This is a genomic window from Exiguobacterium sp. QJM3NY_9, from assembly GCF_056173545.1.
In genome coordinates this window covers 209,703-324,613 of the sequence record NZ_CM149679.1, presented here as the reverse complement: position 1 = coordinate 324,613, position 114,911 = coordinate 209,703, and the positions used below count along the sequence as shown (strand labels likewise).

General features: G+C 48.0%; 115 protein-coding genes and 2 riboswitches (1 of these 117 only partly in view). Of the genes, 45 read left to right on the top strand and 70 right to left on the bottom strand.

Annotated elements, in window-relative coordinates; all coding sequences use genetic code 11:
* Positions 1–66: 66 nt before the first annotated feature.
* The 3 genes from AC0VYQ_RS01760 to AC0VYQ_RS01750 form a co-directional block, all read right to left on the bottom strand.
* Positions 67–495: a hypothetical protein gene (locus AC0VYQ_RS01760; RefSeq protein WP_475404097.1), complete on the bottom strand. Its 429-nt coding sequence runs from the start codon at positions 493–495 to the stop codon at positions 67–69.
* 93 nt (positions 496–588) lie between these two features.
* Entirely contained in the window at positions 589–2,913 is a 2,325-nt protein-coding gene (locus tag AC0VYQ_RS01755; protein WP_475404096.1) for a DEAD/DEAH box helicase family protein, read from the bottom strand.
* Positions 2,910–3,233, bottom strand: coding sequence for a nucleoside triphosphate pyrophosphohydrolase (locus tag AC0VYQ_RS01750; protein WP_475404095.1), 324 nt, complete (start codon positions 3,231–3,233; stop codon positions 2,910–2,912). The genes AC0VYQ_RS01755 and AC0VYQ_RS01750 overlap by 4 nt, the downstream gene beginning before the upstream one ends.
* A gap of 111 nt (positions 3,234–3,344) precedes the next feature.
* Between AC0VYQ_RS01750 and AC0VYQ_RS01745 the strand changes: the two genes are divergently transcribed.
* The gene (locus tag AC0VYQ_RS01745; protein WP_214770368.1) at positions 3,345–3,734 is read left to right on the top strand and encodes a RidA family protein; all 390 of its coding nucleotides are present in this window, start codon (positions 3,345–3,347) and stop codon (positions 3,732–3,734) included.
* Between the two features lie 35 nt (positions 3,735–3,769).
* Here AC0VYQ_RS01745 and AC0VYQ_RS01740 read toward each other — a convergent pair whose 3' ends face one another.
* Genes AC0VYQ_RS01740 through AC0VYQ_RS01730 form a run of 3 tightly spaced genes read right to left on the bottom strand, consistent with a single transcriptional unit; the run spans position 3,770 to position 4,806 of the window.
* On the bottom strand, positions 3,770–4,036 hold the full coding sequence (locus AC0VYQ_RS01740; protein ID WP_475404094.1) for a hypothetical protein: 267 nt from the start codon (positions 4,034–4,036) through the stop codon (positions 3,770–3,772).
* A gap of 15 nt (positions 4,037–4,051) precedes the next feature.
* Positions 4,052–4,435: a hypothetical protein gene (locus AC0VYQ_RS01735; RefSeq protein ID WP_475404093.1), complete on the bottom strand. Its 384-nt coding sequence runs from the start codon at positions 4,433–4,435 to the stop codon at positions 4,052–4,054.
* Complete coding sequence (locus tag AC0VYQ_RS01730) at positions 4,432–4,806, bottom strand: hypothetical protein (protein WP_475404092.1); 375 nt, start codon at positions 4,804–4,806, stop codon at positions 4,432–4,434. Before AC0VYQ_RS01730 ends, AC0VYQ_RS01735 begins: the two co-directional genes overlap by 4 nt.
* A 146-nt stretch (positions 4,807–4,952) precedes the next feature.
* Between AC0VYQ_RS01730 and AC0VYQ_RS01725 the strand changes: the two genes are divergently transcribed.
* The 3 genes from AC0VYQ_RS01725 to AC0VYQ_RS01715 all read left to right on the top strand — a co-directional run bounded on the left by AC0VYQ_RS01725 (position 4,953) and on the right by AC0VYQ_RS01715 (position 7,376).
* Positions 4,953–5,666, top strand: coding sequence for a Type 1 glutamine amidotransferase-like domain-containing protein (locus AC0VYQ_RS01725; RefSeq protein ID WP_475404091.1), 714 nt, complete (start codon positions 4,953–4,955; stop codon positions 5,664–5,666).
* The gene (locus AC0VYQ_RS01720) at positions 5,609–6,019 is read left to right on the top strand and encodes an NUDIX hydrolase (protein WP_475404090.1); all 411 of its coding nucleotides are present in this window, start codon (positions 5,609–5,611) and stop codon (positions 6,017–6,019) included. Before AC0VYQ_RS01725 ends, AC0VYQ_RS01720 begins: the two co-directional genes overlap by 58 nt.
* A gap of 253 nt (positions 6,020–6,272) precedes the next feature.
* Positions 6,273–7,376, top strand: a complete 1,104-nt coding sequence (locus AC0VYQ_RS01715) for a DNA/RNA non-specific endonuclease (protein ID WP_475404089.1) — start codon at positions 6,273–6,275, stop codon at positions 7,374–7,376.
* A 38-nt stretch (positions 7,377–7,414) separates the two neighbouring features.
* Here the strand turns inward: AC0VYQ_RS01715 and AC0VYQ_RS01710 are convergent, their stop codons facing one another.
* The gene (locus AC0VYQ_RS01710) at positions 7,415–8,506 is read right to left on the bottom strand and encodes a GGDEF domain-containing protein (RefSeq protein ID WP_475404088.1); all 1,092 of its coding nucleotides are present in this window, start codon (positions 8,504–8,506) and stop codon (positions 7,415–7,417) included.
* Positions 8,507–8,672: 166 nt separating this feature from the next.
* On the opposite strand from AC0VYQ_RS01710, the gene AC0VYQ_RS01705 reads away from it, so the two are divergent.
* Positions 8,673–8,852, top strand: a complete 180-nt coding sequence (locus AC0VYQ_RS01705; RefSeq protein WP_239456898.1) for a hypothetical protein — start codon at positions 8,673–8,675, stop codon at positions 8,850–8,852.
* Positions 8,853–8,918: 66 nt separating this feature from the next.
* Here AC0VYQ_RS01705 and AC0VYQ_RS01700 read toward each other — a convergent pair whose 3' ends face one another.
* The gene (locus AC0VYQ_RS01700) at positions 8,919–9,446 is read right to left on the bottom strand and encodes an NUMOD4 domain-containing protein (RefSeq protein ID WP_475404087.1); all 528 of its coding nucleotides are present in this window, start codon (positions 9,444–9,446) and stop codon (positions 8,919–8,921) included.
* 137 nt (positions 9,447–9,583) lie between these two features.
* Here AC0VYQ_RS01700 and AC0VYQ_RS01695 point away from each other — a divergent pair, with 137 nt between their 5' ends.
* Positions 9,584–10,171, top strand: a complete 588-nt coding sequence (locus AC0VYQ_RS01695) for a DEAD/DEAH box helicase family protein (RefSeq protein ID WP_475404086.1) — start codon at positions 9,584–9,586, stop codon at positions 10,169–10,171.
* Positions 10,172–10,180: 9 nt separating this feature from the next.
* On the top strand, positions 10,181–10,486 hold the full coding sequence (locus AC0VYQ_RS01690) for a hypothetical protein (protein ID WP_475404085.1): 306 nt from the start codon (positions 10,181–10,183) through the stop codon (positions 10,484–10,486).
* A 51-nt stretch (positions 10,487–10,537) separates the two neighbouring features.
* On the opposite strand, the gene AC0VYQ_RS01685 is transcribed toward AC0VYQ_RS01690, so the two are convergent.
* From AC0VYQ_RS01685 to AC0VYQ_RS01655, 7 genes are all read right to left on the bottom strand, one after another.
* Positions 10,538–10,867, bottom strand: coding sequence for a hypothetical protein (locus tag AC0VYQ_RS01685; RefSeq protein ID WP_475404084.1), 330 nt, complete (start codon positions 10,865–10,867; stop codon positions 10,538–10,540).
* 2 nt (positions 10,868–10,869) lie between these two features.
* Complete coding sequence (locus AC0VYQ_RS01680) at positions 10,870–11,913, bottom strand: DNA alkylation repair protein (protein WP_475404083.1); 1,044 nt, start codon at positions 11,911–11,913, stop codon at positions 10,870–10,872.
* On the bottom strand, positions 11,900–12,958 hold the full coding sequence (locus tag AC0VYQ_RS01675; protein WP_475404082.1) for a bifunctional transcriptional activator/DNA repair enzyme AdaA: 1,059 nt from the start codon (positions 12,956–12,958) through the stop codon (positions 11,900–11,902). The genes AC0VYQ_RS01680 and AC0VYQ_RS01675 overlap by 14 nt, the downstream gene beginning before the upstream one ends.
* A gap of 172 nt (positions 12,959–13,130) precedes the next feature.
* Positions 13,131–13,382: a hypothetical protein gene (locus AC0VYQ_RS01670; protein ID WP_475404081.1), complete on the bottom strand. Its 252-nt coding sequence runs from the start codon at positions 13,380–13,382 to the stop codon at positions 13,131–13,133.
* Positions 13,383–13,632: 250 nt separating this feature from the next.
* On the bottom strand, positions 13,633–15,003 hold the full coding sequence (locus AC0VYQ_RS01665) for a copper amine oxidase (RefSeq protein ID WP_475404080.1): 1,371 nt from the start codon (positions 15,001–15,003) through the stop codon (positions 13,633–13,635).
* A 125-nt stretch (positions 15,004–15,128) separates the two neighbouring features.
* Positions 15,129–15,581, bottom strand: a complete 453-nt coding sequence (locus tag AC0VYQ_RS01660; RefSeq protein WP_088836136.1) for a hypothetical protein — start codon at positions 15,579–15,581, stop codon at positions 15,129–15,131.
* A complete protein-coding gene (locus tag AC0VYQ_RS01655) occupies positions 15,578–16,951 on the bottom strand; it encodes a PepSY-associated TM helix domain-containing protein (RefSeq protein WP_475404079.1) in 1,374 nt (457 codons plus the stop codon). Before AC0VYQ_RS01655 ends, AC0VYQ_RS01660 begins: the two co-directional genes overlap by 4 nt.
* A 321-nt stretch (positions 16,952–17,272) precedes the next feature.
* On the opposite strand from AC0VYQ_RS01655, the gene AC0VYQ_RS01650 reads away from it, so the two are divergent.
* Positions 17,273–18,649, top strand: a complete 1,377-nt coding sequence (locus AC0VYQ_RS01650; RefSeq protein ID WP_475404078.1) for a copper amine oxidase — start codon at positions 17,273–17,275, stop codon at positions 18,647–18,649.
* A gap of 424 nt (positions 18,650–19,073) precedes the next feature.
* Here the strand turns inward: AC0VYQ_RS01650 and AC0VYQ_RS01645 are convergent, their stop codons facing one another.
* Positions 19,074–19,658 carry a DedA family protein gene (locus tag AC0VYQ_RS01645; protein ID WP_475404077.1) on the bottom strand — a complete coding sequence of 195 codons (585 nt, stop codon included), beginning with the start codon at positions 19,656–19,658 and terminating at the stop codon, positions 19,074–19,076.
* Between the two features lie 302 nt (positions 19,659–19,960).
* Between AC0VYQ_RS01645 and AC0VYQ_RS01640 the strand changes: the two genes are divergently transcribed.
* Entirely contained in the window at positions 19,961–21,172 is a 1,212-nt protein-coding gene (locus tag AC0VYQ_RS01640; protein WP_214802859.1) for a dicarboxylate/amino acid:cation symporter, read from the top strand.
* A gap of 144 nt (positions 21,173–21,316) precedes the next feature.
* On the top strand, positions 21,317–22,111 hold the full coding sequence (locus AC0VYQ_RS01635; protein ID WP_475404076.1) for an NUDIX domain-containing protein: 795 nt from the start codon (positions 21,317–21,319) through the stop codon (positions 22,109–22,111).
* Between the two features lie 333 nt (positions 22,112–22,444).
* On the opposite strand, the gene AC0VYQ_RS01630 is transcribed toward AC0VYQ_RS01635, so the two are convergent.
* Positions 22,445–23,296 carry a VOC family protein gene (locus AC0VYQ_RS01630; RefSeq protein WP_475404075.1) on the bottom strand — a complete coding sequence of 284 codons (852 nt, stop codon included), beginning with the start codon at positions 23,294–23,296 and terminating at the stop codon, positions 22,445–22,447.
* 119 nt (positions 23,297–23,415) lie between these two features.
* On the opposite strand from AC0VYQ_RS01630, the gene AC0VYQ_RS01625 reads away from it, so the two are divergent.
* Both AC0VYQ_RS01625 and AC0VYQ_RS01620 read left to right on the top strand, forming a co-directional pair.
* Positions 23,416–23,772 carry a winged helix-turn-helix transcriptional regulator gene (locus tag AC0VYQ_RS01625; protein ID WP_475404074.1) on the top strand — a complete coding sequence of 119 codons (357 nt, stop codon included), beginning with the start codon at positions 23,416–23,418 and terminating at the stop codon, positions 23,770–23,772.
* A 172-nt stretch (positions 23,773–23,944) separates the two neighbouring features.
* On the top strand, positions 23,945–24,718 hold the full coding sequence (locus AC0VYQ_RS01620; RefSeq protein WP_475404073.1) for a nucleotidyltransferase domain-containing protein: 774 nt from the start codon (positions 23,945–23,947) through the stop codon (positions 24,716–24,718).
* A 157-nt stretch (positions 24,719–24,875) separates the two neighbouring features.
* Here the strand turns inward: AC0VYQ_RS01620 and AC0VYQ_RS01615 are convergent, their stop codons facing one another.
* On the bottom strand, positions 24,876–25,805 hold the full coding sequence (locus tag AC0VYQ_RS01615; protein WP_475404072.1) for an NADP-dependent oxidoreductase: 930 nt from the start codon (positions 25,803–25,805) through the stop codon (positions 24,876–24,878).
* 104 nt (positions 25,806–25,909) lie between these two features.
* Positions 25,910–27,385: a methyl-accepting chemotaxis protein gene (locus tag AC0VYQ_RS01610; protein ID WP_475404071.1), complete on the bottom strand. Its 1,476-nt coding sequence runs from the start codon at positions 27,383–27,385 to the stop codon at positions 25,910–25,912.
* A gap of 145 nt (positions 27,386–27,530) precedes the next feature.
* On the opposite strand from AC0VYQ_RS01610, the gene crcB (AC0VYQ_RS01605) reads away from it, so the two are divergent.
* Both crcB (AC0VYQ_RS01605) and crcB (AC0VYQ_RS01600) read left to right on the top strand, forming a co-directional pair.
* Entirely contained in the window at positions 27,531–27,935 is a 405-nt protein-coding gene (crcB, locus tag AC0VYQ_RS01605) for a fluoride efflux transporter CrcB (protein WP_475404070.1), read from the top strand.
* Positions 27,932–28,291, top strand: a complete 360-nt coding sequence (gene crcB, locus AC0VYQ_RS01600) for a fluoride efflux transporter CrcB (RefSeq protein WP_475404069.1) — start codon at positions 27,932–27,934, stop codon at positions 28,289–28,291. Before crcB (AC0VYQ_RS01605) ends, crcB (AC0VYQ_RS01600) begins: the two co-directional genes overlap by 4 nt.
* A 58-nt stretch (positions 28,292–28,349) precedes the next feature.
* On the opposite strand, the gene AC0VYQ_RS01595 is transcribed toward crcB (AC0VYQ_RS01600), so the two are convergent.
* The 6 genes from AC0VYQ_RS01595 to AC0VYQ_RS01570 all read right to left on the bottom strand — a co-directional run bounded on the left by AC0VYQ_RS01595 (position 28,350) and on the right by AC0VYQ_RS01570 (position 36,812).
* Complete coding sequence (locus tag AC0VYQ_RS01595) at positions 28,350–29,204, bottom strand: DegV family protein (RefSeq protein WP_475404068.1); 855 nt, start codon at positions 29,202–29,204, stop codon at positions 28,350–28,352.
* Positions 29,205–29,274: 70 nt separating this feature from the next.
* A complete protein-coding gene (locus tag AC0VYQ_RS01590) occupies positions 29,275–30,303 on the bottom strand; it encodes an aldose epimerase family protein (protein ID WP_475404067.1) in 1,029 nt (342 codons plus the stop codon).
* Positions 30,304–30,482: 179 nt separating this feature from the next.
* Entirely contained in the window at positions 30,483–32,177 is a 1,695-nt protein-coding gene (locus AC0VYQ_RS01585) for a LytS/YhcK type 5TM receptor domain-containing protein (protein WP_475404066.1), read from the bottom strand.
* Between the two features lie 609 nt (positions 32,178–32,786).
* On the bottom strand, positions 32,787–34,100 hold the full coding sequence (locus tag AC0VYQ_RS01580; RefSeq protein WP_088836121.1) for a hemolysin family protein: 1,314 nt from the start codon (positions 34,098–34,100) through the stop codon (positions 32,787–32,789).
* 36 nt (positions 34,101–34,136) lie between these two features.
* Positions 34,137–34,535, bottom strand: coding sequence for a MerR family transcriptional regulator (locus tag AC0VYQ_RS01575; RefSeq protein WP_088836120.1), 399 nt, complete (start codon positions 34,533–34,535; stop codon positions 34,137–34,139).
* A gap of 141 nt (positions 34,536–34,676) precedes the next feature.
* On the bottom strand, positions 34,677–36,812 hold the full coding sequence (locus tag AC0VYQ_RS01570; protein ID WP_029332409.1) for a (Fe-S)-binding protein: 2,136 nt from the start codon (positions 36,810–36,812) through the stop codon (positions 34,677–34,679).
* Positions 36,813–37,015: 203 nt separating this feature from the next.
* On the opposite strand from AC0VYQ_RS01570, the gene AC0VYQ_RS01565 reads away from it, so the two are divergent.
* Complete coding sequence (locus AC0VYQ_RS01565) at positions 37,016–37,360, top strand: DUF2628 domain-containing protein (RefSeq protein WP_475404065.1); 345 nt, start codon at positions 37,016–37,018, stop codon at positions 37,358–37,360.
* 87 nt (positions 37,361–37,447) lie between these two features.
* Here AC0VYQ_RS01565 and AC0VYQ_RS01560 read toward each other — a convergent pair whose 3' ends face one another.
* The 5 genes from AC0VYQ_RS01560 to AC0VYQ_RS01540 form a co-directional block, all read right to left on the bottom strand.
* Positions 37,448–38,491 (bottom strand): zinc-binding dehydrogenase, encoded by a 1,044-nt coding sequence (locus AC0VYQ_RS01560; protein ID WP_475404064.1) that lies wholly within the window; start codon positions 38,489–38,491, stop codon positions 37,448–37,450.
* 26 nt (positions 38,492–38,517) lie between these two features.
* Complete coding sequence (locus AC0VYQ_RS01555) at positions 38,518–39,837, bottom strand: APC family permease (protein WP_475404063.1); 1,320 nt, start codon at positions 39,835–39,837, stop codon at positions 38,518–38,520.
* A 185-nt stretch (positions 39,838–40,022) separates the two neighbouring features.
* Entirely contained in the window at positions 40,023–40,442 is a 420-nt protein-coding gene (locus AC0VYQ_RS01550; RefSeq protein WP_475404062.1) for a hypothetical protein, read from the bottom strand.
* Positions 40,432–40,854: a YwiB family protein gene (locus tag AC0VYQ_RS01545; protein ID WP_239456799.1), complete on the bottom strand. Its 423-nt coding sequence runs from the start codon at positions 40,852–40,854 to the stop codon at positions 40,432–40,434. The genes AC0VYQ_RS01550 and AC0VYQ_RS01545 overlap by 11 nt, the downstream gene beginning before the upstream one ends.
* A gap of 112 nt (positions 40,855–40,966) precedes the next feature.
* The gene (locus AC0VYQ_RS01540; RefSeq protein WP_475404061.1) at positions 40,967–42,667 is read right to left on the bottom strand and encodes a glycoside hydrolase family 13 protein; all 1,701 of its coding nucleotides are present in this window, start codon (positions 42,665–42,667) and stop codon (positions 40,967–40,969) included.
* 360 nt (positions 42,668–43,027) lie between these two features.
* On the opposite strand from AC0VYQ_RS01540, the gene AC0VYQ_RS01535 reads away from it, so the two are divergent.
* The 9 genes from AC0VYQ_RS01535 (at position 43,028) to AC0VYQ_RS01495 (ending at position 53,087) form a co-directional block, all read left to right on the top strand.
* Positions 43,028–44,467, top strand: a complete 1,440-nt coding sequence (locus AC0VYQ_RS01535; protein WP_214802829.1) for an NAD-dependent succinate-semialdehyde dehydrogenase — start codon at positions 43,028–43,030, stop codon at positions 44,465–44,467.
* The gene (locus AC0VYQ_RS01530) at positions 44,464–46,089 is read left to right on the top strand and encodes an acetolactate synthase large subunit (protein WP_214802826.1); all 1,626 of its coding nucleotides are present in this window, start codon (positions 44,464–44,466) and stop codon (positions 46,087–46,089) included. The genes AC0VYQ_RS01535 and AC0VYQ_RS01530 overlap by 4 nt, the downstream gene beginning before the upstream one ends.
* A 4-nt stretch (positions 46,090–46,093) precedes the next feature.
* Positions 46,094–46,420 carry a bacillithiol system redox-active protein YtxJ gene (gene ytxJ, locus AC0VYQ_RS01525; RefSeq protein WP_029332401.1) on the top strand — a complete coding sequence of 109 codons (327 nt, stop codon included), beginning with the start codon at positions 46,094–46,096 and terminating at the stop codon, positions 46,418–46,420.
* Positions 46,421–46,645: 225 nt separating this feature from the next.
* Complete coding sequence (locus tag AC0VYQ_RS01520) at positions 46,646–48,178, top strand: DHA2 family efflux MFS transporter permease subunit (protein ID WP_088836109.1); 1,533 nt, start codon at positions 46,646–46,648, stop codon at positions 48,176–48,178.
* A gap of 436 nt (positions 48,179–48,614) precedes the next feature.
* Positions 48,615–48,911 (top strand): metal-sensitive transcriptional regulator, encoded by a 297-nt coding sequence (locus AC0VYQ_RS01515; RefSeq protein ID WP_088836108.1) that lies wholly within the window; start codon positions 48,615–48,617, stop codon positions 48,909–48,911.
* A 12-nt stretch (positions 48,912–48,923) separates the two neighbouring features.
* Positions 48,924–51,056 carry a heavy metal translocating P-type ATPase gene (locus AC0VYQ_RS01510; protein WP_475404060.1) on the top strand — a complete coding sequence of 711 codons (2,133 nt, stop codon included), beginning with the start codon at positions 48,924–48,926 and terminating at the stop codon, positions 51,054–51,056.
* Positions 51,053–51,259, top strand: coding sequence for a cation transporter (locus AC0VYQ_RS01505; protein ID WP_214894049.1), 207 nt, complete (start codon positions 51,053–51,055; stop codon positions 51,257–51,259). The genes AC0VYQ_RS01510 and AC0VYQ_RS01505 overlap by 4 nt, the downstream gene beginning before the upstream one ends.
* Before the next feature lie 86 nt (positions 51,260–51,345).
* The gene (locus tag AC0VYQ_RS01500; protein ID WP_029332396.1) at positions 51,346–51,570 is read left to right on the top strand and encodes a hypothetical protein; all 225 of its coding nucleotides are present in this window, start codon (positions 51,346–51,348) and stop codon (positions 51,568–51,570) included.
* Positions 51,571–51,779: 209 nt separating this feature from the next.
* Complete coding sequence (locus AC0VYQ_RS01495; protein WP_475404059.1) at positions 51,780–53,087, top strand: protoglobin domain-containing protein; 1,308 nt, start codon at positions 51,780–51,782, stop codon at positions 53,085–53,087.
* An 86-nt stretch (positions 53,088–53,173) separates the two neighbouring features.
* On the opposite strand, the gene AC0VYQ_RS01490 is transcribed toward AC0VYQ_RS01495, so the two are convergent.
* From AC0VYQ_RS01490 to AC0VYQ_RS01470, 5 genes are all read right to left on the bottom strand, one after another.
* Entirely contained in the window at positions 53,174–53,800 is a 627-nt protein-coding gene (locus AC0VYQ_RS01490; RefSeq protein WP_475404058.1) for a class F sortase, read from the bottom strand.
* On the bottom strand, positions 53,760–54,554 hold the full coding sequence (locus AC0VYQ_RS01485; protein ID WP_214808798.1) for a DUF4397 domain-containing protein: 795 nt from the start codon (positions 54,552–54,554) through the stop codon (positions 53,760–53,762). Before AC0VYQ_RS01485 ends, AC0VYQ_RS01490 begins: the two co-directional genes overlap by 41 nt.
* A 732-nt stretch (positions 54,555–55,286) precedes the next feature.
* A complete protein-coding gene (gene speB / locus AC0VYQ_RS01480) occupies positions 55,287–56,159 on the bottom strand; it encodes an agmatinase (protein ID WP_475404057.1) in 873 nt (290 codons plus the stop codon).
* A gap of 60 nt (positions 56,160–56,219) precedes the next feature.
* Positions 56,220–57,059, bottom strand: a complete 840-nt coding sequence (speE, locus tag AC0VYQ_RS01475; RefSeq protein WP_014969274.1) for a polyamine aminopropyltransferase — start codon at positions 57,057–57,059, stop codon at positions 56,220–56,222.
* A gap of 142 nt (positions 57,060–57,201) precedes the next feature.
* Positions 57,202–57,876 carry an NAD(P)H-dependent oxidoreductase gene (locus AC0VYQ_RS01470; protein ID WP_475404056.1) on the bottom strand — a complete coding sequence of 225 codons (675 nt, stop codon included), beginning with the start codon at positions 57,874–57,876 and terminating at the stop codon, positions 57,202–57,204.
* A gap of 397 nt (positions 57,877–58,273) precedes the next feature.
* Between AC0VYQ_RS01470 and AC0VYQ_RS01465 the strand changes: the two genes are divergently transcribed.
* Together AC0VYQ_RS01465 and AC0VYQ_RS01460 are read left to right on the top strand one after the other, a co-directional pair.
* Positions 58,274–59,830, top strand: a complete 1,557-nt coding sequence (locus AC0VYQ_RS01465) for a BCCT family transporter (protein WP_475404055.1) — start codon at positions 58,274–58,276, stop codon at positions 59,828–59,830.
* Between the two features lie 75 nt (positions 59,831–59,905).
* A complete protein-coding gene (locus tag AC0VYQ_RS01460; protein WP_475404054.1) occupies positions 59,906–60,748 on the top strand; it encodes a metallophosphoesterase in 843 nt (280 codons plus the stop codon).
* A gap of 40 nt (positions 60,749–60,788) precedes the next feature.
* Here the strand turns inward: AC0VYQ_RS01460 and AC0VYQ_RS01455 are convergent, their stop codons facing one another.
* On the bottom strand, positions 60,789–61,283 hold the full coding sequence (locus AC0VYQ_RS01455; protein ID WP_029332388.1) for a YwhD family protein: 495 nt from the start codon (positions 61,281–61,283) through the stop codon (positions 60,789–60,791).
* Positions 61,284–61,351: 68 nt separating this feature from the next.
* Positions 61,352–61,879 (bottom strand): hypothetical protein, encoded by a 528-nt coding sequence (locus AC0VYQ_RS01450; protein WP_214767698.1) that lies wholly within the window; start codon positions 61,877–61,879, stop codon positions 61,352–61,354.
* 171 nt (positions 61,880–62,050) lie between these two features.
* Here AC0VYQ_RS01450 and AC0VYQ_RS01445 point away from each other — a divergent pair, with 171 nt between their 5' ends.
* Together AC0VYQ_RS01445 and AC0VYQ_RS01440 are read left to right on the top strand one after the other, a co-directional pair.
* The gene (locus AC0VYQ_RS01445) at positions 62,051–62,236 is read left to right on the top strand and encodes a 2-hydroxymuconate tautomerase (protein WP_029332386.1); all 186 of its coding nucleotides are present in this window, start codon (positions 62,051–62,053) and stop codon (positions 62,234–62,236) included.
* Between the two features lie 89 nt (positions 62,237–62,325).
* The gene (locus AC0VYQ_RS01440) at positions 62,326–62,955 is read left to right on the top strand and encodes an NAD(P)-dependent oxidoreductase (protein ID WP_475404053.1); all 630 of its coding nucleotides are present in this window, start codon (positions 62,326–62,328) and stop codon (positions 62,953–62,955) included.
* Positions 62,956–63,035: 80 nt separating this feature from the next.
* Here AC0VYQ_RS01440 and AC0VYQ_RS01435 read toward each other — a convergent pair whose 3' ends face one another.
* From AC0VYQ_RS01435 to AC0VYQ_RS01420, 4 genes are all read right to left on the bottom strand, one after another.
* Positions 63,036–63,380, bottom strand: coding sequence for a YciI family protein (locus tag AC0VYQ_RS01435; protein ID WP_475404730.1), 345 nt, complete (start codon positions 63,378–63,380; stop codon positions 63,036–63,038).
* Positions 63,381–63,935: 555 nt separating this feature from the next.
* A complete protein-coding gene (locus AC0VYQ_RS01430) occupies positions 63,936–65,114 on the bottom strand; it encodes a NupC/NupG family nucleoside CNT transporter (protein WP_475404052.1) in 1,179 nt (392 codons plus the stop codon).
* Positions 65,115–65,237: 123 nt separating this feature from the next.
* A complete protein-coding gene (locus tag AC0VYQ_RS01425; RefSeq protein ID WP_475404051.1) occupies positions 65,238–66,089 on the bottom strand; it encodes an aminoglycoside phosphotransferase family protein in 852 nt (283 codons plus the stop codon).
* Complete coding sequence (locus AC0VYQ_RS01420) at positions 66,073–67,392, bottom strand: HD domain-containing protein (RefSeq protein WP_475404050.1); 1,320 nt, start codon at positions 67,390–67,392, stop codon at positions 66,073–66,075. The genes AC0VYQ_RS01425 and AC0VYQ_RS01420 overlap by 17 nt, the downstream gene beginning before the upstream one ends.
* Positions 67,393–67,538: 146 nt before the next feature.
* Between AC0VYQ_RS01420 and lipL the strand changes: the two genes are divergently transcribed.
* The gene (gene lipL, locus AC0VYQ_RS01415; RefSeq protein ID WP_475404049.1) at positions 67,539–68,363 is read left to right on the top strand and encodes an octanoyl-[GcvH]:protein N-octanoyltransferase; all 825 of its coding nucleotides are present in this window, start codon (positions 67,539–67,541) and stop codon (positions 68,361–68,363) included.
* A 13-nt stretch (positions 68,364–68,376) separates the two neighbouring features.
* Entirely contained in the window at positions 68,377–69,231 is an 855-nt protein-coding gene (locus AC0VYQ_RS01410; protein ID WP_475404048.1) for a DegV family protein, read from the top strand.
* 557 nt (positions 69,232–69,788) lie between these two features.
* Here the strand turns inward: AC0VYQ_RS01410 and AC0VYQ_RS01405 are convergent.
* From AC0VYQ_RS01405 to AC0VYQ_RS01375, 7 genes are all read right to left on the bottom strand, one after another.
* Positions 69,789–71,336 carry a flotillin family protein gene (locus tag AC0VYQ_RS01405; RefSeq protein WP_214802798.1) on the bottom strand — a complete coding sequence of 516 codons (1,548 nt, stop codon included), beginning with the start codon at positions 71,334–71,336 and terminating at the stop codon, positions 69,789–69,791.
* A complete protein-coding gene (locus tag AC0VYQ_RS01400) occupies positions 71,312–71,833 on the bottom strand; it encodes an NfeD family membrane protein (RefSeq protein WP_475404047.1) in 522 nt (173 codons plus the stop codon). Before AC0VYQ_RS01400 ends, AC0VYQ_RS01405 begins: the two co-directional genes overlap by 25 nt.
* Complete coding sequence (locus AC0VYQ_RS01395) at positions 71,823–72,062, bottom strand: hypothetical protein (protein ID WP_029332376.1); 240 nt, start codon at positions 72,060–72,062, stop codon at positions 71,823–71,825. Before AC0VYQ_RS01395 ends, AC0VYQ_RS01400 begins: the two co-directional genes overlap by 11 nt.
* Positions 72,063–72,205: 143 nt before the next feature.
* Entirely contained in the window at positions 72,206–73,405 is a 1,200-nt protein-coding gene (locus tag AC0VYQ_RS01390; RefSeq protein ID WP_475404046.1) for a Bcr/CflA family multidrug efflux MFS transporter, read from the bottom strand.
* Between the two features lie 12 nt (positions 73,406–73,417).
* Positions 73,418–74,551: a YfbR-like 5'-deoxynucleotidase gene (locus AC0VYQ_RS01385; RefSeq protein WP_088836087.1), complete on the bottom strand. Its 1,134-nt coding sequence runs from the start codon at positions 74,549–74,551 to the stop codon at positions 73,418–73,420.
* A 58-nt stretch (positions 74,552–74,609) separates the two neighbouring features.
* On the bottom strand, positions 74,610–75,365 hold the full coding sequence (locus AC0VYQ_RS01380; protein WP_088836086.1) for a TerC family protein: 756 nt from the start codon (positions 75,363–75,365) through the stop codon (positions 74,610–74,612).
* A gap of 149 nt (positions 75,366–75,514) precedes the next feature.
* On the bottom strand, positions 75,515–76,372 hold the full coding sequence (locus AC0VYQ_RS01375; RefSeq protein WP_088836085.1) for a TerC family protein: 858 nt from the start codon (positions 76,370–76,372) through the stop codon (positions 75,515–75,517).
* Positions 76,373–76,678: 306 nt separating this feature from the next.
* Here AC0VYQ_RS01375 and folE2 point away from each other — a divergent pair, with 306 nt between their 5' ends.
* On the top strand, positions 76,679–77,584 hold the full coding sequence (gene folE2, locus AC0VYQ_RS01370; protein WP_029332371.1) for a GTP cyclohydrolase FolE2: 906 nt from the start codon (positions 76,679–76,681) through the stop codon (positions 77,582–77,584).
* A gap of 173 nt (positions 77,585–77,757) precedes the next feature.
* On the opposite strand, the gene AC0VYQ_RS01365 is transcribed toward folE2, so the two are convergent.
* From AC0VYQ_RS01365 to pta, 8 genes are all read right to left on the bottom strand, one after another.
* Complete coding sequence (locus AC0VYQ_RS01365; RefSeq protein WP_475404045.1) at positions 77,758–78,204, bottom strand: GDYXXLXY domain-containing protein; 447 nt, start codon at positions 78,202–78,204, stop codon at positions 77,758–77,760.
* Positions 78,201–79,394, bottom strand: coding sequence for a DUF2157 domain-containing protein (locus tag AC0VYQ_RS01360; RefSeq protein ID WP_475404044.1), 1,194 nt, complete (start codon positions 79,392–79,394; stop codon positions 78,201–78,203). The genes AC0VYQ_RS01365 and AC0VYQ_RS01360 overlap by 4 nt, the downstream gene beginning before the upstream one ends.
* Positions 79,395–79,523: 129 nt before the next feature.
* On the bottom strand, positions 79,524–81,503 hold the full coding sequence (locus AC0VYQ_RS01355; RefSeq protein ID WP_475404043.1) for a methyl-accepting chemotaxis protein: 1,980 nt from the start codon (positions 81,501–81,503) through the stop codon (positions 79,524–79,526).
* Between the two features lie 619 nt (positions 81,504–82,122).
* On the bottom strand, positions 82,123–82,422 hold the full coding sequence (locus AC0VYQ_RS01350; RefSeq protein WP_475404042.1) for a rhodanese-like domain-containing protein: 300 nt from the start codon (positions 82,420–82,422) through the stop codon (positions 82,123–82,125).
* A gap of 93 nt (positions 82,423–82,515) precedes the next feature.
* Positions 82,516–83,892: an amino acid permease gene (locus AC0VYQ_RS01345; protein ID WP_475404041.1), complete on the bottom strand. Its 1,377-nt coding sequence runs from the start codon at positions 83,890–83,892 to the stop codon at positions 82,516–82,518.
* A gap of 223 nt (positions 83,893–84,115) precedes the next feature.
* Positions 84,116–85,423, bottom strand: a complete 1,308-nt coding sequence (locus tag AC0VYQ_RS01340) for a nucleobase:cation symporter-2 family protein (RefSeq protein ID WP_214811444.1) — start codon at positions 85,421–85,423, stop codon at positions 84,116–84,118.
* Positions 85,420–86,004, bottom strand: coding sequence for a xanthine phosphoribosyltransferase (locus AC0VYQ_RS01335; RefSeq protein WP_475404040.1), 585 nt, complete (start codon positions 86,002–86,004; stop codon positions 85,420–85,422). Before AC0VYQ_RS01335 ends, AC0VYQ_RS01340 begins: the two co-directional genes overlap by 4 nt.
* A 76-nt stretch (positions 86,005–86,080) precedes the next feature.
* Positions 86,081–86,180: riboswitch (purine riboswitch) on the bottom strand.
* 59 nt (positions 86,181–86,239) lie between these two features.
* Positions 86,240–87,223: a phosphate acetyltransferase gene (gene pta, locus AC0VYQ_RS01330; protein WP_251137227.1), complete on the bottom strand. Its 984-nt coding sequence runs from the start codon at positions 87,221–87,223 to the stop codon at positions 86,240–86,242.
* A gap of 344 nt (positions 87,224–87,567) precedes the next feature.
* On the opposite strand from pta, the gene hemQ reads away from it, so the two are divergent.
* Positions 87,568–88,344, top strand: a complete 777-nt coding sequence (hemQ, locus tag AC0VYQ_RS01325) for a hydrogen peroxide-dependent heme synthase (protein ID WP_159173997.1) — start codon at positions 87,568–87,570, stop codon at positions 88,342–88,344.
* 93 nt (positions 88,345–88,437) lie between these two features.
* Positions 88,438–88,587, top strand: a complete 150-nt coding sequence (locus AC0VYQ_RS01320) for a hypothetical protein (RefSeq protein WP_204251414.1) — start codon at positions 88,438–88,440, stop codon at positions 88,585–88,587.
* Positions 88,588–89,098: 511 nt separating this feature from the next.
* Here AC0VYQ_RS01320 and AC0VYQ_RS01315 read toward each other — a convergent pair.
* Together AC0VYQ_RS01315 and AC0VYQ_RS01310 are read right to left on the bottom strand one after the other, a co-directional pair.
* Positions 89,099–89,467, bottom strand: coding sequence for a DUF423 domain-containing protein (locus AC0VYQ_RS01315; RefSeq protein ID WP_029332361.1), 369 nt, complete (start codon positions 89,465–89,467; stop codon positions 89,099–89,101).
* Between the two features lies 1 nt (position 89,468).
* Positions 89,469–90,074, bottom strand: a complete 606-nt coding sequence (locus AC0VYQ_RS01310; protein ID WP_029332360.1) for a trimeric intracellular cation channel family protein — start codon at positions 90,072–90,074, stop codon at positions 89,469–89,471.
* A 165-nt stretch (positions 90,075–90,239) separates the two neighbouring features.
* Here AC0VYQ_RS01310 and AC0VYQ_RS01305 point away from each other — a divergent pair, with 165 nt between their 5' ends.
* The 4 genes from AC0VYQ_RS01305 to AC0VYQ_RS01290 all read left to right on the top strand — a co-directional run bounded on the left by AC0VYQ_RS01305 (position 90,240) and on the right by AC0VYQ_RS01290 (position 94,673).
* Positions 90,240–91,868, top strand: a complete 1,629-nt coding sequence (locus AC0VYQ_RS01305) for an ABC1 kinase family protein (protein ID WP_475404039.1) — start codon at positions 90,240–90,242, stop codon at positions 91,866–91,868.
* A gap of 132 nt (positions 91,869–92,000) precedes the next feature.
* Complete coding sequence (locus AC0VYQ_RS01300) at positions 92,001–92,852, top strand: GRP family sugar transporter (protein ID WP_214894148.1); 852 nt, start codon at positions 92,001–92,003, stop codon at positions 92,850–92,852.
* Positions 92,853–92,873: 21 nt separating this feature from the next.
* The gene (locus AC0VYQ_RS01295; protein ID WP_029332357.1) at positions 92,874–93,659 is read left to right on the top strand and encodes a glucose 1-dehydrogenase; all 786 of its coding nucleotides are present in this window, start codon (positions 92,874–92,876) and stop codon (positions 93,657–93,659) included.
* Between the two features lie 39 nt (positions 93,660–93,698).
* The gene (locus AC0VYQ_RS01290; RefSeq protein ID WP_475404038.1) at positions 93,699–94,673 is read left to right on the top strand and encodes a cation diffusion facilitator family transporter; all 975 of its coding nucleotides are present in this window, start codon (positions 93,699–93,701) and stop codon (positions 94,671–94,673) included.
* Positions 94,674–94,945: 272 nt separating this feature from the next.
* Here the strand turns inward: AC0VYQ_RS01290 and AC0VYQ_RS01285 are convergent, their stop codons facing one another.
* From AC0VYQ_RS01285 to AC0VYQ_RS01270, 4 genes are all read right to left on the bottom strand, one after another.
* Positions 94,946–95,692, bottom strand: coding sequence for a thermonuclease family protein (locus AC0VYQ_RS01285; protein ID WP_475404037.1), 747 nt, complete (start codon positions 95,690–95,692; stop codon positions 94,946–94,948).
* Between the two features lie 79 nt (positions 95,693–95,771).
* Entirely contained in the window at positions 95,772–96,125 is a 354-nt protein-coding gene (locus AC0VYQ_RS01280) for a thiol-disulfide oxidoreductase DCC family protein (protein WP_475404036.1), read from the bottom strand.
* Positions 96,122–96,772, bottom strand: coding sequence for an SDR family NAD(P)-dependent oxidoreductase (locus tag AC0VYQ_RS01275; RefSeq protein WP_475404035.1), 651 nt, complete (start codon positions 96,770–96,772; stop codon positions 96,122–96,124). Before AC0VYQ_RS01275 ends, AC0VYQ_RS01280 begins: the two co-directional genes overlap by 4 nt.
* Before the next feature lie 57 nt (positions 96,773–96,829).
* Positions 96,830–97,096 carry a DUF5327 family protein gene (locus tag AC0VYQ_RS01270; protein ID WP_475404034.1) on the bottom strand — a complete coding sequence of 89 codons (267 nt, stop codon included), beginning with the start codon at positions 97,094–97,096 and terminating at the stop codon, positions 96,830–96,832.
* A 56-nt stretch (positions 97,097–97,152) separates the two neighbouring features.
* Here AC0VYQ_RS01270 and AC0VYQ_RS01265 point away from each other — a divergent pair, with 56 nt between their 5' ends.
* Together AC0VYQ_RS01265 and AC0VYQ_RS01260 are read left to right on the top strand one after the other, a co-directional pair.
* Positions 97,153–98,118, top strand: coding sequence for a Gfo/Idh/MocA family oxidoreductase (locus tag AC0VYQ_RS01265; protein WP_475404033.1), 966 nt, complete (start codon positions 97,153–97,155; stop codon positions 98,116–98,118).
* A 36-nt stretch (positions 98,119–98,154) separates the two neighbouring features.
* On the top strand, positions 98,155–99,813 hold the full coding sequence (locus AC0VYQ_RS01260) for a glycerol-3-phosphate dehydrogenase/oxidase (RefSeq protein WP_029332350.1): 1,659 nt from the start codon (positions 98,155–98,157) through the stop codon (positions 99,811–99,813).
* 87 nt (positions 99,814–99,900) lie between these two features.
* Here the strand turns inward: AC0VYQ_RS01260 and AC0VYQ_RS01255 are convergent, their stop codons facing one another.
* The 5 genes from AC0VYQ_RS01255 to AC0VYQ_RS01235 all read right to left on the bottom strand — a co-directional run bounded on the left by AC0VYQ_RS01255 (position 99,901) and on the right by AC0VYQ_RS01235 (position 106,286).
* A complete protein-coding gene (locus AC0VYQ_RS01255; protein WP_214894091.1) occupies positions 99,901–101,190 on the bottom strand; it encodes a DUF2252 domain-containing protein in 1,290 nt (429 codons plus the stop codon).
* A 69-nt stretch (positions 101,191–101,259) separates the two neighbouring features.
* Positions 101,260–102,207 (bottom strand): peptide-methionine (S)-S-oxide reductase MsrA, encoded by a 948-nt coding sequence (msrA, locus tag AC0VYQ_RS01250; protein ID WP_029332348.1) that lies wholly within the window; start codon positions 102,205–102,207, stop codon positions 101,260–101,262.
* A 71-nt stretch (positions 102,208–102,278) separates the two neighbouring features.
* On the bottom strand, positions 102,279–102,461 hold the full coding sequence (locus tag AC0VYQ_RS01245; protein ID WP_029332347.1) for a hypothetical protein: 183 nt from the start codon (positions 102,459–102,461) through the stop codon (positions 102,279–102,281).
* Positions 102,462–102,517: 56 nt separating this feature from the next.
* On the bottom strand, positions 102,518–104,278 hold the full coding sequence (locus AC0VYQ_RS01240) for a solute:sodium symporter family transporter (RefSeq protein WP_214767666.1): 1,761 nt from the start codon (positions 104,276–104,278) through the stop codon (positions 102,518–102,520).
* A 526-nt stretch (positions 104,279–104,804) separates the two neighbouring features.
* Positions 104,805–106,286: an amino acid permease gene (locus AC0VYQ_RS01235; RefSeq protein ID WP_475404032.1), complete on the bottom strand. Its 1,482-nt coding sequence runs from the start codon at positions 106,284–106,286 to the stop codon at positions 104,805–104,807.
* A gap of 112 nt (positions 106,287–106,398) precedes the next feature.
* Positions 106,399–106,583: riboswitch (Lysine riboswitch) on the bottom strand.
* 171 nt (positions 106,584–106,754) lie between these two features.
* Between AC0VYQ_RS01235 and AC0VYQ_RS01230 the strand changes: the two genes are divergently transcribed.
* Positions 106,755–107,210, top strand: coding sequence for a MarR family winged helix-turn-helix transcriptional regulator (locus tag AC0VYQ_RS01230; protein ID WP_029332345.1), 456 nt, complete (start codon positions 106,755–106,757; stop codon positions 107,208–107,210).
* Positions 107,211–107,366: 156 nt separating this feature from the next.
* On the top strand, positions 107,367–108,458 hold the full coding sequence (locus AC0VYQ_RS01225; RefSeq protein WP_475404031.1) for a diguanylate cyclase domain-containing protein: 1,092 nt from the start codon (positions 107,367–107,369) through the stop codon (positions 108,456–108,458).
* Positions 108,459–108,530: 72 nt separating this feature from the next.
* Here the strand turns inward: AC0VYQ_RS01225 and AC0VYQ_RS01220 are convergent, their stop codons facing one another.
* Entirely contained in the window at positions 108,531–109,145 is a 615-nt protein-coding gene (locus tag AC0VYQ_RS01220) for a TetR/AcrR family transcriptional regulator (RefSeq protein WP_029332343.1), read from the bottom strand.
* Between the two features lie 193 nt (positions 109,146–109,338).
* Here AC0VYQ_RS01220 and AC0VYQ_RS01215 point away from each other — a divergent pair, with 193 nt between their 5' ends.
* The 4 genes from AC0VYQ_RS01215 to AC0VYQ_RS01200 all read left to right on the top strand — a co-directional run bounded on the left by AC0VYQ_RS01215 (position 109,339) and on the right by AC0VYQ_RS01200 (position 113,053).
* The gene (locus AC0VYQ_RS01215) at positions 109,339–109,995 is read left to right on the top strand and encodes an HlyD family secretion protein (RefSeq protein WP_159174007.1); all 657 of its coding nucleotides are present in this window, start codon (positions 109,339–109,341) and stop codon (positions 109,993–109,995) included.
* Between the two features lie 12 nt (positions 109,996–110,007).
* On the top strand, positions 110,008–111,702 hold the full coding sequence (locus tag AC0VYQ_RS01210) for a DHA2 family efflux MFS transporter permease subunit (protein ID WP_475404030.1): 1,695 nt from the start codon (positions 110,008–110,010) through the stop codon (positions 111,700–111,702).
* Between the two features lie 122 nt (positions 111,703–111,824).
* Positions 111,825–112,367, top strand: coding sequence for a hypothetical protein (locus AC0VYQ_RS01205; RefSeq protein ID WP_159174009.1), 543 nt, complete (start codon positions 111,825–111,827; stop codon positions 112,365–112,367).
* Between the two features lie 128 nt (positions 112,368–112,495).
* A complete protein-coding gene (locus AC0VYQ_RS01200) occupies positions 112,496–113,053 on the top strand; it encodes a nitroreductase family protein (RefSeq protein WP_088836057.1) in 558 nt (185 codons plus the stop codon).
* Between the two features lie 247 nt (positions 113,054–113,300).
* Here the strand turns inward: AC0VYQ_RS01200 and AC0VYQ_RS01195 are convergent, their stop codons facing one another.
* A complete protein-coding gene (locus AC0VYQ_RS01195) occupies positions 113,301–114,506 on the bottom strand; it encodes a CDP-glycerol glycerophosphotransferase family protein (protein ID WP_475404029.1) in 1,206 nt (401 codons plus the stop codon).
* Positions 114,507–114,523: 17 nt separating this feature from the next.
* A protein-coding gene (locus AC0VYQ_RS01190) for a ribitol-5-phosphate dehydrogenase (protein ID WP_475404028.1) crosses the window boundary here: on the bottom strand, positions 114,524–114,911 show its final stretch. It continues 638 nt past the right edge of the window; the window shows 388 of its 1,026 coding nt (coding positions 639–1,026); its start codon lies off the right edge, out of view; the stop codon is at positions 114,524–114,526.

Sequence of the window (114,911 nt, the reverse complement as noted above, 5' to 3'; positions counted from 1 at the left end):
ATCGTTCTCATAACTACAAAAAGACTATTTCCACAGAAGTGATATTAATCTTAATCACATTTAGATTTATACATGTTCTACAGTTTTAACGACTTCCCCACTCACATAAAACTTCTCATCATTTCCTCGAACCTTAATATGATCTTCCCAGATATAAAATCTCCATTTTTCATCTTTTGAATAATCCAAAATCATATCCGCTGTCATTAAACGTCTCAAATTTTTGAATTCTACAAAATACACTTTGTTACCTTCAATTCGAACGGCCATGATCGCCATATCTGCACCATCCAAAATTTCAACTTGCTTCGTCGACAAGTCAAACCAACCGTGCTCTTGATTGTGCAGTTTCGTTTCTGGTGTACATAAGACTACTGATTTGTCATTACACGTTGTTCCTTCATACATGATTTTCTTTTGTTTCATGATTGTAAGTACACAATCGTATCTTTCGCTGATCATTTTAACAACAGTTTCTTTTTCTGGTATCGACATTTATAAAACTCCCCGTCACGTCTCGTGAATTATTTTATTGAAAATCAAAAATACATATATTTCTATTTTATCACTCTTCATCAATTCATTAGTCTAACTTGAAAAATAATGTTCAATCCGAAACAGAACAATATCCGTTATCCACTTCGTTAATACTCTACTATCTGTCTTAAAGTCTTGTTGAATAAATAATGTTCTTTGATCTTTAGTTGTTTCAAACGGATATCCCATCTTTGGAAACGGCTGTTGTTTCAGCAATGCTACTGTTTTTGACTCATTGTATCCATTCTCAAAGACCTTCCCTTGCGCATCTTTCACTTCCCGATACTTCTCTGCATGCAAATACTCATAAAAAAATGGTGCGACTTCAGCTGCCGTAATCGGCTCCATCCAGCGTTCTTCTCCTCGCTCGAGCATCGCTAGCAAGACAATCATCTTATAACTCCGATTCATCTGTGTCTTCTCGACCTGTTCGATCAGTTCCCGATTTGCGTCGTACGCCTCGACTTCTTCTTGAGACAATTCCTGATTCTCCTTCAAAAAACCAACGTAAGACCCCCACTCCTGTTTATAACCTTGCGGAACTGCCGCGTATTCCCCGATTTCAACATACGATGGTCGACGACCGAGTTCGTATTTGATTTGCTCGTATTGCTCAATCAGCCGTAACTTCCGCTGGCTTGGTTGCCGTAGTCGATGAATCAATTCCAGTGCCCGCGTATCAAACTCAATCACACAGCCGGACGGTGGCGTAATCGGTTCTGTCTCCCCTCGCTTGAATGATTCTTTCATTGCCCCAAGCAGTTTCAGTTTCGTCTCGACGTTACGATAGTTCCCAATCAAGTCAATGATGACGCAGTGTGATTTATCTTGTGCCAAACGCAGTCCGCGTCCGATTTGCTGCGTGTAGATGGCTACTGATTCCGTCGGACGACAGAACAAGAGTGTATCGACTTTCGGAATATCGACACCTTCATTGAATAAATCGACCGTAAAGAGTACTTCAATCTTGCCTTGCTCGAACGCTCGCATGTACTGCGCACGATTGGTCGTCTGTCCTGTCAGTGCAAACGCCGTCGTTCCTTTATCCCGGAAGACTTGCGCCAAGTATTCCGCCTGCTTGATCGACGAACAAAAACCGATTGTCTTCGTTTGACGATGTTTCTCCCACGAATGATAAATATTATTCGCGACTTCACGATCAAGTTGACGGTTCTCGAGTTGCGTCGCATCATACGTTCGACCAAACCGCCGAATCTGGGAATAATCAATCGTGTCATGAATGCCGTAGTAATGAAACGGTGTCAAAAACCCTTCAGCAATCGCTGCCGTGAAGTGCATCTGGAAAGCGACGTTATGATGACAGATCGCATAGACATCTGCTCCGTCCATCCGGTCTGGTGTCGCTGTCAGACCGAGCAGGAAACGGGGCGTGAAATGATCAATAATTTTTCGGTAACTCGTCGCTGCCGCATGATGGAACTCGTCGACGATGATGAGATCGAACTGGTCGGGTGTAAACCGCTCCAAGTGACGCTTTTGCGCCAACGTCTGGACGGACGCGAAGACGATCTCCGTCGTCTCTGTGACGGTCCGGTCACTTCCGATGTAGAAGCCGGTCTGCCACGCCGGATTGACTTTTTTAAACGAACGCTCTGCCTGCAGCAACAGTTCTTTTTGATGCGCCAGGAACAGGACCCGGGTAAAGTCTCCCGCAAAGAATGCACTAAGGTAAGTCTTCCCTAAGCCTGTCGCGAGCACCGTCAACGCACGTGTCCGTCCTTCCTCCATCGTTTCCCGTAACGCGTGTAGCGCTTCTTCCTGCACCCGATGAGGGAGGATTTCCGGAGCAACGACGACGGTCCCTTCGTCATATTCGACTTCCGGTTCCGCAACATATTGACGCGCCGCATACGCTTGACGATAGGCTTCTAAGACGACCGGATTGAGTTCTTCTGCCGACTCACTAAGGTAAAGATCCATGAAAGCATCAATCGCATCATCGAGTATCTGGGGTGCAACGGCTTGCGGCAAATGGACGTTCCATTCAATGCCGGAGCGAAGCGCACTGTTCGAGATGTTCGACGAACCGACAATCGATAAGCCGGTCTCCGCGTTTCGAAACAGATACGCCTTTGGATGAAAGGAGCGTCCGCCTGACCGATAAAAGCGGACCGATAACCCGTCAAGCGCAATCAACTGCGCAAGTGCTTCTGGATCGGTGATATGTAGATAGTCGCCAATCAACAGACGAATCTCGGCGCCCCGTTGCAAAGCGCGCCGAAACGCCGAGACGAGTAAAGCGACGCCTGACTTTTGGGCAAACGCTGCGACGATATAGACTTCCTCCGCCTGGTCAATGGCTTTGACGAGTGAGTCATATAAATGGTGTGTCGTCAGCTTCGCTTCCGGGATCAATCTTCTACCTCGACAAGATAAAGCCGTTCTTCAAAACCGCCGCGCTTTCGCTGTTTCGCCTGTCGGACGGCTTCCAGTTCTTCGACTGTCGTTCCATGCGTCTTCGCTAATGCATGAATCAGTTCGAGCAGGTCAGCCAGCTCCTCGACTGCATCCGCGTCCGTCACCGCAGCTTCATATTCCGCGACTTCCTCATGGAGCTTTCGTTTTGCTTCCGCTAAAAACTCTTCCGGCTCAAGCGTACGGAACGTCGCCTGCTTTCCGGTTTTCGCAATGATGGTTGGAATTTCGTCTCGGACTAACTTATGATAAAGAGGCATTTTGCTTCACTCCTTGTATGTAATAGTAACATTGTCACAACTATCCTACAGTTGACCGTAAATCGCACGCCATATCCCTATTCACCATCCAAAATCATAGGAGGTTTTATCATGAACGCATTCAAAAAAATCAACACAGACCAGGCACCCGCTGCCATCGGTCCCTATTCGCAAGGTTTCATCGCCAACGGTACGTTCTATGCCTCCGGTCAGATTCCGATTGACCCGGCAACCGGTGAGCTCGTTGCCGGCGGGATTGCCGAACAGACGGAACAGGTCATGAAAAATGTCGATGCGATCTTAAAAGAAGCCGGCCTGACGCCGGACCGTGTCGTCAAGACGACGTGTTACTTAACGAGCATGGAGCACTTCGCAGCCTTCAATGAAGTTTATGCTGCGTACTTCGAACCGCATCACCATTTCCCGGCCCGCTCTTGTATTGCCGTCAAAGAGTTACCAAAAGGTGCTTTGGTTGAAGTAGAGATTTTAGGATTGGTTTAATAACTTCGAACACGTCACTTTTGGTGGCGTGTTTTTTACCTCCGTAATCCCCAACGGCCTGTACCTTTACCGGTCTCACTGAAAAACAAATCCTCTCCCCCTGCGAAAAGGTCACACTCACTGGCGTGAAGATAAATCAACTTTCGTATACGGCTTTCGAATCCATCATCGGTCGTAAAACGTGACAAATCTAAATCGTTTCGCTCTCGTACACGCTGGTAAAGCTCTGTCAACTCCATTTGGCGTTCTGTCCTCAAGATTTCGATGATGGCTTCTAATAATGATTCACTGCTTTCAGTCATCGGGGTCTCCTCCACTCATTCAGTTATCTGCTTTTTCATCCGTCGTTTCGCTTCCCGCGACATCGCGACGACCACCGCAATTAACTGCGGAATGAGCATCAACAGACTGACAAACAGAATCAGTTGTTCTGCTGTCAGCGGTTTAAAATACCCGTCCCAGCCGAAGTCGTTCCTCTGTCCCGCAAAATAAACCGAGACGAAATAAGACACGAGATTGCCGAAAACTACAAACAACAGATGACTAAAACGTTGTCCGACAAAGGCGAGTGCCGTAAACATGACCAGTAACAGCAAATAACCAAGTAACGTTCCCGTTTTGAAATCTTCCAATAATGCAAAATAAACGAACGGAACCGTGTACCCGATTAGGACGATCAGTCCGACCAGCCCTTTTTTCATCTCGTTTCCTCCCCGCTTTCTGTACATTGTCCATAGAGCCAGTCCCGCAGCACTTCCCACTCTTCTGGAAAGGCATTACTGCCGCGAGATGCCCCGTCTCCACCTGGACCACTCCAACTGATTTCCCAGTCCGTCCCGTCGAGAATCAGCCACTCCGTCTCATAAATCGGTTTCCAGTCGGCTACCTTTGCTTGCGTCAACCGTTGTTCAAGCACCGCTTGTTGCTTTAACGAGAGCCGCTTGATTTTAGGTTCTTCCCGCCCGTCCTCTTCGTATCGCAATTCCCCGGTCGCCCTAGTCCAGAAGAACGTTTGCCCTTGCCCCATCCCGGACTCCCGGTAGCGAAATCGATTTATCTGCTTTTGGTTCATATCCAGCTCTCCTCGCTGTACTTTCCCTGGTATTCCCATTGTAATTCATTTTCCGTTTTCTACCTATCACAAAAAATAAACAGGTACCCTTTGTCGTACATTTCTAATACGATAAAAGAATACTTTTTTTGAAGGAGGTCTTTCCCATGACCAATCAACATCTCTTCTTATTCGGCGGTGGACCGCCGTTCCCGCCAACACTCTGTGCCGCGTTTGCCGATTGTGTAGACGGACCCGGACCCGTCGCCTTACTTTATGTTCCGCGTCCCGGTTCGTCCTTCTCAAGTTACGCACCGGTTTATACGGATGCGTTAGCCGCCTGTGGGATAACCGACTTTTTCCACTTGCCGTTGTCGCCCCATCCGACCGACGGACAGCTTCAACAGTTGAGCAAAAGCACAGGCATCATCATCTCGGGTGGGGAAACGGAATGTTATCAGGATTACATCCTCAACACGCCAATCGGCGCCGTCATCCAAGAACGGTACCGCTCTGGTGTCCCGGTCGCTGGTTTTTCTGCCGGGGCATTACTCGCACCGGACGAGTGCCGGATTCCGGCAATCGATCAGCGGGACGGTCGGGACTTAGTCCTTGAAGGGCTCGGTCTCTTACCGGACGCCGTCCTCTCCGTCCATTACGATACTTGGGATGAAGTTGCGAATTTACAACGGGCCTTCACGTTGACTGAAAGTTTGTCCGGCTACGGTTTACCGGAACGGACAGGAATCTACCTCAAAAACAATCAACTCGTCCAACAGGAAGGTCCCCTGCCTGTTGTGCTCAAGCGAACGGAGGAACACACATGCCGACCATCGTCACCGCCGTCAAAGGCATCATCCGGTACGACAACCAAATGTTAATCGTCCAGCGCGCCGCTGCCGACTCAGGTGGCGGGACCTGGGAATGCCCGGGCGGGAAGATTGATTTCGGGGAACACCCGGAAGCGAGTCTGCTGCGCGAAATCCGGGAAGAGACCGGTTTGACGGTCACAGTCGACCGGATTGCGTATGCCTCAAGCTTTCTGACCCACCCGGACCGACAAGTCATCTTAGTCGTCTATTTCTGTACGGCGGAAACCGGTGCCGTCAGCTTATCGGACGAACACGACGCCTATCTTTGGGCTGACGAAGCAGACGTCCGGAAACAGATTGCACCGAACATCCTGGCTGAGTTTGAGCGGCACCAGATTTTCCCGCAACTCGTCTCAATCTGAGAACACGTCACGTGAAGTGGCGTGTTTTTTTATTGTCCTGCCCACCAGGACAGATTGTCTTTTGCCTGAAATGCAACTTCCTTGATTGCATCACGTCACGATATTGACGTCGTCATTCCTTAAGTAAATTTACATATTTGTTTAATTGCACCCAAATATATATTAAGATTGTTATATATTGAAAATCAGCTTAGCGCCAGCTTCAGGGATGTTGAGAAAACAGACGGGTGTGCTTAAGTGAAAGGAGTGCGGCTTGAAAAAACGAATGTACCTTGCATTACCGCTAGCGGCCCTGTTACTGACGGGATGTGCGAGCGACGAGGAGACGGTTTCTTCGACAGACACGAAGACAGAGGAACGTGCTCCAAAAGAAGAGACGCCGCAGACGAGCGACGTCAAAGAACCGACAGCGGACATCGTTAAAGAAGACGCGAAACAGGAGACGCCTCCTGCAGAGCCGGTTGCGAAAGAGACGACCGAAAAAAAATCAGACACGACAACGGATCAAAAAGAAACAGAAGACAAGCCCTCGGTCACGGCGTCCAGCAATGATCCGTTCGCCGGATACAAACAGATTCAAGTTGATGGCGGCGACCAGTCCGGAGACCGTCAGGCGAACGTCGTCGTCGATATCGGGTTCGGGGACCGTGAATACTGGGCATTTACGAACAAGCATGGACAACTCGTCAAAGTCATCGCCAAAAAAATCACCTTACAAAATGATGAAACGGAAGACGTGACGTCAGCCGGTCGCTACTATCATGATGAAGCGAAGGTTCCGGGTGTCGAACACCGTGATCTTGATGAAGGACATGTCATCGCCGATTCGCTTGGCGGTGTCTCGAACGCCTACAACATCACGCCGCAGGACAGCACGCTCAATCGCCACGGCGATCAAGCCTACATGGAAGATACTATCCGTAAAGCCGGTGGTGCGACGAATTTCGAAGCGATCATCCGCTATGAAACGACGAAAACGCAAATTCCTTCGAGTTATCAGTACACGTACACAATCAAAGGCAACGTCATCGTCGACAAGTTCGATAACGTCAACCCGGATGGTGTCAACGCGTCGCTCGGTCTGACCGAGAGTCCGGAAAGTAAACCGAAGGCTGAACCAAAGGCAGCGCCAAAAGCAACACCAAAAGCTGAACCGAAGGCGAAAACGCCTGCCGCTTCGACACCAAGCACGACGCCGGAAACAGGCGGTGACGTCTCAAGCGTCGATGCGAACGGAAACGGACAAGTCACGATCCAGGAAGCGAAGGATGCCGGTTTCAGCATGCCGATCCGGAGTGACCACTGGCTCTATCCGTACATGCGGGACAACGATAACGACGGCATGGTCGGTGAATGACAACACGAAAAAGGCAGGCTCCGCGGAGCTGCCTTTTTTTAATTATGTGTCATATCATAACCGACGACTTTGTTGCGCCCCGTCTGTTTTGCCTGATACAGCGCCTGATCGGCTTTTTGGACGACTTCGAACGCCGTCTTGGCTTGATCGGACGATGCGACACCCATCGAAAGCGTGACATGGAAAGCCGGATACGGTTTGAAGATGAAGTGTTGATCGGCGCACGCCGTCCGAATCCGTTCCCCGAGTCGCTCCGCTTCACGGTGCGAGATATCCGGCAGGACGACGACGAATTCCTCGCCGCCATAACGTGTGACGAGTCCCGTTTCCGGACAAAACGTCGTCAACAGATGACTGAGTTGCCGTAAGACGACATCCCCGCCATCATGTCCGTATTCGTCATTGACCGACTTGAAGAAGTCGATATCGACGATCAGAACCGAGAAGGCATACCCGTGTTTGTCATAGTCGGCTAACGTCTCATCGAGTTTCCGTCGATTGGCGAGATTCGTCAGACTGTCCGTCAAGGCAAGCTCCTGCTGGGCTTGGACGAACTGGAAATGTTTCCGTAATTCCTGCAGGAAACGAAACGTCACGTACCCGCCGAGGAGATTGAAGATGATGTAGACGAATGACATCTCAAGAAACCGAATGAACGTATCCGTCAACAAATACAGGGCCGGTAAGCTGTAGCCGATCCCGATGCTCAGTAGGACAAGGTAGTCTTTGAACGTCTGGGCAGCAAAGCGACGGTAAATACTTGCCGTGACGAGTAAAGCAAGACAAATCAGCGTCGCGAGAATCAAACCTTGGTAGACACCGGGTGGCGTGACGAGAAAACGGGCCCCGATGACGGCGACCGTCGTCAATGCGCCACTGACCCAGCCGCCGTAATAATACGCCGTGACGAGCGCGACGAGTCGTAAATCAATCTTCGCTCCATCGTAGGAGATACTGTTTAAGACGAGCAGTGCCCCGATCACGCTTGCAATCAATCCGACGGCAAGCCGGATCCGGATTGAGGAATGCGGTGAAATGCGTTTGATGTTGCGCATCGGTAAGAAAGCGAACAGCAGGGACGTAATCAAAAGGGAAAAGTTTAATAGAAACTGGTTGAACTGACTCAACATACCGACCGACACCCCTTCAAAAAATAGCTTTTTCTGTCTATATCTTCTTTATCGTCTTACCGAAACCCTTTTTCTAGCCGTTTCGCAGGTTTTCCATTTTCTTAAAGGGGAATCATTATGACAGATGCATCTGTTTAATTCGTAAAAGGGGGAACTACCTGTGGACATGAACGAAGAAAAACGAAAAAGTAAAATGCCTTTCTTCATCGGGCTCGTCATCGTCATCTTTTTAATCGTCGCCGCTGCGTTAATCATCTACGTCACGTCTGAACCGAAAGAGGAAACGCAACAGCTCCTCCAACTGACGGTGAGCCAAATCACGCCGTACTTACCACTTGCCGGCTAACGACACCTTACTTTTTTTCAACCAAAAGGGCAGACCGATTTTCTTCGGACTGCCCTTTCCTTTTGCCTACATGACATACCGCGCCTCTTTCTTATCGATGATATTGCGGACCCGGTTTTCAGTCACCCCGTACACGAGCGCAAGCTTTCGAATCGATGCTTCGCCCGCCCGGTAGCGCCGCCGGATCTCCCGAATCTGCCACGCCGACAATTCGACATGGTCCGTCAACAGCAGATCGAATTCAGCGAGCAAGGAAGCATAGGCTTGACTCGGCGAAGGCTTGACCGACAGATTATCGATGTGGTCGTTCAAGCGGTCAGCGTCTGCCCGCACGAGACGCTCCTGACAGGCGGTCGGGTCAAGAAACGCCCGTGCGACAAGTTCACCGACGTAAAACCGTTCACCGCGCCCATGCTGATACAACGTCACTTTCCGGTAACCCTCCTGATTGATGCGCGGGCGCAGGACGACACCCGTGCGCCGCTGCTTGACGCCACGGCTCGTCTCGACAATCCGGTCGAGCGAACGAACATTTCCCGACGTCGACACTTGATAACTCCCTTCATATCCTTGTACCATCTTCCAATGTTCCATATGAGCAATGACCTCCATTCGGTCCTAAAACGCCAACAGTTCTTACTCCCCTTATACTACAAAGCGAACAAACGTTCTAATTACAACGTGCTGAACGGGTGTGGTAATCTAACAAAAAAAGGAAACGGGGTCTTTCGATGAAATTTGTTTTGCTGCTCGGTCCTCAGGCCGTCGGAAAGATGACGATCGGTCAGGAACTCGAACGATTGACCGGGATGAAGTTATTCCATAACCATCAGACGATTGATTTGTTGTTGCCCTATTTTGATTTTTCAAAGCCCGCCCATCACAGACTGAAAGACTTAATCCGCCGGGAGATGTTCAAAGAGATGGCGGTCAGTGATCTTGAAGGTGTCCTCTTCACGTTCCTCTGCCTGTTCGGGGTCGAAGGCGGGGGGATTGAGTTCATCGACGAGACGGTCGCATTGTTTGAAGAGGCGGGTGCCGACGTCTATATCGTCGAACTCGAAGCCTCTGTCGCAACACGTCTCACGCGGAACAAGACGGAAAACCGCCTTGCCCATAAGTTTACGAAACGTGATCTCGCCGCTTCCGAAAACGACCTGCTCGAGACGGCACACGGCTACCGAACGTCCTCCTTGCCAGGCGAACTGCCGTACCCGAATTACTTGCGGCTCGATACGGAAGGACGCTCCGCCGTTGCAAGTGCCGAAGCGATCTGCGCCCATTTCGGTTGGTCTGATCTCCCCGTCAGTCAAAAATAGAGAGGAGAAATGCCACTTGACGTCACAACCGAAGGAATACCGCTCACTTATCCTGACGTTCATCCTCTTTTTTTAGTCAGTCTCCTGTTATTTTTCGGACTGAACGGACGGACGTTCCCGAACATGATTCTTTGGGTCCCGATCAGTCTATATTCGCTCGTCGGCGTCGGCTATGTGATGTCACTCCTGATCGCGCTCCGGTTGAAAAACACCGTCATCAAGATTTTCAGTTTGCTCGCCAATCTGATGTTGCTGCTCCCGCTCGTGATTTGGGTTTATCTCCTCCTGCTCGCGAACGGCATCTCGGAACCTTAAAAGAGGACAACGCGCGCCGCAATCCGCGGTAGGTGTTGTCCCCTTTTTCATTTAGTGCGTCAAGGCTAACAAAAATCCATCATCCGTTCTCTTAAATCCACTCTTCTCCCAGACAGCGGCTTCCCCGCCGCGACCCGTGACGGACGGTAACAACAGCGTCCGCGCTAAATAGGCCGTGATGACCGTCAAGGCTTCTTCAATGTAGCCGGCGGCGTCGGACGGATCGATTGCGTCATAGCTGAGTTGCTGACCGGCTAACTGCATTGTCGCAACCTGTTGGTGCTTGTCCCGCAGGTCCAATGTCCAAACACAGCCGTCTGTCGTATCCACTGCTTCGATGTGTAAGCGGGACGTCGTAAAGTCAGGATGGCGTCCGTTCATCTTCATTCCTCCCCTGTCACGTCAAACGTTGCCGTTGCGTAAGCTTGCCCATTAATCAAGATGGTCACACGATGCGTCCCCGAATAGTGGACGCGTGTCGTCAAGTTCCGAAACGATTGCCGTTTCGTAAACGTCTCCCGTCCAGTCACCTGTCGTTCACTAATCCGAAAGACCTTTTGACTCATTCCCCGCTTTTTGACATAGTCAATCGCATATTCAATGCGAAGGACTTGCGGTTCCGTCGTCGCGAGGCTAAACGTAAATGACAGCTCGCCCCCGATCGGCAGCGACGGTGTCACCGTCAAATCATCGACCGTGACCGTCCCCCGTGTCACGAGACCAAATGCCTGCAGGACGTTCGGGTGTCCTTGTTTCAGCAAGGTCCGCGAAGCATGACGTAACACCCAATCCGTCTGCGGATTGTTTCCGAGCTGATCAAGTCGTTCGATCACAAGTTCCGGATGGGTCTTCGTGATGTCATTCAAGTGATTGGCGACACTCTTGCGGACGTAAAGTGAGTCGTCGGTCAGCAACCGGTCGAGCAGCGGCAGGACGGGACGCGGATCGGCGATCAACGACGGGATCGCCTGTCCCCACGGCAGGCGTGGTCGTGTCCCTTCCGATGCCAGGCGCCGGACATGTTCATCGTCCGACGTGCTCCAGAGCAGTGCTTGTTGCAGGTACCGGTCTTGGTCGGTCAGTAAAAACCGCCGGACGGCGAACTCCGCCGTCGAATACGGCGTCAGCCGTTCGAGTGCCAGTAACGCCCGGTCCCAGTCGTCGCCGTAGAGCTCGATATAGTCGGGAAACACGATCCCGGCGAGTCCTGTGAAGTCCGGGGCAAGCCGTTCGAGTTCTGTCGCTGCCAAGTCAAATTCACGTGGCACATACGATCCAAGCGACGTCGAAATCCGGCGGACCCGTTGTTTGAAGGCGAGTTCGTCCCAGTCGACTCGTTTAATGTCCTGCTGCAGCCGCGGCGCATCCAGCGCCCGACTCAGGCGGTCGAGCCAGTCGTCCGAGAAGACATCTTTAATCAGTGCCATGTAAAATCAAGTCCTTTCGTCGCTCGGTTTCGAGTAACGTCGCTTTCCGGGCGAGCCCACCGGCATATCCGCCTAAGTCTCCATTTGTCCGAATGACGCGGTGACACGGAATGACGAGTGCCAGTTGATTGGCACCGTTCGCCCGGGCGACGGCCCGGACGGCAAGCGGATTACCGATCCGGATGGCAAGTTCTTGATAGGAAATCGTTTCCCCGGATGAAATGCGCTCCAACTCGGCCCAGACGCGACGCTGGAAGGGTGTCCCGTACAGTTTGCGCGGCGTCGCGAACTGGTTCAGTTTCCCGTCAAAATAGTCGGCCAGCTCCTGTTTGATTTGCTCAAAGATGACCGATTCACCCGGGACGATAACGGCACGTGCCGCAAGACGAAGCCGTTCGATTTCCCGTTCCAGTCCCCGGCGATCGACGAATTCAAGCAAGTGAAGGGCTGCGTCGTCCGCAATCGCAAGCATCGGACCGAGTGGCGTATCGAGCCATTTCGCCTGCAGGTAGGTCCCGTCCCAGCGTTTCGGTGTCTCCCCCATGATTTTGGCGAAGGCATCCCGAAAGCCGCTGCTCGATTCGTAGCCGCTTGCGAGCTGGGCCTCGATGACCGGTTTCCCGGTCCGGATTTCCTTCATCGCCAGTCCCATCCGACGGGAGCGGGCATACTCGACGAACGTCATCCCGAACCGTTTTTTGAATTGGCGGCGCGCCGTTGACGCATCAAGTCCAAGTTCCCGGAAATCGGCCTCCTTAAAACGTTTTTCCGGTGTCGCTTCGACAGCGGCAACAAGACGGCTGATGATGTCACTCGCACCGGGGTGCGACAACGGTTTACAGCGCAGGCACGGGCGATATGAAGCGAGTAAGGCTTCTTTCGCCGTCTTGTAAAATTCACAGTTCTCCTGTTTCGGTTTCCGGGCCGGACAGGACGGACGGCAAAAGATGCCCGTCGTCTTGACGCCGACGAAGAACCGTCCTTCATAGGTCGCATCCCGGCGGACGAGTGCCGCATAATACTCTTCTGTTTGATGGTCCTCCATACGATCGCCTCCTTCTTTTCTACAGTATACCGAGTTCTTCCGATGGGATGTCGCCGAAAATCAGGCATCGATGTGTTTGTTTTTGCGGCGTGCCTAATACCACCGCATATCCAATTCAAAAAAAATCCGCTTCTTCAGCCGCAGGTGGCTGAGAAACGGATCGTGCTTTCATTTAACGCTTTGGTTTACGTCGCAGGAGGAGGAACGTCACGAAGGCACTGAGCAATAGACTACTGACGATCCACGGTAAGATACGCGGGACGATACCTGGCTCGACTGCACGATCTTCGACCGGGATGACTTCGCTCGATGTCAATGGATCCTGCAACAGATGTTCAAATGCCGCCGCATGCAGTTCTGTTGTCATGAGAGCGATGAAGACGACGAAGACGAGTACTACTACCACGCCGCTGGTTCGTTTCATTGTTCCTCCTCCTTTCCTGATTTCTATTCTAGTGACCGTCCTCTAACAGAGATTCGTTTTCCGAAGAATGCGGGAGTAGGAACGAATCTTGAACCCTTCAAAATCACTGAGGCTGCAATCTAATGCGACTGACCTAAACGTCAGTCTTGACAGAGACAAAGGTGGCCGACGTTACATCCGCCACCCTCCTCTCGTCTAAAAGAACGCACGCGCTTCAGGCGACTTTTTTGAGTCATCTCCGTCAGACGGCTTATTGTTGTTCACGACGACCGCGGAGTGCAAAGAATCCGAGGATTGAAGCAGCAGCGATTCCGAACAGTGACCATAAGATACCGGCTGACGATTGAGTTTCAGCGGCTCCACCAAGACCTGTGTTCGGCATGCTTGCTGGCGTCCCTTGGAATTTATCCGGGAATTGATCGACGATTGCTGTCGCTGTTCCTTCACCGACTCCGTACATGTGACCGTAAGCTTCACGGATTGCCGGGTACGTTTTATCGTAGTCTTTTTCATTGTAGCTATTGAAGGCGAGTAACAATTGATCAACGTGCATCTTCAAGCCTTCTTCCAGGTCTTTTGACTTCAGGCGACCTTCCGTTGCTGCATCAAGGAAAGCCGCTTGTTCGACACGGTATTCGTCGAGCTCTTTGACGGCCATGTCACGTGCGTCTTCATCTTCCGCCCCCGTTGCTTTGACATAGTCGACGAAGTAGCCGATGTGGCTCGACCAGATTTTTTTGAATTCTTTCGCTGCATCACTACCGTAGACCGAGCCGATTGATGCTGTCAGGTCGTCCGTGTTTTCACTGAGTGCACCGGCTGCGGCATCAAAGTCTTTTGCTCCTTCAATCCCTTTTTGCATCGCAAGTATTGCGAGTGCCGCGTGTTCCGAGAAGTTGTGGTTCAGACCAGCACGTAAATCGGCTGCGGGTGTATCGACTTTCGTATTTTCAAATTTATCCGGGTATTGATCGACGATTGCACCGGATAATCCTTCCCCGACCATGTACATATGCTCGATTGCTTTTCGCAAATTGCTGTACGTGGCGTCATAATCACCTGCAACGTAACTGTCGAACGACGTCAAGAGTTGGGTGACGTGGACTTTTAAGCCACCTTCGAGATCAGCTGCTTTCAATCGTCCTTCTGTCGCTTTATCCAAAAAGGCTGCTTGTTCGACGCGGTACGAATCGAGGTCATCGAGCGCTTTTTGTTTTGCTTCCTCATCTTTCGCTCCTGTTGCTTTGACGTAATCGACGAAGTAACCGATGTGACTTTTCCAAATTTCTTTAAAGGCTTCTCCGCCTTCATCCCCGTAAACTGATCCGACGGCTGCCGAGAGATCATCCGCATTTTGATTCAGTGCACCTGCTGCTTGATCAAAATCATCCGCCCCATCAATCCCTTTTTGCATTGCAACGACTGCGAGGTAGGCATGTTCCGATAAAAGCTGATCGAGTGTCGCCCGGAGGTCGGACGCTGGTGAAGAAACATCGAGAGACATGTTTCCGGAGCTGGCCATCTTGCTGTGATCTTCATGACCATGGGCACTGACGCCAGCTGCCGGAATCAACAATGCGGCACTGAGTGGAACTGCGAGAAACGACTTTTTCATTTTCATCTTGTAAACACCCCTTTATTTTTTTGGACTACACATAGATAACGTAAGAAGTTCACAAATAGTTTTGATTTTTAATATTTTTTCCAAAAAAATAAAGACTTCGGCAGCGAAGTCCTTATTTCCCATTAATGATGTCCATGATGATCCGTCTGTTCCCCTGCCGGTACGGCCTGTTTCAATAAGCTCTGTGCCGCCTCGAGCTCTTTTTCTGACACATCCCCCACTTGAACGAGTGCTTTTGGTGTGTAGACATGCGAACCGACATGGACCATACCATTGACGAGATAGACACCGGCTTTTTTAAAGGGAATACTGCTGACATAATGTCCCTGTTTCTGTTCTGCCATATACGTTTCTGTCTCGTCACTTCCTACTGGCGTAACTTGAACATGCACCTGATCGATGGCTTGTGGGTTCTCAATTTCAAGCGCGACCGTCGTGTTCGTGTCTGCTGCGATTTTCTCCGGTGCGTAAAGTCCGACTTTCATCGCAGGCGCAGCCGCTTTTGTCTCGAACTGACAGCCGGCCAGTAACACCATACTACTGGCGAATAAACCTGTTAATACGAATCGTTTCATGCTGCCGCCTCCTTATTTCCTTTACGTCGACGCGTGAAAATCAAGAAATCGAGTACGAGAATCGTCATGACCGACAGTGCCGCGAGTGGCATCGTCAAACTGATCACTACAATCAAGCCGGCAACGATTTTTTGCACGCGTTGATCACTCGCCCGTTTTGGTGGCGCTAGTTTTCCCGCACCATTTCGGCGTTTCCACCATAGAACAAATGAGCTGACGACGATGAAGATTAATCCTAGACACAGTGATAATCCGACGAGTTGATTCAAGAAACCAAACAACCGTCCTTCATGAAACCCAATCCCAAGCGTAATGCCCTTCGCGAGGAGTCCGTAGTCTGCATAAGAGACATTGGATAAGACCGTTCCCGAATATTGATCGAGATTAATCGTCGCTTCTTTGGTCGGCGCACTTTGAAGAGAGGATAACGTATAGACCCCTGTCTCCCCTTGTGGAAGTGTAATTTGATACGGGCGTCCCATCCCTAACTGTTTCGCTTCAGCCGCGACTTCTGTCACAGACAGTGTCAACGGTCGCGCTGGTCCCGAACTCGGAACGACGTCGTTTTGTGTCGCCCAAGGAATATCCGTCGCAATGTCCTTCGTGACGATTTTTGACGCCATACTTTCATCCGGTCCGTACGCAAACTGTGGATAGTTCGAATTGGCTTTCGTCGCAATCGTATTGATCCACTGACCTGCGACACCCGACCATGCGAGTCCGGAACCGATGATCACGAGTAATCCGATCGTTGACCAGACGGCAACTGAACCATGAAGCCCCTTCCAAAAATTACGTGATCCGTTTTTCTGTCTGAAGGACGGAAAAAATACACGCTTGAAGCTCCCGGTTTTCCCTCGTGGCCAAAAGAGATACGTTCCTGTCACCAATAAAATAATTGCCCAGCTCGCTGCAAGTTCGACGAGAAGATTTCCGGCTTTCCCAGCAAACAATTCCCCATGAATTGTTTTAATAAAGCCGAGTGGCCCTGCCCCGAGCCGTTTCCCCGTCACTTCACCCGTGTATGGATCAACATAGACATATCCCGACTCCTCTTTGAACGTCACGCCAATCCGTGTTGTCCGGTCTGCCTCTGCAAACTGGCCAATTGAAGTGACACTTACTTCCGGATACTTAGTTGTCACAGCCTGCATTTGATTTTCGAGCGGCAAACGTTGCCCTGTCTCTTCTGTGAAGATCATGTCACGGTACAACATGTCCTCCAGTTGCGGTTTAAATAAGTAAATCGATCCTGTGACGGCAAGTATGATAAAAATCGGTGCAAAAATAATGCCTGCATAAAAATGCCACCGCCACATCGATTGGTACCAGCTCTGCCGCACGCGCGAAGCTTGATCCCGTTCTTTCATGATCATATCCCCCGTTCTTTCCTATATATGTCCCACATGTGAACACGCCTTTAATTATAAGCGGTTACATCAAGCCAACTTTTAACACACTATGGCGAATTCTTGCCAATCCGGTGTTGTTTCTGCGTAGTCCCTATGAAGAAAATGCACACATACTGGAGTCTTTTTTCATAGATTCCGCAAATGACTTAAAAAAGATTTCACTTTTTTTGCTTTTTTTAAATCCAAACGAAATCCGGGTGCGTATGCTGTTCAGAACGATGAGGAAACGAATTACCAGATTGGTTAAAATAAAACCCAAATTTGAAAGGATGATTACAAATGAAACACACTAAAAAATTCGCAGCATCAGCAATGGCAGCAGCACTCGTATTACCAGGAACGGCAGCGTTCGCATCAGGCGGCGCATCGGACGATACGATGATGCATGAGGACAAAGCAAAAAACGTCACGGTCAAAACGAAAGCAGCAGATCTTCGTGCGACACTCGACCAATTACTTTCTGAGCACTTCGTGCTTGCTGTCATGGACATGAAAAAACAATATGACGGTTCAAAAGATGCTGAGTATTATGAAGCAGCACTCAAACAGAACGCACTCGACATGACACCGGCAATCGCTTCAGTCTATGGCGACGAAGGCGCGAAACAATTCGAAAAAATCTTCGTCGACCACAACAAATACACAACGGACCTCGTCAAAGCCGTCAAAGCGGATGACCAGGAAGGCATCAACGCTTCGAAAGCCGAGACAGAAGAATTCGTCCAGGATCTCTCGACATTCCTCGACGCTGCGACAGAAGGCGAACTTCCGAAGGAAGCAGCTGAAGAAGTCCTTCGTGCTCACGAAGCGGACGTCTATAAAACATTCCAAGAGTATGCAGCAGGCGACTACGAAGGATCGTACAACACGTTCCGTGAAGGATACAGCCGCATGTATGACATCTCGAAAGCACTCTCAGTCGCCATCACAACACAGATGCCTGAGAAATTCGATAACTCGAAAGCTGATACGAAAGCCGCTGACCTCCGGTCAACACTCAACAGCCTTGCTGCTGAACACGTCGCTCTTGCGAACCTCAGCATGACGGCAGGCGTCGATCAAGCGAAAGACTACGATGCTGCAAACTGGGCGGAAGATATGCACACAGCTGACTTCAAAGCCGCAATCAAATCGATCTACGGTCAAGCCGGTGCGGATCAGTTCGAGCAAGTCTGGACGAAAAACCACATCGAAGCACAAGCGAACCTTGTCACAGCAGCCATCAACGATGATAAAAAAATGATGGGTGACGCACAAGACATGCTCAAAATGTTCACGAACGACTTCGGTGCGTTCCTCGGAGCAGCAACGGAAGAAAACCTTCCGACGAAAGCAGCAACTGAAGCGGTCGCTGGCCATGAAACATATGTCCAAGACACGTTCATGCAGTACACGGAAGGCGACTACAAAGGATCAGTCGACACGTTCCGCGAGTCATATGCTTACATGTACGGTGTCGGTGAAAACCTCGGTAACGCGATCGTCATGCAATCTCCTGAGAAATTCATGGACGGTACACCAGGTTCAATGCCGAACACAGGTAACGGCGGCATGAGCGACACAAGCAACAACGCAACAACAGGTGCACTTGCACTCTTCGGTCTTGCACTCGGTGCAGCTGGAATCGTCGTGGCACGCAAACGTCAAAACGCGTAAGTTCACTTAATCAACTTTATTCAAACGAAAGACACGTTCCGCCTCGGCGAACGTGTCTTTCGGCGTTTAGACAAACGCTTATGAAGAGTGAACATGCGATATCGAGATGCAATTCGTTCGAGCTGCCCTGTCTCGCCTCGTATTCAAAGCGATTCGAGATGGATTGCGCTCTAAACCGTCTGCATGCCCGGATTTCCATCACGGCATTACCTAAAAAGCGTCACATTTCATTGACTCCTACGGGTAAAAGTGCGTTTTCAACGCACTTTTAGAGGCAGGCACCCTGCTCGTTGTCCGTAAGGACTAAGGAGCAACGGCTTGCGCCTCGCCCGAGGAAAGCAACGAAAAAAGACGCTTGATCTCCCGATAGCACGTTGTCTATCGTGTTTTAAGTTATCAGGAGAGTGCTCCCCCGTGTTCTTGTTCACTCAGCGATTGCTTCTTCTTTCTCGAGGCGGTGTCGCCGTCTCGCATGTACGATGGAGGCACCCGCAATGATTAATATGACGGCAAGGATAATAAAGATCATACTCGGATTCGTCATAATCCATTCCCAAAGCTCCGACCATGTCACGGCTTGACCAATCCGAACGATGACAAATGTCCAAAGACCCGTATATAAACCGGCGGCTAAAAACGTCATCCCGAGGTATCGTGGAAGTGGGTATGCAAGCAATCCTGCAACATAATGGATGGGATGACGTACCCCTGGTAAAAAGAACGAGAGCCCGATCGCCCACAAACCACGACGATCTAAAATCTCTTCTGCCCGTGTCAAAAACTTTACTTTCATGAATTTCTTGACGAGTGGAATTTCACGGAAGAAACGGGCGAGTAAATAAAACCACGCGAAGGAAATGAAAAAAATTGGCCACGCAGCGAGCCATATGAGGACCGGATGTACCCCTTCTTTGATTCGTAACGCTGTATATCCCATCATCAAAACATCATCCGATAGCGGAGTAAACATGATTCCTCCGGCCAGGCGGACGAGTGCCATGATATCCATTAGTTCATCACTTCCTTTTTTCTCTATACAGAGAGTATGCCTGATTTTGACGTTTTTGAGTAATCTTTGTTCACAAAGTATTTTGAGTGGAAAACTATTTTACCTTTTAATTTTTTCATAAGTTGATGCAGACACGCACTGTAAAGTGGCTGTACTAAAGCGTTGAAGTATTTATTGCATAAAATCATGCAACCGATTTCTATATTTCGAATAATCAGAATGATTAAAACGCTGTAGTAATGCCATTTTAGATGTGCGAAAATAGCTTCAATTCAGTTAGACAATTTCATTATTAAGAAAGGATGATTGGTTTGAAGTTTAAAATTGGTCTGCTCGGTCGTATTGTCATCGCCATCGCATTTGGAATTATAGTGGGTAGCCTCGTCACCGAACGCTTCGATTGGATTGTCCGTTCTTTCGTCACATTCAATGGGATTTTTGGTCAGTTCTTATCATTCGCTATACCCTTAATCATCCTTGGTTTCATCATTCCGGGTATCGGTGAACTTGGAAAAGGCGCTGGAAAGCTTGTCGGAATCACAGCTCTCATCGCTTATCTCTCGACAGTCGTCGCCGGTTTACTCGCATATGGTACAGCAGTCAACTTGTTCCCGCGCATGCTCAGTGGTTCATTCGCAAACATGGAGAACCCGGAAGAAGCACTTTTAAAAGGCTTCATGGAAGTTGAAATTCCGCCTGTCTTCGGCGTCATGACAGCTCTTGTCATGGCCTTCGTCTTCGGAATCGGAATCGCAGCAACTAGAAGCGAACGTCTGCTTGAACTCTCGATTGATTTCCGTAGTATCATCGAACTGATTATCGGCAAAGTCATCATTCCATTACTCCCGTTCCACATCGCAGGAATTTTCATGAACATGACATATGCCGGTCAAGTCGCAGAAATTCTTTCTGTGTTCGCACTCGTTTTCGTCGTCATCCTCGTTCTTCACTTCGTGATGATTACATTACAATATACGATTGCCGGTATCGCCAATAAACAGAATCCGTTCCGTCTTTTGAAAACAATGATGCCTGCCTACTTCACAGCCATCGGAACACAATCTTCCGCAGCGACAATTCCTGTCACGCTACGGCAGACAAAAGCAAATGACACCGATGAAGAAGTCGCAAACTTCGTTGTTCCGCTTTGTGCGACCATCCACCTTGCGGGTTCGACGATCACGTTGACGTCAATCGTCATCGCGATTCTTTACTTGAACAACATGCCGGTCACGTTCGGTGCGATCTTCCCATTCATTCTCGCCCTCGGTGTGACGATGATTGCAGCACCAGGCGTTCCCGGTGGTGCAGTCATGGCCGCAACCGGCTTGTTCGTTTCCATGCTCGGCTTTGACCAGACAATGGTCAGCCTCGCGATTGCACTCTATATCGCACAAGACAGCTTCGGTACAGCAGCAAACGTCACAGGGGACGGTGCGATCGCGAAAATGGTCCATGCCATCAAACGCCATACATCAATCCTTGATGACAAAAAAGAACGAGATATCGCTTAATCCCAAAAACGGCTTCGCTCTCCGCGAAGTCGTTTTTTTGTTGTGCTCGATTCGTTTGAAAAAGAAGGGAATCCGCTTACTATAAGAGAAGTGTAATAAAGAACCTGAACGTATATCTGCTTGTATGATAGAGGAGGAATTTTCATGTTACATCGCCGGAAGACCTATACGATTCGCCCGGAACGACTACAGGAATTTACCGAGTTCTTTCACACCTATCTCTTTCCCCTACAAATCAGTCACGGTGCCCGTCTCGTCGGTCGCTGGGTGACGGAATCGGAAGATGAAGTCATCGCCATTTGGGAATATCGCGATCGCGAGCACTATGAGCAAGTCGACCGTGATGTCCGCAACAGTGCCTTACGCCGGGAAGCGATGAAGAAACGCGCCCGCCTCGGGAAAAACCTCTACATCAAATCGACGGAAGATTTCATGACGGCGACAGGTGTCTACACACCACCCCGTGCAATCGTCAGCGTCACCGCCTACATCACGAACGATGCTGGTGAAGTCTTGCTTGTCCGCAACCTCCATCGTGGCGACACGTATGAGCTACCGGGCGGACAAGTCGAAAACAATGAATCGATTCTCGATGCCGTCAAACGTGAAGTCAAAGAAGAAACCGGTGTTGACGTCACGATCGACGGCATTACCGGCATCTATCAAAATATATCAAGTCACATCATCTGCGTCGCCTTCCGCGGGACGTACGTCAGCGGTGAATTGCAAGCACAAGAAGGCGAGACGACGGACGTCGGCTTCTTCCCTGTCACGCGTGAGAACGTCGACACCTATATCAAACGTGAGCATTTCCAAATCCGCGCACTCGATGCGATGAATCCCGTTTACCTGCCGCATGCCCTCTATACCGTCCGACCGTATGAACTCGTCAGTCGTTACGATGGCAATGCCCCGTCTGCTTTATCCGGACAAAGTTAACTGACAAAAATGGACCCTCTCCACTGAGAAGGTCCATTCAGCGTGTACATGTGGTATCGAGAAGCAATCCGTTCGCGCTACCCTGTCTGCATGACTAGATTTCTGTCACGATATTACCTGAAAAGCGTCACGTTTCGTTGACTCCTACGGGAAAAAGTGCGTTCTTAACGCACTTTCAGAGGCAGGCAAGACCCTGCTCGTTGTCCGTGAGGATCAAAAAGCAACGGCTTGCGCCTCGCCCGAGGAAAGCAACGAAAACAGACGCTTATCTCCCGATGGCACTTTGTCTATAGCCTGAAATGGACCCTCTCCACTGAGAAGGTCCATTTTTCATTATTTCGTAACCAGTCGTGCCGTAATGCCGGCATCATCCGTGACGTACACCGCGTCTTCCGTCCGTTCTACTTGGTAGAGCGAAGCATCAATCGCAGCAACCGCTTTTTCTAACACGGATGCACTTGGATAAACGAGCGTCCAATAATCCAGTCCGACGACGTCACCCGGTGCCTTTGGCGCGTCCGCTCCTGCCCACAGGTTCATCCCGATGTGGTGATGATAACCACCCGCTGCAACAAATAAGGCTTTCATCCGTGACGCATCGGTCGCCACTTCAAAACCAAGCGTGTCGACATAAAAGGCGCGTCCAGCTTCGAGTGATTTGACATGGAAATGGACATGACCCATGACCGTATCTGCCGGCATTCCGTACCAGTCTTCTTCTCCTGCCTCAACGAGCATGCTTTGCCAATCGACAGGATTCGTCGCCATCTTTATTTCACCATTCGCTTCATAAGTCCACGTCTCCCGTGGACGATCGGCATAGATCTCAATCCCGTTCCCGTCCGGATCGGATAAATAAAACGCTTCACTGACGAGATGGTCGCCTTGACCAAGATCAACGTCATTTGCAATCAAGTTGCGGATGACGAAACCAAGTTCTTTTCGACTTGGCAATAAAATCGCGAAATGATACAGTCCCGCGACTGAATTGGGTGCGAGACGTCGTGCATCTTTCTGTTCCTCCAGCACGACGAGTGGTGTCATTTTCGCACCAAGCGTCGCTGTGTTTCCTGTCTGTTCGAGTACCGTTAGTCCGAGTAGATCACGGTAAAATGAAAGCGATTGTTCAAGGCTCGTAATCCGTAACTTGACAGGACCAAGTGTAATCTCTGAATGAATTGTCATTGTCTGTTTCCTCCTAAAGTAAGTTCATACCTTCATTATCAAGCAGGACAAATTAAAAAGGAAGTAGACACAAAAAAGTGGTATAGTATCTAAAAAGATACTACGAAGGAGGAACATTGATGCAAGAGACACCCGTTTGTCGCGTCAATACCGCGCTTGAGATTATAACAGGAAAGTGGAAGCCGTCAATTTTACTGGTCTTGATGGTCCACGGTACGTTACGCTTTAGTGAATTGAAACGGAATCTGCCGAACATTACGCAAAAAATGTTAACCGCACAACTCCGAGAACTTGAGATGAACGACATCGTACACCGTGAGATTTACCAGGTCGTACCACCACGCGTCGAGTATTCGTTAACAGAATATGGTCGGACACTTATGCCGATTCTCAACGCAATGAATCAATGGGGAAAAGAGCATGCTGTCCATATGGAACAAAAAGAACAGGAACAAAATACAGCTTCTTTACGCTAAGGGTTTGAAACAGCTGATGATTTAAGGGGATGGCTTTCGAGTCAGGCCCTTTTTGTGTTGTTGATTTTTCTCTGCTCACTCACTTTAGGAAATCAGCAAAAATGATAATGGAATAATCTCCCTTATTTCACGTATACTGTAGGAATAGACTGCCTGAAGGAGTGACTTACTTATGCACCAGCTATATGCCATCGAACAACTTACAGATCGGCTCAAACAGGATCCGACCGTTGAAGCGATTTTTTTGAAAGGCTCATTCGGTCGCGGCGAGGAAGATTTTCATTCTGACCTCGACCTCTACTGCCTCGTCGCAGAAGGGACTGTTTCAGAGTTCCTGTCTCGTCGTCTGGCGCACCTTGAAGCGTACCGGCCCGTCATTTGGCACGATGACATTTTCATCGTCGCCCCACAAATGATTGCGGTCTATGATGACTTGTTACATGTCGACCTATTTACCGTCACGACCGCTTCGTTAAATCAAAAAGATGCCATCCGCGTCCTGTATGATCCAAAAAATCAGTTAGCACCGTTTATCGAAGAAACGTCTCTGACCCTGTCGCAGCAGGAATTCGAAGACGAGGCAATCGATGCCGTCTGGTTCTACTTCCAGTATCAAAAAGCCGCAGCGCGCGGCAACGGCTTATGGGCGGTCGAAATGTTACGCAATGCGTTGACGAAGTTCGCAAAAGTCCTGTTGCACCACTATCTGCCGGAGCGGGCGCAGCTCGGACTAAAGACGGTTCCTGACTACTTACCGGACGACCAGCGTGTCCCGTTCGAGGCCGTTTATGACGTCCTCGTCCCGGCGACGTATCAAGAAGCAGGACGTCGCTATGTTGCGTTACTCGAGCAGGAACGCTCTTTTTTGCAGATGACATTACAGAATCAACCGGAGACACTCGTGTTACTCGACCGTCTCCTCCGCTCAGCGTCTGTTTCCCGTTAAAAAGGAACCAGCTTTGTTGCCGAATGTTACACTGCCTGCACACTAAAAACTCCCCTCGGAGATTGAAGGGAGTTTTGTTTGCTGTTCCGGTTATCCTAACGTAAGATGACGTTTAGAAAATGCCCTGACTCAAAGTTCGAGTCAAGACGTTCACACGTCATTTCACTTTAATGACGATTTTACCTTTCGCATGCCCTTCTTCTCCGTAATCATGGGCTTGTTTCGTATCCTCAAGATCAAAGATCCGGTCGACGACGGGTTTCAGTTCACCTTTTTCGACGGCTTCCGCAATTTTTTTCATCCGTTCGCCTGTCGGCTGCATGAAGACATATTCGACGCGTGCCTTCGCCTGTTTTGCTTCCTCTTCGTTCGGAGGCGTTGAAATCGAGACGAGCATTCCATTTTCTTTAAGCATGTTGTACAGTTTGCCCTGTCCGTCTCCCCCCATCGTATCGAAAACGAAATCAAGGTCACGCATGGTTTCTGCCGGATCTTGTTGTTTATAATCGATGACTTCGTCGGCTCCGAGTTCACTGACCCAATCGACGTTCGGGGTGCTCGTTGATGTGACGACATACAAGCCGTGTGCTTTCGCGAGCTGGATTGCGACCGTTCCGACCCCACCTGAACCGGCACCGATGAAAATCCGGTCACCCGGTTTCGCATCCATCACTTCGAACATGACTTGCCATGCCGTATGCGCAACGAGTGGCAATGATGCGGCCTCCTCGAAGCTCAGCGAGGCTGGCTTTTTGACGACGAGATGGGCATCGACCGCGACATACTCGGCATATGTGCCTTGACGGGCAATATCCGGGCGGCTGAAGACTTCATCTCCGACCTTCAAATCGGTCACGTTTGCTCCGACTTCTTTGATGACACCCGATACATCCCAGCCGATGACGAGCGGCATGTCGTAACTGAGCATCTCTTTTAAGTACCCTTCACGCAGTTTCCAGTCAACCGGATTGACACTCGCTGCATGAACTTCAATCAATACGTCATCTGCACCAATCGTCGGTTGCTCAATCTCTCCTACTTTGAACTCATCCGATCCACCATATTGTTCGATATACGCTGCTTTCATCTCATCGTCCTCCTTTAATTTGTTCATTCACCTTTACTATCTTCCCATTCTGCTTGTTCCACAAACGAAAAAGCACACCGCGTGTCGGGCGGTGTGCTTACTCGTTAACCTTCTTTTGTCGTTTCGCGGAGCGTCGATGCCGTCGCGTTCAACGCATGAATCGCGTGCTGTAAGTCACGAATCTGTTCGACTTGCGACCGGGTCAGACCTGATAATTGATCACTGCTCGTCAATAACAAATCCATGAAGGCATCCAGCTGTTCTGTCGCCTCCGTGATATCCGTCAAACTACTCGTAATCGTTGCGAATTGCTGACGGGCGCCACTAATCGCTTGGACCGAATCGGACGAGTCTGCTGCAATCGTCTGCAAGGCTTGCTGACTCCGCTGCATCCGTTCCTCTTGCTCACGGAGTAACGTCGTGCTCGCATTGATCGCACTTCCCGTATTCGTCACGTCACGTTCAACCCGTTCGATGATTTGATTGATTTCTTTTGATGCCTCTGCCGTTTGTGACGACAGGTTGCGAATTTCTTGTGCGACGACGGTGAACCCTTTCCCGAATTCCCCTGCCCGTGCAGCTTCGATTGAAGCATTTAAGCTCAGCAAATTCGTCTGCGTCGCGATTGCGTTGATGCTCGACGTGATCGTCACGATTTCTTGGAATCGTCCTGCGAGCTGACCGAATGATGTCACGGACTCACCCATGCTGATCGTCAATTGTTGGAGTGACTCGCCCGCTTCACTGATTGTCTCTTGACTGTTCTCTGCCGTGAGTTTTGAAGAAGAACTCCGCTCGAGAGCGCGATCGACGGCTAATGTGACGTCAGCAATCGATTGGACGTTACTCTCATTCATTTGCCGAATTTGACGGACGGATGTCGCATTTTTCGCTGAGTTCGCGGCAAGCATCTTCATCGCGTCATCGATTTTTTCGAATGAGGCTTTTGCCGTATCGACTGTTTCACTCATATCTTCCGTGAACGTCGTCACGTCTGTCGCTGTTGCTGCGGATTGGGCAAGCGTCGTCCGAGAGACTTCTGCATACGTTTCCGCTTTTTCCTGTTGACGCTGAACTTCCGTCATGACATTGCGACCGAATACGGCAACAAAGACGGCTGCTGCAAAAATCATCAAGTAAATGACAAGCGCAACGATCAAGTCGAACAGATTCGTAAATTCAACCGTTCCGATGCTTGTAAACATGACAAGTTCGAGCAGACCGAGTACTCCCGCCATCACGACAATCCGGGGAATCAAGTAGACAATCGACATGACGAGATACAGATAGGCAATCGTCCAAATGCTCTGCGTCGGTAAAGTGACGAGGACGAGCGCCAGGACCAAATAGGTCAATGTGATTTGAATGTACTTCCCAATCGGGTGCTGCCCGAAAAACTGATTCCCGGCCAGTAATGCTATCGTCAAGATGATGCCACCGACCAAAAATTGATAAAAAGCTCGCATCGAGACATAATCCATCTGGGCAAAAATGAAAATCAACGGATGGGCGACTGTAATTAACGTTGGGATGAGGCGGGACAATATTTTAGTACTGAGCTGTTCGAGCGGTGACACCATCTGCAAAACTCCTTCTCTCATTCGTATAATCATCTATCGGTTTCAATGCGTGAGAGTTTTAGTAATTTGCCTATTTTACCCACTTGACGCCTTGATTCTGAACAGCGTATGTTGAAAATATGCTATAGGTAGAGGATGGGTGACAATGCTGTATGTTTTAGTCGGCTTCGCCGGTGTACTCGGTGCCTCGGCACGGTACGGTCTTAGTCTAGCAATCGGTCAACTGACGACAGGGACGTTTCCCGCCGCAACGGTCTGTATTAATCTTCTCGGCTGTTTCGTTTTAGGGTATGCAACACATTTTTTATTCCGTACAAATTTACTTCATCAATATGCGATGACGGCGCTCGGAACAGGCTTCATTGGCTCGTTCACGACATTCTCGACGTTTAGCGTCGAAGCGGTCACGTTACTGCGGACCGGTCTATATGGCTTCGCCGTACTTTATGTCCTCCTTAGTCTATTCGGCGGGTTATTTTGTTCGTACCTCGGTTACGCGCTCGGGACGCGCCGGCTCCGGCAGTTCGCCGCAAGGAGGGATAACACATGACGCTTCTCGCACTCGGACTCGGTGCTTTTTTTGGCGCCATCAGTCGTTTTGCACTCAGCCAATGGACGAAGACGTTTTGGACACGCGACTTCCCGCTCGCGACATTCATCGGTAATGTCAGCGGTTCTTTTTTACTCGGTCTCGTCATCGGTCTTCATCTCGATTCGACGTGGACGTTGTTTCTCGGGACGGGATTTCTCGGTTCGTTTACGACCTTTTCGACTTTTAAACTCGAGACGCTCCAACTGCTCCAACATGAAAATAGACGGACACTCGCTCTTTACCTCGGGACAAGTTATGTCCTTGGCATCAGTGCAGCTTTTCTTGGTATCGTCTGTGCCCTCGCAATAAACTAAAAAGCAGGTCTGCCTCGTCCGCTCAGCGGAGAAGGACAGACCTGCTTTATTTTTTCATTTAATCGTTCAACCAGAAAAGGCCGACTGTTTCTGCTCCGGCATGTGTTCCAATCGCTGGACCGAACGTCCCTTCAAGAATCGTCAATTCCGGAAATTTCGCTGCGACACTGCTCCGCAGATCGGCTGCCATGTCTGGCGCAAGCGTCGTCGCGACATAAATCCGATTCTTATAGAATGTCTTCTGACGCATGATATTTTCGATTTGTTTAATCATTTCGATATATGCTTTTTTAAGTGAACGTGCCTTTTTGAACGGAACGATTTTCCCCGCTTCGTCCGTCGTGATGATCGGCTTGATGTTGAGTAAGTTCGCGAGGAATAAATCTCCTGACGAAACCCGTCCACCGCGGCGCATCGTCTCCATGTTCCCGACGATCATATAAAAATGCGTCCGTTTCGATAAGTTCGTCAAGGCTGCTGTAATCTCTTCGACGGTCTTTCCTTGTGCTTCGAGATCCATCCCGTAACGAATGAACTCTTGTTGGTTTTCAAACGCAGTATGCGAATCGATGATATGGACTGGGAAACTTGCCGCTTCTGCAGCTGATGCAGAACTTTGGACCGTACTTGATAATCCATTCGTACAGTGCACAGCAATCGCACAATCATATCCTTCTTCTTTTAGGCGTTCATACGTACCGACGAACTCGCCGAAGATTGGTTGTGATGTCTTTGCGACCAACTTCTTGTCCGCATCAAGTGCGCGGAACAAACGCTCGACAGTGATCGTGTCTTCGTTGTAGGCAGTATCCCCGAGCAAGATTTGAATCGGTACGACATTGACGCCGATTGCGTCTGCCTCTTCCTTTTTGAAATAGGCCATACTATCGGTCACCCATGCTATTTTAGTCATTTTCTTATGCCTCCGTTAGATTCTTCTCGCTTTATCCTACCACATACGAACTTAATATTCGCGAGAAACATCACTGTATTCGGCTAAATTGGAAGGTCGTCCGCTTTTGATACCGATCGCCCGCGCGTAAGACGACGGATGGGAAATCAGGTTGATTGATGGCGTCCGGCAGTCCTTGTGTCTCAAAACAGATGCCAAGGTAAGGCGTCGCGCGACGACCGGCAATCGTAAAGTCTCCCCCTAAATGGTTGCCCGTATAGACGACGACACCCGGTTGTTCTGTCACGACACGTAACGTCCGACCACTGACCGGTTCTTCGAGGACGATTTCGCCCCCCTCTTTCAGAAGGAAGGGATGATCGACTCCGCTTCCGACCTGACGGAGCGCTTCGTCAGGGGCATGCGTCACTTCATATAACGGCCGCGCTTTCCGAAAATCAAAAACGGTCTCATGAACGGATAAAATTTCGCCCGTCGGTAACGCGTCTTGATCGAGCGGGACATAAAATGGTGCATCCATCCGCAAGCGGTGTTGCTCCACTGTCGTCTTCGCGTCTCCTGTTAAATTGAAATACGTATGGTTCGTCGGACTAAACGGTGTTGACGCCGTCGTCGCCGCATCATACGTCAACGTCAATGCATCCTCATCCGTCCACTCGACCGTCAATCGCACATCGAGCTGTCCCGGATATCCATTCTCTCCATCCGGACTGACGAGTGACAAGTGAAGCAAATCGCCTTCAATCTCATAATCAAAAAAGCGATTCGACCAGTTGACACTCCCTCCATGTAAATGATGATCTCCTTCGTTTTGTTCGAGTAGGTAGTTCATCCCTTCGAGCGCAAATGCCCCATTGGCGATTCGTCCCCCGACACGACCAATCGTCGCACCTAAATGATGGGGATCATCTAAATATTGGTCGAGCTCGTCAAATGCGAGAACGACATTCTCAATCTTCCCCTGCTTATCAGGTACACGAATCGCCGTGATTTTACCGCCGAGGTTCAACAGGTCGACACTGTGTCCCAATCGATTCATCAATGTAAAAGCGATGATCGGTCGTTCGCCGGATCGTCCGACTTCTTTTTTTGTAATCATCCGCTTCTTCCTCCTATATCTTATCGTTGCCTGCTTTCATTTTTACCCACCTTCTCCTAAAAAAAAACAATCCTCTTGTTGAAACGCTTCCCCGCCTAAAAAAACCGGACTCGACACCTGTCGAATCCGATTTTCACTTCAAGACGATTCCTGCTGATGCAGTCATATTGAGTTCTGAGTCAACCTTCCTCAACTACTGGTAGCGGCAAGGTTAGCACGACACGCGTTCCTTGGTTGAGACGAGAGTGAATCGTACACGTCGCGGCTTTTCCATACTTGATATCGAGCGTCCGTCGTAGTAAAAACAACGTGCTCGTCTCCGTCAAAGCATCTTCTTCGAGCCGTCGTTTCACATCTGGTCCGATTCCGACGCCGTTATCGCTGACTTCTAAGACAAGATCGTTCTCCTGACGAAAAGCACGTACGTTAATTTGTGAACGACGACCGACTTTCGAAAACGCATGCCGTAACGCATTGTCGACTAACTTCGTTAACAGGAATGGCATGATGAGCGTCTCCTCAATCGCCGTCTCGACATCTAAATCAATCGTGATATCCGCATGGGTCAACTGATTTTGACGTCGCCTTGTCCCTTCGAGAGCGAGATAGGCTTTTAAGGTCGTGATTTCGTCACGAAGTGGATGATCTTCGACCCAGCGTGCTGCCGTCAATAGTTGGAGCAAAGAGCCTAGCTGTTGTTTGACCGGCGTCCCCGGATCAGCCGTCTGATGGATTTCGTCCACGATTCCCCGTAAATAATTCGGATGGAGGAACGGTTTCATTTTAGGGAGCGAGCGTTTTTCGAGTTGCTCTTCTCGATACGTCACGAGCTCACGCGCAAACAGCTGAACGAGTTGTTCCGTCGTCTGTTCAATCGTGTCATCAAACAAATGACTCGGAAAATAACATACGATACCGGCCTTGTCTCCATCCATCTGTAACGGATGAAACGATAGAATTTGGTTTGTCGTCCGGTCTTCGACTTGTAACGGAACCGCTTCTTCAATCCAACGTTGTACATTCGGTTGAAATCTGCCGCCGTACACAGGTGTTTCCCCCGCTTCAATATCGACGAGCACTTTTGCAGGTCCAAGTAAGACGACACGGTCAATTTTAGTTTCTTCCAAAATGGTCGTGCCAATCTGACAGGCGACGTTTGCTGTCATGCCTTCTTTTCGAAGTGGACGGATGACAGCCAACAATCGAGAGGAACGGGCACTTTCGCGAACAAACAATTCCTTTTCGAATCGGAGTTGCGTCCGTAAGATGACGATGAAGACGATAATCCCGATCGTGTTTGCAAACAGCATCGGGAAGACCGCCTGACTCGCAATCACGATGAGTTCCGACGGATCATCTGCGAGCAAGATGGCCAATCCTAAATCAAGGATAACCATACTCATGACGAGAGCGATCGGTTGTAATAATGTATATTTATCTTTCAAGCGCCAGCGACGACTGTAGAGACCACTGAGAGTACCGGCAGCGACGGCGATGAACCATCCTGTCTCTGCTCCCATCGAACCGAGCAAAAAACGATGAAACCCAACAAGGAGACCCGTCAGTCCACCGACGAAGGGACCACCGAGCAGTCCACTCGTGACGATAATCGTTAGACGCGTATCAATCAATAATTGATCATCGGTCACTGCAAGTCCAAGCAACGGATCAATCGTTTGATTCGAGGAGACGGCAACTCCGGCATAGTTCATCAAAATACCCGAGACGACGAACATGCTGAGCAAGGCGAGTCGACGCGAGCGACTCGTCGATGTTTTAAAGACGTGCCGTGACGTTCGCCACTGCGACAATAAAAATGCTAGCAACGCCAGCATACCAAGCCGGCTGAGTAAAAACGGGATTAAGTCTAACACAAGGTTCCTCCCTCTAGTGAACGACACGATGAATTCTCTTTTTAGTAGTATTCAAGCCGACACGACGATTTCCCTACTTCCCGATCCGTTATTCACATACTGATATGATTTCTGAAAAATTGATTCCCGCAGCAACAAAAAAATCCCCTTGGTGATCTCAAGAGGATTTTAGACTGTAGACAAACTCTTATGAAACGCAAAAATGTGATATCGAGAAGTAATCAGTTCGCGCTTCCCTGTCTCGCCTCGTCTTCAAAGCGGCAATCTTCCGCGCCGCTACAGCAAAGCTGCAGGGTCGCGACCGATTGCTTTTCGCTTTAAAAGCGATTCGAGACGGATTGCGCTCTAAACCGTCTGCATGCCCGGCTTTCCGTCACGATGTTACCTAAAAAGCGTCACGTTTCGTTGACTCCTACGGGAAAAAGTGCGTTTTTAACGCACTTTCAGAGGCAGGCAAGACCCTGCTCGTTGGCCGCTAGGATCCAAGGAGCAACGGCTTGCGCCTCGCCCGAGGAAAGCAACGAAAAAAGACACTTTTATCTTCCGATATCACGTTGTCTACACGCTAAAATCCCCTTGATTGGCTCAAGAGGATTTTGCATGTTGTTCTTATTCTGCTTTTTCGAGCGGGTGCAACCACAGTTTGATTTGATTGATTTGATAGTTCTCCATTTCCATCACTTCGACAGAGAACGTCTCTGTATCGATATGTTCGCCTGGCTGCAGATCGATGTTGTGCATCTGAATCCAGCCACCGATCGTATCGACATCTTCATCGTTCGTAAACCGCAGACCGAAACGTTCTTCCAAATCTTCTAGTAAGACCGTTCCTGCGACGAGATATTCGTTGTTCGGCAACTCTTGAATTTCTTCGACTTCATCCGTATCAAATTCGTCACGGATTTCACCGACGATTTCCTCAAGTAAATCTTCCATCGAGACGATTCCCGCCGTACCGCCATATTCGTCTACGACGAGGACGATATGTGAACGGGTTTCTTTCATTTTTCGTAACGTATCCTGAAGCGACGTCGATTCTGAGACGACCGGTAAATCCTTCAAGTAATGTGTGACCGGATATTCATGTCCGTTCGCGAAATCTGTCAAGACTTCTTTGACGTTGATATAGCCAAGAATACGGTCTTTATCATTTTCTTCCGTTACCGGGTAACGGGTAAACGGATTGTCCATGAAAATTTCCATCAGCTCCGCTTTTGAGAGACGCTCTGAGATCGTCGCCATCCGCATCCGCGGGACCATCAAATCTTTGACGACGTGCTCGTCAAAAGCAAAAACATTTTGCATCAAGGCAAGTTCCGTTTGGTTGATTTCACCACTTTGGAAGCTCTGTGCCATGATGATTTTCAACTCATCTTCTGAGTGGGCTTGTTCGTGTCCAGCAGGTTTCACACCGAAAAGTCCAAGGAACAGACGTGCCGATCCATTGAGTAACCAAATGAACGGGTACATGATTTTTCCGAAAATGAACAAGGGACGTGCGAAAATCAAAGTCATTTTTTCCGCATACTGGATGGCAAGCGTTTTTGGCGCAAGCTCCCCGATGACGACGTGTAAAAATGTCACGGAAATGAAGGCGATTCCGAACGATAAGAGTGTCGAGACGGCAGCCGAGACGCCGAATTCGTCAAAGACAGGATGGAGAATCTTTTCGACGGTCGGCTCTCCGAGCGCCCCGAGTCCAAGTGCTGTCACCGTGATCCCAAGCTGACAGGCAGACAAGTAATAATCGAGATCACCGGCGATTTTTTTAGCAAGAATCGCACTCTTATTGCCTTCTTGAATCATTTGGTCGAGACGCGACATCCGAACCTTAACGACCGCAAACTCTGACCCGACGAAAAACGCTGTTAACACAATCAACAACACCACTAAAAATAAATTGATGAAAAGTATAGTATCCAAAATCCCCTAAAAAGGGGTCACCTCCAGTTATTAGTTTTACAGCTGGGCGATCAACGATGCAATCAAGGTGAGGCGACGCGATAACTCAAGACGAATCTCTTGTTTTTCGAACTCTGTCGATTCGAGCAGACGTCGCTCTAACCCTTTGACCGTATCTTGAAGCTGCTGTACTTCTTGATAAATGACATCTCCCGTTTTTTCTTCTCGTTCCGTAAATGAAGCAAGAATCTCTTGTAAGGAAAGCCGCTGTGTCTTTAAATATTCAATCTTTTGGACTTGATGGACGACATCTTCCGGATACAACCGGTAACCTGCCGCCGTTCGTTCTGACGTTAAGAGACCGAGCGACGTGTAATAGTCAATCGTCCGTTTTGATAAGCCGGTGGTCTCCGCGACCTGACCGATTTTAAGTAGCGCCTTCCCAAAGATTCTCACCCCCTTTCACAGCAATTTGTATTTTTATCATAGCATGTCAAAACCGTACAGTACAACGTTGTGCTTGCTTTGAAACGTGTATTCACAAAAAAAAGACCACTCGCCGGTCTTCCGTGACGAAGACGCGCAAGTGGTCTTTACTCATACCGTAGCGATTGATTCTTTCATCGGTGTCCCGACGATTGAACGTTCAAGCAATTCGACGACGTCGTATGTTGCGACGGATTCATCGACTTCTTTTGCTTTCGTTCCATCGCTGAGCATCGTCAGACAGTATGGACAAGCAGAACCGATGACAGATGGTTGCACCGTCAACAGCTGTTCCGTCCGAGCGACGTTGACACGGGCTCCGACTTTTTCTTCTTGCCACATCATCCCGCCGCCTGCACCACAGCACATCCCTTTTTCCCGGTTCCGCTCCGTCTCGACGAGCGTGATCCCTGGAATTTTTTCAAGAATGTAACGGGGAGCGTCGTAGATGTCGTTGTACCGTCCGAGGTAACACGAGTCATGATAGACGACACGTTCTTTCACTTCATGCATCGGCGTGATCCGTTTGTCGTCAATCAAGCGCGCCAGTAACTCCGTATGGTGATAGACTTCGACGTCCGGACTGAGTCCGAAGTCCGGATATTCGTTTTTGAACGTGTTGTAGGCGTGCGGATCAATTGTGACGATTTTTTTGACACCATATTTTTCGAACGATTTGATGTTCGCTTCCGCAAGTTCCTGGAACAAGACTTCGTTTCCGATCCGGCGTGGTGTGTCACCCGAGTTCTTCTCATCATTTCCGAGAATCGCGAACGAGATGTCCGCTTCGTTCAGAATGCGGGCGAATGCCATCGCGATTTTTTGACTGCGGCTGTCATACGAGCCCATCGCACCGACCCAGAAGAGGTACTCGAATTCTTCGCCGGCCTTTTTCTTTTCTTTCGCCGTTGGAACGACGAGTTCTTCGCGCGTTTTGCGCCAGTTTTCGCGTTCTTTCCGGTTCATGCCCCATGGATTCCCTTGACGTTCGATGTTCGCCATCGTCCGTTGCATCTCCGGATCCATTTTTCCTTCCATCATGACGAGATGGCGACGTAAGTCGATGATCTTGTCGACATGTTCATTCATGACCGGGCATTGATCTTCACAGTTACGGCATGTCGTACACGCCCAGATTTCTTCTTCCGTGATGACATTGCCAATCAACGAATCGGGTACGATGTCCATTTGACCGGCTGCAGCAAGGGACGCAATCTGATTCCCTTGTGATCCGTCAAAGGCAAAGGCAGGTGCCCACGGTGATTTTTGTGTGATCGCTGCCGTCTTCATGTTGAGGTGATCCCGCAGCTTGACGATTAAGTCCATCGGCGACAGCATCTTCCCTGTTCCGCTCGCTGGGCACATATTCGTACAGCGTCCACATTCGACGCAGGCATACAGATCGACCAATTGCTTTTGGTTGAAGTCTTCAATTTTATTGACCCCGAAACTAAATTCGGCATCATCATCTTCCGCTTCTTCCATGACAGACAAGTCGATCGGTGCAAGGCGGCCGACTTTTGACGTCCGACCGAGCCAGACATTGGCCGTACCGGCGATTAAGTGGGCATGTTTGCCTTGCGGGATGTAGACCATGAAGCTGAGTAAGAACAGTAAATGGGCCCACCAGAAGAAGACGAACAGTCCGAATGCGACCTGTTCCGGTACCCAGCTGAACAAGAAGGCGATGGCAGACGCAACCGGTTCACCGAGTGTCGAATGATTTTCATAGACGAGGAAAAATCCGTTGCCGAATAAAACTGCGACCATCAATCCACCGATAAAGATTAAGGCGAGTCCTGCCATGAAGTTTCGTTTTAAGCGCACCAGTTTCTCGACATAGCGACGGTAGAATCCCCAAACGACCGCAACCAAGATGACGAGCATGACGATTTCCTGGAAGAACGTAAAGATTGGATAAAGTGGACCGAGTGGAATGTGTGGAAAACGTTGTCCGACTGCGAGTCCCTTCCAAATGAAATCAATCGCTCCGAACTGGACGAGTAAGAATCCGTAGAACATCATGACGTGAATCGTCCCACTCTTTTTATCCTTAAGTAATTTCTTTTGTCCAAAGACGTTCACGAGTACCGAATTGAACCGTTCTTTATTCGTTATATCCCATTCCGCCTTTTTCCCCCGACGAATCGCTTCGTAACGGCTCTTGACGAGCGTCACGAATAGATAACCTGCATACCCGACGATGAGCAGGAAGGCAATCCAGTTAATCAGTAAAAATGTCCCCATGAAACAAGCCCCTTTCCCCCTAAAGCAGTTGTATTGAAATGAGTATAGCACATAATGAATGAATATTCATTCATTATTTTGATATTTTTTGGAATAACAAAACATTGATGATTCCTCTCAAAATTTTAGTTTATTTTGTAATATAAGTAAGTTAAACTAAAAAATCTGTTTTATTTACACATTTATATAGGAGGTATTTGGTTATGAACGGTGTTTTGCAACATCCGAGTGGTTTAGTGAAAGAAGTAAAAGCCGGTTTCTCGTGGACGACGTTCTTTTTTGGATTTTTCCCAGCGTTTTTCCGCGGTGATTTTAAATGGGGCTTGATTCAATTGGTCGTCGGTTTCGTCGCAGCATTTGCGACAGCCGGCATCCTGAGTATCGTAATCAATATCGCGTTTGCTTTCCTATACAACAAGCTTTACATCAACGATTTAATCGAAAAAGGCTATCGCCCGATCGATCAGTCGTTCCAACAGTCATTACGCCAACGCGGCATCCACGCTAAACTCTTATCCGAAACAGAACGGACAGAAGCTGCGTTTTGATTTTTCTTTTTAACACATACAAAAAACCGACAGCTTCTCACTTTCCAAGGAAGGTCAGAATCCGTCGGTTTTTTTGTATAAAGTTAATTATTCACCCGTTGGCAACAAAACGATTTTCCCAAGCTTCCCTGCTTCTTTGAAATACGTCTGTGCTGCCCCCGCTTCCTCGAGCGGGAACGTCCGGTCGATGACCGGTTCGAGTTTCCCGGCTGCAATCGCTTCAAGCATCCGTCCGTATTCTGCACGTGTTCCGAGAACAGAACCATACAGCGTCAAATGCTTTAAGTAGACCGTCCGGAAGTCGAGCTGTGTCTTTTGTCCGCCCGCAGAACCGGAGATACAGAACTTCCCGCCATTTTTTAGGACGGCGAGTGATGTCGCGAATAACGCGTCTCCGACGACATCGAGGACGGCATCGATTGGTCCACCGTTCGCCGTTACAATATCGTCTGCCAGCTGCTCTGATTTATACGAGAGGACGTGTGTCGCCCCAAACTGTTTTAACTGGTCGCTTAGTGCAAGATCTCCGACAAGAGCGATGACGTTTGCCTGAAAGACACGTGCGGCAATTTGAACGTTCAGTGAACCGACACCACCATTCGCCCCGGTCACGAGTACCGTTTGTCCCGGTTCCAGTTGGAGCTGCTCGACCATGTGCCACGCCGTCAAACCACTGACGGAGAAGACGGCACTTTTCGTATAGTCGTCAAGCGGCATATCGTAACAGAGTTCAGCCGGCCAGACGACGTAATCCGCGTAACCCCCGTCGTATTCCGAGCCGATGAACGACATATCTTGCGCGATATGCTCCGTTCCGTCCGGTCCGCTTGAGGTAAAGGGAAACAGGACGACGTCCCGCCCGATTTGTGTTTCTTCTACTCCCGTCCCGACTTTCACGATCCGTCCGCTAATATCAGAACCCGGGACGCGTGGAAACTGAACGCCTTCCGGTTTCCAACCCGATTTTTCGTCCGTCCCGTAGGCCCCTTCACGCATCCAAATTTCTGTATTGTTGATCGCACACGCTTTGACTTGTACGAGTACTTCTCCTGGACCTGCTTCCGGAATCGGACGCTCGACGACGGCGAGCTGGTCCACGTCCCCGTATCCTCTGACTTCGACTGCTTTCATGATTATCTCTCCCTTTCTAATTTAACTTACTCTGATTTATCGTTTGACGCATCCTCTTCATCGACATGCTTCAAGAACAGCCGTTCACCGAAGAAGACGACGGCGATGACGATCAGTGACACGGCGACGACGAGCCAATCACTTGAGGCTTTGACGTAGACGAAGGCACCGAGGACAATCGCGTCAAGGATGATTGCACTGATGACGATGAATGGATTAACGCTCAACTCTTTCCGAAGATGTTTCAGCACACCGACATGAATGATGATATCCATGACAAGGTATAAAATCGCGCCCATCGAGGCGATGCGTGTCAAGTCGAACAGCACCGTTAAGACCATCGCAATGACGATCGTATAAACTAACGTATGCTTTTGCACCGACCCCGGCATCCCGAAGTGTCGGTGCGGAATCAACGTCATGTCCGTCAACATCGCGAGCATCCGTGAGACAGCAAAGACACTGGCAATGATTCCGGAAATCGTCGCGAGGAGCGCGATTGACACCGTGAACCAGACACCGGCGTCACCAAGTGCCGGACGTGCCGCTTCTGCCAAAACATAATCCTTCGCATCGATAATTTCTTGGAGCGATAGACTGCTTGACACCGAGAAGGCGAGCAAGAGGTAGACGACCAGACTGATTAAAATCGACACGATGATTGCGATGCCGACGTTGCGTTTCGGATTGACGATTTCAGACCCGCTGTTCGTAATCGTCGTAAACCCTTTAAACGATAAAATCGTTAAGGCGACTGCCGCAATATAGCCGGTGATTGTGACATCGGGTGCACTCCCCGTCGTCTCCGGGACGAATGAAAAGCCGCCGATGGATAACGCAATAATCGCAAAGACGACGAGTGCCGCGACCTTCAAGACCGAGGCGACGAGTGAAAAGGATTGAATGAAGGCATTCCCTGCGATATTGACTAAAAAGGCGAAGACCAACAAACCGACACCAAGTAAGGGAACGAGATAGTCGGCTTGATCCCCCGGGAATAATTGCAGTAAGTATGTCCCGAACGTCCGGGCGACCAAGCTTTGGTTGATGACCATCGACAAGGCCATCAGTAAGGCGGCACCTGCCGTAATCGTTCCTTTCCCGTACGCTTTGACGAGGAACATTCCGATTCCGCCGGCAGACGGAAAGGCATTGCTCAGTTTGATGTAGGAATAGGCACTGAATGCCGTCACGATCCCACCGATGATGAAGATGAACGGAAACCATGTCCCGGAAAGTTCTGCGACTTGCCCAAGCAAGGCAAAGATTCCGGCACTAATCATGACGCCTGTTCCGAGTCCGATGGCTCCTGTTAACTTGATGCTGTCTTTCTTGTATTCTGCCACTCGCTCCACTCCTCTCTATTGCAGTCCTTACCCTGAAAATTCTTAGGTTTAAACAGCAATCAAGGAGTAGAGGCATCTGCAAACAAATTTTTTTGAACACAAATAGAGAGATGGACATCAATATCCACCTCTCTATTTCGTCATCACCTTTAGCGTGTTAAAAAGCAATTCTGTCTAACCCGCCGTTATTCGAGACCTAACGTTTGCGGCAACTTGACAGCTTTTGTATACGCCGTCTGATAATCTTTTTTCGCGACAGCTTGTTCGACTTGACGGAGCGCCGGGTGGTTTTCTTCCGCGAACGCACCGAGAATTGCGAGGTAGCGCTCGTAGACCGTTTCATCTTCTTTTCGGGCGTGAAGTAACGCCGTATACAGCATGACTGTATCTTCCCCGTATAAGACTGGCAATTCTTCATTGATCAACAACAATGAATCGATTGCGTCCGTCTCGACTTTCGGATTGTATTCCGTCATGACTTGTTCTGCGAGTGTCTCGAGCTGATCGCGCCACGCATTGTATTTGTCCTCATCATTTTCCAACCACTCGAACCATTCCTCGTCGAGCATCTGTTCCATTTCTTTTACCGTTTGTTCAAACGCCATCTGTCTCACTCCGTTTCCATGTTAGTTCAATCGTATACGTTCCGACCGCCTGATGATTCATCATCAAGTCGTAGGTAAAGCGCATCTGTTGGTCGCGCATTTCAATCGTGTGGGTCTCCGTCTGCATCAACATCTGACCAAACTGACTTTCATATCCACTCTTTGTTTGTTGTCCTAAAATGAACACATGGTGCATTGAAACAGGACCTTTACGGTTCAACGCAACTTGATCATGCGACCATTTGATCGTTGTATCAATCGGTTGCTCGTCTTCTTGTACGAATTTCACCGCAAAACCGTCCTTCGTCTCGAACAGCATACCTTCTGCTTCGAGATCGACGGATTCACGCATCGCGTCATCTTGAATCGTCGTCACTTGCCGCAGCAGGACGGGATAACGTTTTGGTTTCACTTTTTATCACCTCATTGTCTAGCGTACACGATTTTTTCGTCTTTCGCACGGTCGCAAACTGACAAGATACACAAAAAGACCGGATCCGGCACGTGCCGAATCCGGTCATTGTTTATCGTACCCGGTACAGACGTGCTTCGAATGGACGAAGCGCTAGTTCTGTTCCTTCGTGATAAGCCGTCACGTAGTTACCGAGAACGAGATTATCCGAATGGAGGATGATGTCCGTGTCGATGTCCGCTGCTTCACCTTTTAAGTTCGTGACGATTAAGAATTGTTCGTCACCGAGTGTCCGGGTGTAGGCGTAGACTTTTTCGTCGTCCGGTAAAATCAAATCATATTCTCCATAAATCAATGTTTCTTCTGCTTTACGAATTTGAATCATCCGTTTGTAGAAGTTAAGAATCGAATCTTCATCTGCTTGTTGCGACGCGACATTGATGTCAGCGTAGTTTGGATTGACACCGAACCATGGTGACTGCGTAGAGAAACCGCCGTTTTGCTCATTCGTCCACTGCATCGGTGTCCGTGAGTTGTCACGCGATGAGTTCCAGATGACTTCCATGATTTCTTCATGCGTCTTCCCGGAGGCCAGTTGCATGTCATACATATTTTTCGTTGCGACGTCATCATAATCCGTAATATCCGGGAATTGAACGTTCGTCATCCCGATTTCCTGCCCTTGGTAGATGAATGGTGTGCCTTGCATGAAGAAGTACATCATCGCAAGCGACTTCGCACTTTCCTTCCAGTACTGCTCTTCATCTCCCCAAAGTGAAACGGAACGGACCTTATCGTGATTTTCAAGATAGAGTGCATTCCAGCCCGTTTCTTCAAGACCTTTTTGCCACTTCGTTAAAACTTGTTTCAGTTTGACGACGTCGACACCTTTTTCTGCATCTGACCGCCATAAGTCCATATGCTCGAACTGAAAGACCATGTTCATTTTTCCGTTCTCTTCGCCGACCCAAAGATCTGCTTCTTCCGGTGTAACACCATTCGCTTCACCGACTGTCATGATGTCGTACTTCGAAAACGTTTCGTCTTTGAGTTCTTCCAAGTACTCGTGGATGCCCTCAACGTTCATGTGCATCTCAAACGATGGCACGTGTGGCATCCCGAGTGGGTTTGGTAAATCGGCAAATGATTGGTCTTTATTGATGTGGCTGATGGCGTCGATCCGGAACCCGTCGATTCCTTTATCGAGCCACCAATTAATCATCGTATAGATTGCTTGACGCATGTCTTTGTTTTGCCAATTCAAATCCGGTTGGCGACGCGAAAAGACGTGTAAGAAATATTGTTCTGTCTTTTCATCATATTCCCACGCGGATCCGCCGAAGATGCTTTCCCAGTTGTTCGGTTCCCCACCATTGACGGCATCTTTCCAGATGTACCAGTCGCGTTTCTCATTCTCTTTTGAAGAACGCGATTCGAGGAACCAAGGATGCTCATCTGATGTGTGGTTGACGACAAGATCGAGTAAAACTTTAATATCACGTTTGTGCGCTTCTTCCATTAAGAGATTGAAGTCTGCCATCGTCCCGAACTCATCCATGATATCTTCGTAATCACTAATGTCATAACCATTGTCGTCATTTGGCGATTTAAACATCGGACAAATCCAAAGAACGTCGACACCTAAATCTTTCAAATAATCAAGTTTTGCGATGATACCCGGAATATCGCCGATTCCATCGTTGTTTGCGTCATAAAAGCTTCGTGGGTAGATTTGGTAAGCGACAGCTTCTTTCCACCAAGCTCGTGTTAAGGTTTTTTGGGCCGTTTCTGGGCGCGGTATCATTTGTGTCATCGTGTATAAATCCTCTCATCGGTCTGTCTTAGTCCATTGATTTTTTCATCATAATTGCTCATTTGTTATAAGGGTAATCGATTCATTTCTTTTAGCGCAATCGATTGCGCAAATACTCTACCTTCATCTTATCAAATACATATGCAATGTCAACGTTCCCGGTCTGTTTCCGGCACTTCAAAGTGATGACGTTTGTTAACAATATTTCAGTCATGCATACATTACAGTTACTGAATTATCCTACACTCTTTATCGGTCGATTTCTAGCCTTTTGCATGAAGTTCTGTCGAAAGATGAATCTTTTTTTCCTCGTTCGGGTATATTCTTAACAATGCAAATAAAAAAGGGGGATTTTGTAAGATGGACGGACAATTTTTGATTGATGGAAAGTGGCTTGATCATAATCGTGAACGGACGGACGTCAAAAATCCCGCAACCGGGGAAGTCGTCGGGAGTGTCCCGAACGGAACGAAATCGGATGTCAATGACGCCGTCGAAGCGGCACGCGAGGCGTTTCCGGCTTGGTCGAAACGAAGTGTCTATGAACGGGCGGAACTGCTTGAGAAGCTTTACGCGAAGATGATTGAGAAAAAAGATGAACTCGCCCGCTTGATGACACTTGAAATGGGGAAACCGCTCGCAGAATCTGAAGGTGAGGTCCAGTATGCGGCAAACTTCGTCAAGTGGTTCGCTGAAGAAGGAAAACGTGCGTATGGACGCATTATCCCCTCGCACGATACGAACAAACGGCTTCATGTCATCACACAACCGGTCGGTGTCGTCGCTGCCATCACACCCTGGAATTTCCCGGCTGCGATGATTACACGGAAAATGGCACCGGCACTCGTTGCAGGCTGTACGTTTATCCTGAAGCCACCTACTGCGACACCACTGACTGCCCTTCGCCTGCTTGAACTTTGTCAGGAAGTCGGGATACCGGATGGCGTCGTCAATGCCGTCACAGGAAGCGGTAAAGAGCTTGGGGAATCGCTCGCAACGCATCCGCATATCGACAAAATCACATTTACAGGCTCAACAGAAGTGGGTCGGACATTGATGGCCCAAGGTGCTGAGACGATCAAAGCGATGTCACTCGAACTCGGCGGACACGCTCCGATTCTTGTTTTTGACGACTGTGACCTTGATCTCGCCGTCGCGGAAACGATCAAGTCGAAATTCCGTAATGGTGGACAAACGTGCGTCTGCGGGAACCGGATCTACGTCTCCGATTCAATCTATGATACGTTCGTCGAAAAACTGGGCGAAGCGACAGCGAAGCTCAAGACCGGGAACGGACTCGACGAAACAACGAACATCGGTCCGATGATCAATCAAGCCGGTTATGACAAAGTCAAAAAACACGTCGACAATGCGACGTCAGCCGGTGCCCGTGTCGTCACAGGTGGAACTGGAACGACAGATGAAGAAAAAGATGTCTACTATTATGAAGCAACGGTCCTCGCCGATGTCACACCGCAAATGTTAATCATGAATGAAGAAACATTCGGTCCCGTTGCTCCCGTTCAACGTGTCAGCTCTGACGAAGAAGCCATCCGTTATGCAAACCAAACGCCGTTCGGTCTTGCATCTTACGTCTTTACGAATAACTATGCCCGCGCGATGCGGACGATTGAACAATTGAACTACGGCATCGTCGGTTGGAATGATGGTGTTCCCTCTGCCGCACAAGCACCATTCGGCGGTATGAAGCAGTCAGGAATCGGACGCGAAGGTGGATCGGAAGGTCTCGAAGCGTACCTTGAAACCAAATATGTTTCGATTGGAGGAATGGACGCATGAATGCGGCAGAACGGTTCGTCGCCTGCCTCGAAGCAGAAGGGGTCACGCACATCTTTGGCGTCCCGGGAGAAGAAAACATTACGTTACTCGACGCCATCAGTGAATCGGATATTACGTTCGTCACGACACGCCATGAAACAAATGCTGCTTTCATGGCAGCGATGTTCGGTCGCTTAAGCGGTCGTGCCGGTGTTTGCTTATCGACGCTCGGACCAGGTGCGACGAACATGATGACGGGCATCGCAAGTGCAACGATGGACCACTCGCCTGTTGTCGCGATTACGGGACAAGGAGCGACATGGCGCCAGCACAAGGCATCCCATCAAATGTTCGATTTAGTCGAGATGTACCGACCAATCACGAAGTCGAGTACATCGGTCGTCTCAGGAGAAGTCATCCCGGAAATCGTGCGTCAAGCGTTCGCCCAGTCTTGTTGTGATAAGCCGGGTGCGACACATATTTCTTTTCCGGAAGATATTGCAAAGGCAGATGTCGATGCCAAGACACCACTTTTACGCGACAGTGAACCGGATACGTTACACCCGACATCCGTCAAAGACAGCGCGGTCTTAAAACAAATCGAACAAGCGGAACGGCCCGTCGTGATTGCCGGATTTGGAATCAACCGGAGCGAAGCGACCGCTGTGTTCCGAACGTTCGTTGAAAAGCTTGGAGCACCTGTTGTCGAGACGATGATGGGTAAAGGGGTCATCTCCTCGCAACATGCGCTCGCCGCCCATACAATCGGTTTACCGAATACCGACTACAATCAACGGATTCTTGACCAAAGCGATCTCATCATCGCCATCGGTTACGATATTACCGAGTTGCCGCCTTCGAAGTGGAATCCGGACCGGACACCTGTCATCCACATCGACACGAACCGGCATGAGATTGACCAGTATTATCCTGTCGTTGCGAACTTGGTTGGTCCGCTGTCTGATTCGTTACGTCTGTTAGCAGAAGCGATTCCGACGCGGGCCTGGGAAGGTTGGCAGGCGGACCGTGATAAGTTGCGACAAGAAATTCAAGCAACGTATTCGATGGCATTGCCCCTCCACCCTCAAAGTATCGTTCGTGCCCTCGAGACGGCGACGGGTGAGGACGGCATGTTGTTCTCAGACGTCGGGGCCCATAAAGTTTGGCTCGGTCGTCATTTCCAAACGACGCGTCCTAATCAATTATTCATCTCCAACGGCTTTTCTTCGATGGGCTATGGTCTGTCGAGCGCGATTGCTGCAAAACTGCTGCACCCGGAGCGTCGGGTACTCTGTGCTTCTGGTGATGGTGCATTCTTAATGAATGGTCAAGACCTCGAGACAGCAGTTCGTTTGAAACTCCCCATCACTGTCGTCATTTGGCGTGATGGCACATACGGATTGATTGAATGGAAACAACAGCAGGCTTATGGCCGGGCACCGTTTACAGAATTCGATAACCCTGATCTCGTCGAACTCGCGACGGCTTTCGGTGCACTCGGACTTCGTGTCGGAGAACACGGCAGTCTCTCGAACTGTCTCGAACAGGCTCAAAACAGTGACGGACCTGTTTTGATTGACTGTCCGGTCGATTACAGGGAAAATCTAAAGTTAAGCGAACGTCTACGGACGTATGGAGGATGATACTATGCCACAACTTAGAAAACTGCAATCGATTTCTGACTTTGATCAATTCGTTTCCGAACACGACTCGTTCGTGATTTGTAAACACAGTACGACCTGCCCAATCAGTGCCGCCGGTTTTTCTGAATACACGAAATTTGCTGACGCGACGTCAGTACCGACTGCCTACTTGCTCGTCCAAGAAGCACGGACGCTGTCGAATCACATCGCCGAACATTACAATGTTCGTCATGAATCACCACAAGTCATCTTCATCGAAAAAGGACGTGCGACTTGGTCCGCAGCTCATTATGACATTACAAATGATGCCCTCAACACACATGTCGGCTGAGACCTTTCATCACTACTGACGGTTTACAAAAACATCCTACTCTTTTTTAGAGTCGGGTGTTTTTTTACTTTCAACAAGCTTCAGAGCCATTCGTTCTTCATTAAAAATAAAATTACCTTTCTTAGTTATTAATGTTTGTATTTATCTTGAAATCAGATTAAGATATACAACAGATATAACGACCGTATAGAAATGTGTACCGTCAGTTCATTAAGGAGGAAAATCATGCAACACAAAAAAACTGCTTCTAATCGTCCCCCCTACGGTATCCTTTCCGTATTGATGATTGGAGCCTTCATCGCTTTTTTAAATAACACGTTACTTAACATCGCCCTTCCTTCGATCATGAAGGATCTCAACATCGAAACATCGACCGTCCAGTGGCTGTCGACTGGTTTCATGCTCGTCAACGGGATTTTAATTCCGACATCTGCTTTTCTGATTCAAAAATTTTCTGTTCGTCGTCTATTCATCCTCGCGATGACATTATTCTCACTCGGTACAATCCTTGCCGGGTTCGCAAGTGAATTCCCCGTCCTGTTGGCAGGACGAATGATTCAGGCTTCTGGTTCAGCAATCATGATGCCGCTCTTGATGAACGTCATGCTCGTCAGTTTCCCGATTGAAAAACGCGGGACGGCGATGGGCTTCTTCGGGCTCATTATGATGGGTGCACCCGCAATCGGACCGACTTTGTCAGGCTGGATCATCGAACACTATGATTGGCGGATGTTGTTCCACTTCATCACGCCGATCGCTTTAGTCGTTCTCGTTGCCGGAATCGTCTTACTCCGTGACGTCAAAGAACGGTCGGATGCTAAACTCGACTTCATGTCAGTTGTTTTATCCTCATTCGGTTTCGGTGGACTCCTGTACGGATTTAGTTCTGCCGGTTCTAAAGGGTGGGACAGCCCACACGTCACAATCGCGCTGACAATCGGTGTGATTGCGCTCGTTTCTTTCATCCTGCGTCAGTTACGGATGGAGCGTCCGATGTTGAACTTCAAAATTTATCAGTATCCGATGTTCGCTCTCTCATCTGCCATTTCAATCGTCGTCACGGTGGCGATGTTCTCCGGGATGCTGCTATTACCGATCTACGTCCAAAATATCCGTGGCATTTCTCCACTCGATGCAGGGTTGATGTTACTACCGGGAGCCATCCTCATGGCAGTCATGTCACCGATCAACGGGAAGTTGTTCGATAAGATTGGCGGACGCCCACTCGCAATCACTGGTCTCTTCATCACTGTCGTCACGAGTTACTTCTTCAGTCAACTGAAGATGGACACGACGTATACACACTTAATCATCTTGTATTCACTCCGGATGTTCGGGATGTCAATGGTCATGATGCCCGTCTCGACAAACGGCTTAAACCAGTTACCGACGCGCTACTATCCGCACGGAACGGCAATGAACAATACGTTGCAGCAAGTATCCGGCGCCATCGGAACGGCATTACTCGTTACGATCATGTCGACGCATGCGAAGACACGTGGGACGGAACTTGCCGAAGAGGCCGCTAAAAACATGACGAGTCAACCGACAGCAGAGGCTGCTGCTGCGTTGAAACAACAAATCATGATGCAGGCGACACTGGACGGCATCAATTACGCCTTCCTCATTTCGACGTTCATTGCGGGTGTTGCGTTCATCCTTTCGTTCTTCATCAAACGAGCGACGCAAGCGGAAGACATCATCAGTGGTCGTTCGCGCAACGAACAAATCATCAAACCTCAAGTGTCTAATCAATAAGGCCCGACTGAATACACCAGTCCATTCGGGTGGCGTATTCAGCGTGTAGACGAACACTTATGAAGCGTGAACATGCGACATCGAGACGGAGTGCGCTCTAAACCGTCTGCATGCCTGGCTTTCCCTTATGGTATTACCTAAAAAGCGTCACGTTTCGTTGACTCCTACGGGAAAAAGTGCGTTTTTAACGCACGTTCAGAGGCAGGCAAGACCCTGCTCATTGTCCGTGAGGACTAAGGAGCAACGGCTTGCGCCTCGCCCGAGGAAAGCAACGAAAAAAGACGCTTGATCTCCCGATAGCACGTTGTCTACAGTCTAAATACGCCATCCCGTTCGGGTGGCGTATTTTTTTATTCCTGCAAACCAACATACTGGTACCCCCTACCCCTATATGATATAGTGTAGACATCAACCACCAACAGAAAGAGGTGTTCCTATGCAACACGATCATCCACTCGTCCCCCGCTCTTCTGAAGAGCAGGACGCATTGACTAAACGTTTGAAGCGTATCGAAGGGCAAGTCCGTGGTATCGCCAACATGGTCGCCGAAGATCGGTATTGTATCGATATTTTGACACAGACGGCATCGATTCAAGCCGCTCTTCGTCAAGTCGAACTGCAAGTCATCGAACGTCATGTCAAGATGTGTATGCATGATGCCGCAACCGGACAGAAAGACACAGATCTTTATGTCGACGAACTGATGTCCGTCATCGCCCGACTCAAAAAGTAAGGAGGTATACGTATGTCAAAAACAATCGAATTGAACATTGAAGGCATGACATGTGCTGCCTGTTCAGCACGAATCGAAAAAGTCCTGAACCGGATGGACGGTGTCGATGCGACGGTCAACTTACCACTCGAGACGGCGCGGATTGCAGTCCCCGACGAACTCGATGAACAAGCAATCATTGATAAAATCAAGAAGGTTGGTTATGGCGCGACCATTAAGTCGGCCCCTCATGAAACAGTGCAAGATCGGCGGATGCTCTATCGTTTTTTCATCGCCGCCTTGTTGTCGTTACCGCTCTTACTCAGTATGGTGTCGCACATTCCAAATAGTCCGGTCCATCTGACGTTCCTGATGAATCCGTGGCTCCAGTTCGCACTGGCTACACCCGTTCAATTCATTATCGGGGCGCCGTTCTATGTTGGTGCCTATAAGAGTCTCCGGAGCGGTAGTGCCAACATGGATGTCCTCGTCGCACTCGGGACGTCAGCCGCTTACTTTTATTCGGTCGCAGAAATGCTCATCCATCCGGCAATGCCGAACCTTTATTTTGAAACAAGTGCCATCTTAATTACGCTCGTCCTTCTCGGTAAAGTACTCGAAGATCGGGCAAAACAACAAACAACCGGTGCAATCAAAAGTCTCTTGTCCCTGCAGGCAACGGATGCCGTCGTCCTCGACAATGGCACGGAACGAACTGTCGCGATTGATCAGATTCAACCAGGCATGCAGATCGTCGTCAAACCGGGACAGAAAATTCCGATGGACGGGATGATTTTATCCGGTGATGCCTATCTCGATGAATCGATGCTGACCGGTGAACCGCTTCCTGCGCATAAAGGTGCCGATGATACCGTCATTGGTGGAACTTTGAATACGAATGGGAATTTGTTGATTGAAGCAACGAAAGTCGGTCAGGAGACGATGCTTGCGAACATCATCCGCGTCGTTGAACAAGCGCAGACAGAAAAAGCGCCAATCCAACGACAAGCCGACCGGATTTCCGGCATCTTCGTGCCAATCGTCGTCGCCATCGCCCTCATCACACTTGGTGCCTGGTGGTTGACGACCGGCTCATTCGCTGAAGCAATTCGTCCTGCAATCGCTGTTCTCGTCATTGCTTGTCCCTGTGCATTAGGACTCGCGACCCCGACATCGATTATGGTCGGAACGGGTAAAGGTGCTGAGCATGGTGTGCTTTTTAAAGGCGGTGCCCAGCTTGAATCGTTACAACATGTCGATGCCGTCGTTTTCGATAAAACAGGTACACTAACCGTCGGACGCCCTGTCGTCGTCGAGACGTTCGGGAACGAACAAGCACTCGACTTCGCAGCAGCCATCGAAAAAAAATCAGAGCATCCGCTCGCGCATGCCATCACGGAAGAACGTGATGTCGTGTTCGATATCGAACAGTTTCAAGTCGATGCCGGTCGTGGTGTCAGCGGGATGATTCTCGGTCGCAACATCCTGGTTGGTTCTGAACGAATGATGCGGGATCAACAGTTCGATGTCCCGGACTGGTCTTCTGCCGGCGCGACATTCGTCTATGTCGCCGTCGACGGGCACGTTGAAGCCGGTTATGAGATTCGAGATGAACTGAAGCCGACGACGAAACACGTCATCACTCAAATTCAACAGACAAAAGCAGTCTATCTCTTGACGGGTGACCGAAAAGACGTTGCCCTCAATCTAGCGACGGAACTCGGTATTCCAACAGACCATGTGTTTGCAGATGTCTTACCCATCGAAAAAGCCGATCACATCAAAGCCCTTCAAGATGCGGGGCACCGCGTCGCCATGGTTGGTGACGGAATTAACGATGCGCCAGCGCTTGCGACGGCTGACGTCGGAATCGCTCTTGGTAGCGGGACGGATGTCGCCTTAGAAGCAGCTGACGTCACACTGCTTGGACACGATTTACAACAAGTCGCGACGGCGATTCGGTTGAGTGAACAGACGATGAAGAACATTCGCCAAAATCTCTTTTTCGCACTCGCCTATAATACGATCGGGATCCCCGTTGCTTTTCTCGGACTGCTCGCTCCGTGGCTCGCCGGAGCAGCGATGGCATTTAGCTCTGTTTCCGTCGTCACGAATGCGTTACGCTTAAAACGTACCCCACTCACTAAAGGAGGAACTCACTCATGAAAGAAACGACTTTAAACGTCATCGGTATGACATGTAACCACTGTAAAGCAAGTGTCGAATCGGCACTGAATGAACTGGAAGGCGTCACAACGGCGACTGTTTCGCTCCCTGACAATTCAGTCACTGTCGTCCATGAGGATGTCACACAAGAACGTCTCGTCGAAGCCATCGAAGAAATCGGCTATGACGTCGCGCCCGCTTAATTTTCTCAAGTCAAACTGTTGCTAACGCACAGTTTGGCTTTTTTAATTGCGGAAAAAGGGGAATGGACTAACAAGGAGGGGTTCGTATGGTACCGAAAATCGAATTCGTACAACACTTCGACGACAACAAAGGAAAACGATTTAAAATCGAACTTTGGAATCTCGGAACCTTCACATTTAGTGCCGAATCAGCCAAAGGCCCCGTCACGCGGTTTAGTTCGATTGATATCCAGTTCATTCAATCGTGCGTTAGCCGGATGCGGGCACTCAATGATGCAAAACAAGCCTTTCAAGAAGATCAACCGGTCTAACTTTCTTTCACTTTCTCTTTAAAAATACATGATGTACGATCGAACACGCTTCCGCTCATGATCCCGGATCATGAGCTTTTTTCGTTTAAGGTCAATATTTTTTAACTTCTAGAGAGTTTCCTTCTAAAAAAGATACTGTTTTTTCCTTTAGCAACCGATAAAGAATAAGACTATTACATTCTTAATTTGAAGAAAATCGGAGGCTTACTGTGCGCAACCCATTTAAAACTAAATCATCAAGCTCAACCTATCAGGCAAAAATCGGATTTCCCGATAAAAAATTCATTACAAAAACAAGTGATCCCACTTTAGCAGGACGCCTTGAATATATGGGCTACACTGAAGAACAATTGCAAACGTTAAAAGCGATGGCTCCTGTCGTCAATTCTGTATTAGATGAAGTCCTCGAACAAGTACTCGATCATCTCCTTCTCCACCCGGAAATGGTGCAGATTGCTGAAAATGCTTCGACACGTCAACGCCTGAAAAAAGTATTTGCCGACTATTTCGGTAGCCTCTTGACCGGAAACATGGACGAGAAGTTTCTTGCGATGCGAAAACGAATGGGTAAAACGCATAACCGGAATTTCGTCCCTGTTACGTGGTTCATCGCTTCTTACGCAGCATTCAACACCTTACTGATTCCTAAAGTCGTCGAGCATTTCCAGGAAGATCCGGAGCAACTTGCAACAGCAATCCTCGCGTTGACTCATGCGATGAACTTGGATGCGCAAATCGTTACAAGTCAGTATGTCGACGCACGACTGGAAGAAGTAGGTGCAGCCAATGAAGCACGCACACGACTTCTGCAAGACGTCGTTCGTGTCAGCCAGGAGGTCGCGAGTACGGTCGAACAAACAGAAGGGGCCATTCTTGAAACGAGTCAACGGGCGACACAAATCTTATCCGAGACGGATCAGACCGAGAAAACAAGTCGCAATCTCGTTGGCTTGACATCAGAAAATGAAGCACAGATGGACAAAATGGAACAACAATTCGTCCAATCGACGGGTCAAGTCAATACATCATTAACAAGCATCCAACAGTTAAAAACGACATCTGACGAAATCGTCAAGATGACACAAGGTATCGAAGACATCGCGAACCAAACGAATCTCTTAGCTTTAAACGCCTCAATCGAAGCAGCACGTGCCGGTGAGCATGGAAAAGGATTCTCTGTCGTCGCAATCGAAGTCCGCAACCTCGCTGAAAATGCGAAACACTTAAGTAGCAGCATCAACACGTTGATTCAAAAGAACAATGGAAATATCACAGAGCTCGTTTCACAGATGGAAGACATCACACGTTCGAACTCCGCTTCACGGACTGAGCTCCAACAGGTGAAGAGCGGCATTCACACAGTGAAAAAAGAGATGGAGAACTACTTGGAGATGTTCGGGCGCAATAAGAATGACTTAGGCCAAATCGTTCAGACGATTCAAGGAATCAGCCAAACGACACAAGGTCTCTCGGCTTTGACAACGAATCTTGTCGCAGCATCGGAGTCGAACGCGTAAGTTTTTCTGATTTGTTCTGGTTGAGCTTCATCTAAAAAAAGACCAATCCATGACGGATTGGTCTTTTTTTGATTCCGTATTGCTTGTTACTCTTCCACTTGATCGGCTGTTACGACTAACCGTTCATCGTACCCTTTTGATTTCGTGAACGTTCCGATACACGAAATCAACGTCAGGCGTTTTGCGACCGTTGCTCCAAAAATCGAACCAACGGGTGCTTCATCTACAGGATAGGAGGTTACGTTTGTCACCACGTAAGATATCGTCTGCCCTGTTTTTGATCGTAACTCGATTCGTTGTCCTTGTTTCATCTTTGCTAAGTCGTAAAATACAGCGGGACCTTCCGTATCATCTAAATGACCTGCGAGGATGACATTTCCGGTTTGGTTCGTCTCCGCGCCGTATCGGTACCAACCCACTTGATTGGTTTTTTTCGGAACATCCATCCGCCCTTGCTTGTCTTTACCCACGATTTCGACCTTCGCTTTCACGTCAATCGCATCAATCGATAGCGTCGTCGGGATAAAACTAGCCGTTTCACGACTTTTTTGTACAGGTTCAGGTGTTGCTTGCTCGATTGCAGGTGTCGCTTGCTCGACTGGCTTCGAAGGAGGAACAGATTCTTCTGTTCCTCCACATCCAGCGAGAATGAGAAAGATCAGAAAGAAACTGTTACGCGTTTTGTTTACGACGAATGACATAACTTGTTCCAACTAGGGCCGCTCCTGCAAGTGCTACAAGTGCCCAAGTCGTTGCCATTGAAGATGTGTCTGCTGATCCACCAAGTCCTGTGTCTGGCATCGCAGCCATTTCACCGCCATCTGGAATCAAGAGCACATCAAACGCTGGTTCTCCTTCAAGAAGACCGATTGCAAGCGCTGTATAGTTTTTACCGCTATCTAATTTAACACCGTCGAGTGCTTTGACAACATCCATCGCGCCCGCTGGTCGTACTTCAAGATCATACGTGCCGGCATCGAGTGTTCCATAGTCTGAGACTTTCGAGAATTCAAGGTCACTGAAGAGTGCGTCTCCACCTTTAGGAGCGACATCAACAGCTGGTGCGTCCGGTGCAAAGTGCGCGACACGAACCATTGATTTTCCGTCTTCGCCTTGACCATTGTCTTCCATGACAGCGAGTTCAATATCTGCTAATTTACCGATTGCCGCGACTGAGTAAAATTTTCCGGCTTCAATGTTGAGTGTTTGAGAAAGTACAGGATCTTCTGTTGTTCCTGCAGCGAAGACTTCAACTTTATGTTCTCCTGCCGGAAGAGTGAGATAATCTGTGACAGCTTTGAATTCCGCTCCTGAGACAGCTGTTTCGCCATCGACGGCAATATCAACTGCCGGAGCATCTGGTGAAGCGTGAATTACACGCACCATTGCGTCATCTGCTGCACCTACCGGTAGCACGAATAGTGCAAACAAAAATGCAGCGGTAACGAACGATATGAATTTCTTCATCATTTTTTCCACCTCTCGTGTCATAATGTATTTCGCTTCTCAAGCCAACCTTTCATTCTAGAAAAAAATATTTCATTCGCGGTGACATCTTGAATTTAAACTAATCTGCAGTACTTTGTAAATATTCCGATGTGCTGAGAGTAACAGTTGTACGCTATCCTGTTTCGGAGTCGCCAGCATCTCACTACCGTATTCCATTCACCCCACCTTCTTTAACCGAAACTGACAGACTGTACAAATGAAGAAATGTACTGCCCATCCTATGTCTTTTTAGACGCATCATGTTTTTCAGCACCACATGAATCGGTTTATCGATCATATGATTCAAGCGGCAATCTTTCGGGATGTTGTAAAAAAACAGGCAGGCGTCTATATAATTACACTACCCTTTGCTAAGCATTTGTAACGTCCGAATGTAGATTCGAGACGGATTGCGCTCTAAACCATCTACATGCCCGGCTTTCCGTCACGATGTTACCTAAAAAGCGTCACGTTTCGTTGACTCCTACGGGAAAAAGTGCGTTTTTAACACACTTGCAGAGGCAGGCAAGACCCTGCTCATTGTCCGCTAGGATCCAAGGAGCAGCGGCTTGCGCCTCGCCCGAGGAAAGCAACGAAAAAAGACGCTTTATCTCCCAACAGCACATTGTCTACAGTCTGAAAAAAGTAGCGTACAAGGACAACCCCTTGTACGCTACTTTTTTACATATCCCGCAATCATTTCAGACAAATTTACTTAATGAAACCAATCATCATTTCACGTAAGACTTTCGCAGCGGCAATCGCTGTCATGTCAGACTGATCATATGCCGGGCAGACTTCAACGAGATCGGCTCCGATGACATCGACGTCAGCGCGTGAAATCATGTGGACGACTTCAAGTAACTCTTTTGTTGTCACACCACCGATTTCCTGTGTACCTGTTCCTGGTGCAGCAGACGGATCGAGGACGTCGATATCAATCGTCACGTAAACTTTTTTACCGGCAAGCTTCGGCAAAACAGCCTTTAACGGTTCAACGATTTCGTACTTAAATAAGTTGTAACCGGACGTCTTCGCCCACTCGAATTCTTCTTTCATCCCTGAACGGATGCCGAACGAATAGCAGTTTTCCGGTCCAATCAAGTTGGCGATTTTTTTGAGCGGTGTCGAGTGCGACAATGGCTCGCCTTCATACGAATCGCGTAAATCCGTATGTGCGTCAAAATGTAAGACGACGAAATCATCGTAGTGTTTATCAAAGGCTTTAACGACCGGCCACGTGACGAGGTGTTCGCCCCCCATACCGAGCGGGAACTTACCTGCCGTCAGTAACGAATCGACGTACGCTTCAATCATGTCGAGCGACTTTTGGGCATTGCCGAACGGCAACGGAATGTCACCCGCGTCAAACAATTTCGCATCGGCGATATCGCCGTCTAAATAGGGACTATATTCTTCGAGACCAAGTGATACTTCACGGATCCGCGCCGGACCAAAACGTGATCCCGGGCGGAAGCTGACCGTCCAGTCCATCGGCATGCCGTATAACACACCTTTTGCATCTTCGTGAGTCGACTGACTCGCGATAAAGACTTTACCTGAATATGCTTCATCAAAACGCATTTCTATTCCTCCAGTCATAGAAAGGAGTGTCCCTGAAAACGGAACACTCCCACTTTGAAATTAAATCGTTAAATCTTTGACGAACTTCGGCAACGCGAATGCTGCCGTGTGAAGTTCTGGTGTATAGTACTTCGTTTCGATTTCATGGAAACGCTCTGGTGCGACAGCGAGTGGATCATGTTTTTTCGATCCAATCGTAAATGTCCACAGACCGCTCGGATACGTCGGAACGTTCGCAATGTAGAGTTTTGTGATCGGGAAGATTTCTTTGACGTCACGTTGTACATCACGGATCAAATCTGGTGTAAACCATGGGTTGTCCGATTGTGCGACGAAAATACCGTCTTCTTTTAATGCTTTCGAGATTCCAGAGTAGAATCCTTTTGTGAACAGGTTGACAGCAGGACCGACCGGCTCTGTCGAATCAACCATGATGACATCGTATTCGTTGACTGCTTCTGCGATATGCATGAATCCGTCACCCACGATGACTTCGACGCGTGCGTCGTCTAAACCACCTGCGATGTTCGGAAGGTATTTCTTCGAGTACTCGATGACCTTGCCATCAATTTCGACGAGAACTGCTTTTTCGACCGATGGGTGTTTTAAGACTTCACGGATGACTCCGCCGTCTCCCCCACCTACGACGAGAACCGATTTCGGGTTCGGGTGTGTGAACAATGGGACGTGTGCGACCATTTCGTGATACACGAACTCATCTCTGTCCGTTGTCATGACCATCCCGTCAAGTAACAACATTGTACCGAACTCGTCCGTCTCAACCATCTCTAGGCGTTGAAACTCCGTTTGTTCGCTCTCATAAACGTGGTTGACACGGAATGTGATACCGTAATCTTCCGTTTGGTGTTCCGTGAACCATAACTTTAATTTTTGTTCCATTTGCGATAGAACCCCTTTCTTTCTCAAGACAAAAGTTGTTCGTATGCGAGTGGCGTTTACGGCGCTTCTTAATCATACAAATGCGAGTATACCGAATTTTGAAAGAAACTTCTATATAATTCGAAAAAAACTATCTTAGTGTTTACTCGACGAAAGTGACGATTTCATCCAAGTCACGGCGTTGTTTCGCACGTTTCGGTTCATCCGCCCGGTAACCGAACGCTACCATGACAGGAACCGTAAATACAGTCCGGTCGAGTAAATCATGGTCGACTAAGATTTTTTCAATCGCCTCTTGATCAAATCCTTCAATCGGACATGAATCGATTCCGATTTGTGCTGCCGTCGACATCATGTTTCCGAGCGCGATATAGGCCTGTTTCGCTGACCAGTCTTCCATCGCTTTTTCATTATTCCCGATTTTAAAGTCTTCTTCGAGGAAAAGACCATACCGCGTCGTCCGCCCTTGTTTTGCCTCGTCCGACAAACCGAGTGCGTCCATCATGTGCGTGACATGCGGGCCATCTGGTTGCATTTGCGCACCTGTCCGTGCAAGGAAAATGACATAATGGCTCGCTGTCGGCAATTGTCCTTGGGCACCCCATGAGACGGTACGAAGTTCTTCACGCAATGCTTCATTTTGGATGACGAGCATGTTCCAAGGCTCATAACCAAATGAACTTGGGGAGAGACGCGCGGTTTCTAAAATAAATGCGAAGTCTGCTGGTATGATCTTTTTTGAAGGATCAAATGCTTTCGTCGCATGACGTGATTGAAAGGCGGCTAAAATCTCTTGTTTGGTTTGTTCGTGACTCATCGTTTCATTCCTCCAGTGACTGTGGTTGATTATTTCACAACGATAGCAAATCTGAAATCACCCGTCTGCTATTCTGCTTGATATTAAATGTTACAAATCAATCTTTTCGGGAAATACTAGAGAAACAAAAGAAAAATTAGATTTTTTCATTTTTTTCAAAAATCGCTACGCAAAGCCAGTTCAAACGACTTTACCACCCTTTTTTTCTAGAAATCCCCATCTTTCATTACCCACAGCATTTGCCATCCTTACTATAAGTTTGTTACGGTAGTAACTTGCGTGATAAGGTTTTGTTTTTGAAGTTACGGGTATTACTAATCGTTGTATAGCAATTTTTCAGTATTTACAACACGAAACAAAACAGACATGTAAAATTCGAAAGAAGGTGTTGACCACGATGGAAAATAATCGAAAAAGCAAGATCACGAAAGTCTTTATTGTATCCGTCATTTTCTGTGTGCTCTTTACCATATGGGGAATCTTACCTGAATCACTCATTGGTGCCGCAAATCTTGGCAACGTAACAGCAGTCGCACAAAACTTTGTTACAAATGGCTTCGGCTGGCTCTACTTATTCGGTATGAGCGTCTTTTTATTAGTTGCAATCTTCCTCGTCTTCTCGCGTTTCGGTTCTATCCGACTCGGAAAAGACTCTGATCGCCCTGAATATAACCTGATTTCTTGGTTCGCGATGCTCTTTAGCGCCGGTATGGGGATTGGACTTGTCTTCTGGGGTGTTTCAGAGCCATTGACACACTTCCATACACCACCGGTTGCGACGAGTGACCCGACTGAAGCAGCACGTCTTGCGATGCGCTATTCATTCTTCCACTGGGGACTTCACCCATGGGCACTTTATGCAATCGTCGCTTTAGCAATCGCTTACTCGACATTCCGTAAAGGACGTCCTGCAACAATCGGCGATACTGTCGCTTCGCTTATGAAACCGAAATATGAAGCTGCAGGTAAAGGGACAGTTGAAGTTCTCGCGATCGTCGCAACAGCATTCGGTGTTGCCACTTCACTTGGACTTGGCGCCCAGCAAATCTCGGGCGGTTTACATTTCCTCGTTGGAGGTATTCCAAACTCGTTCATGACCCAGCTCCTGATCATCCTTGTTGTTTCAGTCCTTTATATGATTAGTGCTGCTTCTGGTCTCGACAAAGGAATTGTACGCCTCAGCCACGCGAACCTTGTTCTCGCGGCGCTCTTGATGGTCGGCGTCTTGTTCCTCGGACCATTCAGTTTCATCATGGATTTATTCGTTCAAACAACAGGTGCCTATTTACAAAACCTGCCGATCATGAGTTTCCGTGCCTCAGCCTTCAATCCGGACGAACGTTCATGGATTAACGGCTGGACGATCTTCTACTGGGCATGGTGGATTTCTTGGTCACCATTCGTCGGTACGTTCATCGCACGTGTTTCAAAAGGACGGACGATTCGTGAATTCGTTCTCGGTATCTTGCTCGTCCCAACAATTTTCGGACTGCTCTGGTTCTCTGTCTTCGGTGGATCAGCAATCTGGAACGAACTTTTCAACAGCGTAAACTTAATTGATACAGTTAACGATAAAGGTGTCGAAACAGGTATGTTCGCCTTGTTCGAGACATTTGGTACACTTGGTACGATTCTTAGTATCGTAGCTGTCTTCTTGATTACGACATTCTTCATTACGTCAGCTGACTCAGCAACGTACGTACTCGGAATGCTCTCTTCAGGCGGTAGCTTGATGCCAAGTCTTCGAATCAAATTGACATGGGGTGTCATCCAGTCTTCAATCGCAGCTGTTTTACTTTATGCCGGTGGGCTGAGTGCTCTCCAAGCTGCCGCGATTTTAGCCGCCTTCCCGTTCATCTTCGTTGTCGGGATGATGGTCATCGCCTTGTTCATTGATTTGTATAACGAACCTGAAGAAAAGAAAGCATCTGATGATTTAAAGAAAGAAGCATAATCATGTCAGGCACCTCTTCCGCAATGCGGACTGAGGTGCCTTTTTGGTATGCTTAGTGAAGAGAGGAGTGAGGTCTTGCGCGTCAGAAAACGCTGGTTCGTTTCATTAGGGGTTCTTGTCTTAGGCGGTTGGTTTTTATATCAAGAAAATAATGTGATTGAAACGACCGCAATCACGATTGAAACAGAACGACTGCCAAAAGCATTCGATGGCTATACAGTCGTCCAAATCGCTGACTTACATGGGAAATCCTTCGATCCAAAACAAACGAAGCTACTCAAAAAAATTACTCAAGCACAGCCTGACCTCATCGTGATGACCGGGGATTTAATCGACTCTCGCCGAAACGGAGAAGCCGCTGCGCTGACTTTGATGAAACAATTGACTGCGGACTATCCCGTCTATTTCGTCACAGGAAACCATGAAGTTCGTCGCAACTTGACCCTTTTACCGAAACTCGAAGCGATTGGTGTACAAATCTTACGGAATACGGCAGTCCCGCTCGAATATAACGGTGCAAACATCGCTCTACTCGGCATCGACGACCCAACGACGACACGCTGGAGCGAAGGTCTCCAAGAGTCTGACGGAACTCGGAAAAGCCTCGCCTCCGCACAAGAAGCTGTCGATCGATCGACGTTTCAACTCTTACTCGCCCATCGTCCGGAATATGTATCGCTCTATGCGGAGCGGCAAATCGATCTCGTTCTGTCCGGTCATGCTCACGGCGGTCAAATCCGACTTCCCTTCACAGATGGCTTGTATGCACCTGGACAAGGATTTTTCCCGAAACGGACGGGCGGTCAATATACAGTGGATACGACACAACTCATCGTCAGTCGCGGTCTTGGCAACAGTCTCTTCCCGTTTCGGTTGTTCAATCGTCCGGAAATCGTTGTCATCACTTTAAAATCATGATAAAAAATCGCCGCCTCCTAGGAGACGGCGATTTTTTTAGTTATGCGAGTGCATCATGTAACTCAGGCTCTGCGTTCGCCCACATTTCCGGTTTATGTGTCATCAGGAATTCACGAAGCAGTCCTTTTGACGTATCGTCCATCTGATCGACGACGATGCGTCCCTTGAGTGACTTGTCCATCTTATTGACGTGATCAGCTAAGATTTTAAACCCGCGCCGTGCTTCGACGTCGACTAATAAATCGCATGCTGCGACGCCTCCATAATAAAACCCTTCTGGCTTACGTCCTACCGTGACCCAAACGATCCAGTACAGTTTCCCATTCGGTGCGTCCGCTCGATCCGTCGTGAACTTAATCCGCTTCTCAATCGCTGCTTTCGCATGCATGGCACCCATATCGATGTATGCTTCGCCGTCCTCTGGCGAGATGATGACCGGTGACATACTGTTCAAACTGAGTGTCCCGACGCCAAATCCACCATGTCCGTCTGTTGAATTATCTGAAATGATATTGAAGTTAATCTTCTTTTCCATCTTTACTCGACCCCTTTTACAGCTGTTGCCTCTATCATACCGCATTCAACTGCTGACGCAAGTCCTGCTTAGCGTTTCACTTGTTCCAGCTGTTCTTTCGTCACACGCCGAATCGTCGGCAGACGGAGACATTCAAGTGAGGTCAATTCTTCATGCACAGGTGGATTTGATTCTTCCAAGCGTGTCAATGCCCGGTCGTAAAGTGTCTGTGCCGCACGACCAAACAAAATCACGCGTTCAAGCGACGAGCAACGAGACCGAATCGCCCGCAGTTGTTTAGCAAGCTCCCGGACACGCTCCTCGACTTCTGTTTCAATCTCAGGCGGTAACTTCCGATTTTGGAACAAGGGCTTAAAGCGGTCATCCTCTTCAAGTAACGTCACCATTCCATACCGTTTCGCTTCCGGCGTACCGACGAGTGCTGCTAATTCTTTATCCGTCACAAGTCGACCAAACGGAATGCTTTCATCAAAAATGACTTCTGCGACTTCCAAACCCTTCGTCCCCGATAGTGGATACGTCGTGTCCTCTGGTAATGCCCGGTCGAAAATAAGCAATGTATGAATCTTTTTTCGTATAACAGATTCCATTTCCATTGGTGTCACCTCTTCATCCTAAGTTTTCCTCTCGACTACTTCTCTTTTACATGCCCCCACTCCTGTCTTATACCCGTCTTTTCGTGTTTCGATGTCGCTGTTTGACGGCTCCCCTGCTCCATACGGTATACTGAGGGCGTATTGCCATTATGTTTTTAGGAGGAACGATTTATGCCTTACGTTACCGTTAAAATGCTTTCAGGACGGACTGTCGAACAAAAACGTGCACTGATCGAAAAAGTAACAGAAGCTGTCTCAGAAACAGTCAATGCTCCAAAAGAAAACATTACCGTCTTCATCGAAGAAATGGAAAAGACGGACTATGGACAAGCAGGCGTCATGTTTGCCGATAAATAAGGAACTAAAAAAGGATGGACGATGCGTGTTGCTCGACCATCCTTCTTTCTTATACCTATAACACCATGAACGAGAGAGGATGAATTATGATGGCAACGCTTAGCCTTTTAGGGGCAACGGGACGGACAGGGCGCCCCCTGCTCGATTTATTGTTACAAGCCGGTCACAATGTCCGTGCGCTCGTCCGCTCGTCCGATCACATGTTACCGGAGCACCCGCAATTGACGATCATTCAAGGAGATGCAACGGAAGTAACAGATTTAGAGAACGTCATTCAAGGTTCATCTGCCGTCTTCAGTTGTCTTGGTACGGATCAGCAACATGTTCTTTCAACAGCGATTCCCCATCTCGTCACGAAAATGAAGGAACAACAGATCGAACGGATCATCTTCATCGGGACGGCTGGCATTCTCGATGCCTCAGAAGAACCCGGGAAGTACCGCTTCCAGTCAAACGAATCGCGCAGACGCTCGACGACTGCTGCTGAAGATCATTTGAAAGCTTATTTGACATTAAAGGATGCTGACGTTGACTTCACTGTCATCTGTCCGACTCAATTGACGGAAGACGATGAAATCAATGATCTCTTAATTGAAGCACCCCGCTTCACACAGGAGACAGGACCGATTCCTCGCCGCAACGTCGCCCGTTTTGCTTTTGAAGCCTATAACGAACACCTCTTCAGTCGTAAGCGCGTGGGGATTGCTTCCCATCAATGATTTCAAAAATCAACATGACGATGAATCCAGTGCGCCGTCAGGCATGCTGGATTCATCGTCATGTTTTAGTCTGCTTACTTTCAATCAAACACTTGTCGTAGTTCAATTTCCCCTTCACCGTGCCCTTGCGGATCCGGCATCCGTAGTGCCCAGTCGATTGCTTCTTTTCGTGACGCGACATCGATCAAAATAAATCCAGCAATCAATTCCTCTGTTTGCATGAATGGTCCTTCCGTAACGATCGGTCGATCTCCAGGTCCACGATAAGAAAAGCGCATCCCGTTCGAGCTCGGATGGAGTCCTTTCGCCATCACATGTACCCCTGCATCGCGTAACGCTTGATTGTACTCGGACATCGCTTCGATGAGCTCAGGACTTGGACGCTCACCCGCTTCTGCACGCTTTGATCCTTTAACGATCAACATAAATAGCACGTTCAGCATCTCCCTTTCTCGAAAGTCGCTAAAATGATGTATTAACCAATTCCACCATCCCCTTCTCCGCAAACCAAGATGCATCTAACCAAATCAATTCTTGTGGCGGATGTTTCCGACATCCTCGCTTTCCAGGTAAGCTTAGGGAGAGCAACAAAAATAGATGACGCTTGTCTGACCTACAATTTCTTTTTCCACAATCAAAAATACCCGCCGACAACGATGTCAGCGGTAGACAAACTCTTATGAAGCGTGAACATGCGATATCGAGACGAATTGCACTCTAAACCGTCTTCCCTGATTTCCTACATGGTATTCCCTAAAAAGCGTCACGGTTCGTTGACTCCTACGGGAAAAAGTGCGTTTTTAACGCACTTTCAGAGGCAGGCAAGACCCTGCTCATTTTCCGTGAGGATCAAGGAGCAACGGCTTGCGCCTCGCCCGAGGAAAGCAACGAATAAAGACGCTTGCAGTTCCCAATATCGACTTTTTCCACAATCTAAAATACCCGCCGACAACGATGTCAGCGGGTATTTTAAGTTCTCATTAGATGATGACACTGACGACGATTGCTGTCAGAACACTGACAAGCGTCGCACCGTACAATAATTTAAGACCGAAGCTCGCAGCAACACTGCCTTGGCGATCGTCGAGTCCTTTAACTGCACCCGCGATGATCCCGATTGACGAGAAGTTCGCGAATGAAATCAAGAAGACCGATACGATTCCGAGTGTCCGCTCTGAGAATTCTTTCGTGTACTCAGGAAGACTGAGCATCGCGACGAATTCGTTCGTGATCAATTTCGTTGCCATGATGCTACCAGCACTGACGGCTTCTGCCCATGGAACACCCATGATGAAAGCGAATGGTGCAAAAATGTAGCCGAGAATTTCTTGGAACGAGATACCGAGAACCATCAAGAAGATGTCGTTGACCATCCCAATCAATGCGTTGTATCCGATCAACATCGCACCGACGATGATCGCGACTTTAAATCCATCCAAGATGTATTCGCCGAGCATCTCGAAAAACGTTTGTTTCTCTTCGACGATTTCCAAGATATCTTCGTTTGGATCGACTGTGTACGGGTTGATGATTGAAACAATCATGAATCCACCAAACAGGTTCAAGACGATGGCCGTAACGACATACTTTGGTTCAACCATTGTCATGTAAGCACCGACGATTGACATTGAAACGGTCGACATCGCCGACGCACACAATGTATAGAGACGGTTTGGCGGTAATTTACCGATTTGTTTTTTGACTGTGATGAATACTTCAGATTGTCCGATCGCTGCTGAGGCAACGGCATTGTACGACTCAAGTCGTCCCATCCCGTTAATCTTCGATAAGACGAACCCGATTCCACGCATTAAGAGGGGAAGAATCTTCGTGAACTGCAAAATCCCGATCAACGCTGAGATGAAGACGATTGGTAAGAGGACATTGATGAAGAACGGTTGTGCCCCTTCATTCGCAAGTCCACCGAAGACGAAGTTGATCCCGATCGCTGCGTAACCCAGAAGTTTTTCAAACACTTTTGCGACAGCTTGGATAACAATATAACCAAACGATGTGTTCAGTAAAATGAATCCGAGAATGAACTGAAGCACTAGCATGACCGCAAGCGGTTTCAATTTGATGCTTTTACGATTGCTGCTGACGAGTAGAGCTAGTCCAAAAACGACGACCAGTCCGAGTAACGCGATTAAATATTTCATGAAGTACCCCTCAATCTATTAGTTGTTTATCAGTTGTACATAAGTACGATGTCTGACGTTTAATCTCTGTCCCAAGTACTAGAATAATCAACATTCGCCAGAACTGCAATAGGAAAAGTTCATTTAGTAACCGCTTTCGTTATTTTCATAAACTTTCAAGACAAAGTTTTCCAGGCGTTTCCGAACATTGTCCTGACTGATGTTTCGCTTTCCATATGCCTCCCACCCCGGATAAACAGCAATTGTTTCGGGTCCAAAATCAAAAACGGCATTTAAGTCCCATCTCCGATCGTAAGTAAGCCCGCTCATCGCCTGATAAAATTTTAAAAACCGGTCCGCAATTTCGACAGAATCGAGTAAAGCAAGGTTCAGCCGGCAATGCGCCACGTCTGCTTCAATCGGTCCAACACATGCATTCACCCAATCAACTACGTTATACTTTTCCCCTGAATCGTATAACACATTAACCGGATGGAAATCACGATGGATGAACCGAATCTGTTCACTGGAAGCTGGTGCTGTTGCGCTTGCCCAGTTCCAAGCAGTCGTTTCGGTTGCCCAGGTCGGAACGACACGTGCTTTGCTATAGGGTTTATACACATACGCGGTTTCCGGGACCGGCAAACGATGAATTGCAACTAACGTCCGTGCCAGACGTTCCAAATACACATCGTCAAGTGGTGTAAGCTGCACCACCCCTTGGACATACGTCATCTGAAGCCAAGGTGGAATCTCGCCGATCCACGCTTCTTGATAATTGAGGACGCGCGGTGCAAGCGGCCCCGCCGTCTCTAGCGCAAAAACCTCGTGCGCGACGAGGTCTTGTTCTTGTTGCAGCCAGTTTTGGTTGGTATGGATCCGGATAACACTGTCACCCGCCCGTACGACGAGCGACGAGGTCGCCCCGGGTAAAACTTCCGTCTTAATTCCGGACAACCCGACCTGTTCTAAAATCTGCTCAATGACTTGTTTCATTTGAGTATCCTCCGAGCAACAGTTGATCAATCTGCATCTTTTCGTTCGCGAACTCACGCAGATCATGCAAGATTTCTTGCGGATAAAATAACTTTTCATCCGTCTGTCTTGAGTTTGCAATCGCTTCGACGAGCGGAGAGACTTGTGAAATTTCTTTTTTCTGCCCATCTTTCATTTGGAGCATGATCGGCTGTTTACTGATTTCTCCGTTCTCTCCATATAAATCGTATGGAAGGCGACTTAACTTATCCTCTAACAGGTAATACGCCGGATCGAGTCCGATTTTATTAAACAGCTCCGCAAGTTTTTCATGGATTGCTTCTCGTTTTTCTGGCGGGTAATCGACATATTTGAACAACTGTCGATTGACGAACCGACGCGATAAATCACTGAGGACACTATCCGTCTCCTCCATCCATTGTTGGAAATAAAAATAAACAATCGTTTCATCAAGCGCAAGGTAATTCTTCAACGCCATCGTTTGGTCAAATAACGGAATCAAATGAACCGGATGGATGTCAAACACATAACCCGAGGTATACAGTTCCTTCGCCCGCTCGAGAATCGCTTTTAATAAGTAATCGCTCGATCGTGTGACCGGGTGCAGATAGACTTGCCAGTACATCTGATACCGACGCATGATGTAGTCTTCAATCGAGTGCATGCCTGATTGTTTGACGACCATCTGATTGTGTGCCGGACGTAAGACACGCAACATGCGTTCTAGATCAAACTTCCCGTAACTGACACCTGCGAAATGGGCGTCGCGCAATAAGTAATCCATCCGGTCGACGTCGAGTTGCGAACTGATCATCGTCACGAGCAACTGGTTCGGATGCGTCTTATTGATGACGGAGGCGACTTCTTCCGCAAAGCCTTCGCCAACTTGATCGAGGACTCGTTTGATTTCCGTATCCCCGAGAATGATCCGTTCCGTCCACTCCTCGTGATCGACACCAAAGACATTTTCGAAGGCATGGGAAAAGGGTCCGTGCCCGACGTCATGAAGCAAGGCTGCGGCGAGCGTCAGCTCACGGTATTGGTCATCCCAGTCAGCCCGCCCATTAAAGACATCAATCAGTTGGCGTGTAATCTCATACACACCAAGCGAATGATGAAACCGCGTATGCTCCGCTCCGTGAAACGTCAAAAAGGATGTTCCGAGTTGTTTGACCCTGCGAAGCCGTTGAAACTCCTTTGTTCCAATCAGTTGCCAAATCAATTGGTCGCTGACATAAATATAACGATGAACCGGATCTTTAAAGACCTTAGTTTCTCTTAATTGACCTAGTGACTGATACATGTCATTCTCCCCTTCATCTGGTCGTTCTCTTCGTTGTTTTCAATTTAGGGGCAGTCTGTTCCTGTCAGACCATCCGCTTCTTACATAAAGTTTACACTGTCTATGCTATAATGATGTCGCAAATCTACAAAAAAAGGAACGAGCCAATGGGAATCGAACTCTTAAAACAAGAACAATATCGTATTTTTGATCAAACGTCACTCGGAACGACATTTCATGCCACCCAATCGTTCGCGATGGACGACACGCTTTGTGCCTCCGTCGCAACAGAAGGTGCGGCACTTCGTTCTTGGGTGCATCATGAAACGGTCGTCCTCGGAATTCAAGATGCCCGTCTGCCTCACTTAACAGAAGGAATCGATGTCTTGCATGCGCACGGTTTTCACCCCGTCGTCCGAAATTCGGGCGGACTCGCGGTCGTCCTCGATGCAGGTGTCTTGAACATTTCGCTTGTCCTACCAGAACGGGGCGGCATTGATATCGACAGCGGCTACGAAGCGATGCTCGCTCTTGTGCAGCACATGTTCAGAGACGAAACCGATGCGATCGTCGCTGGCGAAGTCGTCGGCTCATATTGCCCCGGCTCTTACGACCTTTCGATATTCGGTAAAAAGTTCGCCGGGATTTCGCAACGACGTGTCCGCGGTGGTGTCGCCGTTCAGATTTATTTATGTGTCAACGGAAGCGGGAGCAAGCGCGCAGCACTCGTGCGCGACTTTTATGAAGCCGCCCTGCAAGGAGAAGAAACAAAATTCACGTATCCCGTCATCATTCCGGACACGATGGCTTCTCTTGAGGAGTTACTTCAACTTCCGCTTACGGTCGAAGACTGTTTACTCCGTGCTTACCGTGCTTTGATGGCACTCGGCACAAATTTAGTCCCGTCCGTCCTCGATGAAGTCGAAAATGAACGATTCGGTGTAAACCTGGGCCGGATGCTCGAACGAAACGAAAAAGCCCTAGGTAAGTAAAGGAGAGAACGCAATGGTACGATTCATTACCGATAGTGGTGCCGATGCACCGCAAGAATTATTAGATGCCCATGACATCACAATCATGCCGTTCGGTGTATTGATTGGAGACGACACGTATTTTGACGGCGAAACGATTTCGCCGGAAGAGCTCTATGCTAAAATGCGTGACGGTGCTGCGCCAAAAACTTTCCAAGTCGAGGTCACGCGGATCGCGGAAGTCTTCAAAGCGCACTTCGAACAAGGGGAACCGTTCCTCTATCTCGCTTTTTCAAGTGATCTATCCGGGACGTATCAAACGGCAACGATGCTCGCAGAAGAACTCGCCGAACAATATCCCGATGTTCCGTACGCCGTCATTGATACGAAAACAGCATCGACCGGTCAAGGACTCTTCGTCCTTGATGTCGCGGCCTTCGCGAAAACACATACGTTTGACGAAACAAAAGCCTATGCAGAACAAAAAGTGAATTCGATCCGTCACTTGTTCACGGTTGAATCACTCGAGTACCTGATGCGTGGTGGTCGTGTGTCCCGTGCGAGTGCCTTCATCGGTGGATTATTATCGATTCTGCCGCTCTTGACGGTTGAAGACGGTAAATTGATCCCGAAAGAAAAGATCCGTGGTCAGAAAAAAGTCATGAACCGAATCGTCGAATGGATGGAAGAAGCGCGTCCGATGATTGACGGACACCGCATCATCATCGGTCACGGTGACTCGATTGAACGGGCCGAGATGCTCAAACAATTGATTGAAGCCCACTTTCATCCGAGTGAAATCCTCATTACATTCGCTGGTGCTGCCATCGGTTCCCATACAGGACCGGGTCTCATCGTCATCGCGTATGATTTACCGGTACCGGCTTAAGTGCATTTATTTTTCCTTTTAATAAAAAAGACTCGCCACTCGAATGAGTGAGCGAGTCTTTAGGTTGTAGGCAACTGCTTATGAAAAGTGAAGGTTTTTCTTCGGTCTGCTGTTGTGTCGCGCTTCCCTGTCTCGCCTCGTCTTCAAAGCGGCAATCTTCCGCGTCGCTACAGCAAAGCTGCAGAGTCGCGACCGATTGCTTTTCGCGGTTCTAAAGCGATTCGAGACGGATCGCGCTCTAAACCGTCTTCACGCCCGGCTTTCCGTCACGGTATTACCTAAAAAGTGTCATGTTTCGTTGAATCCTACAGGAAAAAGTGCGTTTTTAACGCGACTTGCCAGAGGCAGGCAAGACCCTGCTCGTTGGCCGTGAGGAACAAGGTGCAACGGCTTGCGCCTCGCCCGAGGAAAGCAACGAATAAAGACGCTTGATCTTTCGATAGCATTTTGTTTACAGTCTTTAGATGGAAGAAGGTTTTATCCCCCTCTATATGCGGAAGCGACTCGCACACATGAAGTGCACGAGTCGCTTTTTTTCGAATAACCAATCAATCTTCTTATCCTTCTGTTTTCGCTCCCGTCGCTACCGGCTCACCTTGATTCAAGTTGACCGTCAACGGTTTGGCTGTCCCTTTTCCAGAAAAGTTCTCAATCAATTCTTTGACATCGATTCCGGAAGAAGCCTTCAACGTCTCTTGGAGTGACGCCATCAAGTCCGTCGCATAACCCGTCACACGGTTCGCACCGCCACCTTCACCGTTCCCTGTATCGACGACCGTGATCTTGTCGATGTTACCGAGTGGTGCCGCAATTTCTTTCGCATATTCCGGCATCATGCGAATGACCATGTCGAGAATCGCCGCTTGTCCGAATTGTTCGAAGGCTTGGGCGATTTTCTCTTTTGCTTCCGCTTCCGCAAGACCTTTCAGGCGGATGATGTCCGCTTCTGTCTCCCCTTGTGCCCGCTCGGCGTCGGCTTTTGCGAGACCATCAAGGCGAATCCGTTCCGCATCGGCCTTCGCTGACGCTTCAATCCGGTATTTCGTCGCATCGGCTTCTGCATATTGTTTCGCCCGGTCCGCTTGTGCTGCCTGTTCGATCGAGTACCGATCGGCATCGGCACGTTTTTTAACTTCTGCGTCGTACTGTTTCTCGCGACGGAGAATTTCACGTTCTTCGAGTTCGATTTGTTTTTGCCGTTCGATGATTTTGATTTGCATTTGTTGCTCTGTGACTTCTTGTTGCGCGCGTGCATTTTCTAAGTCGTAGGCTTGGTCGGCTTTCGCCTTCGCGATGTCTTGTTCGCGACGATAGTCTGCCATCTTCAATTGATTTTCTTTTTCTGCTTCCGCGATTTCAGTCGCGCGCTCGAGCTCTGCTTTTTTCGCATCTTTTGAAGCTTCTGCCCGTTTGATACGCGTTTCTTTTTCAGCATCCGCTGTCGCGATATCAGCGTCACGGCGCACTTGCGCGATGCGTGGTTTCCCGAGTGATTCGAGATAACCGTTTTTATCGCGAACATCTTTAATCGTGAACGAGACGATGATCAGTCCCATCTTCGCGAGATCTTGTGAAGCGACACGCTGGACTTCTTGCGAAAATTTATCGCGGTTCTTATAGATTTCTTCGACCGTCATCGATCCAAGAATCGACCGTAAGTGACCTTCGAGGACTTCCCGTGCCTCACTTTCACGGTCTTCCTTTGATTTCCCGAGGAATTGCTCGGCTGCCGTCGCGATTTCCGAAATCGAGCTGCCGATTTTAATGATTGCCGTTCCGTCCGCCATGACCGGAACACCTTGCTCCGTGTAGACTTCAGGCGTTGTTACTTCGAGCTTGCTCGACAGTAAACTGAGCGGTGTCGCCTGTTGGAAGACCGGCAAGATGAATGCCCCGCCACCGCGAATGATTTTAACGCGGTTACCGGATTCATCCGTATTGACACTTGGACTATTTCCGAGATAACTCCCCGACACGATTAACGCTTCTTCTGGCCCAACTGTCCGGTACTTCGTGATAAATAGAGCAACAAGCGCTAAAATGAGCGCGCCGGCGATAATCGCCACAATAATAACTGGATTCACGTAAACATCTCCTCTTTCCATTGGTTCGGGTAGGTCATGACGTGCGCCACCCCTTGTTTGATTTCAATGATGATGACTTTCGTTCCTTGATCGAGCGGCGGTCCTTCAAATAAAACGGCTGATTTTGAAATCCGTCCGGAGACGTCATCGACTAAAATTTCTCCATATCCGTCTCTCGGAATCGGTAGGATGACTGTTGCACTTCTTCCTTCTAACATCTGCTCGGAAAAACCTAGCGACTGCTCGGCTTCGGCAAGCGGTACAAAAATGAACAAGTGCACTAAGATCGTCAAAATAAGACTGATGAATCCACTGAGCAATAAGATCATCAATGAGCTCATGGCTGTTAAATGCTCAAGTCCGAACCCGAAAGCCGACGTTAAAATGACGAATGATAAAATCAACGTCGGATGAAAAATTTGATCGACGCCCGGAACCAGGTCCGAGAACACGACCGATAACAAAACGCCACATCCTGCTGCTGCCAGTGCATAGAGATACAACGTACTAACGTCCATCTTCTGTCACCTCGATAAAAGCACTCGAGCCATAAAGCTGATGATAAATCCGTTTGTATTCATGCCGGTTTTCTTCATACAGCAGGTGTGCCAGCTCACGCTCACGCGGACTGGTGTCTTCTTGCAAACGCCGTGCATACTTTTTCTGTGCCGCGTAATGACGCGCTAGCAAACTTTCGAGTGCTCCTTGACTTGGCGTGGCCGCGACAGGTTGACGTCGTTTTCTCATCTTCGTGCTCCTTTCCTGTTTAATCCGTTCAGTTTTATGTACGCTAGTTTTTGGAAATGGTTTCAAAAACCAATTTCCTTTTTCCATTTTTCATGCGGATAAACAAAAAAACCGAAGAGCGATGCTCCTCGGTTTTAATCCGTTTACTTTTTCCGTTTAACAATCAAAACATAGTAGATGACGAGTGCTGAACAATCGAGTGTCATGATGATCAACCCCATCGGTAAAGCCGAGTCCTCGCCCATGATTCCGACGAGTGGTGAAACGAGTGAACCGACGAGCATCGGCAAGAGACCGAGCAAAGCAGAAGCGCTCCCTGCCGTCTTCCCGTAGTTTTGCATCGCAAGTGTGAAACCAAGCGTTGAAATCAGACCGACGCTCGACACAACGAAGAAAAGTGGAATCATGACAAAAATTAAGGCATCGGATAAGGTCAAGCCGAGGAACAACAAGATGCTTGCCGCCGCAACAATCATTAAGGCAATCCGCATCAATTTCTCACTATCGACGCGACCAGCCAGTCGTCCTGCGATTTGAGCCGCGATGATGATTCCAATCCCGTTCAAGCCGAACAGGAAACTAAACTGTTGCGGACTCGCACCGTAAATATTTTGTAAAACGAACGGCGAACCGGAGATATAGGCGAACATCGCACCCATGACGAACGCTTGTGCAAAGGCGTAACCGATGAACACGCGGTCCGTCAGTAAACGACCGAACGTCCGAACCGTCGTCGCGAGATTCCCTTCGACCCGGTGATGCACCGGCAGTGTTTCCGGTAACCGGAAAGCAACGGCAAGCAGCATCATCGTACTTAAGATGGCCAGTAAATAAAACACCACATGCCAATCACCGAACCGTAAAATTTGTCCACCGATGACTGGTGCTAAAATCGGAGCCGTCCCGTTAACGAGAGATAAAGCAGCAAAGAACTTCGTCAATTCCGGTCCTTCAAACAAATCACGAACGATCGCGCGCGAAATGACGATGCCGGAAGCACCAGCCGCCCCTTGCACAAAACGAAGTGCAATCAACACTTCGATCGTCGGAGCAAACGCACATGCAAGCGAGGCGAGGAGATAGGCGACGAGTGCGAGTATTAAGGGACGTTTCCGTCCGCGGACATCGCTAAGCGGTCCGACAATCAATTGACCGAGCGCCATGCCAAGCATACATGCCGTCAAACTCAATTGAATCATCGACGCACTCGCCCCGAATGAACGGGACATGTCGGGGAAAGCAGGTAAATACATGTCGATCGAGAGCGGACCGAGTGCTGCCAATGAGCCTAAAATTAAAATCAAGGTAAGTCGTTTCGTTTTCACGAGTGAAACATCTGCCATCCGATTTCCTCCTTAAGTCGTTACGTAATCCAAGTCGTGCAAGACATAGGCGAGGAAAAAGACGACAGATGGATTTTCGTAAGCCGTCTGGACTTTCTTCAGTTGCGCCCGGTAGCCTGTCTCATATTCCACTCCGTTCAACTTGCGTTCCATATTCATTTTAATCAACGCATCGAGCTTATCGACGACATCTACCATCTGTCCTTCATACGTATCATCTTTCGCTTCGACGAGAAAACGATAAAATTCTGTTCGCATCACGTCAGGTAATAATCCAATCAACGCCTCCCCTTCTGCCCGTTCATAGGCCTCAAAGGCAGCTGCCGTGACCGGCGTCGCATGTTTGACCGGTCCGAGGACGTCCCCTGTCGTCCCTTCGACTAAATCGTGACAGAGCAAACGCGAAACGACTTCAGCCGTATCGATCGTAACCCCGTACTTTTTCGACTCGATCAGACCGTTGAACAAGCCGAGGGAAGCCGCCCGAAACGCATGTGTCGCGTCATTGTCATCAATCGTATTGAAGCGCCCTTTCCAGCGTCGAATCGTATCCATCATCAATGCATTGTCAATGAAATGTGCCATCTCGTCTTCGGCAAAGACGGATGTCGTCAAGCGACGGATGGCATATAACGGGTGTTCGAGTAAATAGTTTTTCAGTTCAAGCGTTTTTGCTTCAAAGAACGGTGACGCCGTCATCCGTGCTTCCCGTCTTGCGAACAACATCGCGTCGAACGTATCGATCGCTTTAACGATTTGCCCTTCAATCGTGTCATCTTCGGCATGGACGAGATAGTCTGTAAATTCTGTTTGAAGCGATTTTGACAATAAGGCGACTAGTTTCTCACTCGCCTGTTGCTCCATCGCCTGAATGTGATCATGAAGTGTCGGCTCTTTTTTCGTCCGGTGTTTGATTGGACCGGTGATCACTTCGTTCATATCGTGAAACAGTGCCTTTCCTAATAAGCGGAGGCGATCGATTTCAACCGGTTGCTGCTCTTGTTCGATATAGCTCGCCATTAAACTAAATAGAGCGACGCGAAAACTATGGCTCGCAGCATTGTCTTGAAAACGCGGAGCATACTCATCCCAACGTGGTACGTTCTGCATCCGTGTCAGCATCCGAATAAAGTTACCGTTTTGCATGAAATCTCCCCCAAAATCAAAAAGGACAGAGGAGTTGTGACCCTGTCCAATTTTTGTATTATTTTTCTTCTTTGACACCACTTCTGAACCAGCCGATGACAAGAATCAGTCCGAGAACGACCCAGAAAATCGTCTGCCAGAGCGTGCTTTCCGGAAACTCGTGCGGTAAGACATGAATGGTTGGGTGTGCAAGCGTCATGATGACGAGCTTAACTCCGACCCAAGCGACGAGCCAAAACGCTGCTTCTTCAATCCCTGGTCGTTTTTGGAGTAAAACAACGAACCAGCTTGCGAAGTACCGCATGATGACAAGTCCGATGATCCCACTGAAGAAGACGACCCAAAATTGTCCCGTGTTCAGTCCACCAATCATCCCGCCGACCATCGGTAATGTCGTCGCCATGGCAACGGCCGCGAGTGTCGAATCGACGGCAAACGCTAAATCAGATAATTCGACCTTGACGACCGTCCACCAAAAATTCGGCGATTCTTTTTTGGATGCCATCGCATCCGGTATTTGATGTTTGTTTGATCGTGCCTCGACGATTCCTTTAAAGGCGACATAAAAGAGGTACGCTGCACCAAGTGCCTGTAACTCCCAAACAGTCGCTAAGTACGACGCAAAGAAAATCGCGATGAAACGAAGGACGAGTGCCCCGATTAGTCCGTAAAACAACGCTTTTTTTCGTTGATCGTCCGGTAAAGGACGAACGAGTACCGCCATGACCATCGCATTATCAGCCGACAGCAATCCTTGTAAGATGATCAGGACGAGCCCGACCGTCGCATACTGCGTAATTAATCCAATATCCATAAAAACGAATCCCCTTTTTGTTCACTAGGTTCATTATAATCTTTGTACCTGTAAAAGAAAAAGACGGAAGCTTGAACCTTTTGTTTCTATGTTCCCCCTTTTTTCGGAGTTCACACTAAAAAAGACCCTCCAGTCGGAGAGCCTTTCGCTTAAAGATGTTGATCCACTTTTTTCTCAGCATCTGGATTTGGTTTTGTTTTCGGTGAAGAGAACCAACCCCAAACTGCGAGACCGACCATGACCGTCCAGAAGAACGCTTGCCATGGCGTACTGTGAGCAAAGCCTTCCGGTAACTTCATCGCTTCAAAGATTGTTCCTTCAATCGATGCGTGATATTTCGGATGCTCAAGGGCAAGAACGGCGAGCTTGACTCCGACCCAAGCGACGATTGCGAATGCCGCTGTTTCAAGTCCAGGACGTTCTGCGAGTAGTCTGACGAAGACGCGCGCTGCGAAACGCATCAAGACGACACCCATCAAACCACCTGTCAGGATGACGACGAAATGTCCGGCATTCAATCCACCAATTTCATTTGTCCCCCAGTCAGGTAATGCGACGGCGAGTGCGACCGCCGCAAGAATCGAATCGACGGCGAATGCAAGATCGGCGAATTCAATTTTAGCGACTGTTTTCCAAAACTCCGCTTTTGAGACGGGCTCATCCGATTTCGGTTCTTGATCGAGCTCACTGTCTGCCCCATGGTTTTCACCGAGCCGTCGTGCCTTGACCGTTTTATAAATATGCCGTAACCCCATGATAAGCAGGTATGCTGCACCAAGTGCTTGAATCTGCCAAATATCAACGAGGAACGAAATCGCGAACAATGCCGCGAAGCGGAGGACGAACGCTCCTGCCAAACCATAAAATAAAGCCTTTTTCTGTTGTTCGCCTGGTAAGTGTTTTACCATGACGGCGAGGACGAGTGCATTATCTGCTGAAAGTAGTCCTTCGAGTGCGATTAAAACGACGACTACCCAGGCATATTGTAGTACTAACTGCCAATCCATCTACTTCATTCCTTCCTATCTTATAAGTTTCACAAAGGCATTAACTAAAAAAATATTTACGCGTTCATATGAACATATACTATCCGATTCAGTACAGACTTGCAAGTGTCCCTTATGATGAGTTTAGCAAACTGTTGATTCTGAGCCTTGCTAGTTTCGTTTTGCTATCAGTTCATGATAAAATTCATATCAACAGTTCAACATAGTGCAAACACATTTGCGGAATCATCAGAGTTGCTCGTCTCTAGCATTCCTGTCATGTTATTACTATTGATAAAATACAAAAGGACAAAGGGGCCAATTGAAATGTCTACCTACCCGATTACACTACCCACAAAAGAAGAGCGTCATAAGCTTTTCGGTTCTGTTCCCCCTGTTAAAGGAACAAAACCTACTGAAAAAGATAAAATGGTTGATCTTCAAAATACACCAAAGAATTTCTTGTTTGCACTTGATGCAGTCGGTATTTCAAACGTCAAACATCCTGTCGTCATCCAAGATGGTGACAAAACGCAGGCCACTGTCGCGACGTTCGAGCTTTCGACATCACTCGTTCAAGACCGTAAAGGCATCAACATGAGTCGCTTAACGGAGCAACTCGATCAGTACCATCAAGAAGGATGGGTCGTCACGAACGAATCACTGATTCAGTTCGCGCGCGATTTAGCCGAGCGGATGGAGCAGTCTGAAGGTCAATTAACGATTCGCTACCCATGGTTCTTCACGCGTAAAGCACCGGCAACTGGACTCAGCGGTCTGATGAATGCCGAAGTCTGGCAAACGGTCAGTGTCGATACGGAAACGAATGAAGCAACGTTGACGGTCGGGTTAACGATCAATGTCACGACACTCTGCCCATGTTCAAAAGAAATCAGCGAGTACAGTGCCCATAACCAACGTGGTTACGTCACGATGGAAGCATCGCTTCGTGACGAGGCAGATGACTTTGACTGGAAACAAGAATTACTGGATGCGGCTGAATCAAATGCATCAGCACCACTTCACCCGGTCCTCAAACGTCCGGATGAAAAACGTGTTACGGAGATGGCTTACGAAAACCCACGCTTCGTCGAAGATATGGTCCGCTTAATCGCGGCTGATCTCTACGAAATGGATGCGATCGCAACGTTCTTCGTCGAATGCCGAAACGAAGAAACGATTCACCAACATGATGCCATCGCTCGAATCACGTTCGATAAAGACGCACAATAAGTCCTATACCACCCTCGCCCTAGATGACCTCTCGTTGTCTAGAGCGTTTTTTTCATTAACCGGATGCACTTTTTTGAAACGCCTGGAAGCAATGAAGAAATCGGTATGACTTGAAACAATATTAAAAATGAGAGGAAAGACCTAGTAACGGTCCATCCTCTCATTTTGTTTTTTTACTCGTTTCGGAGCAATAAGTCCGTCGCCCGGACGGTTCCCCATGGCGAAACATCAGCTTTGACTTCTAATTTTTCCGCATCCTCATACCCTTTCCCTGTACCTTGTTCGACATAATATTGAGTCAGCTGAGAAATCGTCACGTATTCATCGTAATACTCACCAGCAACCGAACCGAAAAAGCGGTCATTCGAGATTTTATCAATTCTTGCATATCCATCTTCCCCCGTTATAAACGTAACGTAGACAAGTCCTTGTTTGACAGAAGCATCCGGTTTTAAATCTGGATACTGCAACATGACGTACTCCCCGTAAATCGGATCAAATGGATCAAACGGCTCTGCCCGGAAGCGGTAACTCTCTCCGAACCACGAAATCGCATAAAAACTGAGCACGACAAGCAAAACAATCAGTGTCTGAATAAACGCAAACCCGTACTTTTTCATGCCGACTGACCTCCTTCACGACGTCGTTGCATCCACCAGAGCACACCGGCAATCAAGAACACGAGTAAGGCCCCGCCTAGGAAAAAGAGTGACATATCCAGACGATTCCAAGCATAAATGAAGTAAACCGTCAGTTGAACGGCAATGAAATAAACGAACGGAATCAGTAAACGATGACCGGTTCGTTCTCGCTCAATCAAATAAACGAATGCCATCACTTCAACTAAAATCGCCATCAAGATCGCTTGTTCCTCGAACCATAAGAGTCCGACCAAACCGAGCGGGACGATGAAAAGGAGCGGACGGTAACGTACATAAATCAAACTTCCGACCGCGGCTGCGGCAAGTACAAGTAAAATCGCTTCGACGAGCGAAATCGGAGCAGTTGTCGTTTCTGCGCGGACAGATAGATAGACCAGTGAGTTAATGGCTGCCGTGACTAAATAGAGCGCGTAGAGGAGCAGGCGCTTTTGTTCCTCCCGAACAAGTAACAGTAATGGAACGAGGAAAAATAAAGTCCAAATCGGCCAAAGAATGCCTTCATAGGAAACGAGGAAAAACAATTCCAACCCTGCGAAGTAGAGGAGCAACCAGCTAAAAATCAGTGATGGAAACGTTTGACTGAAATAGAACCAGGCTACGGATATCAGAATCAAACAAACAAATGATGTCCAGTCGAGAAATGTAGCGTACTCGCTCCCGAAGCTGCCGATTCCCGTAAAAATATTCAATCCCGCCAAAAAAGCGACGACAGCGTAGGCAGCGTGACGCCAAACGAAAAAATGACCGAGTGCCATAAGAAAGATTACCCAGGCAATGAATGAGCTTTCAAGCGACATATGAAAACTTTGGACCGTGACAATCAATGCACCAAGGAACGCGAGAATCCCGAGTATCCGGAACGCCACCGGATTCCAAATCGTCCGGCGTTCGGAAATATCAGCTAGCACATAACAACTGAACATGATGACAAGAACGAGTCCGATTTTGACCAATGCCGGAATGACTTGCCAATTGGCCGCTAAAAAACTGAGTAAGGCCAAGCCGACAAACGTCAAGCCGACAATCAACAGTAAGGGCGTCCGCTTTTTGACTTGGTGTTTGTGTTCGTACGCTTCAATTCGATCGACGGTTTCTGCATCAAGCAATCCTGCTTCCTGCCATTCTTTCAACTTTTTCAATCGCGCCATCTTTCCACCTCCTAGGACTCAACACTACACTTATATTTTTCCCGTTTTCCTATCGCTTCAAGCAAATTCACAATAAAAAAAGCGACTACGTCCAGCTCAGTTTCGCTGATGTAGTCGCCTTCATCTGGTTTAAACGCGGAATTGCGTCACCATTTCTTGTAGTTCTTCTGCCATATCCGACAATGCTTTCGCGGATTGCGAAATTTCTTCCATCGAACCGAGCTGTTCTTCCGTCGTCGTCGCAACACGTTCGGATGCTGTCGAATTTTCATCCGCAATATGAGCGATTTCCGTTGCCGAAGCCGACACTTCTTGGACGTTCGCCGCGATTTCTTCGACCGTCGCTGTGACATCTTCGATTCGTGGCGTCATCTCTTGTGTCCGTAACATAATTTTCTTGAAACGTTCCGCTGAATCTTCTGTCGTCTCAAGTCCGGCTTTCGTATGATGCGATACTTCTTTCATCAAGGAAACCGACCGTTCTGTTTCCTGCTTGATGTTTGTAATCAGGCCCGAAATTTGTTTTGTCGACTCTTGTGACTGTTCGGCTAGCTTCCGAACTTCACTCGCGACGACCGCAAATCCTTTTCCATTTTCGCCGGCCCGTGCTGCTTCGATCGCTGCATTCAAGGCAAGCAAGTTCGTTTGGGCTGCAATCCCGTTGATGACATCGACAATCTTTCCGATTTCGTTTGAGCGATGAGCCAAGGATTGAATGACTTCACCGAAGTTTTCGACCGATGCATCAATCGCTTTCATCTGTGTCACATTTTTCCCGACCGCAATCGTTCCGTCTTCTGCTTCGAGTGCTGTTGCCCGTGATAGCTCGGAGACGTTCGTCGAACTCTCTGCGATTCGCATGACACCTGACGTAATCGCTTGGAGTGATACAGCGTTTCCTTCGAGTTGACGTTTCGAGTGGTCAGCACCTGCTGCCATCTGTTGGACGGAACCTGCGATTTGCTCGGAAGCTGCTGTCGTTTGCGCTGCGTTCGCCATCAATTCTTCTGAAGACGCCGCAACTTGCCCAATCGATTGATCGAGGTTCGTCACGATCGACCGGAGTGATGTGACCATGACATTAAAACTTTGGGCCACCTGACCGATTTCGTCATTGGATTCGACGATGACTTGCTCCGTCAAATCACCTTCTTTAATCCGATCGGCACTTTCCGTCAAACGACTTAACGGACGGAGGATCGAACGGAGAATAAAGTAAATTAAGACAGCTGCTAACAAGAACGTTCCAGCGATGACGGCAAGCGTCGTCCAAAGAATGCCCGATGTTTCATTTGTAATTTCTTTATCGTACAGTGTTCCGGCGACTTTCCATCCCGTCAAACTGTTCGTCATATAGTCCATTTTCTTTCCTTGATTCTCAAACTCATAAGAGAACTGACCATTTTTCCCGGCATAAAGGGACGTGACCCAGTCTCCAGATGCCTTTTCTCCAGCCTTCTTTGTCGGATGTGTGACGAAATTCTTATTGGAATCGAGAATCGTGACATAGCCTTCTTGACCGATTTTAATTTTTTTAGCGATTTCAGAAATTCGATCGACATCCACATCGACAGCAATGACACCACGTCCATCACCACCCGTTTGTGAAAGGGTGACCATCATCTTCCCTGAAGCTGCGTCGACGTATGGATCAGTAATGACGACTTTCCCACCGGCTTCTTCCGCTGCCTGATACCACGGCCGTTCCCGTGGATCGTAGTCATCCGGTAAGGATTGTTCTGGGTAAATTACCATCTCCCCTGCTGTCGTCGCGTAATAAAGATTTGCTGCTTGCGGGTGTGTATCGAGATATTCTGTCATCTTTTCTTTCAATGCTAAATTTTGTTTCCCTTTTTGATAGAGCATTCCATCAATCCGGTCTGCAAAGAAAGCAACATCGCGCCGCATCGGATCAACGATATTCATGATTTCATCGTTCATCCGGTCAACACCGGCATGCGCAGATTGCAGGATTTGATCTGTGATTTTCTGTTTCGCTTGGTTGTATGCAACAAAACCAATCAATAACGATGGAATCAATAATAAGAGCAAAGATGTGATAATTAGTTTCTGCTTGATGCTAATCGTTCGTTTTTTTGTCTGTTCCATACACGTCTCCTCTTCCCGATATGTAAACTCGTTGTTCTAATCTATATATCGGTCAGAACGTGTCATTTTTCACAACTAAATAAAAAAGAAGGTAATCCATTTTCATGGATAACCTTCTCAGCGTGCAGACAAACTCTTATGAAGCGTGAACATGCGATAACGAGAGGCAATCAGTTCGCGCTTCCCTGTCTCGCCTCGTCTTCAAAGCGGCAATCTTCCGCGCCGCTACAGCAAAGCTGCAGGGTCGCGACCGATTGCTTTTCGCTTTAAAAGCGATTCGAGACGAATCGCGGCGCTCTAAACCGCCTGCATGCCCAGCTTTCCGTCACGGTATTACCTAAAAAGTGTCACGTTTCGTTGACTCCTGCGGGGAAAAGTGCATGTTTAGCGCACTTTTCAGAGGCAGGCAAGACCCTGCTCGTTGTCCGCTAGGATCAAGGAGCAGCGGCTTGCGCCTCGCCAGAGAAAATCAACGAAAAAAGACACTGTATCTCCCGATAGCACGTTGTCCACAGCCTGAGAAGGTAATCCATTTTCATGAATTACCTTCTTGGACTACCTATAAAGTGATGCGGGATAACTTCGCGAACAGAACGTTTGAGAAAAGAACACTATCGCTTTACGCTTCTTGATCGCCCTTCCAGTTCATCATCCCGCCTTCGACGTTGACGATGTCATAGCCATACTGTTCGAGGAAACGTCCGACGTTTTCACTGCGTCCACCTGCTTTACAGATCAGGTAGTACGTTTCACCTTCTTGCAGCTCCGTATAGCGTTCACCGATTTCAGACATCGGTAAGAGACGGACATTCGGGATATGACCCGCGTCATATTCATCCTGCTCGCGCACGTCCACGACGTGAAGTGCTTCACCGGCTTCAAGCTTTTCTTGTAACTGATCGACATGGATTGTTTTCATCGTAGTTCCTCCTTTTATTTCATCTTTGTTCAGTGTAGCAAAACTGACGTCGAAACAGAACAAAAGAGACCGGCCGAAGCCGGTCTCCCTGATTCATTCCCCTGATGCCCGGTCGAACGAGCGTCGTGTCTGCTTATGCATCCCCCGCGCATAGTAGACCGCAATCAAAATCACATACCACAGTGGTCCAACAATCAGTGCGATGCGTGTACTGGCATCAAACGCCATCAAGACGATGACACCAGCTAGCGCAAGCAAGGCGATGTAGTTCGCGACCGGGAAGAACGGAACAGCAAATTCTGCCGTACCATAGACTTTCCGAGCCCGCATTTGCGAAATCAAAATCATCGCCCACGTCCAGACGGCTCCAAACGTCGCAATACTCGTCACGATTGCAAAAACACTTTCCGGTAAGAAATAGTTTAAGGCGACACCGACGAGCAGCGCGATCCCTGAAAGAATCGTCGCAATTGCCGGAACACCGTTTTTGGAAATCTTTGCGAATCGTTTTGGTGCTTCTTCATTTTGTGCCAGGTTCATCATCATCCGCGCCGTCGAGAAAATCCCCGAGTTACATGACGACAAAGCTGCTGTCAGTACAACGAAGTTGATGATTCCGGCAGCTGACGGAATACCCAGTTGCTGAAACAATAAGACGAACGGGCTACTGTTGTTTTGTCCGACTTGATCCCATGGATAAATCGACAAGATGACGAACAGCGCACCAATGTAGAAAATCAAGATGCGTAAAAAGACGTTGTTGACCGCCTTCCGAATCGTTTTCTTTGGATTTTTAGCTTCCCCAGCTGTGACCCCAATCACTTCAATGCCTAAGAACGCAAACATGACCATTTGCATCGCCAGCAGGACTCCCCCGAATCCGTTTGGCAGGAATCCACCATGCGACCAAAGATTAGAAATCCCGACCGGTGTACCCCCGTTGCCAAGTCCGACGACAATCGTCAATGTCCCAAGAATAATCATCACGACAATCGCGACAATCTTAATCAAGGCGAACCAAAATTCGAATTCGCCATAAAATTTGACGGCAATGAAATTAATGCTCGTCATAAGTAGTAATGCTGCAAGCGCCCAAATCCAGCGTTCCGACTGCGGGAACCATTCCTGCATATAAATTCCGACTGCTGTGATTTCTGCCATACATGTAAAAATCCACAGAAGCCAATAATTCCACCCGGTCAAAAATCCAGCGAGTGGACTGACATATTTCCGGGCGTATTCAGCAAAGCTTCCCGCCACCGGTTCACGTACCGCGAGCTCCCCAAGTGCCCGCATGATGATGAAGATGATGATACCGCCGATTAAATAACCAATCAGAATCCCTGGTCCTGCCAACTGAATGGCTTTTGCCGAGCCTAGGAAAAGTCCAACACCGATTGCCGCCCCCAGCGACATCAACGTAATATGACGCTCTTCCAGTCCCCGATTTAGCTCTGTCTGTTGCTTCATTTGTACGACGTCCTTCCTGTCTCTCTATCGTTCTTAGCAGTTCCCCAAACCGCTACGTTGTCAGTATAAAGAAGAGGTGTCTGATTTGTAAACGTTTTCAAGTGAGATTTACCACTTTCTTCCCATACTCGAAATATTCTGATTTGTGTAACGTTCTCTCATCACAAAAAAGAGACCTCCATCCGAAGATGCAGGTCTGCTCGTAACACAATCGTTCTACTATTTACTCAGCTTTTGCGAATTGTTCGTCTTCTGTACGCTGCTTGCGATCAGCCAAACGGAACAAACCATTGAGAAGCAATGCCGTCAACGAACCGGCGACAATCGGACTATCCGTCAAGACGCGGATTTGTTCCGGTAAACCGGACACAATCGCTGGGTTCATACTGATGCCAAGTCCGACGCCAAGCGATAAGGCGACCGTCAAGACGTGGTCGTTTTTTGCGAAGTCGACGCGAGACAGAATTCGAATTCCGCTTGCTGCAACCGTCCCAAACATGATGAGCATTGCCCCACCAAGCACTGGTTTCGGAATCAGTGTCGTAAAGGTGGCGACTTTCGGCAAGAAACCGAGGATGACTAAAAACAACCCGGCAAAGATGATGACTTTTCGTGTTTTGACGCCCGTCAGTTGAACAAGCCCGACATTTTGACTGTAGGTCGTGTATGGAAAACTGTTGAAAATCCCGCCGATGATTGTCGCAGCACCCTCTGCCCGGTAACCGCGTGCTAAGTCTTGCTTCGAGAGTTTTTTATCCGTGATTTCACCAAGCGTCAAGAAGACGCCTGTCGATTCAACCATTGAGACGAGACCAACGAGCGTCATCGTCAAAATCGCCGTGATATTAAACGTCGGTGCACCAAAGTAAAACGGTGTAATCATTTGGAACCACGAGGCGTCAGCGACTGGACTAAAATCAATCATCCCCATGCCGAACGCGACAAGTGTTCCGATGAGTACCGCAATCAAGACAGCGGCTGCCTTCGAAAAAACGGTGCCGTAACGATTTAAAATCAAGATTAAAGCAATCGTTAATCCGGCGAGACCGAGGTATCGGAAGTCACCAAAATCTTTAACACCTTGTCCGCCACCGATATCATTGATGGCTGCCGGAATGAGTGATATTCCGATAATCGTCACGACGGATCCGAGCACGACCGGCGGAAATAAAATCGCAATCCGGCTAAAGAGTCCGGAAATCAATAAAATGATGATGCCGCTTGCGATTAATGCGCCGTAAATCGCCGTGATGCCCTGCATGCTACCGATCGCAATCATCGGTCCGACTGCCGTGAACGTACATCCGAGCACGACCGGCAGTCCGACACCGGTATACTTCGTGACGAAGACTTGGAGTAACGTCGCGATTCCACACATGAATAGGTCAATCGCGACAAGATACGCGAGGCCTTCTCCGGATAGTCCGATTGCACTGCCGACGATCAACGGAACGATGGCTGCTCCTGTATACATGGCGAGGACATGTTGGAGTCCGAGCCCTGCCGCTTTAAAATTCGATAAGGATTTCATACGTTCACCGAGCGGACGAACGTCGCTTTCCCGTTCTCTAATTTTTCAATTCGCGCGAGCGATTCAACAAGGAATCCTGCATCAAGTAACTTCTCTCGCCCCGGTTGGAATGATTTTTCGATCACGATTCCGATACCGACGACTTCTGCTCCTGCCTGCTCGACTAATTTAGCAAGACCGAACGCCGCTTCCCCGTTCGCTAAAAAGTCATCGATGATCAGCACACGTTCACCTTGCTGTAAGTACTTTTCAGCGACTGTGATCGTACTCGTCTGCTGTTTCGTAAACGAGTAGACTTCTGCTGAAATCGTTCCTTCGTTTAACGTCAGCGACTTCGTTTTTCGTGCATAGACCATCGGTACACCGAGACGAAGCGCCGTCATCATCGCCGGTGCGATTCCACCTGCTTCAATCGTTAAAATCCGCGTAATGCCTGCGTCTTGAAACCGATTCATGAATTCATAAGCAATTTCCCACATCAATGTCGGATCGACTTGATGGTTAAGGAATGCATCGACTTTCAAGACTTGATCGGACAGGACGATTCCTTCTTTGTTAATCATTTCTTCTAAACGTTTCATAGCTGAGTTCTCCTTTATTGACGAAAAAAAACGTACAGCGCTACCCCCGGGGGCAGCCACTGTACGCCAAAAAAGAGAGCAGTAACTCACCACCCGTAGTCGGATCGTTACGGCGATCCGGTAGAGACTCGTGGGCCAATTCCCACTATTATACGAGCGTTGCTATACGTTTATGATTCGTGCATGATGTGTTTCATTTTACGATGTTCTCTGAAAAAGTAAAGACTTTTCCGTTTTATGCGTTTGCTTCAACTGCTTGAGCTGCCGTGATGATCGCAAGTTTGTAGACATCTTCTTCGTTACATCCACGTGAAAGATCGTTGACCGGTTTGTTGAGACCTTGGAGAATCGGTCCGATCGCTTCGAATCCACCAAGACGTTGTGCGATTTTGTAGCCGATGTTTCCTGACTCAAGGCTTGGGAAGATGAAGACGTTGGCTTGACCTGCAACATCTGATTCTGGTGCTTTTGATTTTGCGACGCTCGGGACGAACGCTGCATCAAACTGTAACTCTCCATCGATTGCAAGTTCAGGCGCACGTTCTTTTGCGAGACGTGTTGCTTCGACGACGCGTTCTGTTTCAGGTGATTTTGCTGAACCTTTTGTCGAGAAGCTGAGCAATGCCACTTTCGGCTCGATGCCGAATGTTTTTGCTGTTTTTGCTGATGCGATTGCATTTTCTGCTAAGTCGTTTGCGTCAGGTGCGATATTGATTGCGCAGTCAGCGAAGACATACTGCTCATCATCACGAACCATGATGAAGACACCCGATGTTTTCTTATAGCCTTCTTGCATTTTGATGATTTGAAGTGCCGGGCGGACTGTATCGCCAGTCGCGTGCATCGCACCCGAGACGAGACCTTCTGCTTTACCTGTATGCACGAGCATCGTTCCGAATGTGTTGACGTCCTTTAAGATGACTTCACGTGCTTGTTCTTCTGTCGCTTTTCCTTTACGGCGCTCGACGAATGAAGCAACAAGTTCTTCCATCGCATCGTACGAAGCCGGGTCGATTGTTTCAAGATCCGTTACGTCGATTCCGTTCGCCGACGCCGTCTCTTCAATCTTCACGCGTGGGCCGATAACGACTGGTGTGACGAGACCATCTTTTTTCAGGCGGACAGCAGCACCAAGAACACGTGCGTCGATTCCTTCTGGGAAAACGATTGATGGTTGGTGTGCTTTTACTTTTGTCTCAAGCATTTCGAATAATTGCATGATTTTCTCTCCTTTTATGTCAATCAAGTGTCGGTTTCTATTCCTTATACATTCCATCGTTCATTATACACAGTTCTGTTTCGTTATTAAAACAATTTGCAAAAAACTTCTTTTACCCATTACACGGAGCGGAATTTCATCACTATTACAGTTATTTCTAGGAATAGTACAGAAGGCGCTTAACGCGTTTCATCACACCCTTTTACTTCATACCCCGATTCGTGTTACTTCATGTCTCTACCCCTAATGAGAGACGGTTGTTTTGTTGCGATGAACTGTCCGATATATGATAAGATTAGCAATGGAGAATGTACTTTTCATTATAGATTTCAGGAGGTTTTTTCATGGAACATCAAACATCAGAACCAACTGCTACACAGCAAGCCGCCGAAACACTCGACGGTTGGTATACATTACATGATTTCCGCCGGATTGACTGGTCGCGCTTAAAACAAGTCGAAACAACTGTCCGGACGAAAATGATCAACGAGTTCCAAACGTTCTTAGCTGAGCTCGGACAAGTCGAAGAACAAAAAGAAGGCAGTCATGCCCTCTATACGATCATCGGTCAAAAAGCAGATCTCGTTTTGATGGTCCTTCGTCCGACAATGGAAGACATCCAAGCCGTCGAAGTGAAGATGCAAAAACTCGACTTATATGACTATCTCATCCCGACGTATTCATATGTCTCCGTCGTCGAACTCGGCACATACCGTGGATCTGGCGAAGGGAACCCGTATGAGAACCCGTATGTACGCGACCGTCTCTATCCAATCTTGCCAAAATCGAAGCACATCTGTTTCTATCCGATGAGTAAATCTCGTCGCGATGGCGATAACTGGTACACGCTTTCGATGGAGAAACGGAAAGAGCTCATGTACCGTCATGGTATGATCGGGCGGAGCTACGCTGGGAAGATTCAACAGATTATCGGTGGATCAACTGGCTTTGACGATTGGGAATGGGGCGTCACATTGTTCGCGAATGATATCCTCCAGTTCAAAAAAATCGTCTATGAAATGCGTTTTGACGAAGTGAGTGCAAAATACGGTGAATTCGGTGAGTTCTTCATCGGCAACCGTCTTGAGTCAAGCGAGCTCGAAACACATTTCGCGCTTTAATATGCTAAAAGACGTTTCATAGAAAAACCCTATGGGAATATACTCTTTGCGGCCATAAAAGATGTACGTTTTATACGTTAAGGAGGAATGATCATGGGGAATGCTATGAACCGGTCAACGCGATCGCGTGAGTTGCAATTCGCTGTGCTTTCAAAAGAGCTAAAGCCAGTCGCACAACGTGTACTGGATCGCTATGAGCAAGCATTATCGAAGCTAAATAAAACACAACCAATAAAGCATTGAGGCAGTTGCTTCAATCGTAATCGGTCAAGAGGCAGTGATGTCTCTTGACCGATTTTTTTATTTCGATGGCGTAATCGTCGTAAAAAGACAAAAAAAGAGAGTGGATATATATATCCACTCCCAGTGTGTAGACAAACTTTGAACATGCGATATCGGGAGGCAATTCGTTCGTGCTTCCCTGTCTTGCTTCGTCTTCAAAGCGATTCGAGACGGACTGCGCTCTAAACTGTCTGCATGCCTGGATTTCCCTCAAGGTATTCCTATAAAAAGCGTCACGTTTCGTTGACTCCTACGGGAAAAAGTGCGTGTTCAACGCATTTTCAGAGGCAGGCAAGACCCTGCTCGTTGTCCGCTAGGATCAAGGAGCAACGGCTTGCGCCTCGCCCGAGGAAAGCAACGAAAAAAGACGCTTTTAACTCCCGCTATCACGTTGTCTACATTTTAAGAGAGTGGATATAAAATCCACTCCCATATTTTCGTTTGAAGACCAACTTTCAAGTCAGTCGATGGATCATAATCCTTTATACGCACCAATCGCGACAAAAATCCAGGCTGCGATGAACAGAACGCCGCCAATCGGTGTGATTGCACCGAGTTTTGTAATCCCTGTCAGCGCCATGACATATAAGCTGCCGGAGAAGAAGACGATTCCGGCGAGCATCAACCAACCTGCAAGCGAAAATTGTGAAATCGAAACTTTCAGTAACATGCCACCCAGTGCCAAAATCCCAAGTGAGTGCACCATCTGATAGAGGACACCCGTCTGCCAGTTCGCAAGCATCCGCTCAGATAACATATCTTTTAGCGCATGCGCTCCGAACGCACCGAGTGCGACCGCTACCATCATCGATAAAGAACCAATCATAATCAATACTTTCATGTCATTCTCCCCCTAAACGTCGTGCCGGTAAATTCCATTCATAATAATAAGATAGCATACGTAAAATCGTAATGAGTCCCAGTAATGTGAACAAATGCAGAGGATTCGTCAGTTGGAACCGATCGATGACGAGCGCGGCCATGACGGCCCACATCGCATAGATTTCCTTATGCAGGACAAGCGGTTTGCGTCCGGCCAATAAATCCCGGATGACACCACCGCCGACACCCGTTAAAACAGCTGCTGAAATCGTTGCTGAAAGAGGTAAGCCTTTTGCAGATGCCATGAGTGCACCCTGGATCGCAAATGCGGATAAACCGAGTGCATCGGCGAGTACGCCCCACCGTGACCAATGTGGTAAAAATAATTGTGGTAAAACAAAGATTAATAATGCGACTAAAATCGCAATCAAGAACAATCCGCCTTGCGACCAAAGTGCCGAGACGGGTACACCAATCAACAAGTTCCGGATTGCACCGCCTCCGAACGCCGTAATCAATGCCAATAACCAAACCCCAAACAAATCATATTTTTCTTCCATCGCGACGATCGCGCCACTCATCGCAAATGCGACCGTTCCGATGATATTTAATAAGTCCCAGGACATGCACACATTTCACCTTTCCACATTGAAATTCCATTACTTACTATACTCTCTTTTTGCGTCGCGTCCACCTTATTTTTACGATTCTTTTTTCAGCCGTTTGTAAGTGACGTTTTTAGGTAAAGTAACCTATACTGAAACAAACTGTACAGGAAGCTAGGTGACCGTATGAAACGTTGGGCGCTCTACCGGATTTTCGTCATCGTGACGATGTTCGCTCGTTATATTTGGACTATCTATCGATTCACCCGGAAAAACCGACCAGGTACGAATACTGAAGAATTCGAGCGCATCATGATCACGATTGCGCGTGATTATAAGAAGAAAGCACTGCGTCTCGAAGGACTCCTGATTAAACTCGGGCAGTTTTTATCGATTCGTGCCGACTTATTCCCACCAACCGTTTTAATGGAGTTAACTGAACTCGTCGATAAGGTCCCATCGAGCAAACTCGGGGAATCTCGAAAAATCATCGAGGAAGACTGGGGCATGCCGATCGAAGACGTCGTCGATAATATCAGTCCTCGCCCCATCGCATCTGCTTCGATCGGAGAAGTCTATAGTGCGACACTCAAATCGAACGGGCGAAAAGTCGCAATCAAAGTCCAGCGTCCTAACATCGAACGAATCATTAAAACGGATTTCCGCGCGATGCGTCTCGTCATCGCGATGCTTCGGCGGACGTCACTCAATAAATCGACTGACCTCCAAAGTCTTTATCGCCAAATGGTCTTCGTCATCGGAGATGAACTGAATTATCGGACCGAATTAAAAAATGGTCTCTACTTTAAAAAGATGTATGAAACGAACCCTGTCATCTACATTCCAGACTATTATGAAGAACACTGTACGAATCGCGTCTTGATGATGGAGTGGATTGACGGTACACGGATCACGGACCTCGAGTTTTTAGCAGAACATCAAATCGATCGTGACGAACTCGCGCGTAACCTCTTCCTGAATGCGGGTGAACAGTTGCTGTTCGGTGGGAAGTTCCATGCCGATCCCCACCCCGGCAACGTCCTCGTCCAGGCAGACGGAAAAATCGTCCTGCTCGACTTCGGGATGATCGGTGCGACGACCCCGGACGATATGCGGGCGATTCAAGGAATCTTACAGTCGTTCGTCACACTCGATTACGATGCAATCGTCGACGGTTTGGAAGACTTACGTTTTTTATTACCGAACGCCAACAAACAAAATATCCGCCAGGCGATTGAAAAAGCCGTCAACTTTTACCTTGAAAGCGATATGGAGAACGTCGATACGAAATTAATTGAAAAAGTACTGTCTGATATTGAATTACTCGTTCGGAATGAACCGATTCAATTACCGGCCGAGTTTGCCTTTTTCGGTCGTGCCGCTTCGACGATCCTGGGTATCCTGCAAATCCTCTCACCAAAAATCAACTTGCTTGAACTCGCGAAACCGATGGTCCGCCGTTGGCTGGACGAAGAAGGGAAAAACCAGAATCGTTACTTACAGATTGCAGGGTCTTACGGCGCACGAATTCTCGCCTTTCCTCGCCTAGTCAATGATGCCCTCAGTGAACCAACACGCTGGCGGTTATTCGAACAGCAAAAATTCTCACGCGTCGCGAACATGGAATCGCTTAAAATTCGTCAGTGGACCAGTTCGCTCGTCGGAATCGTCAGCTTACCTGTCAGTTATGGTGGCTATTTTTTAAGCCAGTATGACTTGATGGGAATTTCTTTAACGATTGCTGTCGTCGCCCTCTGGAACGCTCGACGAATCGGACGACACATCGTCCGCATCGCTGATGAACCCTTTAAATAATAATTTTCACGTCCCATTCGTGGGGCGTTTTTTATTTTAAGATAATATTCGTTACCCATTAGAGGTTTTTCGTCGGGATTCCCGGGGTACATCTTCAAGTAGATAGAACAAATGGAAGAGGTGAATCACTTGATTGATATTTTAATTGCCATCGTTCCTGCATTGATGTGGGGGACGTTGCCTCTCGTCGTTTCAAAAATCGGCGGTTCAACAGAACAACAAATTATCGGGACAACACTCGGTGCGTTAGCATTCGCCCTCGTGACGTTCTTATTCATCAGTCCAGAACTGTCGATGACAGCCTGGATTGCCGGTCTTTTCTCCGGTGCTTTTTGGGCACTTGGTCAAATGAACCAATTTGCTGCTTTTAAACAAATGGGTGTTTCGAAAACGATGCCGATTTCGACCGGGATGCAACTCGTCGGAACATCATTGTTTGGCGTCCTCGCTTTTGGTGAATGGTCAAATACATCCGCACTTATTCTTGGAATTAGCGCTTTAGTACTGATTGTCGCCGGTGCTGCTTTTACATCGTATAAAGAAGATAAGAGCAAGAAGGATGAAAACATCGGAAAAGGATTGCTTCTACTCGTCATCTCGACGATTGGTTATGTCGGCTATGTCGTCATCGCCCGTTGGTTCAACATCAATGGTTGGGAAGCCGTTTTACCACAAGCAATCGGGATGGTCGTCAGCGCCATTTTACTTTCATTACGCAAAGGGAATTTGTTTGCGAAACAGACGTTCACAAATGGCCTTGCCGGTATCATGTGGGCTGTCGGTAACATCGCCCTGCTCTTCGCAACGGCACGTGTCGGCGTCGCAACAAGCTTTTCGTTATCGCAAACCGGTGTCGTCATCTCGACAATCGGTGGCGTCCTGTTCTTGAAAGAAGCAAAAACGAAAAAAGAAATGACGTTCGTTATCATCGGCTGTATCCTCGTCGTAGCGGGCGGTATCATGATCGGATTTACGAAACAATAACTTTTAAAGGAGTCGATTTTCATGTATAACAGTTTAACTGGAAAAGTAGCTATCGTCACAGGCGGTTCAATGGGGATTGGTGAAGCCGTTGTCCGTCGTTACGCGGAAGAAGGCACAAAGGTCGTCATCAACTATCGGAGCCATCCGGAAGAAGCAGATCAGATTGCAGAAGAAATCAAGCAAGCCGGTGGAGAAGCCATTACGATTCAAGCAGATGTATCAAAAGAGGACGATATGATTCGTCTTGTTAAAGAAACAGTTGACCACTTTGGTCGACTCGATATCTTCGTCAACAATGCCGGTGTCGAAATGCCATCACCATCGCACGAAATGTCCCTCGAAGACTGGCAAAAAGTCATCGATGTCAACTTAACCGGTTCATTCCTCGGCGCACGTGAAGCCTTGAAATACTTTGTCGAGAACGACATTAAGGGGAACATCATTAATATGTCGAGCGTTCACGAAATCATTCCATGGCCAACATTTGTTCACTATGCGGCAAGTAAAGGTGGCGTCAAACTGATGACGCAGACGCTCGCAATGGAATATGCACCAAAAGGAATTCGAATCAATGCGATTGGGCCGGGAGCGATCAACACACCAATCAATGCAGAGAAATTTGAAGACCCGGAACAACGTAAAGAAGTCGAAAGCATGATTCCAATGGGCAACATCGGTAAACCGGAAGAAATCTCCGCTGTCGCTGCATGGCTTGCTTCTGACGAATCCAGTTACGTGACCGGCATCACACTATTTGCAGACGGCGGTATGTCACTTTATCCATCATTCCAAGCAGGACGCGGTTAATTCCGCTTTCCTGCTTTTTTAAAAGGAGAGGATCACACTATGGCCAACTTTTTCTCACTAATGAGGCGTGGTAATAAATCTGCTTTAGCTGCCGCTATCGTCAATACGATTATTGCCATTATTAAATTCATCGCTTATATCTTAACCGGTAACATCGCCATGTTCGCAGAAATGATGCATACAATCGGTGATGCTGCCAATCAAATGTTCGTTTATGTCGGATCTGCGTTAAGTAAAAAAGCACCAACAAAACGATTCCCGAATGGATTCGGTCGACTCGTCAACCTCGTCCTGCTCGCAGCAATTATCGTCGTCGCTATTTTAGCGTATGAGACGATTCGTGAAGGCGTGTTGCATATTCTACATGCTCCAGGAGAAGAAACAAGCGGACTATGGATCATCTTAACAGCGCTCGGAATCGGAGTTGTGCTCGAAGTCGGGGTCTTCTATAAGGCCATGACGGAAATCGCCCATGAAACCGGTCTAAAATCGCGTGGATTCACGCTCGTTCGCGAAAGTTTTTCGAAGCTTGGACAAGCAAAACCAGCGACGCGCCTCGTCTTTATGGAAGACTTAGTTGCGACACTTGGTGGTCTCATCGCCATTATCGCCGTCCTCATTTCGCACTATACATCGTTTTATCAAGCAGAAGGGATTGCTTCTGTTTTAATCGGATTGATGATGTTTTACGTCGTCTATAACGTCTTCATCCAAAATGCAGCCGGCGCGCTCGGTGAAAGTGATGAAGTCTTGACGGCAAAAATCGCAGAGATTTTACTCCGTGATAAAGATGTCCGTGATATCGAAAAACTTGAAGTCATCAAAGAGGGCGATCATTTCCACGTTGATCTTGAAATCGAAGTCGACCGTGGCATGACAATCGCGCAAGCCGATGACATCAAAGACCGTCTCGAACTGCAAATCCGGATTTTAAAAGGCGTGACCGACGTCACGATTGCCTTTGATGAGGATGATCAAATTCCGCATTATAAACCCTCCCCGCCTTCAGAATAAAAGGGAGTAACCACAAACAGCAGGCACCTGTTAGGGTGTCTCAGACTGTGGACAACGTGCTATCGGGAGATACGCGTCTTTATTCGTTGCTTCCCTCGGGCGAGGCGGACATGCAGACCGTTTAAAAAACGCCGATGATTCCATGAAAAATGGGATCATCGGCGTTTCGTGCGTACAGGACGGAACCGTCCGTCATGAAGTTTGAGTTTGAAGCGCCTTTAACATCGGCCCCTTCAGACAATAAAGGACAAACTCTCATGGGGCGTGCATCATTAATTCGCAGCGCGTCGAAAACCTGCTTGTTTCGCTTCCTGTTCGCTACAGAACATTTCCTCTGGCTTGACGTCCTCGTACGAACGACCGCCTTTGACATGATAAATCTTATTCCCTTGCCGGTTGATATTTCCTTTGATGTCTTCACACTGACCTTTTGCCGAAGAAGTCGATTCCTTCGTCAAGACCGTTTCGTCAAATCCACGATTCGTCGCATAGCCTTCCGTTTCCCAAATCCCTTTTTTCGCTGCTTTTGCTTCTTGTTCAATGTCTTCGAACGTTTTGACATACCGCGTATCCGGTTCGTACACATAGGCGACACGCGCAAGCCCTTGACGTAACAGCTCTTGATTAACCATCTTGCCATCAATCCAGACGTACGCTAGGAGACGACCGTAACGATCCGCCTTTGAGTGATCTCGCTCGATGACGATTTTGCTCCCTTTCGGTAAGAGGTCTTTCGTAAAGCTTGAAGCTTCCGGTCCGAACGGTTGAACCGGTTTTTCCGGGTTTACCGTTTCTGGCGTATCGATTAACAAAAAACGGACGTCTTCAATCTTCCCATCCGGTAACCGGACTTTAATTGTATCCCCGTCGACGACCCGCTCGACGGTCACTTGTGTGGCTTTTGTATCATCCGGTTGTGCGATACCGAACTTCGTTTCTGTTTCCGGATCTGCCTCTAAGGCACAGCCTGTACTGAATACTAGTCCGACTAGCATCAATGCCTTCATCCAAAACTTCATCATGCTCCTCCTTTTTGTTAGTTAGCCCGTCCATTCAAAAAACGCCGACCTTGCTTGCGTCGGCGCTTCGCTACATGTATTAGTTGATGGAACACTCCGTCGTACAGCTCATCGGAATGACGCGATTTTTCGCAACTCGGTCATAGAGTGGTGCTCCGATTCGTAAAACAATCGCTAACGAGACCACTGGAGAGGCCGGTAAAAGGACTGGCAAAGTTTTCGCCAACAGACGAATCCCTTCAATTCCCGGGTACCGGACCCCTTGCTCGGTTTCGACATGCATCCGTTCGAGCAATCGCGGTTGTTGTTCCACCGGCATCCGTCGCGCATCGGAAAACGTCAACTGCTGAAAACAATCAATCCGTTCAAGCAGCCGTTTCGATTTTTGACAGAGTGGACAGAGACCATCGTAGTAGACGATTAACTGTTTCATTCTGCAGACAAGACTTTTTCGACATCCGTCCGATTCGAATACAGTGTGTAGAAGGCTTCAGCGACATTCGCCGGATCGAGCGCCGTCCCCCGCTTCACTTCTCCTGCAATCGTGACCGTCCCGACGTAAACGTTACTTTCTTTTAGCGTGTCATGCAGCATGTGTGTCAATTGACGGACACCCGCTTTTCCAATCGATAATCCGGGTAATGATTTAATCGCATGGATTCCAGCCCCGCCACCTGTGATTAAGATGGCGCCGTCTTTTCGTTCCACCATGTCCGGTGCGACGAGCTGCGCAGCATCGAGTGCCCCGAGGACGTCGATTTCAAATTCTTTCGTGATTTGTTCTGCTGAGACGTCGAGAACCGATGACTGATGCAGAATCGATGCATTGTAGACAAGGACGTCGACTTGTCCGTATTGTTCCTTCGTCCATTCGACAAGTGATGCGATATCCGTTCGGCGTGATGCGTCACACTCGACACCGACTGCTTCGACCCCATGCTCTTTCAATTCCGTGACGACAGCAGCAAGTGTGTCTTGCGTTCGCGCTGCACAAACGATTTGGAAGCCTTCTTTCCCGAATCGTTTACTGATTTCGACACCATTTCCTGGACCTGCTCCAATGATGATTGCTGTTTTCATACTGTTTCCCCCTCTGGCTTGTCTGTCTTTTCTATTCCCAAAAAGTTACGTATCTAGTCAAAAATCGAGCAATGACGGACCTTTTTGTTCATCTTCTTGTGCAACGCCCATGAAGCGTGCGAGCATCGGATCGACGTCCGGTTTTGCTGCCGGAGCTGTCTGTGGATGCATGACGCTTGGTGCCGGTGTGCCCGGTTGCTCAAGCAACAGCTCACAGTATGCTTTCATTGTCGCCAGTTGTTCGACTTGTGCTGTACCAGTCGTCTGCTCGATTTTTGCCATCGTCTGCCGCATTTTTTCAATGACATGTTGTTCTGTAATCATCTTCTTCACCTCACTTGTGCTAAATTGAAGGGACTAACCGAAAAGGAAGTGTCCTTATGATTCGTACTGCTTTAGTTGGATTTGGTCTTGCCGGAGAACACCTGCATGCCCCCTATATTACATCGCCTGATTATCAGCTCATTGCTGTTCAGTCGAGTCGTCCGGATGCAGTTGCAAAAAGCTACCCAAACGTGCCTGTATATCCATCGCTCGAAACATTACTCGCCGAGGAAACGATCGATCTCGTCGTTATCGCGACACCGAATTCTGAGCATTATCCTCTCGCACGACTTGCGTTAGAGGCAGACTGCCATGTTCTCGTCGAAAAACCGTTTACCGTGACGCTCGCTGAAGCAGAACGATTAACTGAACTGTCTCGTCAACAAAATCGCTTACTGACAGTCTATCATAATCGTCGCTACAAAAAAGACTTCGAAACGCTACTGGAACTCGTCCGGACCGATCAGCTCGGCGACGTTCAGACGTTCGAAGCCCATTATGACCGCTACCGTCCGACCGTCCGTGAACGCTGGCGGGAACAGGACGTACCCGGTGCCGGTCTCTTGTACGATTTAGGATCGCATTTAATCGATCAGGCTCTGACTTTATTCGGAGAACGACCGGATCGTGTCTTTTGTGACCAAACGATTCAGCGGATCGACGGTCCGGTCGACGATTATACGCACCTCATTCTCGCCTTCGGAACACGGCGTGCGATTCTTCACATCGGCTCGCTCGTTCCGATGTCCGGACGTTCTTTGAGCGTGCACGGAACGAAAGCGAGTTACTTCGTTGACATGGTCGATACAGAGAATGCGACCTATACATTCGGTCTTCCGGAACAACCACCTGAAGAACGCCCTTTCTTAAAACCGTCTTCTACGTATTACACGGATCTTGCACGGGCAATCCGAAACGAAATTCCGCTCGTCGTGACGACAGAGCAAGCGTTATTTGTCATGAAAATCATCGATTATGCTCAAAAGAGTGCAAAAGAGGGTACATGGATATCAGTAGAGTAATTCAATCCAATTCATAACGAACAGGGGGAACTATTCATGTTTTCAAGTACAGAACGCACGGCATGGTTAGAAGAGATGGGACAAGAACTGCTCGATGTATTAGTCATCGGGGGCGGAATCACGGGCGCCGGGATTTTGCTCGACGCACAAAGCCGCGGTATGCGTACCGGTTTAATCGAAATGCAAGACTTTGCTGAAGGCACATCAAGTCGCTCAACGAAACTCGTTCATGGGGGACTGCGTTACCTCAAACAATTCGAAATCAAGCTCGTCGCAGAAGTCGGAAAAGAGCGGGAAATCGTCTATGAGAATGCGCCCCACGTCACGACACCGGAATGGATGATGTTACCGCTCGTCGAAGGGGGAACATTCGGAAGTTTTTCAACTTCTATCGGTTTACGTGTCTACGACCAACTCGCTGGTGTACGACGCAATGAACGCAGAACGATGTTATCGAAAGAAGAAACACTCGGTTATGAACCACTTCTCCGCTCAGAACACCTCGTCGGTGGCGGGCGTTACGTGGAATACAAAACGGATGATGCTCGCTTGACGATGGAGGTCCTAAAATCCGCTATCAGTTATGGTGGTCGTCCCGTCAACTATACGAAAGCAGAATCACTCGTCTATCATAACGGGAAAGCTGTCGGCGTCGAAGTCCGTGACCTCTTAACAGACCGGACGTATACGATTCGGGCGAAAAAAATCATCAATGCGACGGGTCCATGGGTTGATGAATTACGTGAACAAGATGGTTCAAAATCTGGTAAGTCGCTCCACCTGACAAAAGGGATTCACCTTGTCATCGATCAAGCTGATTTCCCGCTCCGTCAAGCCGTTTATTTTGATGTCTCAGACGGACGGATGATTTTCGCAATCCCACGCGAAGGGAAAACCTACGTCGGAACAACCGACACGAACTATAAAGGTGACATTCTCGAGCCTGGTGTCACGGAAGAAGACCGCGACTATATCTTAAAAGCGACAAATGATATGTTCAATATCGAGCTTCGTCCGGAGCACGTCGAGTCGACTTGGTCTGGTCTACGTCCATTGATTCATGAAGATGGCAAAGATCCGAGTGAACTGTCTCGTAAGGATGAAATCTTCGTCTCGAAATCCGGCTTGATGTCGATTGCTGGTGGTAAACTAACCGGTTACCGGAAAATGGCGGAACGCATCATCAATATGGTCGCCGAACAATTCAAAAAAGAAGAAGACCGGATCTATCTTGAATCACGGACGCGTCATATCTTACTTGGCGGCGGACATAAAGATGGTAGTAAAGGATTTGCCCGCTACTTGAAAGAGCAACAACCGAAAGGAGAAGCCCTCGGTCTCTCGCCAGACGAGACGACATGGCTCATCCAACGCTACGGAACGAACGTCGAACGGGTATATGAACTCATTCGTTCACGTGGCAGTGAAGCGGAACGTTACCAGTTACCACTTCACTGGTTTGGCGCACTGCTTTACGGACTCGAAGCCGAGCTCGTCATGCAACCCGGTGATTTCTTGAATCGCCGTGCGTCCGCCGTCTTCTTCGATTATCCAAATGCCGAGAAATATGCGGACGGCGTACTCGCTCTCATGCGTAGCGAACTCGGTTGGTCGGCTGAAGAAGAAGCAAAAGCCAATGAAAGCATCAAACGTGAGTTTGACGCTGTTCGTGTAAAAAGTTCAGTTCCTTCTTAAATAAGAAATTAGCCTAAAAAAGGCAGGAGACGCCGAAGTTCAATTCGGTGTTTCCTGCCTTTTTCCGATTCCCAAAAGACCATTTTCTTATCGGTTCGTCATCCAGTTCAAAAACACGTGGAAGTCTAGCTTCGTTCTTTCCGCATAGGCGTTTGACCAGCGTTGAATTTGCTGAAGGAAAACTTGCTCTGACTGTCCGATTGCTTCGATAATCGCGATATCCGCGTGATGAGTGAGAACCGTCGCCTTAATTCCTGCATCCATATCGGCTCGCGCATGGATTTTCGCCGTAATCCGACCTTGAAGAGCTAATACATTTTCAAGATCATCCTGGCTTTTAATATGCTTTGCTTTTAATTTCTTTTTGTACGGAGAGCGCTCTCGAATGTAATACTCCTTTTGATGCATCGTCACGTATCCGAGATGAGGATCTTCATGCGCTTGCATCGCTTTTTGAGACGCGATGACCCGTAATCCTTGATGGACGGTCTCGACATCTTCGCGGTAAACAGGAACGAATAAGGACGGCACAGCCGTTTGTGCTTGTTTCATCTCAAGGATGACGTCCGGCTCTTCCTTCCCTTCCCCATTGATCAAAATGTAATAGCGTTCCAGACCAATCGAGGCGGTTCCGCTATCCAGTTTGTGGACGATGTCCTTGATCGTATAAAACGCGTCGTCTCTTCGATCGTTCTCATCGACTGATGCAATGTAATCCGGCCAGATCGCTTCGATTGCTGCGTACGTCTCTTTTTCGACACGCTTCATATCCGGTAGATCAAGAAACTTCCGGTGTCCATCAATCACAGTAGTTCGTTCACCAAGCAAGTCTGCTTTCTTCTTTTCAGCTTTTTTAATTAATTTTCGAATCGGTCCTTTCGTATTCTTGACCGTAAAACAGATGTCACTCGGATTTTTACCATTCGCGTATTCATGAAGGTCGTGTAAGTAGTTTTCAATGTAGGCCTTAATCGCCGGTTCCGGATCATAAGCGACCTCGTCTGCAAATAAACGGACCGAAACGGCCATCCGGATGACATCGTAAAGATAGGATCCGAGATACCCTTCATCAAAGTCATTAACGTCGTAAATGATTTCACCCTTCGCATTTCCATGAACACCGAAGTTCTCAAAGTGGAGATCGCCTTGAATCCATGTCGGTGTCTCAACCGGTGTGTCGAACCCTAATGGAATCCGGGTCAAATCATAGTAAAACAGATGGGAACTGCCGCGGAAAAACAGAAACGGACTTTGGCTCATCTTGTCATACTTTTTCCGTCGAGCCGTTTCATCAAGTCCTCGCACTTTATCATCATAAAAATCCAATACTTTGGCAATCGTCATCTGTCGAATGTCATCATAAACTGCTGTAAACAAAACATGACCTCCTTTCGATTCTAAAAAAGGCAGCCAAAACGAATTCGTTTTGCTGCCTTACGATTTGACTTACTCGAAGTGTTTTTTATATTCCCCATATCCGGCAGAGTCAAGCTCTTCTACCGGAATAAATCGAAGAGCAGCGGAATTGATGCAGTAACGCAGACCACCGAGCTCTTTTGGACCATCATCAAAGATATGACCGAGGTGACTATCGGCATCAGCTGAACGAACTTCTGTCCGCGTCATGCCGTGCGTCGTATCAAGATTTACTTCCATCTTGTCTTCTGCGATCGGCTTCGCGAAACTCGGCCATCCACAACTTGAGTTGAACTTGTCTTTTGACGTGAAGAGTGGCGTTCCATCGACGATATCGACATACAGTCCCGGACGTTCTTCATCCCAGTATTCATTTCGGAAAGCCGGTTCTGTCCCGCTCTCCTGTGTCACTTTATACTGGATGGGTGTTAAGCGTTGTTTCAATTCCTGTTCCTTACCGTGATCTTTCCAAGCTTCTTTGACGAACTTGGCACGACCCGATCCGACACTATACATTTGATAGCGGAACGGATTCTTTTTGTAGTAGTCCTGATGATATTCTTCCGCCGGCCAAAATGGTGCTGCCGGACGGATGTCGACGGCAACCGGTTTTGAAAAACGACCAGAAGCATCAAGAGCTGCTTTTGATTGTTCCGCCGCTTGCTTTTGCGCTTCATCAACATAAAAAATAGCGGGTTCGTACGATTGACCTCGGTCATTAAACTGACCGCCACCGTCCGTTGGATCAATTTGACGCCAAAATACTTCAAGTAATTCTTCATATGTGATGACAGACGGATCATACGTCACCTCGACTGCTTCGAGATGTCCCGTCGTCTCAGAACAAACTTCTTTATAGGTCGGGTTTTCTGTATGACCACCGGTGTAGCCGGAAATCACCTGGTCGACACCATCATACTTATGAAACGGTTTGACCATACACCAGAAACAACCACCTGCAAATATTGCTTTTGCCATCTATCTTCCCCTCCTCTTTCTATCTCTCTAGTCTACTGCTTTTTAAAGCATGCCCCTACTATCTTGCTCACTCAATCTTCTGGATTTGCCTTCAGGCGTCGCATGACAAAATAAATCGCTGCAAAAACTAAAATCAATCCGCCGAGCGAATACCAAATGTTGTTCATACGATAAATCATTTGATAAATCGCTAATGTAATCAATAAAATCGCAATCGGGATGAATGCCCGTTTAAAGTGGTACCAGTAGTTCACGATGCTCGCCTCCGTTTTTCTTTAATCTTAATCGATTTGAGCCGTCAACTGTGAACTTATTCCGCTCGTTTGTACTCTTCCTCGAGATAAGTCGTATACCGCGCATGCCACGACTTCAAGGCAAAGCGCCAGAGGAAGACCGTCCCGACAAGCAAGACAAGCGTGATTGGCCAGAACCAGCCTGAAACGATACCATCCGGATAGGCGAGTCCTATTTTCGAGAAGAGGACATACATCAAGATGATACTCGACACGAGTAAGACCGAGACAGGCATCGCATATTTCCATGGTGTCATCCCCGTCGTACGTACCGGTCGACGACGATTCACCTGCATAACAGGACGATATTTCCCCATGAACCACATGAACAGCACTTCGATCACCAATAAAATACCGTAGCCATGGATAAAGCTGATGCCGTGATCGATTCCGAACAACTGTCTGAGTCCGAAAACAAAGAAGTAATAGGCAATGACATGAAAAACAATGACGATTTTGGCAGCAATCGGCGGAATCGTCCGCACGAGCATTCCCATCATGACGATGACGAGAATCGGAATGTTGAAAAATCCTGTGAACTGACGAATCAACGTCCAAAGACCGTCTGGTGCATACATTAAGAATGGAGCGACGACAAATGAAATCAAGGCAACGATCGTTCCGAAGATTTTACTGACACGAATCAGCTGGCGGTCGGTCGCTTCTTTCGCAAAGACCGGGCGATAAATATCGAGTACGAACAACGTCGCGATACTATTTAAGAGTGAGTTGAATGAACTAAAGACTGCTCCCAGCAAGACGGCCAAGAAAAATCCCATCAATGAGACAGGGAGCAACTCCGTGATTAATTTCGGATAGGCCAAATCTCCACTTGCTAGATTATCTCCATACAAATGGTACGCAATCACACCCGGAATCAACATGAATACCGGGACGAGTAGTTTCAGGAAGCCTGTCATCAAGACACCCTTTTGTCCCTCTTTTAAGTCCTTTGCTCCAAGCACGCGCTGAATCACATATTGATTAAGTGACCAATAGAAGAGATTCGCAAACAAAATTCCTGTAAAAATCGAAAAGAACGGAACGGCATCGGTTGACGACCCAATCGCATTCAATTTTTCAGGGTGTGTCGTTGCGAGACGCTTCATCCCGTCGACCATATTCCCGTCCCCGAGTGCAAAAAAACCAAGAATCGGAACGAGGAAACCGATGATGACAAGGCCGACTCCATTTAATGTATCGGATACGGCGACAGCCCGTAGTCCTCCGAAAATTGCATAGATGGCCCCGATGATCCCGACAACCCAAATGACGAGCCACAGCGACTGCGTATAACTCAATCCAAATAACTCCGGTACGTTAAACAGTTGTAAGACGGCAATCCCGCCGGAGTAAAGCATCGATGGAATCGTCACGCACATGTAGCCAAGTAAGAATAAGAGCACCGTCATCCGCCGGACCGTTTCATCATAGCGCTGACTTAAAAATTCAGGTAACGTCGAAATCCCCATCCCCAAAAACTTAGGCAACAGGTAGATCGCCATGATGATGGCAGCAAACCCTGCCGTGACTTCCCACGCCATGCTCGACATATTCCCCATGAACGACTGACCGTTCAAACCAATCAGTTGTTCTGCCGAAAGGTTGGTCAGAAGCAAGGAACCGGCAATAAAGATTCCGCTTAGTCCACGTCCTGCCAAAAAATATTCGTCAACTCCCTGTTCCTTGCCTCGTGTCATGCGATAGGATACATAAGCAACGAGCGCCATGAAGAACGCGGCCGAACCCAGTGTCAAAATCAATTCATATGTACTCATTTCACACTTCCTCCATCCCGATTGTTTTAGTAGATTTACCGTAAAGAATTTATTCCTTATTTTTACTTTATTGAAACAATATTTTTAAATAAAAATAAAATTATTAAAAAGAAATAATCCGATTACAGATTGACATACTTGCAGGGACATATCATGGAAAGAAACTAAAAAAATCTTTCGGAAAACCACTCGGTTCTTTTATACACAAAAACCCTCTCGCAAGTGAGAGGGTTTTTGTGTGTAGACAAACTATTAAGAAGCGTAAACATGCGATAATGAGAGACAATCCGTCACGATACTACCTAAAAAGCGTCATGTTTCGTTGACTCCTAAGGGAAAAGTGCGTTTTCAACGCACTGTCAGAGGCAGGCAAGACCCTGCTCATTGTCCGTTAGGATCAAGGAGCAACGGCTTGCGCCTCGCCCGAGGAAAGCAACGAAAAAAGACGCTTGATCTCCCGATTCCCGATAACACTTTGCTTATAGTCTGACCTCTCGTAAGCGAGAGGGTCCTTTAGCTTATCCTATTATTTTTTCGGATGTTTCGGAAACTCCATCTCATCATACCGGACAACCGATGTCCGGTGTTTGACTTTATGTCCGAGCCAGAAGACCAAGAATAACGGAATTCCGATATACGTTGCTGCAATCCCAACCCAGTCGATTTGATCAGCGAGGAACGCGGCATAGTTTTGCCCAACGATAACGAGGAAACATAGGCCAAATGCGAATAGCGGACCAAACGGGAACGCCGGTGCAACGTACGGTAAGTCACGTAACGCATGCCCTTGGGCGACGAAACCTTTTCGGAAACGGTAATGACTGATCGCGATCCCGAGCCACGCGATAAATCCTGTCATTCCGGAAGCATTCAGTAACCAAAGATAAACTTGTCCACCGAACATCGACGTCAAGAAACAAAGCGCACCAATCGCCCCTGTCGCGAGTAACGCATTCCGCGGCACACCGTTTTTTGAGACTTTCGCAAATAGTTTCGGTGCATCACCTTGTCGTGCCAGTGTGTAGAGCATCCGGGTTGAAGCATACATCCCGGAGTTCCCGGCAGACAAGACGGACGTCAAGATGACCGCATTCATCAATGCTGCTGCAAACACGAGTCCTGCTTTTTCGAAGACGAGTGTGAACGGACTGACGGCAACATCCGTAATATCATTTGAGACAAGATTTGGACTTGTGTATGGAATCAACATTCCGATGACGAAGATCGCAAATACATAAAATAATAAAATCCGCCAAAACACTTGTTTAACTGCTTTCGGGACATTTTTTTCCGGATCTTCCGACTCGCCTGCTGCGATTCCGACGAGCTCCGTCCCTTGAAAGCTAAAACCTGCGACAAGAATGATACCGATGACAGCTGGAATCCCTCCGACAAACGGTGCATCACCTAAGCCAAAGTTTTTGAAGCCTGCTGGTGGCTCCGAAGTAAAGATACCAAAAATCATCGCGACTCCTACACCAAGAAACACGATGACCGTGACGACTTTAATCATCGCAAACCAGTATTCGGCTTCACCGAATCCTTTGACCGAAAAATAATTTAATCCAATCATTAAAAGTAAAAACAGCGCGCTAAAATAGACGCCCGGAATGTTCGGGAACCAGTAATGCATGACGATTTGTGCTGCGACGAGCTCGACGGCAATCGTGACGGCCCAGTTGTACCAGTAGTTCCATCCTAAGGCGAATCCGAATGAAGGGTCGACGAACTTCGTCCCGTACGTCGAGAACGATCCTGCGACCGGCATATAGGCGGCCATCTCCCCAAGGCTCGTCATCAAGAAGTAGACCATCAATCCGACGATTGTATAAGAAAGTAACGCACCGCCCGGTCCTGCCGCTGCAACAGAGGCACCTGACGCGATGAATAAACCGGTCCCAATCGCTCCGCCAATTGCAATCATCGACATATGCCGGGCTTGAAGCCCTCGTTGTAGCCCTTCTGCTGTGGAATCAAGGGGGTGTTGTTGCTGTTGTAAATTGTTCATGTTTGTCGCTTCTCTCTTTTTATAATTTTTGAGAGGGCGCAAAAAAGCGCCCTCACCTTCCAAGAGGAAGATGAGAACGCAACATATCGATGATGCGTCTCATTCTACCGTCGTGAAAGATAGCTCCCCATAAACCGCAAACGGTTCATGACAGTATTAGACCTGTTTGATCTAATCCCAATCGCTGACTTTCAAAGTAGTCTACGATTTCGGCAATTCTTCCTTTTGAGCTATTTCATCTGCCGCTTGACGACATCCGTAACCCGACTCATAAAAATCGCAACCTCCATCCCACTGGTTGAGTGAGAACTAATTAAGTTGATTTACTAATTCATTACTTCGACATAGTACATAATATGTTTCTTGTTTGTCAATTTATATTTTTGAATCCTAGCGTGTTCATAGTAAAATTCCGATATTTTTAGTACACTAAATGGTAGAAGGTAGTACAGAAAGGATGTTGCTCAGATGGGACAAGAACAACATGACCAATTGACATATCGATTAGAAGAACAAATGCGCGTGATTCTCCGGACGTTGCGCCGTGAGTTGAATCAACTGTTTGAAGGTACTGCCACGCGAAGTGAATTCTTCATCTTACGCAGCTTATCTGAAAACGGCCCCCAGCGTCCGACATTACTCGCGGAACAGTTCGAACTCGCGACAAGTCAGGTCACCGCTTTGACAGATAAACTGTATAAGACCGGTTTTGTGACACGGACACGCTCGACGGAAGATCGTCGTTCAATCGTCCTCGCCTTGACTGACGAGGGAGAGGCCGCTTTTCGGAATCTCGAAGTCGTCCGTCGCACATATCTTCAGGAGCGATTCGGCACTTTATCTGAAGAAGAACTGAACGTGATGATTCATGTATTTGATAAAATCCTTGCGACAATGGATGAAGAAGTCGTCTCATCCAATTAATAAAGTAAGAATTACGAGAAAAACAGGTGTTTTATGCTGTTTTTCTTTTTTTATTCTAAACATTCAGACCTCCTATACCGTTAGTAGAACGAGTATACTCAAAGTATATAATTGGAAGTATACTGCAGGGGGAGTTGGGAGGATTTGTTGTCTATTATGAATAACTTCATCATAAATTTTTGTCTCTTATTCACGACGATCACGCTTTTATTTTTACCTTTTCGAAATCAACCAAGAATTACACCAAAATCAAAGCTTGAATCACGCCTTATTTTAGGTTGTGTAGCTGGTGCAATTGCTGTACTCCTCATGTTCAACAGCATTCAAATTGATATTGCCCGGATTGACTTACGCATCATTCCTGTCGCGATTGCCACATTATTTGGCGGATTGCCTAGTGCCCTCATCACGGGAGTCATGATTATCGGAACGCGTTTTTTAATTACACCTGCTGATCAAATCGAAGGAGCGATTCTCGCTTCCGTCATCATGGTTTTATTCATTTTGACAATTGGCATAGCACGCAGATTTTTACGTAATACATTGCTGACCTTTGAATTAATGATTGGAATCGGTATTCTCTATTCGTTACCAGCCATCTATGCACTGACAAACAGTTGGGAAACGTTTTTCAAAGTATCGGTTACGTACATTTTCTTTAATTTATTAGCCGGACTCGTCACCTATCGCTTATTAGCCGAACTGCGACGACATTTTGAAAATATCCAGTACCAGCAAAAACTTGCGATGACCGACGCCTTGACGGGTCTCGCCAATCGCCGACGTCTGGACGACTCGCTATCACTCGTCGGATCGGATGACGACGGATATTCACTTATCCTGATCGATATCGATTTCTTCAAACACGTTAACGATACATATGGTCACGATGCCGGCGACGATGTGTTGCGACAACTCGGAACGACACTTGCCTCTATCGTTCGTCCGGATGATTTAGTCGGTCGGTACGGCGGAGAAGAATTCTTGATCATTTTACCGAATACATCATTGAAGGATGCGAAGAAAATCTCTGAATTAGCGCGGACGACAGTCGCCCGTAACCTGTTCCCGACTGCAAATGTACCTGATTTGAAGATTACGATTTCGTTAGGAATTGCCCATTCGGGTGGATCCCATACATCACTTGAAGCATTGCAACAAGCGGATAAAGCACTCTATGCTTCAAAAGAGCACGGACGTAACCAAAGTACGATTTATACGAAACAGCTGGAATTCCGTCAAGCGTAATCTAACGTTATATCCGACTAGCACCAAAAGCGCCATTCCCTCACATCGGAATGGCGCTTTTTAGTTCATTTTTTAGACAGTCCCTGGACGTGTCTGAGGAAAACCAATACTTTCAACTGTTCCGAAGACGATCATCTGACTGAGCTGATTTGCCATATACTCGGAGGAATACGGACGATCATTTCGTAACCACGACATCAAGAGCCCGAGTTGACCACCAATGACGTAGTTCAGTAATAAATCCCGATCCACCGGAACAGAGACACTTGTCGTCTCCCGGAAAGCAAGACGGTAGTTTTCTTTTAACGTATCCAAGAAACGTGAGATGAACGTCTTGACTGTTCCTTGGAGCAGCATCGTCCGGTAAAAGCGCTCGTTTTGCTCAATGTGGATGAACAAACGTGCAAAGTAACGACTGACGCGTTCGACTGTCGGAGGCTCGGCCGATTGTTTTCCTGTAATCCGAATCGCTTCTGCGAGCAACGTCATGTGTTCCTCAACGATTTGATCCAGCAAATCGTATTTATCTTTATAGTGCGCATAGAAGGTCGAACGATTGACCTCAGCACCATCCGTCAACATTTTGACGGTGATCGTCGAAAAGGAATGGTGTTCAAGTAAATGAAATAGCTCTGTCGTAATACGTTCACGTGAACGTTTAGGACGCGGATCGCACGACTGATTCATTTAAAATTCAGCTCCTTTTTACGTATTGTATCCGTTAACAAAGACTTTTCCAACATTTTGTCGGAAATTGTTGGTTGTTTGTTTGTTATGCACCCATATAATTAACTGTATTAACTACTCCTCCCCAGAGGAGTCTTTTTTATGAGACCGCACTGGGGCGATCAGCTAGTAACAGAAAGGATGCAACTTACTCATGAACATGAAGAAATTATTAATCATCAATATTTTAACGCTCGTCGTTTTAATTGGTGGTGGCGCAATCGGTTATTATTACTACGATCAAGCAACAAGTTACGTCAAAACAGAAAATGCCAAAATCGACGGTAAGATGATTACAATTGCTAGTCCTGGCGCTGGAAAACTCACTGACTGGACGGCAAAAACAGGACAGACACTCGATAACGGGGCGACACTTGGTCACGTCATGATGGCACAAACTGGTCAAAAACCGGTTGATGCGTCAATCGAAATGCCAGCAAAAGCAACCGTCGTTCAGTCGATGGCGACAGAGAACGGTTTTGTTGGTGCCGGTACGCCGCTCGCTTACGGATTTAACTTAAATGAATTATGGGTCACAGCAAACGTCGAAGAAACAGAAATCGATGAAGTCAAAGTCGGTCAAGCCGTCGATGTCTATGTCGATAGTTATCCCGATACAACACTTTCGGGTGAAGTCGAACAAATCGGGATGACAACAGCAGGCACGTTCTCGATGATGCCGTCATCGAATGGAAACGCAAACTATACAAAAGTCGCGCAAGTGATTCCCGTGAAGGTGTCGCTCTCACAAGAAAAATCACTCGACATTCGCCCTGGTATGAATGTGACCGTCCGCATTCATAAGGATTAAGGAGGGACGCTTATGTCTACGACCTTCCTCTTTGGATACATTGTGTTCATGCTTGTCACGTTCCTTGCAGTCAATTTGATTGCACGCCGGGCACGGCAACCGCGGGTAGCTGGCGCAGGAGGTCCGGCGCTTGATGAAACATTGATTGAAGCAGAAGCGGTTGGCGCGATTCCAGCCGCCCCTGCTCCGCAAGCGCAAGCGACGATTTCAACGGAAAACATCAGTATCCCGAAAGTCATCACTGTCCTGTTAATTGGAATGTTCATCGCGATTTTGAATCAGACATTAATCAACGTCGCTCTTCCTGTCTTGATCAACGACTTCAACGTCACGACGTCGACAGCACAGTGGTTGACGACCGGATTCATGCTCGTCAACGGGATCTTGATTCCAATCAGTGCGTTCCTCATGCGAAGCTATACGTTTCGCCGCTTGTTTCTCGTCTCGATGACGTTGTTCTTCTTCGGATCGATCATTTGTTCGATGGCGATGAACTTCCCGGTCATGATGATTGGACGTGTGGTCCAAGCAGCCGGGGCCGGTGTCTTGATGCCGCTCGGTACGAACGTCTTCATGACATTGTTCCCACCCCATAAACGGGGAGCTGCGATGGGCATGCTCGGGATTGCGATGATTCTTGCACCGGCAATCGGACCAACGATCACAGGATATGTCATTCAAAACTACGATTGGCACGTCATGTTCTATGCAATGGCCTTCTTTGGTCTCTTAACACTTTTACTTGGATTTGCCTGGTTCAAACTCGTCCAACCGTTATCAAAACCAAAGTTCGATGTCCTCGGTGTTGTCTTTAGTACGATCGGGTTTGGTAGTCTCTTATACGGATTCAGTGAAGCCGGAAACGACGGTTGGGACAGCCCTGTCGTCATCAGTACGATCGTCATCGGGTTACTTGGTATTGCCGCCTTCGCTTTGCGTGAGCTTGCGATGGACGACCCGATGCTGAACATCCGTGTCCTAAAAGTACCGGAATTTTCATTCACCCTCTTCATTAACGTCATCGTCACGATGGCCTTGTTCGGCGGGATGTTGCTGCTGCCGATTTACTTGCAGAGCATCCGTGGTTTTTCACCCGTCGACTCAGGTCTCTTATTACTGCCTGGTTCATTGATCATGGGAATCACCGGTCCTTTCGCCGGTCGACTGTTCGACCGGTTCGGCATTCGACCGCTTGCCATCTTCGGTCTGACGTTGATGACGTACGGAACATGGGAATTGACGCAACTTGATTTGAACACGTCTTACTATTCCATCATGGGCATCTATATGCTCCGGTCCTTCGGGATGGCGTTCATCATGATGCCGATTATGACAGCTGGCATGAACGCTCTGCCGATGAAGATGATTCCTCACGGAAACGCGACACAAAATACATTACGCCAAATCGCTGGATCAATCGGGACGGCCATCCTCGTCACGGTCATGACCCGTCAGACGACAGCTCATCTCGCGGACGATGCCAACCAGTTTACGACACTTGACCCAACGCTCTCGCAACACCTTGGTGAGCTCGGACAACAGCTTGGTAGTCCACAAGCCGCATCCGTTAGCTGGTTGACGCAATTGACGAAACAAGCGACGATCAGTGGAATTACAGATGCCTTTTGGGTGGCGACTGTCTTGTCTGCTCTTGCACTCGTATTGTCATTCTTCCTTCATGGAAAAAAAGAACCGAATTTAGATTAACGTGTCTTATCGAGCCAGTTGACGGCACATCGTCAGCTGGCTTTTTAATCGTTCACCTTTGCACTTCTTCTCTAATATCGCTACACTAGGTTCATTGAGTTCATATCAAAAGGAGATGCTTTATGGTTGCCTTCCTTCAATTTTACGCGTTCATTTTCGCCTGTTGCTTCGCGTGGCAGGTCGGACGACCATCTCTTTCCTGGTCGCAAAAAATCTCGCGTGCGTTTTTAACGAGTATCAACAGTCTCTTCGTCTTTTTCCGTGCTTCGGTCTCGATTTTCTTACTCGTCGGTCCGTTAGTGCTTGTCTCGTACTATGTCTTTCCGAACCTCTTACAGTTCGAAGGTGGTCTCGCAATCGTCATCAGCGTGCTCGTGATTGGTCTAATTGATCGGCTCGTCAGCCTCGTCATCTTACCGCTTATCCGCTCGTTTTTCTTGAAGCGTAAACGCATCATGCCGCAGTTGCTTGAAGCAACTTTTTATACGTTGTCCATGACGGTCTTGCTTTACATTAACTTGACGGCTGTTCCGGGTGTCGAACTCGGACTTGCGATCCCGATTTTCTTTGGTTTCACAATTTATTTTGCACATTATTTAATGGCATTACTGCGATTACGCCAAGTCAAAAAGAAACTCGCTACGACAGCAAGCAAAAAACAATAACCACATGAAACGAACGATGACTTCCATTGAATTCTAGTCACCGTTCGTTTTATTTTTCGTATTACCATTGACAATGATAATCGTTATCATTTATATTTTAAGAGTACTTAGGTCAGGAGATGATAGTGATGAATGCACGACAACTCATTTTAGAACGACGTTCGGTTCGTTCCTACACCGATCAACCTGTTCCATCCGAAATGATTGAAGAAATCTTAGAAGCAGCAATTTATGCACCGAATCATAAGTTACGCGAACCATGGCGTTTTGTTCTCGCGATTGGTGAAGGACAAGTCCGGTATGTCGAACAATTGATGGAGCTCCTTGAAGCACGTGGTCAATTCGATCAAAAAACGGATGAGCAACGCCTATCATTTAAAGAAAAAATAAGTGAAGTCCCGGTGTTCTTGACGGTCCTTTATCACGTTCAAGGAACAGACGATCAACAGACAGAAGATTTACTTGCGACTGCTGCGATGATTCAAAACATCCAACTGCTTGCATCAGAACTTGGTTTAGGAAGCTGCTGGAAAAGCGGGAAACATTGGTTTACAGACGAATATGCGACACTCGTCGGTGCCCATGATGAAGAACGTGTCGCCGGTGTCATCCAACTCGGTTGGCCTGCGATGATTCCACCACTAAAAAAACGGACACCTGCCCGCGAAAAGTTAACGCACTTTTAAGGAGTGCGCATCCTGCGAGCTACCCCTGCTCGCGCCAATCAAGCCCCATTTATACAGTCATAAGCGATTATTTTGCAACTTCCTCCCCAAACGAAGTTGATCAAATAATCGCTTTTTCTTCTGCACGTTTCCCTCATTCCTGTCAGGAAACCAATCAAAAAAACACGGATGATTCTCACTTTTTTTTAAAAGCAGAATCGTCCGGGTTTCTCTATATACTGTGTGATGTCCTTCAAGATGATCGTATTTACACGATTGTCGTTTTTTCAGGTGACACTGCAGGCGACTGCACATGATCTAACAGATGATCCACGATGCGTTTTGTCGCTTGCCCATCTTGATACGTGAAGAATTGACGGGCGAATTCCTCAATCTTCTCTGATTCGAACTGCCCTTGTTTCACCCAAGCGATGACTTCGTTGAACGAGGAAACAATCGGCCCCGGGACAAACGATTCATACGGGAAGTAAAAATCACGTTCTTCCTTATAGGATGTCAAATCATTCACGAGGAAGATGATTGGTTTTTTGAGTAAAGCGAACTCAAAGATGACGGACGAATAATCCGTGACCAAAATGTCTGAAATCTGCATCAAATCATTGATATCCGGATAATTCGTCATATCGATGATTTGGTCCGAAAATTCAGCCGGGACGACAGGACGATTAAGCACGAACGGATGCATCCGTAACAATAAAATATACTCGCTCCCGAGCTCTTGGCGGAACTGTTCGAAATTTAGTTCCTCATCATAATGTGCCGTCGTCTGACCGTTGCCCCGGAAAGTCGGAGCAAGAAAAATGATTTTCTTCGAACGCCACTCCGGATAGTCAGCATACAGTTTTTGTTCGACATGTGCTTGGCGCGCCGGATTCAAGAGTTGATCCGTTCGTGGGACACCGAGTGGATGAACACGGGCCGCGTCCATCCCGAATGCTTCAGCATACGGTTCGATACAGGCTGTTCCCGAGACATAGACTTTCGAGTAGTTTCGGTGAATTTGAACCATCTTCAAGTAATCATCGTCCGGTGAATAGGATTTATCGAGCACACTGTAACCGAACTTTTTAAAGGCGCCACATGCATGCCACAGTTGAATGACCTCAGTCCCTTGACGCAGTGACGAGACATAGACCGGATAATAGTAGTCATCGATGATGAAACAGCGGGCAGTCGCGAGTTCATACGTCGCCCGCATCATGTGGAAGACGTATTTAATCTGACCGAAAAGACCTCGTGGGAACCGCTTTAACAGGAACACATAGCTGAATCCAAGATCGCGGCTCTCAAGTTCGTCATAAACGGCACGGAAGTTATCAACGAGCTTGTCTGAACGATATGTCGCAAACACGACTTTTTGCTTGTCAATCGGCAAGCGTCTCGCAAGCCAATACGTCATGACCAGTAAATAATGAACCGTCCGCCGCTGAATTAAACGTATTTTTTGTTTCATGAGTGATCCCTTCTACTTTAAATCTGCCACTCCATAACAGTTTTACCAAAACGATTCGCTAAGTCACTTTCAAATGCGCGATGTATATCTTCAGTTTGACGAATTTTAAAAACACCTGCGATTAGATTCGATAAATATTCTGGAATGTCTGGATACATTTGATATAACTCTATTGTATGAGAAAAATCAGCAGGTGTACTTCGGCTTGATCCATATATGCGAAGACCTTTCTCTAAAATCATCCTTGTATTAATCGAAACAGGATCTTCTGATACACCAAGTATTGCTACCGTCCCTTCAGGTGTGATGTAATCGATTATTTGATTTATTGCATATTGACTACCTACCTTGCCAACACATTCAAACCCATGATCAAAAGTAACATTTTTTGGAATTTGATCAATA

Coding starts and splice junctions, on each gene's coding strand:
- AC0VYQ_RS01705 (WP_239456898.1), top strand. CDS start 8,673: ATGAACGAAGAAAAACGAAAAAGTAAAATGCCTTTCTTCATCGGGCTC.
- ytxJ (WP_029332401.1), top strand. CDS start 46,094: ATGCCACAACTTAGAAAACTGCAATCGATTTCTGACTTTGATCAATTC.
- AC0VYQ_RS01660 (WP_088836136.1), bottom strand. CDS start 15,581: ATGAAACGATTCGTATTAACAGGTTTATTCGCCAGTAGTATGGTGTTA.
- AC0VYQ_RS01320 (WP_204251414.1), top strand. CDS start 88,438: ATGGGGAATGCTATGAACCGGTCAACGCGATCGCGTGAGTTGCAATTC.
- AC0VYQ_RS01425 (WP_475404051.1), bottom strand. CDS start 66,089: ATGAAACAAGTCATTGAGCAGATTTTAGAACAGGTCGGGTTGTCCGGA.
- hemQ (WP_159173997.1), top strand. CDS start 87,568: ATGGAACATCAAACATCAGAACCAACTGCTACACAGCAAGCCGCCGAA.
- AC0VYQ_RS01750 (WP_475404095.1), bottom strand. CDS start 3,233: ATGCCTCTTTATCATAAGTTAGTCCGAGACGAAATTCCAACCATCATT.
- AC0VYQ_RS01195 (WP_475404029.1), bottom strand. CDS start 114,506: ATGAAACAAAAAATACGTTTAATTCAGCGGCGGACGGTTCATTATTTA.
- AC0VYQ_RS01610 (WP_475404071.1), bottom strand. CDS start 27,385: ATGGTGTCACCGCTCGAACAGCTCAGTACTAAAATATTGTCCCGCCTC.
- AC0VYQ_RS01285 (WP_475404037.1), bottom strand. CDS start 95,692: ATGAAGTTTTGGATGAAGGCATTGATGCTAGTCGGACTAGTATTCAGT.
- folE2 (WP_029332371.1), top strand. CDS start 76,679: ATGTCTACCTACCCGATTACACTACCCACAAAAGAAGAGCGTCATAAG.
- AC0VYQ_RS01470 (WP_475404056.1), bottom strand. CDS start 57,876: ATGAGTCACGAACAAACCAAACAAGAGATTTTAGCCGCCTTTCAATCA.
- AC0VYQ_RS01565 (WP_475404065.1), top strand. CDS start 37,016: ATGAACGGTGTTTTGCAACATCCGAGTGGTTTAGTGAAAGAAGTAAAA.
- AC0VYQ_RS01230 (WP_029332345.1), top strand. CDS start 106,755: ATGGGACAAGAACAACATGACCAATTGACATATCGATTAGAAGAACAA.
- AC0VYQ_RS01730 (WP_475404092.1), bottom strand. CDS start 4,806: ATGAACCAAAAGCAGATAAATCGATTTCGCTACCGGGAGTCCGGGATG.
- AC0VYQ_RS01205 (WP_159174009.1), top strand. CDS start 111,825: ATGGTTGCCTTCCTTCAATTTTACGCGTTCATTTTCGCCTGTTGCTTC.
- AC0VYQ_RS01515 (WP_088836108.1), top strand. CDS start 48,615: ATGCAACACGATCATCCACTCGTCCCCCGCTCTTCTGAAGAGCAGGAC.
- AC0VYQ_RS01700 (WP_475404087.1), bottom strand. CDS start 9,446: ATGGAACATTGGAAGATGGTACAAGGATATGAAGGGAGTTATCAAGTG.
- AC0VYQ_RS01485 (WP_214808798.1), bottom strand. CDS start 54,554: ATGAAGAAATTCATATCGTTCGTTACCGCTGCATTTTTGTTTGCACTA.
- AC0VYQ_RS01655 (WP_475404079.1), bottom strand. CDS start 16,951: ATGAAAGAACGGGATCAAGCTTCGCGCGTGCGGCAGAGCTGGTACCAA.
- AC0VYQ_RS01345 (WP_475404041.1), bottom strand. CDS start 83,892: ATGAAGCAACAGACAGAGCTAAATCGGGGACTGGAAGAGCGTCATATT.
- crcB (WP_475404070.1), top strand. CDS start 27,531: ATGCTGTATGTTTTAGTCGGCTTCGCCGGTGTACTCGGTGCCTCGGCA.
- AC0VYQ_RS01640 (WP_214802859.1), top strand. CDS start 19,961: ATGATTGGTTTGAAGTTTAAAATTGGTCTGCTCGGTCGTATTGTCATC.
- AC0VYQ_RS01710 (WP_475404088.1), bottom strand. CDS start 8,506: ATGTTGAGTCAGTTCAACCAGTTTCTATTAAACTTTTCCCTTTTGATT.
- AC0VYQ_RS01275 (WP_475404035.1), bottom strand. CDS start 96,772: ATGAAAACAGCAATCATCATTGGAGCAGGTCCAGGAAATGGTGTCGAA.
- AC0VYQ_RS01365 (WP_475404045.1), bottom strand. CDS start 78,204: ATGAAAAAGTACGGGTTTGCGTTTATTCAGACACTGATTGTTTTGCTT.
- AC0VYQ_RS01690 (WP_475404085.1), top strand. CDS start 10,181: ATGCCACTTGACGTCACAACCGAAGGAATACCGCTCACTTATCCTGAC.
- crcB (WP_475404069.1), top strand. CDS start 27,932: ATGACGCTTCTCGCACTCGGACTCGGTGCTTTTTTTGGCGCCATCAGT.
- AC0VYQ_RS01295 (WP_029332357.1), top strand. CDS start 92,874: ATGTATAACAGTTTAACTGGAAAAGTAGCTATCGTCACAGGCGGTTCA.
- AC0VYQ_RS01540 (WP_475404061.1), bottom strand. CDS start 42,667: ATGACACAAATGATACCGCGCCCAGAAACGGCCCAAAAAACCTTAACA.
- AC0VYQ_RS01450 (WP_214767698.1), bottom strand. CDS start 61,879: ATGGAAATGGAATCTGTTATACGAAAAAAGATTCATACATTGCTTATT.
- AC0VYQ_RS01685 (WP_475404084.1), bottom strand. CDS start 10,867: ATGAACGGACGCCATCCTGACTTTACGACGTCCCGCTTACACATCGAA.
- AC0VYQ_RS01670 (WP_475404081.1), bottom strand. CDS start 13,382: ATGAAACGAACCAGCGGCGTGGTAGTAGTACTCGTCTTCGTCGTCTTC.
- AC0VYQ_RS01745 (WP_214770368.1), top strand. CDS start 3,345: ATGAACGCATTCAAAAAAATCAACACAGACCAGGCACCCGCTGCCATC.
- AC0VYQ_RS01270 (WP_475404034.1), bottom strand. CDS start 97,096: ATGATTACAGAACAACATGTCATTGAAAAAATGCGGCAGACGATGGCA.
- AC0VYQ_RS01680 (WP_475404083.1), bottom strand. CDS start 11,913: ATGGCACTGATTAAAGATGTCTTCTCGGACGACTGGCTCGACCGCCTG.
- AC0VYQ_RS01340 (WP_214811444.1), bottom strand. CDS start 85,423: ATGAAATCCTTATCGAATTTTAAAGCGGCAGGGCTCGGACTCCAACAT.
- msrA (WP_029332348.1), bottom strand. CDS start 102,207: ATGGCAAAAGCAATATTTGCAGGTGGTTGTTTCTGGTGTATGGTCAAA.
- AC0VYQ_RS01625 (WP_475404074.1), top strand. CDS start 23,416: ATGCAAGAGACACCCGTTTGTCGCGTCAATACCGCGCTTGAGATTATA.
- AC0VYQ_RS01390 (WP_475404046.1), bottom strand. CDS start 73,405: ATGGCAGATGTTTCACTCGTGAAAACGAAACGACTTACCTTGATTTTA.
- AC0VYQ_RS01645 (WP_475404077.1), bottom strand. CDS start 19,658: ATGGATATCATGGCACTCGTCCGCCTGGCCGGAGGAATCATGTTTACT.
- AC0VYQ_RS01560 (WP_475404064.1), bottom strand. CDS start 38,491: ATGAAAGCAGTCGAAGTCAGAGGATACGGGGACGTGGACCAGCTCGCC.
- AC0VYQ_RS01240 (WP_214767666.1), bottom strand. CDS start 104,278: ATGAGTACATATGAATTGATTTTGACACTGGGTTCGGCCGCGTTCTTC.
- AC0VYQ_RS01265 (WP_475404033.1), top strand. CDS start 97,153: ATGATTCGTACTGCTTTAGTTGGATTTGGTCTTGCCGGAGAACACCTG.
- AC0VYQ_RS01590 (WP_475404067.1), bottom strand. CDS start 30,303: ATGATTACAAAAAAAGAAGTCGGACGATCCGGCGAACGACCGATCATC.
- AC0VYQ_RS01280 (WP_475404036.1), bottom strand. CDS start 96,125: ATGAAACAGTTAATCGTCTACTACGATGGTCTCTGTCCACTCTGTCAA.
- AC0VYQ_RS01465 (WP_475404055.1), top strand. CDS start 58,274: ATGGAAAATAATCGAAAAAGCAAGATCACGAAAGTCTTTATTGTATCC.
- AC0VYQ_RS01520 (WP_088836109.1), top strand. CDS start 46,646: ATGCAACACAAAAAAACTGCTTCTAATCGTCCCCCCTACGGTATCCTT.
- AC0VYQ_RS01430 (WP_475404052.1), bottom strand. CDS start 65,114: ATGAAATATTTAATCGCGTTACTCGGACTGGTCGTCGTTTTTGGACTA.
- AC0VYQ_RS01380 (WP_088836086.1), bottom strand. CDS start 75,365: ATGGATATTGGATTAATTACGCAGTATGCGACGGTCGGGCTCGTCCTG.
- AC0VYQ_RS01570 (WP_029332409.1), bottom strand. CDS start 36,812: ATGGGGACATTTTTACTGATTAACTGGATTGCCTTCCTGCTCATCGTC.
- AC0VYQ_RS01550 (WP_475404062.1), bottom strand. CDS start 40,442: ATGGCGTTTGAACAAACGGTAAAAGAAATGGAACAGATGCTCGACGAG.
- lipL (WP_475404049.1), top strand. CDS start 67,539: ATGGGAATCGAACTCTTAAAACAAGAACAATATCGTATTTTTGATCAA.
- AC0VYQ_RS01445 (WP_029332386.1), top strand. CDS start 62,051: ATGCCTTACGTTACCGTTAAAATGCTTTCAGGACGGACTGTCGAACAA.
- AC0VYQ_RS01260 (WP_029332350.1), top strand. CDS start 98,155: ATGTTTTCAAGTACAGAACGCACGGCATGGTTAGAAGAGATGGGACAA.
- AC0VYQ_RS01220 (WP_029332343.1), bottom strand. CDS start 109,145: ATGAATCAGTCGTGCGATCCGCGTCCTAAACGTTCACGTGAACGTATT.
- AC0VYQ_RS01310 (WP_029332360.1), bottom strand. CDS start 90,074: ATGTCCTGGGACTTATTAAATATCATCGGAACGGTCGCATTTGCGATG.
- AC0VYQ_RS01510 (WP_475404060.1), top strand. CDS start 48,924: ATGTCAAAAACAATCGAATTGAACATTGAAGGCATGACATGTGCTGCC.
- AC0VYQ_RS01360 (WP_475404044.1), bottom strand. CDS start 79,394: ATGGCGCGATTGAAAAAGTTGAAAGAATGGCAGGAAGCAGGATTGCTT.
- AC0VYQ_RS01725 (WP_475404091.1), top strand. CDS start 4,953: ATGACCAATCAACATCTCTTCTTATTCGGCGGTGGACCGCCGTTCCCG.
- AC0VYQ_RS01735 (WP_475404093.1), bottom strand. CDS start 4,435: ATGAAAAAAGGGCTGGTCGGACTGATCGTCCTAATCGGGTACACGGTT.
- AC0VYQ_RS01200 (WP_088836057.1), top strand. CDS start 112,496: ATGAATGCACGACAACTCATTTTAGAACGACGTTCGGTTCGTTCCTAC.
- AC0VYQ_RS01400 (WP_475404047.1), bottom strand. CDS start 71,833: ATGGACGTTAGTACGTTGTATCTCTATGCACTGGCAGCAGCAGGATGT.
- speB (WP_475404057.1), bottom strand. CDS start 56,159: ATGCGTTTTGATGAAGCATATTCAGGTAAAGTCTTTATCGCGAGTCAG.
- AC0VYQ_RS01420 (WP_475404050.1), bottom strand. CDS start 67,392: ATGTATCAGTCACTAGGTCAATTAAGAGAAACTAAGGTCTTTAAAGAT.
- AC0VYQ_RS01350 (WP_475404042.1), bottom strand. CDS start 82,422: ATGAAAACAATCCATGTCGATCAGTTACAAGAAAAGCTTGAAGCCGGT.
- AC0VYQ_RS01760 (WP_475404097.1), bottom strand. CDS start 495: ATGTCGATACCAGAAAAAGAAACTGTTGTTAAAATGATCAGCGAAAGA.
- AC0VYQ_RS01435 (WP_475404730.1), bottom strand. CDS start 63,380: ATGTTGATCGTTAAAGGATCAAAGCGTGCAGAAGCGGGTGAGCGTCCA.
- AC0VYQ_RS01740 (WP_475404094.1), bottom strand. CDS start 4,036: ATGACTGAAAGCAGTGAATCATTATTAGAAGCCATCATCGAAATCTTG.
- AC0VYQ_RS01375 (WP_088836085.1), bottom strand. CDS start 76,372: ATGGATTGGCAGTTAGTACTACAATATGCCTGGGTAGTCGTCGTTTTA.
- AC0VYQ_RS01440 (WP_475404053.1), top strand. CDS start 62,326: ATGGCAACGCTTAGCCTTTTAGGGGCAACGGGACGGACAGGGCGCCCC.
- AC0VYQ_RS01355 (WP_475404043.1), bottom strand. CDS start 81,503: ATGGAACAGACAAAAAAACGAACGATTAGCATCAAGCAGAAACTAATT.
- AC0VYQ_RS01210 (WP_475404030.1), top strand. CDS start 110,008: ATGTCTACGACCTTCCTCTTTGGATACATTGTGTTCATGCTTGTCACG.
- AC0VYQ_RS01530 (WP_214802826.1), top strand. CDS start 44,464: ATGAATGCGGCAGAACGGTTCGTCGCCTGCCTCGAAGCAGAAGGGGTC.
- AC0VYQ_RS01290 (WP_475404038.1), top strand. CDS start 93,699: ATGGCCAACTTTTTCTCACTAATGAGGCGTGGTAATAAATCTGCTTTA.
- AC0VYQ_RS01215 (WP_159174007.1), top strand. CDS start 109,339: ATGAACATGAAGAAATTATTAATCATCAATATTTTAACGCTCGTCGTT.
- AC0VYQ_RS01500 (WP_029332396.1), top strand. CDS start 51,346: ATGGTACCGAAAATCGAATTCGTACAACACTTCGACGACAACAAAGGA.
- AC0VYQ_RS01630 (WP_475404075.1), bottom strand. CDS start 23,296: ATGACAATTCATTCAGAGATTACACTTGGTCCTGTCAAGTTACGGATT.
- AC0VYQ_RS01315 (WP_029332361.1), bottom strand. CDS start 89,467: ATGAAAGTATTGATTATGATTGGTTCTTTATCGATGATGGTAGCGGTC.
- AC0VYQ_RS01335 (WP_475404040.1), bottom strand. CDS start 86,004: ATGAAACGTTTAGAAGAAATGATTAACAAAGAAGGAATCGTCCTGTCC.
- pta (WP_251137227.1), bottom strand. CDS start 87,223: ATGCAATTATTCGAAATGCTTGAGACAAAAGTAAAAGCACACCAACCA.
- AC0VYQ_RS01650 (WP_475404078.1), top strand. CDS start 17,273: ATGAAACACACTAAAAAATTCGCAGCATCAGCAATGGCAGCAGCACTC.
- AC0VYQ_RS01615 (WP_475404072.1), bottom strand. CDS start 25,805: ATGAAAGCAGCGTATATCGAACAATATGGTGGATCGGATGAGTTCAAA.
- AC0VYQ_RS01395 (WP_029332376.1), bottom strand. CDS start 72,062: ATGAGAAAACGACGTCAACCTGTCGCGGCCACGCCAAGTCAAGGAGCA.
- AC0VYQ_RS01665 (WP_475404080.1), bottom strand. CDS start 15,003: ATGAAAATGAAAAAGTCGTTTCTCGCAGTTCCACTCAGTGCCGCATTG.
- AC0VYQ_RS01535 (WP_214802829.1), top strand. CDS start 43,028: ATGGACGGACAATTTTTGATTGATGGAAAGTGGCTTGATCATAATCGT.
- AC0VYQ_RS01385 (WP_088836087.1), bottom strand. CDS start 74,551: ATGCAAAACGGTAACTTTATTCGGATGCTGACACGGATGCAGAACGTA.
- speE (WP_014969274.1), bottom strand. CDS start 57,059: ATGGAACAAAAATTAAAGTTATGGTTCACGGAACACCAAACGGAAGAT.
- AC0VYQ_RS01405 (WP_214802798.1), bottom strand. CDS start 71,336: ATGGAAAGAGGAGATGTTTACGTGAATCCAGTTATTATTGTGGCGATT.
- AC0VYQ_RS01635 (WP_475404076.1), top strand. CDS start 21,317: ATGTTACATCGCCGGAAGACCTATACGATTCGCCCGGAACGACTACAG.
- AC0VYQ_RS01455 (WP_029332388.1), bottom strand. CDS start 61,283: ATGGAAAAGAAGATTAACTTCAATATCATTTCAGATAATTCAACAGAC.
- AC0VYQ_RS01235 (WP_475404032.1), bottom strand. CDS start 106,286: ATGAACAATTTACAACAGCAACAACACCCCCTTGATTCCACAGCAGAA.
- AC0VYQ_RS01620 (WP_475404073.1), top strand. CDS start 23,945: ATGCACCAGCTATATGCCATCGAACAACTTACAGATCGGCTCAAACAG.
- AC0VYQ_RS01225 (WP_475404031.1), top strand. CDS start 107,367: ATGAATAACTTCATCATAAATTTTTGTCTCTTATTCACGACGATCACG.
- AC0VYQ_RS01675 (WP_475404082.1), bottom strand. CDS start 12,958: ATGGAGGACCATCAAACAGAAGAGTATTATGCGGCACTCGTCCGCCGG.
- AC0VYQ_RS01410 (WP_475404048.1), top strand. CDS start 68,377: ATGGTACGATTCATTACCGATAGTGGTGCCGATGCACCGCAAGAATTA.
- AC0VYQ_RS01720 (WP_475404090.1), top strand. CDS start 5,609: ATGCCGACCATCGTCACCGCCGTCAAAGGCATCATCCGGTACGACAAC.
- AC0VYQ_RS01505 (WP_214894049.1), top strand. CDS start 51,053: ATGAAAGAAACGACTTTAAACGTCATCGGTATGACATGTAACCACTGT.
- AC0VYQ_RS01695 (WP_475404086.1), top strand. CDS start 9,584: ATGAAATTTGTTTTGCTGCTCGGTCCTCAGGCCGTCGGAAAGATGACG.
- AC0VYQ_RS01305 (WP_475404039.1), top strand. CDS start 90,240: ATGAAACGTTGGGCGCTCTACCGGATTTTCGTCATCGTGACGATGTTC.
- AC0VYQ_RS01595 (WP_475404068.1), bottom strand. CDS start 29,204: ATGACTAAAATAGCATGGGTGACCGATAGTATGGCCTATTTCAAAAAG.